Raw genomic sequence first — 91,541 nt, 5'->3', positions numbered from 1 at the left:
GGTAGTTCAGTTGGTTAGAATACCGGCCTGTCACGCCGGGGGTCGCGGGTTCGAGTCCCGTCCACTCCGCCACTTATTTGAGCGTCGTCTCAATAAACACGAATTACAGGGGTGTAGCTCCAATTGGCAGAGCAGCGGATTCCAAATCCGCGTGTTGGGAGTTCGAATCTCTCCACCCCTGCCATACTCTAAAGCCTCAGCAGTAATGCTGGGGCTTTTTTGCATCTGAAGAAAAGAGAAGCTGACTAGTTGGAAGAGTTGTCGATTCCTCTGATACCAAAGTATCGGGGGGATTGAAAGCTCATATCTCCGGGATATTGGTCCACTTCACCTATCCCCCATATTCATAAGCTCTGGCTTAGGTCAGGGGCTCTTTTATTCCTAACGTATAGTTTCGACGTCAGGTGTATGTTTATCCAACGAATATGGCATACCTTTGCTTCAGATAGTTTTATTTTCTAGTAATGTAATTACTAAATGTTGATGTATCGCGTTGCTCTTTCTGTTTTACCTTCGAATTTCATAACACTTTTTCTTCGTTATCGAGCACATCTGATTCACAATCTATTGAAAGGTCAGTGGTTACATTGGCTTGGATGATTACTGACTTGGTTCCTGTTATCATCATGCCTTAATGCTAATAATTAGGAAGTAAGTTTATGCCACATTTTCGATTCCGTGCTGTAGAGCCACAAGCTGTTCAGGCATTATCAAAACCCCTTAAGGATGAACTTCAGCCTCTAATGGACTGTCCGCGTGAGGATTTTACTTTTGAGTATATCTACACTACGTTTTTCAATGAGGGTGAGGTGAGTGCTGCATATCCTTTTGTCGAAGTGCTTTGGTTCGACCGTGGTCAGGAAGTGCAAGATGAAGTTGCCAAGCTTATTACGCAACAAGTGCGCGGTATCGCTGGTGCCGATATTGATGTTGCAGTTATCTTTTCCGCCTTATCTCCTAAAGCTTATTACGATAATGGCGAACACTACTAAAGGTTAAAGGCTATGAGGCTGAGTTTCATTGTAACTTTGGGTTTATGTTTCTCAGCTTCAGTATGTTCTACTCCTTGGGAGTCTGCGGTTAATCCTACCCGAAACTCTTCCTCCTCTATTGGTAGTTATGCTAACGGTTGTTTAGATGGTGCATTACCCTTGCCTCTCGATGGCGTTGGTTATCAAGTCTTACGTAGTAAAACGAAGCGCTACTATGGGCACCCTAAAACGATAGAGTTTATTGAAAATCTGGCGCTTAAAGCTCACCAAAATCTCAACACCACTCTGCTGATTGGTGATTTGTCTTTACCTAGAGGTGGAAGGTTCTCCTCTGGTCATTCTAGTCATCAAACCGGGTTAGATATCGATATTTGGTTAAGACTTGCTGACCAACCGCTTTCTTATAACGAATTACAACTTCCTAAGCCCATGAGTGTGGTGGATTTAAAAGGTTATTCCATACTTAATCATCGCTGGGAAGAACGGCACTTTAAGCTAATTCGGTACGCTTCAAAAAGTAAGGATGTTGCACGAATTTTTGTACATCCTGTTATTAAGGAGCAACTTTGCTTGCAAGAAAACGGCAAAGATCGTTCTTGGTTACGTAAAGTACGTCCATGGTGGGGGCATCATTACCACTTTCACGTCAGGTTATCTTGTCCTGATTCGAGCGACTATTGTGTTGATCAAGCACCACCTCCAGTAGGTGATGGTTGCGGTGCTGAGCTTGCAAGTTGGGCCCCGAAAGCAAAACCTACTGATACCCCTCAACGGGTAAAAACAACCTCTAAGCCCAAACGAAAAAAAGTCGTTCCACCTCAATGCTTGCCGCTTATCAATCCTAATTAGTGTTACTCTTCAGGTTTATCTGTACTTGGTGATCTCTTTTATGAAACTGGAGAAACATCATACTTTTGTCTACATTGAATAGTACCAATACAAAAACTAACCCAATCAGTTTTGGGGACATATTATAGAAATCTAAATTAAACAAAGAGTTGTAGTATGGGTAAGTTGTAACTTCTCTGTTTATAAAAAGATCTTTCGTCACGATACTCTGGTTTCTTAGCAATATGTCTGTCAGTTGGCTAAAAAGCGATAACAACGCAGACAAGTGTGTAAGGCAGGGATATACCCTTTTCCTGTTAGAAGAGTAAATCAAGGACAAAACCATGACTATGATTTGTGCAAAAGAATTTGCAGAGTGGTTAAGACACAGATTTAGCAGTGATACTAAAGGAGTCTCTTTGACTCGAGAGGATGTGAATCACCTGACTGGGCGTCAACGCCTTGATCCGGGTTTTGTTAATGATGTGCATTATGAGCTGATGCAATATGGAATGGCTTTCGTTACTGATACGAGCCGAGAAAACTTTTATTTAATACCTGTTTCTCAAGCGGAAAATTGGCGTGAGAGACTAGAGTATCATTTTGAAAAAGAGCTGTTCTGCAATATTATCCCTATTGAAAAATCAGGTTGAGAAAAGGTTCAACTTTGATGCCAAAGTTGAACCTAATTGCTCTTATGCTAACCCTTGAATAATCACGAATTTTTCAAGCAACTGCTCTTCAGTTTCGACATGGTTCGGATCAGTGATTATGCATTTTGTAATTGGACACACTGACTGACAGGTCGGCTTTTCGTAATGCCCCTTACACTCTGTACATAGCGCTGGATCAATTTCGAAAATGCTCTCTCCCATACTGATTGCCCCATTGGGGCATTCGGGATCACACATGTCGCAGTTAATGCATTTATCAGTAATGAGCAAGGCCATGGTTACTTACCAGTCGGGTTACGGGTGTCCTGCCCTGAGTTTAGATTACGCATTAATAGGCCATATTCTAAATCTAGCTCTGCTGGTACTGGAATGAATACAAAGTGACCGTTTCCTTTCGCGTCTTCAATAGACTCTGACTTGCGGTTTTCCATTGCCTCTAGCGTGAAAACAATATTGCCTTTTGGTGTCATTAGTTCAAGGCTATCACCGACAAGAAACTTATTTTTTACTTCTACTTCAGCCATGTCACCACGACGTTTGCCAGTGAATTCACCAACAAACTGTTGAGCATCAGAGACTGAGTAACCGTAATCGTAGTTTTGGTAAGTATCGTGTGTATGACGGCGTAGGAAGCCTTCAGTGTAGCCACGGTGAGCTAGGCTTTCTAGTGTACCCATTAGGCTTTCATCGAATGGTCGACCTGCTACAGCATCATCAATTGCTTTACGATAAACTTGAGCGGTACGTGCGCAGTAGTAGAACGATTTAGTACGACCTTCAATTTTCAATGAGTGAACACCCATCTTAGTTAAGCGTTCAACGTGCTGAACCGCTCGTAGGTCTTTAGAGTTCATGATGTAAGTACCATGCTCGTCTTCGTAAGCTGCCATTTTTTCTTCTGGACGGTGTGCTTCAGAAAGTAGAACGACTTCATCTGTTGGTTTGCCGCGACCAATTGTGGTTTCAGGACGCTCGTCTTGTACTTCGACAGGCTGTGCTTCCGTCGGGTCGAATTTCTCTACGATGTCACCAGCGTCGTTTTCTTTACCCTCTTCAACTTTGTATTCCCAGCGGCATGCGTTAGTGCAAGTGCCTTGGTTAGGGTCACGTTTGTTGATATAGCCAGAAAGTAGGCAACGACCAGAATAAGCCATGCATAATGCACCGTGAACGAATACTTCAAGTTCAGTTTCAGGGCAATGCTCACGAATTTCTTCGATTTCTTCTAGAGATAACTCGCGAGAAACGATCACACGTTCCACGCCATTCGCTGCCCAGAACTTAACGGTCGCCCAGTTTACAGCGTTCGCTTGTACAGAAAGGTGAATTGGCATTTCTGGGAAAGCTTCACGAACCATCATAATTAGGCCTGGATCTGACATGATCAATGCGTCAGGACCCATCTCTACGATTGGCTTAAGATCACGGATGAACGTTTTTAGCTTCGAGTTGTGTGGTTGAATGTTACATACCACATAAAGCTTTTTGCCTAGGGCGTGGGCTTCATCGATACCGATTTTTAGGTTCTCGTGGTTAAACTCGTTGTTACGTACGCGAAGGCTGTAGCGAGGTTGGCCAGCGTAAACTGCATCTGCCCCGTAGGCGAATGCGTAACGCATGTTTTTCAGGCTGCCCGCTGGAGATAGTAGCTCAGGCACGAATGCTTTCTCAGTTGTCATTGCTCAATTCTCTTTTATCTGATCACAAGTCAGGCCAATTCCACCTAATGGAAATGGGGCGCAAATTTTACGTCAAAATGTGAACTGTGACTAGGGTAATTGTGCTTCAGATAGAAAAACGCCCTCAAAAAAAGTGAGGGCGTTATGGTTAACCTTTATACAAAATTAAGCGTTAGGATTCGGTAAGCCGCCTAGCGCATCGTATAGGTTGGGAAGGAAAGCACTGAACTCTCCACACATTAGAGAGAAGTCTGCATCAAATCGAGCTGCTTGATCTTCACGTGGAATATCATCGTTTTGATCTTTCAATTCATCAGAGAATTTTAGACGTTTGATGCCTGCATCTTCCGTCATAATGAACTCAATACGATCTTGCCAATTAAGCGCAAGTTTCGTCACGACTTTATCCGCAGCGATGTGGTTGCGGATTTCATCAGTGGTTAGCTCTTGCTTCTTACAGCGAATCACACCACCTTCTTCAAGTACGGATTTTAGCTCAGCTTCGTCCATCATGCTGATACCTTGAGGTGTGTCACCGCTTTTCACCCACTCGGTTAGCGTAGTTTCAATCGCCACTTCTGGAATAGCAGGAACAACAGGTAGACTACCCATGGTTTTACGAAGCAATGCTAATACATCTTCTGCTTTTTTATAGCTGCTTGCATCAACAAGGATAAAACCTTCTTTTGGCATGATGAGCACGTGAGTGTGGCTGCTGCGGCTGAATGCGCGCGGCAGTAAATCCATTACGATGTCATCTTTCAGGTTGTCTTTCTCTTTCTTCTTCAGAGGACGACCTTCTTGCGCTTCCATTGCTTCTACTTTTGCATTCAATGATTCTTTGATCACAGAGGCAGGTAGCATTTTCTCTTCTTTCTTGGCGCAAATCAGAATGCGGTTTTCTGACACGTGAGTCATCATATCGCCATGTCTACCCATTGCACTGACCCAGCCAAATTTCTGTTTGTCTTGACTGCCACACGGGGTGAATTGGAATTCAGACAGCTGAGTTTCTAGTTGTTCGGCGTTAAAAGTAACCTCGCGGTTAACGCGGTATACCAGACAGTTTTTAAACCACATAAATCTTCTCTAGGCTTGATGACAAGGGACTAATCATAGGGAATTTTTGTGCTGATGTCTTAATAGAAATGAAAAATATTCGAATGAACCTCAAAAGAAAGTTATATGAAAATTTGTTTTCAAAGGTCACAAAAGTGTCATAATTGGTAGTGATAATGCTTATGCAAAGAGAGGCGCTTTGTCTCTTAAATTCATTAGCTCAACGAACATAAGGTTACTCAATTATGTCTAGAAGGATTCTGGTTGTTGAAGACGAAGCTCCTATTCGCGAAATGCTGTGCTTCGTACTTGAGCAGAAAGGTTACCAAGCGGTAGAAGCGGAAGATTACGATACTGCAGTAACCAAACTGGCTGAACCCTTCCCTGATTTAGTTTTACTGGATTGGATGTTACCAGGCGGTAGTGGCATTAACTTCATCAAACATATGAAGCGAGAGGAATTAACGCGCAACATTCCAGTTGTGATGCTTACCGCTCGTGGTGAAGAAGAAGATAAAGTGCGCGGTTTAGAAGTCGGTGCGGATGACTACATTACTAAGCCATTCTCTCCTAAAGAGTTGGTTGCACGCTTAAAAGCGGTGATTCGTCGCGTTACTCCGACTGCACTAGAAGATGTAATTGATGTACAGGGATTGAAGCTTGACCCTGTATCGCACCGTGTTACGGCTAATGATGCGCCATTAGACATGGGCCCAACAGAATTTAAGATGCTTCATTTTTTCATGACGCATCAAGAACGCGTATACAGCCGTGAGCAGCTATTAAACAATGTTTGGGGCACCAACGTGTATGTCGAAGACCGTACGGTCGATGTTCACATTCGCCGTCTGCGTAAAGCATTGGAAGCTGCAGGGCATGATAAGCTGATCCAAACTGTTCGTGGTGCTGGATACCGCTTCTCGACGAAGGCATAAATTAACACGCAGCTTATCGGTACCATTTCTGGAGTTATGAGTGGTTGAAAGATTAACGTGGAAAAAGCTGGCCTGGGAGCTGGCTTTTTTTTACACCCCATGGGTGATAGTAGGTTGGATATTCGGTTATATGCCGTGGTTGCTTTTGGCAGCTACGGCATTGCAGCTTGTGTGGCATTTGCATAACCAAGTACGTTTATCTTCTTGGTTATGGGATGAAAAACGCCTCACGCCACCGTCTGGTAGCGGTAACTGGGAATCTTTGTTCAATGGGTTGTATCGCTTACAACAGCGCCAACGCCGCAAACGAAAAGAGCTTACTAATCTTATTCGTCGATTCCGAAATGGTGCAGAATCGCTACCCGATGCGGTAGTGGTATTCCGTGCTGAAGGCAATATTGTTTGGTGCAACAAGCTGGCTCAGCACTTACTGGGCTTCCATTGGCCAGAAGATTCAGGTCAACCTATCTCCAATCTCATTCGTACACCTGATTTTATCAAGTACCTCAACAAGAAAGACTTCTCAGAGCCATTAGAAATGCGTTCACCACTCAACGTCGAACGGATGCTGGAATTGCGTATCGTACCGTATACCGAGGGTGAGCACTTGATGGTAGTGCGTGATGTGAGCCAATTAAAACAACTTGAGGGAATGCGTCGCAACTTCTTTGCCAACGTATCTCATGAACTGCGTACACCAATGACGGTGCTACAAGGTTATTTGGAGATGACTGAAGACCCTGATATGGTCGTGGGTCCAATGTGGAGCAAAGCTCATGGTGTCATGACGGAGCAGCTTAACCGCATGAACAGTTTGGTGAACCAACTACTGACACTATCTAAAATTGAAGCGGCACCTATGCATGAGCTTGAGGAAGTCGTGAATGTGCCCGCGATGCTTGAAGTGTTAGAAAAAGAGGCGGTTAGCCTTAGTGGGGACAACCAACATAAATTGAAATTTGATGTTGATGCTAGCCTACGCGTGCTGGGCGATGATGACCAGTTACGTAGTGCTATCTCTAACCTCGTTTATAATGCCGTCAAATACACACCGCCTGGTGCGAACATTAATGTTCGTTGGTTCCAGACCTCTCAAGGCGCATGCTTAGAAGTGGAAGATAGTGGTGATGGTATTGAACCTCAGCACCTCCATCGACTTACTGAGCGTTTTTATCGAGTGGATAAAGCAAGATCACGTGATACTGGTGGAAGTGGTTTAGGGCTTGCCATTGTAAAACACGCGCTGAGTCACCATGACTCTCATTTAGAAATTCACAGTGAAGTAGGCGTGGGCAGTAAGTTTTCTTTCGTATTGCCTGAACGTTTGGTGGTGAAATAATGGCTTTACGATTGGCAAAAACATTCAGTTTATTCACGCTTGTTTGTTCTTTTATGGCTGCCGCTCAAGATAAACCATTGCCGACTTATCATAAAACGACGGGGATTGTCGGGAACTTGCTCTCTGTTGGCTCCGATACACTTGCGGGTATGACAACGCTTTGGGTTGAAGAGTTTAAATCCATTTACCCGAATATTAATGCGCAAGTCCAAGCGTCTGGCTCTTCTACTGCCCCTCCAGCATTGACCGAACAAACAGCTCAGTTTGGTCCCATGAGCCGCCCTATGCGTTTAAGAGAGGTTGAAGCGTTTGAACGTGAACATGGCTACAAGCCAACGGCGCTTAGGGTAGCCATCGATGCAATCGGTATTTTTGTTCATCAAGATAATCCAATTCAAGGTCTTAACTTTAGTCAATTAGATGCTTTGTTTTCTGCCACGCTACGCTGTGGTGAAAGTCAATTTGTAACAAACTGGCAGCAACTCGGTCTTGAATCACAGTGGGCAAAGCGAAACGTACAGTTGTTTGGTCGTAACTCCGTTTCTGGAACTTATGGTTACTTCAAAAGTAATGCCTTGTGTGGCGGCGATTTCAAGACTCGAGTTAACGAGCAGCCAGGCTCCGCGTCAGTTGTGCAAGCTGTAGCGTCAACCATCAGTGGAATTGGTTATTCCGGTGTCGGTTATCGAGTGGCAGGCGTGCGCTTAGTCCCTGTGGCTAAAATGGGAAATGACTACGTGACTCCAACGCGAGAACATATTGTTAGTGGTAAGTACCCACTATCACGTTACTTATATGTTTACGTGAATAAGCACCCTGATTACCCATTAACACCAATTGAAGCTGAGTTTATTCGCTTTATCTTTTCTGCTCAGGGACAAGCGTTGGTTGAGAAAGATGGTTATGTGCCCATTACGGCAGACTTTGCAGAAGAAGAGTTAAAAAAAGTCGGCCTGTAAGCCGACTTTTTATTTAGGTATGGACAGTACGAGATCAGAAAGTGAGTGTCCACTTCGCGCTGTCCCAACGTTCTTGTTCTTCCTGTAAATCCGCGTGAAGTAATTTATTGTTTTCTAGCCATGCTTCATCTGTGCAGGTGAGAATCCATTCGTCATTTTTGATAGATAAGGTGATATCAGGCAATGGATCTTCATTACGCTGCCCATTTAATACGATAGAAAGTCGTAATATTTTGATGAGGCTTATAACGTCACTCTGTTTATAGAGGTTGAAATCTGGTAGTTCTTGCAATTTGAGCGCTTTACGCTGGAAGCGAGCTAATGTTGCAAGCACTAATTGCTGCTCACGGTTGAAGCCTTGTAGGGTGGAGTGCAACAGAATATAAAAAGAGTGGCGATGGAAACTACGCAAGTTGATACTTAATCCGACTTCATGAAGCAACGCTGCCCATTCTAGTAAGTCAAATAACTCACTCTTTTTCTTAATGCCTAGTTCAGAGCGTACCTGGCATAACATCTCACGTGCATGCCCCTTAACACGAGCGGCATGCTCTAAGTCGACTCGGTGCTTGTTGGCTAAATTTTCTGTGGTGCGCATGCGAATATCGGAGCGTGCGAAACGTTCTTCCATTTCGTACAACAGGCCTTCGCGTAGAGCACCATCGGAGAAAAACATTTGCTCAATGCGAAGCGCTTTGAAAATCGCGGACAAAATCGCTACGCCTGCTGCGAATACGGGTTTACGTTCTTCTGTTAGACCCGCCAGCTCAATATCTTCAATGGAATCAAATTTACACAGAGTTTCGATAAGTGTATCCAGTCGACTCGCTGTGATCAGGCCATCTTCAAAACCTAATCCTACTAGCACTTCTTGAATCGCTTTGATGGTTCCTGATGAGCCGAGAGCAATATCCCAGCCCTTTTTACGATATGTTGAAGCGATGGACTCGAGTTTTTGTTCGGCAGCTAACATCGCCTTGCTGAAGTTTTTTCCTGACAGTTTGCCGTTTTTAAAGTATTGCTCTGTAAAACTGACGCATCCCATCTGTTTACTGTTGAGAAGCTCAGGCTCAAATTCTTGTCCAATAATCATCTCGGTACTGCCGCCTCCGATATCGATGACTAGTTTGGAGTTGGATTCTACTTGAGTGTGCGCGACGCCTAAGTAAATCAGGCGGGCTTCTTCTTCTCCAGGGATAATTTCTATTGGGAAAGGCATCACTTCTTTCGCACGCTCGATGAAAAGGTGGGCATTTTTAGCGCGTCTTAGTGTGTGTGTGGCGGCGATACGTACATTTGACTCATCAAGCCCTTGCAACCTTTCAGCGAACATGGCTAAGCATTCTAGCGCACGCTCCATTGCGGCGTGACTTAAGTTCAATTCACTGTCGAGTCCTGATGCTAAGCGAACACGTTGTTTATGACGACTAACCAGTTGTAGGTCACTGCCGACAACTTTGGCCACCACCATATGGAAACTGTTTGAGCCGAGGTCTATCGCGGCAATGTAGCGAGTATCTTGTTCAAGTATTTGAGGCATCTGAATTTTGTTTTCTAGTTTGCTTTTCTATATTTTTAAGATAGTCATAGATAGCGATTTGAGAGCGAACTTTTTTGCGATTACCTCGTGGTACGTAAGCGTTACTCATTTCTTTATCTATTAAACGAGCCTTTACTGTATCGGTAAAATGGATATTCGTTATATCAATAATTCTCTGTTTCAAACGTGGATCACGGACTGGTACTGCTACCTCGATACGGTGATCAATATTTCTTGTCATCCAGTCTGCGGAGGAGATATAAACTTGCGGATCGCCATCATTGTGGGTGATCACCACGCGAGGGTGCTCAAGAAAGCGGTCAACAATACTGATGATGCGAATATTGTCGCTGATCCCCTCAATGCCCGGTACTAATGAGCACATGCCTCGAATGATCATGTTTATTTTTACACCGGAAGTACTTGCTCCATAAAGCTTATTGACGATGCCTTTATCGACTAGGTTATTGACCTTGATCGTAAGAGCGGCTTTTTTCCCTAGCTTGGCATTCGCAATTTCATTATCGATTAAGCGGTAGATTTGGGTTCGAGAATTACGAGGAGATACCATAAGGTGATTGAACTTCACTGGTCGGTATGGATTCTCAATGTAACCGAAGACATTACGGACTTCATTAGTGATTTCTTGATCTGCCGTAAGCAGGGAGAAGTCGGTATAAATTCGTGCCGTCTTCTCATGGAAGTTGCCTGTGCCGATGTGTGCGTAGCGAATAATTTCTTCACCTTCGCGGCGGCTAATCATCAGTAGCTTTGAGTGAATCTTTAGACCAGGCGCACCAAAGATGACGTGCACACCCGCTTCGGTTAATACTTTTGACCATTCGATATTGGCTTCTTCATCAAAGCGAGCTTGCAGTTCGACGACCACAGTGACATTTTTGCCGTTGTGCACCGCATCAATTAAAGAGTTCATCAAGCGAGAATCTTTCGCGACGCGATAAATGTTAATCTTGATACTAAGTACTTTGGGATCGAAGGAGGCTTGGCGCACTAACTCACTAATGTGGTCAAAAGTGTGGTAGGGATAATAGAGCAGAATATCTTTCGCTTTAATCGCGTCAAAGCTGTTGGCATAACCTTCGAAATCGGCACATTTCATTGGCGGGAGAGGTTTATTTTCAAGATATTCTCGTCCAACATTTGGAAAGCCGATGAAGTCTTTAAAGTTGTGATAGCGTCCGCCGGGGATAAGGTTATCGTAGTTAGAGATATTAAGTTTGTTACACAGAAACTCTAACATTTGAGGCGGCATATCGCGTTCGTAGACGAAGCGAACGGGCTTTGCTGTCAGTCGCTGATTGACACCCTCTGACATTTGTTCAAGCAAGCTGTACTCGATTTCGTTGCGTAAATCGTATTCAGCGTCACGCGTCATTTTCATCGCATAGCCGCTAAGCTCATCATAATCAAAAAAGCCTTTGAACAGCTCGTCCAAACAGTGGCGGATAATATTATCAAGTAAGATGATGGTTTTTCGACGCTTTCCTTTCTGTTCTGGTACCATCACAAAGCGGGGAAGGTGATCGGTCGGAATTTCGATCAGAGCGTACTGATAATGTTCTTCTTTACGCAGTTCTACGGCGATGTAAGCGTACTCGTCTTTGAGAAATTGCAGAACATCGATCTCGTCTTTCATTAGGAGGGGAGTGATATGCGGCATTACCTCTCTACGGAAGTATTTTGCGATCCACTTTTGTTGCGATTCATCCAGTTGTTGCTCGTTGACCAAGAAAATGCGACGTCGCGCCATTTCTCGAATCAACTCGCTGTAAAGCTCATCAAATTGTTCGTTAAGCTTTAGTGCTTTCGACTGCATTTTGGTTAACAGTCGTTTAGGGCTATCACTGCCACCGCGCTCTTGGCTGATTAGGATTCTGCGCTTCACGTCCGCAAAGCGTACTTTGTAAAATTCATCTAAATTGTTGGAAAAGATCCCAAGAAAGCGAATACGTTCGATCAAAGGGACGGTTTTATCGGCAGCTTCTTGTAATACTCGTTCGTTGAAAGACAACCAACTCAGCTCTTTTTCTATATATAGTTTTTCTGCGCTCATAACCTTACCTAGCCAAAAGTGAAGTATTACGTACTCATCTTGGAAAAATGGATGAGTGAGAACATTATGAGATTTTCATTACAGATTTATTTCATACCACGCATTGCATAAGAGTTGTATTCTTTTCAGGTGTTTAATGTGATCTGTAATATAATTGTCATCTTAACGACATATTCTAGTACTAAGTCAAAAAAGGTAGAGATATAAATGGCACAAGCCGAGTTTTCATTGCAGGAAAAAGATAAGAAACGACTGATAAAAGATCGTTTAGTTCGACTTGCAGTGACATCCGGTGGTGTCGGCGTACTCGCGGCGCTTATTTTGATCTTTGTCTACCTCGCCATGGTGATCATTCCGCTTTTTTCTGATGCGGAGATCAAAACCAACCAAGCCATTCGAGCCACTCATATTGAAACACCACTTGCGATTTCAGTGGATGATTACGCTCAGCTCGCGTTCGTTCTAACCCAAAGTGGTGAGATTCAATATTTGTCGATGGACGATCCTACGAAACCTGCGGTGTATACACAGCAAATCGTCCAGAAACCCGTCGCTTTCTCTCAATCTGCTCCTGGGCTAGGTTGGTATGGATTTGTTGATGGGCAGGGTAAAGCGAACCTTTTCAAGCCAGAATTTAATGCCACATTGAGAGAAAATACACGTCCTCCGGAAGTGATTGAGCTAGACACCAGCATGGATCTGACACTAAGTACGCCTCAAGATCCTGTGACTCAGTTTGTATTTGCAGCTTCGACGCCCTTACCAACGGTTGTTTGGCAGACGCAAAGCGGTGAAGTGAAAGCTCGCTGGCAAGTGGCTTCGTCTTTGGGTACGTCTCCTACAACGATCGATTTTACGTTCTCTTCAGGCTTTAATACGCCTCAGCAAATGTTGTTGACACCTGACGGTGAAACGCTTTATTTGCGCGATGGCTCTGAGTTGATAGTGTTAAAGAAAACCGCACGTAAATTTGCTGTACGGGAGGTGGTCGATCTCACTCAAGGTGATAAGAAGCATTCCGTTCGTACGATAGACTTATTGGCTGGTGCTTACTCGCTTTTGGTGACGCACAACGATGGTCGGGTGTCGCAATGGTTTGATACGCTGCAAGAAGAAAAACGCACGTTAACGCATATTCGTGATTTTAAATTGGCATCAGAGCTTAAGTATTTGTTGCCGGATTCTCATCGAAAAGGATTTTATAGCTTTTACACCAACGGCACGTTGCAAAGCCATTATACAACCAGTGAAAAACTGGTGTTGTTTAAGCGTGCGTACAATCAAGCGCCCGCAATCGCAGCAATGTCTAACAATGAACGCTACTTAATCACTTGGCAAAATAATGCGTTAAATGTTGCGGAAGTGGACAATGCCTATCCGGAAATTTCATTGTCTTCATTATGGCAAGAAGTGTGGTACGAAGGGTATCCTGAGCCTGAATTTGTGTGGCAATCGACTTCGGCGAGCGATAACTTTGAGGCTAAGTTCAGCCTAGTACCTATTGCGTTTGGAACGATAAAAGCGGCGATGTTTGCGATGCTGTTTTCAGTACCGCTCGCAGTGCTAGGTGCTATTTATACGGCTTACTTTATGTCGCCACGCATGCGTCGTGTCGTAAAACCGTCGATTGAGCTAATGGAAGCACTGCCGACGGTGATCATAGGTTTCCTCGCGGGATTGTGGTTCGCGCCTATTGTCGAAGATCATTTGATTACGATCGTCGTTATGCTGTTTGTTTTGCCCTTGAGCACCATGATTATGGGCGGGCTATGGGCATTAATACCGCAACCTTTGCGGAATCGTCTGCCTAATGGTTGGCATGCTTTAGTGCTCATGCCTGTCATATTGGTACTGATTGGGCTTGGAGTGTGGATTTCGCCTACGATTGAGCAGACGTTCTTTGGTGGCGATATGCGCTTATTCTTAACCGAGCATGGTATTGGTTACGATCAACGCAATGCATTGGTGGTGGGGCTAGCGATGGGGTTTGCTGTTATCCCGACGATTTTTACCATTGCCGAAGATGCTATTTTCTCTGTACCGAAGCATTTATCGGATGGCTCTTTGGCATTAGGGGCCACGCCTTGGCAAACTTTAATCTATGTTGTCTTGCTTACTGCAAGCCCAGGTATTTTTTCTGCCATTATGATGGGCCTGGGACGCGCTGTTGGCGAAACCATGATTGTGTTAATGGCAACGGGCAATACGCCATTAATGGATTGGAATATTTTGGAAGGATTGCGCAGCCTGTCGGCGACCATCGCCGTTGAGTTGCCAGAGTCGGAAGTTGGAAGTTCGCATTATCGCCTGCTGTTCCTAGCTGCATTGATTTTGTTTGTGTTTACGTTTGCAGTAAACGCGCTTGCGGAGTGGGTTCGTCAGAGACTGAGAGATAAGTACCGTGCGTTGTAATAATGGTTTGAATAAAGAGCGAGTAATAACGTGTTAAATTGGATTCGTTCTGGCGCACCGTGGATATGGCTAACAGGCGGTGCAGTCAGCATCAGTTTGTTGTCGGTATTAGGGTTGTTACTCCTTATCGGCTGGAAAGGCCTGACTTACTTTTGGCCAGCGCCCTTGTATCAGTGGAATGTTGCAGCGCTGACACCTGTACAAGGCGAAGTGCTACATGAAAATACTATTCTGATTGGTCAAGTGTATGAGCGCAGCTTTGTACCGAAGAGTTATTTGCCTGAAAGCGCAGCACAACAGTTAGAAGACGATGAAGATTTTGCCACGCGACTCAACATCAAAATCGCCAACCGAGAGTTGTATCCCGCCGATTTTATCTCCGTATTGCAAATGCAGTTGGATGAGCCCACGACGCCAGAAGAGTGGGCGGTGATAGAGCGCAGTAGCGGTGGTTATTTCTTTGGTAAGCTGGTGGCGTTTCAAGATGGCGATAATATATACACCAGTGATATTCAATCGATACTAAATAAAAAGCTTGATGATGCAGAAACTCTGCGCCATGAGATTGATTCTTTGGTGGTCGATCAGCTTAAAGAGCTTGGTTGGAAGCTAGAGCAGTTGCGATTAGAAAAGCGCAAGCATGAATTGAATGACACGCTGACAGAAAGCTTCTTAAAGGAAAATCAGACGAAAAAAGAGCAGATAGAAAAAGCGCTTGCGACGTTAGATTTGCAACTTGATGGTTTACGACTTCAGCTCTCTGACTATGCCTTGATTGCCGAGGATATGACGGGGTCACAAGTATCGATTCCGCTCGAAGATATTTTGGACTACTGGTATCCAAACCAAATGTCACTGCCTGATAAAGTCATGCATTGGGGAAAACAGGTTTGGAAGTTTTTATCTGAAGATCCAAGAGAGTCTAACTCCGAAGGAGGCGTGTTCCCTGCGATATTTGGTACGGTTTTCTTAGTACTCATTATGTCGATCATTGTGATGCCACTTGGGGTGATCGCCGCTATCTATCTACATGAATATGCTAAGAATAACGCTCTAACCAGAGTTATTCGTATTGCGGTTATAAACCTAGCGGGTGTTCCATCGATTGTTTATGGCGTGTTTGGTTTAGGTTTCTTCGTTTATACGATTGGTGCCTCTATCGACAACGTATTCTATGCGGAGAAGCTACCGGCACCAACCTTTGGTACGCCGGGTTTGTTATGGTCAGCACTAACTCTTGCCGTGCTGACGCTTCCAGTTGTGATTGTGACGACAGAAGAAGGTTTAACTCGAATTCCGAGCTCCGTACGACATGGCTCTCTGGCACTTGGTGCAACTCAGTTCGAAACGCTATGGCGCGTGGTTTTGCCTATGGCGACGCCAGCTATTATCACAGGTTTGATCCTTGCGATTGCGCGTGCAGCTGGCGAAGTAGCGCCACTGATGCTGGTGGGGGTCGTGAAATTGGCATCCAGTTTACCGGTTGACGGACAATTCCCTTATGTGCATTTGGATAGAAAGTTCATGCATTTAGGTTTTCACATTTACGATGTTGGCTTTCAAACCTCCAACATCGAAGCGGCGCGACCATTAGTTTATGCCACCTCTTTCTTACTCGTGACAGTGATTGTCGGGCTAAACTTAACAGCAATCAGTATTCGCAATAATTTACGAGAAAAATACAGAACGTTAGGACAAGATTAAGTATGTTTAATTTTGATAGTACATTAGGTTATGAGCCACCATTGGACGTTCATAATTTAACGGATGAACAAACAGCCATCTCAATCGAGAACCTTAATCTGTTCTATGGTCAAACTCAGGCGCTGCATGATATTTCGATGCGAATTCCCAAAGGGCGAGTCACCGCTTTTATCGGTCCTTCAGGGTGTGGAAAGTCGACGTTATTACGTTGCATCAATCGCATGAACGACTTAGTGGAAGGATGTCGAGTCACAGGCAAAGTGCGTCTCCATGGCAAGAATGTTTATCATCCTAATGTCGATGTTGCGACACTTCGACGCCGAGTGGGAATGGTGTTTCAAAGACCCAATCCATTTCCTAAGTCTATTTATGAAAACGTAGTTTATGGCTTACGCTTACAAGGTGTAAAAAACAGCCGCAGTTTAGATGACGCAGTGGAGCGATCCTTGCGCTCGGCGGCGTTGTGGGATGAGGTAAAAGACCGCTTGCATGAGAACGCATTTGGCTTATCTGGTGGTCAGCAACAGCGCTTGGTCATTGCGCGCGCGGTGGCGATTGAGCCGGAAGTCCTGTTATTGGACGAGCCAACATCAGCGTTGGATCCAATCTCAACTTTAACTATTGAAGAGCTTATCAATGAGCTGAAGACTCAATATACTGTGGTTATCGTTACCCATAACATGCAACAAGCGGCGAGAGTGAGCGATCATACTGCATTCATTCATATGGGTAAGTTAATTGAATACTCTGACGCGGACTCGATCTTCACTTCGCCAATGAAGAAACAGACCGAAGATTACATTACGGGTCGCTACGGTTAAGTCGCGACTCTATACGGAATAAGGAACATCATGCACTTTGGACGTCATATTTCAGGACAATTTAACGTAGAGCTAGAATCGATTCGTACTCATGTATTAACCATGGGAGGCTTGGTAGAACAGCAGCTTTCGTATGCTATTCAAGCCTTGCATAAAGAAGACATCGAACTGGCGCGTAAGGTTGTGCGTGACGATCATAAAGTGAATGCGATGGAAGTCTCGATCGATGACGCCTGTACACGCATTATTGCTAAGCGTCAGCCAACGGCAAAAGACTTGCGCTTAATCATGGCTATCATCAAAACGATCACTGATTTAGAACGTATCGGTGATGTGGCGACACGCATTGCTTACGTTGCTATCGAAAGCCCATCATCAAAAGAACGACAATTCCAAGTGTCGTTAGAGCCTCTCTGCCGTCAGGCAATTAATATGCTGCATCAGGTTTTAGATGCGTTTGCCCGCATGGATGTAGAAGCGGCAGCAGAGGTGCATAAACAAGATGACAAACTAGACGCCGAGTATGAAGCGGTGATTCGTCAGTTGATGACTTACATGATGGAAGATCCAAAAAATATCCCTAATATTCTGCAAGTGATGTGGTCGGCACGCGCGATTGAACGCGTGGGGGACCGCTGCCAGAACATCTGTGAATACATTATTTACTTTGTGAAAGGGAAAGATGTACGCCACCTAGGTGATCAAAGTATTGATGACGTACTGAAGTAACTGACTTCAACAAATAGACCAGCTTTTAGGCTGGCCTATTTATTAGAGAGAAGGAAAGCACGTTAATATTTATCAGGAACGAAGGTCTGATCATCAATGGGCGCTCTGACGTAACCTTCTTTATTGAGTTCAGGTAATTCGATGGGTGAGTACTCAAGTGCTTTGTAATCAATCTGGCTTAGTAAATGACTGATACAGTTCAAGCGCGCTTTCTTTTTGTCATTAGAAGGGACGACCCACCAAGGGCAGTTTTTCGTGTCTGTATAGGCAAACATCTTATCTTTTGCTTCCGAATACTCCGCCCAGCGATGACGTGACTCTAAATCCATTGGGCTGAATTTCCAACGTTTGATCGGCGTATTAATTCGACCTAGAAAACGTTTTTCCTGCTCTTCGTCTGAAACCGAAAACCAATACTTAATCAGAATAATCCCAGAGCGTTGCAACATTCTCTCGAATTCAGGGCAAGAGCGTAAAAACTCCTCGTATTCGTCTGGAGTACAGAACCCCATGACTTTTTCGACACCTGCTCGGTTATACCAACTTCGGTCAAATAAAACGATTTCACCAGCAGATGGTAAATGAGCGACGTAACGTTGGAAGTACCATTGCGTTTTTTCTTTTTCTGTCGGTGCAGGCAGAGCCACTACGCGACAAACACGCGGGTTTAGCTTTTCTGTAATTCGCTTTATCACTCCGCCTTTGCCCGCAGCATCACGTCCTTCAAACAGAACCACCACTTTTAACCCTTTGTGTTTGATCCACTCTTGAAGTTTTACGAGCTCAACTTGAAGGTTTTTGAGCTCCTTTTCGTATTCCTTTTTCTTCAATTTAGACATACACCTTTCCTCACTCCTTGATAAACAATATGTTAGCACTCAAAAGCTATGCGCGTGAGGTTACGGTAGTCTATTTGAGAGCTGCTACGACATCGGTAATGGCTTGTGTACTTGTGATGGGGATTAAAAAATCATCGACATCGGATGCGCCCATTTTGCTTTGTTCAGCAACAAAGGTCATTTGGCTAGGGCGTGTGGTTTTGCCTGACAGATGGATTTCAGGAACTTGAGTGTCTTCTACTAGCTCACGTACGTTACTCGCATTAACGCCAGCCCCCGCCATGATTGCTATGCGTCCTTGGGCTTGCTTAACCAAAGCTCTAAGCACATCGATCCCTTGTGGTGCTGAAGGCGCAAGACCGGAGGTTAAAATACGTTCACAACCTAAGCTGATCACTTCTTCCAAAGTTTTTTCAGCGTCACGACACTGGTCAAAGGCACGATGGAAGGTCACGCCTAAGCCAAGCGCTTGAGCAAATTCACACAGCGCAGCCGCGTAAGGCATATGAATATCACCGTCTTGAGTGAGCACGCCGAACACGACACCGCTCAAGCCTGATTGGTGAGCCGCTTCAATATCCCAACGCATCATTTCGATCTCTTCTTCATTGTAGAAGAAGTCACCTTGGCGTGGGCGGATCATGGCATAAACTGGAACACTCGAAAGCTTAGCCGCTTGCTGCATAAAACCATAACTGGGTGTTAGTCCGCCTAAAGCCAAAGAGGAGCAGAGTTCAATCCGAGTGGCGCCGCCAGCAATGGCGTAGTGCAGAGATTCAATATTATCGATACAGACTTCTAGGTGAGTAACCACGTTCATTCATCCTGCTAACGTTACAAATAAGTGTTGTGGCTAAGATATTAACAGGGCCAGTAAGCAGAATCTGTATGGAGGAGATGATAAATAGAGGTAAAGTTTACGCTAAAGCGTTACCTCATTTTGGCGGTTTATCTGAAGGAAAAAGAAAGCCCAGAGCTGAGGCTCTGGGCTTTGATAGGACTTTACTTAGACTGATTGGCGTTTGCGGTTTTCCGCATTAACTTTTTGCTTTATATACATCCAACCATCACACCCGTTGAGCTAGGGTGAAGGTCTATTATTTTTTGCCTAGGTCAGCTGCGTGCTCAGATAGGAACGCTGCAACACCTTTTGGAGATGCGTCCATACCTGCTTTACCTTCTTCCCATTGTGCAGGACATACTTCGCCGTGCTTCTGGTGGAAGTTAAGAGCGTCAACCATGCGTAGCATTTCGTCGATGTTACGGCCTAGTGGTAGGTCGTTAACTACTTGGTGACGTACAACGCCTTCTTCGTCGATTAGGAAAGAACCACGGAAAGCAACGCCTGCTTCTGGGTGCTCAACGTCGTAAGCTTTACAGATTTCATGCTTAACGTCAGCAACTAGTGGGTACTTAACTTGACCGATACCGCCATCTTCGATAGCAGTGTTACGCCATGCGTTGTGAGAGAACTGAGAATCGATAGAAACACCGATTACTTCAACACCTTTAGCTTGGAAATCAGCTAGACGGTTGTCGAATGCGATTAGCTCAGATGGGCAAACGAAAGTGAAATCTAGTGGGTAGAAGAATACTACTGCTTTCTTACCTTTAGTGAACTCTGCAAAGTTGAAGTTTTCAACGATTTCACCGTTACCTAGAACAGCTGCTGCAGTAAAATCAGGGGCTTGACGACCTACTAGTACCATTTTTTTGCTCCTAAAAAGTATGGTTAGCTCCAAACCGAATTCAGTTGTGTCGGTTTGGTTCGTGTTTGTACGAGACAAACTATAGTACAGATTGTAGTATTGAAAAAAGCGAAATAAATAGATTGAGTTAATCGAAAAAAACGATAATAACAAAACTCTTAACTCGATCACTGGAACGGCGGTAGATACAAATACAATTATGAATAAATGGCCCAGTTTGAAGCAGTTACACTATTTAGTCACACTGCATGAAACAAGACATTTTAGTGACGCTGCAGAGCGTTGTTTTGTCAGTCAGTCGACTTTAAGTAAGGGTATTCAAAACTTAGAGGAATTGATTGGTTGTCCCTTATATGAAAAGAAAGATAAGAAAAGTCCACTGGTTTTTACCCAAACAGGAGAAATGGTAGTAAAGCAGGGGCGAGAGCTGTTAGCAAAAGGGCAAGATTTGGTCGAGCTTGGACGTATGTGCCAAGGCGACGATATGCAAGGCCAGCTAAAAGTAGGATGTATACCAACAATTGCTCCGTTTTTACTGTGTGATTTGGTACAAGAGGTGAACTACCGTTTTCCACAACTGAATCTTTTATTAAGAGAAGACACGACGACAAACTTACTTCAAGCGCTCAGACATGGTGAGCTGGATGTGCTTATTTTAGCGTTACCAGTCGAAATTGATGGGATGGAAAGCCGAGTAGTGGGTAAGGATCCGTTTCGAATGGTTATAAGCGCTAATCAAGCCCAATCGGTCCCTGTGCCGATTCGTTACGCGGATTTACCTGACGAATCCGTCTTTCTACTAGAGAAAGAACATTGCTTAACGGAACATGCGGTATCAGCGTGTAAATTAACAGACAAAGAAAAAATCAATCCGTTTACGGCAACCAGCCTCCATACACTGGTGCAAATGGTTGCGAATGGTTTGGGAACAACGTTCATTCCTCAAATGGCTATCGACCATGGCTTGCTGCATAACCAGAATTTAGTCGTGATCGATCCTCCTGGTAAACAAGCTTATCGCGAAATCGGCTTAGTTTGGCGTCCGAGCTCGTCAAGAACGAAAACATTTAATCAACTTGCAGAAGTCGTTTCAGAGCTGCTTTAGCTATTAGTATTAGCCCTTACTTCTCCATTATTTATCTAAAAGCGCACTGGAAACAGTGCGCTTTCTAGTATTTTATTCTGTTGGTAAACTTTGACTTGTAAAATTTTACAGCTCTTCTTTGATGAAGCTTTCATAAAATAGTGAAATTTCACAATGTTAATTTTACACAAAGCCCTGCATACCTTGTTTGACCCCTGTTTAAATACATCTCTTCAGCCCTTGTGAATACAAGGTGTTTGTTTACCAGTCTATATTCATACGCTTGTTTGAAATGATAAAACGACTTTAAATTTAATGTAATTTTATTACGTAATAACTTACAAAATAAGGCGCTTGATAGATGGTTTTTACCTTGCGGAATAAAACTTTGAATTTTCTGTTTTGTTTGTATTGGGGGTTTCACTAAACCCCTTGTTGATATAGCTTATTTAAAGGCCGATACGACTTATGTCTAGATTGAAAATACACGTAGCATTACGCAATCTATCGACATGGCTAGACGAGTTGAACACAAAGTTAAAGGATGTAATTTGTTGTTCATAACTTACAAATGTAGCTTTACGCTGACTGCCCAAGATTGATAAAGCACGTTAAGGATGAATGATTATGCTTGCTCAGACAGAACAAAAAACACAACAACCAAAGCAAACCCAAGGCATGCTTGAGGTGAATGGAGTCGTTGCTCCAGAACATCAAGCAATTTTCCCTGTTGAAGCCCAAACCTTTTTATCTCTACTGTGTGAAAAATTTGCCGGACGTGTTGAACAGTTGCTGGAAGCAAGAGAAGAGAAGCAAGCACGTATTGATGCTGGTGAGCTACCAGATTTTCTACCAGAGACACAAGACATCCGTGAAGGAAGTTGGAAGATCCTAGGAATCCCACAAGATCTGCAAGATCGCCGTGTGGAGATTACCGGACCTACTGACCGCAAGATGGTGATTAACGCACTGAATGCGAATGTAAAAGTGTTCATGGCAGACTTCGAAGATTCAATGTCTCCTGCATGGAGTAAAGTGCTGGATGGTCAAATTAACTTGCGCGATGCTGTTAATGGCACCATCAGTTACACCAATCCTGGCAATGGCAAACATTATCAGCTGGAAGATGACCCAGCGGTGTTGATCTGCCGTGTTCGCGGCCTTCATTTAAAAGAAAAACACGTTACGTGGCACGGTCAGATCATTCCAGGTGCGCTATTCGATTTCGCTCTGTATTTCTATAACAACTACAAAGCGTTACTTCAAAAAGGCAGTGGCCCTTATTTCTACCTTCCAAAACTGCAATCGCATCACGAAGCGAAGTGGTGGAGCGAAGTGTTCCATTTCACGGAAGACTATTTCGGTTTGGATACAGGCACCATCAAAGCGACTGTGCTGATTGAAACCTTACCAGCGGTATTTGAAATGGACGAGATTCTGTTCTCGCTTAAAGAACATATCGTTGGTTTGAACTGTGGTCGCTGGGATTACATCTTTAGCTATATCAAAACATTGAAAAAACACTCAGACCGAGTACTGCCAGATCGCCAAGTGGTAACGATGGACAAGCCATTCTTAAACGCTTACTCGCGATTATTGGTACGTACTTGCCATAAACGAGGTGCTTTCGCGATGGGAGGAATGGCCGCATTTATCCCAGCTAAAGACCCGAAAGAGAATCAAAAAGTATTAGACAAGATCCAGACTGACAAATCGTTAGAAGCTAACAACGGCCACGACGGTACTTGGGTGGCTCATCCAGGTTTGGCTGACACTGCTATGGAAGTCTTTAGTGCTGTGCTGGGTGAACGCACCAACCAGTTGGATGTGAGCCGTGCAGAGGATGCGCCTATTACAGCAGCTGAACTGCTTGAGCCTTGTGAAGGCGAGCGCACTGAAGGCGGAATGCGCCACAATATTCGCGTTGCGCTGCAATACATCGAAGCTTGGATTTCTGGCAATGGTTGTGTGCCGATTTACGGACTGATGGAAGACGCAGCAACGGCAGAAATCTCACGCGCCTCTATCTGGCAATGGATTCAACACGGCAAGTCGCTAGACAACGGATTAAAGGTCACTAAAGAGCTGTTCGAGCTCTATCTCAAAGAGGAGATTGAAGTCGTGAAGCAAGAAATTGGCGAGCAGCGCTACCATGCGGGTCGATTTGAAGAAGCAGCAGACTTAATGGCAAGGCTCACGACGAGCGATGAACTGACCAACTTTTTGACAGTTCCTGGTTATGACTACCTGGATTAATAAAGAATAACTGTAACACCAATAACGTGAAGGATTTTCAAGGCAGATAGGGAAGTACTGCCTGAGAACGGAAACTCAACGCACACGCATAAAGTGCAAATTATAAAGAGGGATAGACCAATGACTAACTTAACTCGCCGCCAACAAATTGAAGCTCTGGAAAAAGACTGGGCAACTAATCCACGCTGGAAAAATGTGAAGCGTACTTACACTGCCGAGGAAGTGGTGGAACTGCGTGGCTCTATGGTGCCTGCAAACACAATTGCACAACGTGGTGCAGACAAACTTTGGTCACTGGTCAACGGTAGTGCGAAAAAAGGTTACGTAAACTGTCTTGGTGCGCTAACGGGTGGTCAAGCCGTTCAACAAGCTAAGGCAGGTATTGAAGCGATCTATCTGTCAGGCTGGCAGGTAGCGGCGGATAACAACACCGCTTCGACGATGTATCCAGACCAATCTCTTTACCCAGTAGATTCTGTACCGTCAGTAGTAAAGCGTATCAACAACTCATTCCGTCGTGCAGACCAAATTCAGTGGGCTGCTGGTAAGACGCCTGAAGATGAAGGTGGTATTGATTACTTCCTACCTATCGTAGCGGATGCTGAAGCGGGCTTTGGTGGTGTGCTTAACGCTTACGAACTAATGAAATCGATGATCGAAGCCGGTGCCGCGGGCGTTCACTTTGAAGACCAGTTAGCATCGGTGAAAAAGTGTGGTCATATGGGGGGTAAGGTATTAGTTCCTACGCAAGAAGCGGTACAAAAGCTCGTTGCAGCTCGTTTGGCTGCTGACGTAGCGGGAACAACAACATTAGTTATTGCTCGTACTGATGCGAATGCGGCGGATCTCATTACTTCAGATTGCGACCCATATGATAAAGACTTTATTGAAGGTGAGCGTACTCAAGAAGGTTTCTACCGCGTTCGCGCGGGTATCGACCAAGCGATTTCTCGCGGTCTGGCTTACGCACCATATGCAGACTTGATTTGGTGTGAAACGGCTACGCCATGTTTGGAAGAAGCACGTAAGTTTGCAGAAGCAATTCACGCTGAATACCCAGATCAATTGTTGGCGTACAACTGCTCGCCTTCATTCAACTGGGAGAAAAACCTAGATGCAGAAACCATTGCTAAGTTCCAACAAGAGCTTGCAGACATGGGCTACAAGTACCAATTCATCACGCTAGCAGGCATTCACAACATGTGGTTCAACATGTTTGAACTGGCACACGCTTACGCTCAAGGTGAAGGTATGCGTCATTATGTTGAGAAAGTTCAGCGTCCTGAATTCCAAGCGGCTGAAAAAGGTTATACGTTTGTTGCGCACCAACAAGAAGTAGGTACAGGTTACTTCGATAGAATGACCAATACTATCCAAGGTGGTAACTCTTCAGTGACAGCATTGACAGGTTCGACCGAAGAAGACCAATTCTAATTGGCAGAGAAACACTTCCTTAATCAGCGTCAGTAATGGCATTTTGAGCGGCAACCCTGCCGCTCTTTTTTCGTTTAACCGGTGTAAAAACGAAACTTACAACAAAGAGAATACGCTTGCGTACTACTCTTCCTGCTCGATTTCTTCAGGTTCCACTTCTTCTTGCAGTTCCAATAAGTTAATCGCAATGGTCACAAAGTCACTGTCAGTAATGATGCCGACCAATCGACCTTTGGTGACAACAGGTAGACAGCCAACTTTATGCTTTTGCATATAGATAGCGCTCTCTTTGAGTCCCGCGATAGGCTCTGCCGTCATGATATTGGTGTGCATCATTTCGTAGAGCGGTGTGTCTAAAGTAAAAGATTGTTCAGCCTCATCTGGGTGCAAGCTCGATTCTTGAGCAGCAAGAATGTCGCGTTGAGTCACCAAGCCTTGTAAGTGGTTATTGGCATCAACAACCGGAATGTGTCGAATATCAAGCGCATCCATCATGCTTTTTGCATCACGCAAGGTGTGCGTGCGCAGTAAGGTATGAGGATTACGAGTCATCATGTCTTCAACCTTGATCATAGAGACCTCCAGCGGCATTGTCCTTCTCTTAAATATAGAGAATATTTTTCTGTATATCTGGGAGCTAACTCGTTTTTCATCAATTAAATAGCACAATGCTGATGGGCTGCGTAATCTGTGTTTTATTGGTGTTTTTATTAATTTGAATAAGTCGGTTTGTGTGCGAGTCAGTTGGCATTTTTAGTTGATATTGAATGTGTTCCCAAGGTAATCCAATGAATTGAATCGCACATTTTTATTCGCTGGATTTTCCAAGATTCTTCTCTCGAAGAAGATACGTCCAGGCTTACCAAATTGAAGACAGCAACCTAGATGAAACGAACAACGTGTAACAAACTTATTGCGCTGGCAGTGGCGGCATTCAGTGTGCCATCAACACAGGCGATTGTGTTAGGAGATGAACAAACCGATCCTGTTGACCGCGTTACTTTGCGAGCAAGTAATATGGCAGAGTTTCCGCTGTGTGGTGGAACGATGCTGACAGAGCAATGGGTACTGACTGCGGCGCACTGTGTGGTGATGGGACAAGGAACCAATGAAGCAACCTACTATGTGACCCCGCCGGGTGAGCTGTCGGTGAATGCGAATGTGTATGAACTTAATTCTGCAGGGCTTGATAACTTCTATCCGGTGTCTCACGTTGTGGTTCATCCGGATTACACTCGGATTTCAAAAGCTGAGACCGACAGTAATGGCAACGTGAAACCTATCCAAACCGGTTTAGATTCAGACATCGCGTTGCTGTATCTCACGCGCCCAGTGGCAAACGCGAGCTTTGCTGACCTAGCGAGTAAAGTTGACATGGAGAGTATCGAAGCCCGTTTGGTGGCGGATTGGAACGATAATTACCTGACCAATCAACGTGTCGAAAATGTGCAAGTGTTTGGATGGGGGGCTACTCAGCCGGATGCTTCTGAACCTTCTAATACGCTCAAAACCACCATTAGCACATTTTTACCCATCGACAAATGTTATGAGCGTTTAGAAATTGGCAGCAGTTTTCCGGGGATCATTGATTCAAGAGACAACCAAACCAAAATTTGTACGCTACCAACACAAAACCATGTATTGGAGCCAGATAGCCATACTCAATATGGCAACTCTGCATGCAAAGGTGACAGTGGTGGCCCGTTGGTCGATGTGGCGACCGGCAAACAAATTGGTATTGTTAGTGGCGGCCCCCTTATTCTACCAACGTGTGGCTCTTTGACGATCCCAAGTTTCTACACCAAGGTGAGCCACTATTACGACTGGGTACAGTCTTACATCACTGCCGATGCGCCACCAAGTCGTTACATCATTGCGCCGAATTTTATCAAAAGTGCTAACAATGAAAGTGGTGACAATAAAGAGTGTCACGATGGCATTGCGACCAATAACTGTGATTTCAAAGGCTCAGATGATGAAGGTGGCAGTCTAGGGTTTTGGTTATTGGGTTTATTCGTGCCGTTATTCTTGTGGCGAAAGCGTGAGGTTTGATAGGGCGATTGGAATGCCAAACTAATAAGCAGCGGTATACGCTGCTTTGCTTTTTTCATGTTCTCTCTTTTGGGCTCAAATTAAAAATAGTGCCAAGTAATCGAGGCTTTTCACGTTTTATTACACTCTTCACCATGGCTTTTACTGCTATATTCTGGTGATTTGCTTGCTATTGCAGCATGTAAACATATACTAGTCTGCTGCGAAAAACTCGTCGCAATTTTATCGTCGCCTAGACGTGATTTGACCAATAGATAAGACAAGTAACATGCAAGTATCAGATTTCCATTTCGACCTTCCAGATGAACTCATCGCTCGCTACCCTCAACCAGAGCGTACCGCTAGCCGACTGCTGCAAATGGACGGCAATACCGGAGAGCTCATTGATGGCACATTTACTGATGTATTGGGCCAAGTTCAACCCGGTGACTTAGTGGTGTTTAATAATACTCGTGTTATTCCTGCTCGTCTTTTTGGCCGCAAGGAATCGGGCGGTAAATTAGAAGTGCTGGTGGAGCGCATGTTGGATGAGAAAAGCATCCTCGCGCACGTTCGTTGCTCTAAATCACCAAAACCAGGTACAACCATTATTGTTGGCGAGAATGATGAATATTCAGCAGAAATGGTTGCACGCCATGATGCTTTATTTGAACTGAAATTTAGTTCTGATAAGACGGTACTAGAAATTCTGGAAGAAATCGGCCATATGCCGCTTCCTCCTTACATCGACCGTCCAGACGAAGATGCAGATAAAGAGCGTTACCAAACGGTATATAATCAAAAGCCAGGTGCGGTTGCGGCACCGACAGCGGGCCTTCACTTTGATGATGTTCTCTTGGAGAAAATCAAAGCGAAAGGTGCAGAGTTTGCTTACGTTACTTTGCACGTTGGGGCGGGTACATTCCAGCCAGTAAAAGTGGAAAATATCAACGATCACCACATGCATGCCGAGTACGTAGAAGTACCACAAGAAGTCGTCGAAGCAATTAAAGCGACGAAAGCGCGTGGCGGACGAATTATTGCTGTTGGTACCACATCTGTGCGTTCACTTGAAAGTGCAGCGCAAGACGCATTGCAAAAAGGGACTGAGCTGGCCCCATTCTTTGGCGATACAGAAATCTTTATTTTCCCTGGTTACGAATATCAGCTGGTGGATTGCTTGATCACAAACTTCCACTTGCCTGAATCAACACTGATCATGTTGGTGAGTGCATTTGCTGGATACGAGAACACCATGAATGCTTACAAACATGCGGTGGAAAACAAATACCGTTTCTTCTCGTATGGCGATTCAATGTTCATCAAGAAGAAAACGGCGTAGTTAAAAGTAGATTTACGAGTGCTAGCAGTAAGCTAGGAAATAAAGCATCCATTGCTTTGTCTCTCGCAAGGAAAAGCGACCGCTCCTTAAAGTAGGGTAGAGCCCTAAACACTCAGTCAGACTGTTTCTCTGACACCCGGAGGCATCGTGAAATTAAAATTCGATCTTAAGAAGAAAAACGGCAATGCACGTCGTGGTCAACTGACTTTCGAACGCGGCACTGTTCAAACTCCTGCGTTCATGCCAGTAGGTACTTACGGTACCGTTAAAGGTATGACACCAGAAGAAGTAAAAGGTACTGGTGCAGAAATTCTGCTAGGTAATACGTTCCACCTGTGGCTACGTCCTGGTCAAGAAGTGATGAAAATGCACGGTGACCTGCACGATTTTATGAACTGGCACGGTCCTATTCTTACTGATTCAGGCGGCTTCCAAGTATTCAGCCTTGGTAAGATGCGTACGATCACTGAAGAGGGTGTTCACTTTCGTAACCCAGTAAACGGTGACAAGATTTTCATGGACGCAGAAAAGTCGATGGAAATTCAAAAAGACCTGGGCTCTGACATCGTTATGATTTTTGACGAGTGTACGCCTTACCCAGCGACACACGATGAAGCGAAGAAATCGATGGAAATGTCATTACGCTGGGCACAGCGTTCACGTGACCATTTCGAGAAGCTAGAAAACCCGAACAACCTATTTGGTATTGTTCAAGGTGGTGTTTACGAAGATTTACGTGATGTGTCGGTAAAAGGTCTAACGGAAATCGGTTTTGACGGTTATGCGGTTGGTGGTTTGGCAGTAGGTGAGCCTAAAGAAGACATGCACCGTATTCTTGAGCATACTTGTCCTCAACTTCCTGAAGACAAACCTCGCTACTTGATGGGCGTTGGTAAGCCAGAAGATTTGGTTGAAGGTGTTCGTCGTGGTATCGACATGTTTGACTGTGTAATGCCAACGCGTAACGCACGTAATGGTCACTTATTTGTGACTGGTGGTGTGATCAAGATCCGTAATGCGAAACATAAAACGGATACAACACCATTGGATCCGCATTGTGACTGTTACACTTGTCAAAACTACAGCAAGTCGTACCTTCACCATTTAGAGCGTTGTAATGAAATCTTAGGCGCTCGCTTGAATACAATCCATAACCTGCGTTACTACCAGCGTCTGATGGAAAGCATTCGTAAAGCAATTGATGAAGATCGCTTCGATGAATTTGTTACTGAGTTCTATGAGCGTCGTGGCCGTGAAGTGCCACCTCTAGCAAAAGAGCAGTAATTGAAAAACTAAAAGAATTAAAGCCTTTGGCATGTCGCCAGAGGCTTTTGCTAATAAAGTAGGCTAACGCACGTTATTTTTGAGAGAGCGATCTCTATTAGTTACTCTCAGACTTGAATCTAAAATGCGAAAGCCCAATTTGTTTGATTATCAATAAAATATAATGAGGATGTTTTAATGTTTATTTCTCAGGCTCACGCAGCAGCAGAAGGCGCGCCAGCAGGCGGTGGTTTTGAAATGCTAATCATGCTTGGCATGTTCGCAGTGATCTTTTACTTCATGATTTACCGCCCACAAGCGAAACGCGTAAAAGAACACAAAAACCTAATGGCTTCTATGGGCAAAGGCGACGAAGTTTTAACTAGCGGTGGCCTAGTGGGTAAAATCACTAAGATTGCTGAAGACAATGACTACATTTCAATTGAGCTTAACGCGAACAATGAAGTAGTAATCAAGAAAGACTTCATCACTGCAGTGCTACCAAAAGGTACGCTTAAGTCTCTATAAAACAGCTAAAGGATCCTCGCTGTGCTAAACCGTTATCCATTATGGAAGTACTTGATGGTGCTTTTTGCCATCATCACCGCTGCGTTATACGCACTTCCAAATATCTACGGTGAAGATCCGGCTATTCAAGTTACAGGGGCGCGTGGCGCCTCTGTAGATATGTCAACGCTGGATGCTGTCACTACTGCTCTTAACAAAGAGCAACTTTCTCATCAATCCATTGCTCTCGAAGATGGATCAATTCTTGTTCGTTTTAACGACACTGACACACAAATCAGTGCTCGTGATGTCATCAGCGAAGCGCTAGGCAAAGACACAATTGTTGCACTTAACCTTGCACCTTCTACACCCGATTGGCTAGAAGCGATTGGCGCGTCACCATTGAAGCTAGGTCTTGACCTTCGCGGTGGTGTTCACTTCTTAATGGAAGTGGATATGGATGCAGCGATGGAAAAGCTTGTTGGTCAACAAGAAGAAGCTTTCCGTAGCGAACTTCGTGACGCCAAGATTCGTTACCGTGCAATCCGCCCTTCTGGAAAAGAAGCGGTAGAAGTGTTGTTGCGTAACGAAGAGCAATTAGCAGAAGCGAAAGCAACGCTAGAAAAGAATCACCCGGACATGATTTTTGTCGATTCTGATTCAAATGGCCGTTACGCTCTTACTGCAACCTTTACTGAGCAACGTTTACAAGAGATCCGTAACTATGCTGTTGAGCAAAACATTACGATTTTACGTAATCGTGTCAACGAACTAGGTGTTGCGGAACCATTGGTTCAACGTCAAGGTGCTAGTCGCATTGTAGTTGAACTGCCTGGTGTTCAAGATACTGCTCGTGCAAAAGAAATTCTCGGAGCTACGGCCACGCTTGAATTCCGCGAAGTTGATGATAAAGCTGACCTATCGGCAGCGGCAAATGGTCGTGCGCCAGCAGGTAGTGAAATCAAGATGGACCGTGATGGTCGCCCAGTTGTGCTTAAGAAGCGCGTTATTCTTGGCGGTCAAAGCATCACAGATGCAAGCTCAAGTGTCGATGAATATGGTCGTCCACAAGTTAACATCTCGCTAGACAGCGAAGGTGGTAATAAGATGTCTGCGTTCTCTAAGAAGAACATTGGTAAGCTAATGGCTACCGTGTTTGCAGAATACAAAGACAGTGGCCGTCGTACGCCTGAAGGCAAAGTTATTCTGGATAAGCATGAAGAAGTCATCAACCAAGCAACGATTCAATCGGCTCTTGGTCGTAACTTCCGTATCACAGGTATCGATTCTGCTGCAGAAGCACACAACCTAGCACTTCTACTACGTGCTGGTGCACTGATTGCACCTATCTCTATCGTTGAAGAACGTACCATTGGTCCATCAATGGGCCAGCAAAACATCGATATGGGTATCCAAGCATGTATCTGGGGTATGGTTGCCGTAATGCTATTTACGCTGCTTTACTACCGCGGCTTTGGTTTGATTGCAAACATCGCTCTAATGGCAAACTTAGTGCTTATCATTGGTGTTATGTCGATGATTCCAGGCGCTACCATGACGCTTCCGGGGATAGCCGGTATCGTGTTAACAGTCGGTATGGCGGTTGATGCGAACGTACTGATCTTCGAGCGTATCCGTGAAGAGATTCGTGATGGACGCAGTCCACAACAAGCGATTCACCAAGGTTACGCGAATGCATTCAGCACGATTGCTGATGCGAACATCACAACACTAATTACTGCAATCATTCTATTTGCGGTCGGTACAGGTGCGGTGAAAGGTTTCGCAGTTACTCTATCTATCGGTATCTTAACTTCAATGTTCACCGCCATTATTGGTACACGTTGTATCGTGAACCTGATCTACGGTGGCAAACGCGTTGATAAATTGTCGATCTAAGGCTGGGAATTAATATGTTTCAAATTCTAAAAGCAGAGAAGACGATCGGCTTTATGCGTTGGTCGAAAGTAGCATTCGTTTTTTCAATTATAATGATTGCTGCTTCTATCTTCACTTTGTCAACCAAGTGGCTTAATTGGGGTCTAGATTTCACTGGCGGTACGCTTATCGAGGTCGGTTTTGAACAGCCAGCAAACCTTGAAGAGATTCGTGCAGCACTAGATTCAAAAGGCTTTGGCGATGCGACAGTACAAAACTTCGGTAGTGCTCGTGAAGTCATGGTCCGTCTTCGTCCACGTGATGACGTTTCTGGTGAAACGCTAGGTAACCAAATCATTGGTGCTATCAAAGATGGTACTGGCGAAAGCGTAGAAATGCGTCGTATTGAGTTCGTAGGTCCCAACGTTGGTGATGAGCTAACAGAAGCTGGTGGTCTAGCGATCTTGGTATCGCTGATCTGTATTCTGCTTTATGTATCGATGCGATTTGAATGGCGTCTAGCGGCTGGTGCGGTAATGGCATTGGCTCACGATATAATAATCACGCTAGGTGTCTTCTCGTTTCTACAAATTGAAGTTGACCTGACCATCGTAGCTGCGCTACTGACGGTTGTGGGCTACTCACTCAACGATACCATCGTTGTATTTGACCGGATTCGTGAAAACTTCCGTAAGATGCGTAAGGGTGAACCTTCAGACATTATGGACGCCTCAATCACTCAGACGTTGAGCCGTACATTGATTACATCTGGTACGACTTTGTTCGTGGTAATTGCACTGTTCATGCAGGGTGGTGCTATGATTCACGGCTTTGCAACTGCACTTTTACTCGGTATCACTGTAGGTACTTACTCTTCTATCTACGTAGCATCAGCACTGGCTCTGAAACTGGGTATCCAGAAAGAGCACTTGATGCCACCTCAAGTAGAAAAAGAAGGTGCAGAGTTCGACGAGATGCCATAAGGCAGATTGAGAACCGAAAACAAAAACCGCTGAGCAATCAGCGGTTTTTTTATGCCTGATAGATTTGAAAGTTTCATTTTTTTTTGAGGTACTTCCAGCTTGAATTGTAGTTTTTTGATTGAGTTGAATATCGGAAGTATGTTCAACAATTTCGGGAGGAAATAATGTCAAGGCAAGCTGAAATAAAAGTACAGTTACTGAAGTTTGTAGAGATTTCTTACAAGCACAATAAAGGTGTTACCACCAAGCTAGTTACTGGAGGGAAAAGGTTCAAGTTAGCAGTTGATGAGTCAGGTAAAGTAACTTTATCTGGTGAGCTTGGATTTACTAAGTTTGAAGTTTCAAAAGAAATGATTGAAGAGCTGGGCATAAAATTAAAAGCCGTTTCTGTTACTTTTAAAACTACTCGTGATGGTGTTTTGACATACAGTGGGAGTGTTTCTCTTTTTGGTGTTGTTTCCTTTGGAGTTACTGGGCAGGTAAATGTCCGTGAGCTTTTAGAGCAGTGCGAGTGGGGGCTTTGTAAGTACAGATTTAAGCCGAGTAAAATTGATCAAGCGCTCCGTGAAGCTGGGGTTTAGTTGGTTATGCTAAATAGAATTCTACCTATTCCGGTTTTACTAAGTGTTTCAACGCCCTGCATCGCAAGTCCACTCCACGATACTTACCTTGATATACGTAATAATTTATACAAGATGCAGTATATAGAGGTGGTAGAAGCTATGGCAGGACCAAATCTATCGATTGAAGAGCTGAACAGTATTAAGTCTCACCCAATAAAATTTGGTCATCAATTTCCATTTTTATCATCTATCCCATCAAGTTTGGTTACAGAGCTGTCTTACTTTGAAGAGTACAGTGAGGATGGAGGAGTTGGATGTCTTTCTGTAAACGGCTTTGGTGATGTATACCAGCCAGTCACGGTTTCGCTACAGTTTTTAATGAAGGAACAAATATGGAAGGTTAAGCACGTAAAAATAGACCACTTATCTGACTACGACCGTTTCTACAAACAGGCTGATTGTTCGAAATAAAAAAGCCCCGCTCAATGAGCGGGGCTTTCTAAAGTCATCAGCGTGACGGGCTATATATGACTTTCAAATCTTACTTAAGGATCGCGCTGTTACCGTTTTCACGGATGTGCTTAAGGATAGATTTTACGCCACGAGCGCTTGAAGCAACGATGTTACCAGACTTCATGTAGTCAGTGCCGCCAGCAAAGTCTGTTAGGATTGCGCCAGCTTCACGAGCAATAAGCTCACCTGCTGCCATATCCCAAGGTTTTAGGCCTAGCTCGAAGTAACCATCAACACGGCCAGCAGCCACGTAACAAAGGTCAAGAGCAGCAGAGCCGCTACGACGGAAATCAGCACATTCAGTGAATAGCGCACCAACGATCTTGATGTAAGACTCAGCGTGTTGTTTCTGCTTGAATGGGAAGCCTGTTGCTAGAACAGTACCTTGAAGGTCTTTTAGTTGAGCAACACGAATACGTGCACTGTTTAGTTGAGCGCCGGCACCGCGTTGTGCAGTGAATAGCTCGTTTTGCATTGGATCGTAAACACAAGCAACTTCAGTTTTGCCCTTAATACGAACAGCGATAGAAACCGCGAAAGTTGGGTAACCTTTTACAAAGTTAGTGGTGCCATCCAGTGGGTCGATGATCCATTGTACGTCTTTATCTTTACCTTCGATAAGACCTTGTTCTTCAGCAACGATACAGTGCTCAGGGTAAGACTGCTTGATAGTATCGATGATGATGTATTCTGCTTCTTTGTCTACGTTAGTGACAAAGTCATTAGTGCCTTTAAGAGTAGATTCTACTTTATCAGTGTTTTCTAATGATTTAGCAATATGATTGCCTGCCTTTCGCGCAGCGCGAATAGCAATGTTTAGCATTGGATGCATACGAATTTCCCAACGGATGTTAAAGAACAAATGAAAGCGGCGGCGAGTATACCAGAGATAATCAAAAAGGGAAGTGGTTATTTTTTACTCTAATTGCGGCCGACTGAGTGTACAGATCATACTGCGGACGAGAACAATAACCAAGAATGAGAAGAGAGGTCTGCTTGCCTCTAGGGTGTCTTAAAAAACTATGATAACATTCTGCGGTTTTAATTTAGGTAGCAAACACAGATGTTGGATCAAGTAAAAATTGTACTCGTAGGTACCTCTCATTCAGGCAATATTGGCTCAGCAGCTCGAGCAATGAAAGTGATGGGTTTAAACCAACTAGTATTAGTCGATCCACAATGTGAAGTGGATGAACAAACTCTTGCTTTAGCTGCGGGTGCTGGTGATATTGCTCAAAATGCAAAGATTGTCGGCACATTAGAAGAAGCGGTTGAAGATTGTGGCCTTGTTGTGGGTTCTAGCGCCCGCTCTCGTACATTAGAATGGCCAATGCTCGAGCCACGTGAATGCGGTGAGAAATTTGCAGTTGAAGGCCGAAAGCATCCGGTTGCGCTCGTGTTTGGCCGAGAAAGAACTGGTTTGACAAACGAAGAGCTACAAAAGTGCCACTACCATGTTTGTATTCCCGCTAATCCTGAGTACAGCTCGCTTAACCTAGCGATGGCTGTACAAACTCTCAGTTACGAAGTGCGAGTTGCACACTTGAACTTAGAGCAAAGCCAGTTTTCCCCAAATGAATCGGAAGAATACCCGCGTCATCGAGAACTCGAAATGTTCTTCGAGCATCTTGAAAAGGTGATGGTTGAGACCCAGTTTATTAACAAAGAGCAACCTGGACAGGTGATGAATAAGTTGCGCCGTTTGTTCTCTCGTGCTCGACCAGAAACCCAAGAACTTAATATTCTACGAGGCGTTTTGACTTCGATAGAAAAGAAGTTCTGAGTGAATAATAACCACTTTAGGTGTAAGGATGAATACCTGAGTAAAATGGTCAAATAAATACTTGACCAAATTACTCAGGTATGGAAAAATCTTAACCATTACAAACCATGTGGATACGGTGTGGTATGAAACTTACATCTAAAGGAAGATATGCGGTGACAGCCATGCTGGATGTGGCACTGCATTCGCAACAAAACCCTGTACCTCTGGCTGATATTTCAGAGCGTCAAGGGATCTCGCTCTCTTACTTAGAGCAGCTATTTTCAAAATTGCGTAAAGCAGGTCTCGTTGCCAGCGTTCGTGGTCCTGGTGGTGGTTACCGACTTGGTGCCGACGCTCACAGTATCGCTATTGGTACCGTGATTGCTGCCGTTGATGAGTCAGTAGATGCAACCAAATGCCAAGGTAAAGGAGATTGCCAAGGTGGAACACGTTGCCTTACTCACACGCTGTGGCGTGACCTAAGCTCTCGCATTAGTGACTTTTTGAATAACATCACTCTTGGTGAGTTGATGACAGACAATGAAGTACTCGAAATTTCTGATCGTCAGGACATTGATCTGGCGGTAACCCATGGGCTATCAAACAAAAATACAACCGCCGCGCCCATCGGTGTAAACGTCCGCTCTTAGCGGTCAGCTTTTTACATTGGAGTAGAGAATGAAACTGCCGATTTATCTTGATTATTCCGCTACATGTCCAGTTGATCCACGTGTTGCTGAAAAAATGGTTCAGTACATGACAATGGATGGCACATTTGGCAACCCAGCGTCACGTTCGCACCGTTACGGCTGGCAGGCAGAAGAAGCGGTCGATACTGCTCGTGAGCAAATTGCTGACCTTCTAAATGCAGATCCTCGCGAAATCGTATTTACATCTGGTGCGACAGAATCAGACAACCTTGCGATTAAAGGTGCAGCGCACTTTTACTCGAAGAAAGGCAAGCACGTAATCACTTGTAAAACAGAGCACAAAGCCGTTCTTGACCCATGTCGTCAACTTGAGCGTGAAGGCTTTGAAGTGACTTACCTTGAGCCAGAATCAAATGGCTTGATCGATCTAGAGAAGCTTAGAGCAGCCATGCGTGATGACACCGTGCTTGTGTCTATTATGCATGTAAACAACGAGATTGGTGTGGTTCAAGACATTACAGCGATCGGCGAACTGTGCCGTGAGCGTAAAATTGTTTTCCACGTGGACGCTGCGCAATCTGCAGGTAAATTACCAATTGACGTTCAAGAGATGAAAGTTGATCTAATTTCACTTTCTGCTCACAAAGTATACGGCCCTAAAGGTATCGGTGCACTTTACGTACGTCGTAAGCCTCGTATTCGTCTTGAAGCGCAAATGCACGGTGGCGGTCATGAGCGTGGTTTCCGCTCTGGTACACTTCCTACTCACCAAATCGTAGGTATGGGTGAAGCATTCCGCATTGCAAAAGAAGACATGCAAAAAGATTACGATCATGCTTTAGCGCTTCGTAACCGTCTTTTTGATGGCGTGAAAGACTTAGAAGCAGTGACGGTAAACGGTGACTTTGAGCAGCGTGTACCACACAACCTAAACATCAGTTTCGCATTCGTAGAAGGTGAATCTCTACTAATGTCGCTTAAAGATCTAGCGGTATCTTCTGGTAGTGCTTGTACGTCTGCAAGCCTTGAGCCTTCTTACGTTCTTCGTGCCCTAGGCATGGATGACGAATTGGCTCACAGCTCGGTTCGTTTCTCGTTTGGTCGTTTCACGACTGAAGAAGAAATTGATTACGCAATTGAACAAATCCGCGTTGCAGTGACTAAGCTACGCGACATGTCTCCTCTATGGGATATGTACAAAGAAGGGATTGATTTGAGCACTGTTGAATGGGCTCACCATTAATCTCAGGGATTGAAATAGAGGATTCGAGGTAATTTATCATGGCATACAGCGAAAAAGTAATTGATCACTACGAGAACCCACGTAACGTTGGTTCATTCGATAAAGAAGATCCATCAGTAGGTAGCGGCATGGTTGGCGCTCCTGCGTGTGGTGACGTAATGAAGCTTCAAATCAAAGTGACACCTGAAGGTATCATCGAAGATGCGAAGTTCAAAACATACGGTTGTGGTAGTGCAATCGCATCAAGCTCACTAGTAACTGAGTGGGTAAAAGGTAAGTCAGTTGATGAAGCGGCAGCAATTAAAAACTCTGAGATTGCTGAAGAGCTAGAGCTTCCACCAGTGAAAGTTCACTGTTCTATTCTTGCTGAAGATGCAATCAAAGCAGCGGTTGCTGACTACAAGAAAAAACACCAAGAATAATTATTCCGTAATATAATGGGAGCTTTGACGCTCCCATTCCAATCGAAATTTAGACAGACTAAGGTGCAGTATGGCCATCACAATGACAGAATCAGCGGCAAGTCGCGTAAGAGCATTCCTAGATAACCGAGGCAAAGGTATCGGTTTACGTCTTGGAGTGAAGACGACTGGTTGTTCCGGCATGGCATACGTACTTGAGTTTGTTGATGAGCTCAATGAAGAAGACGAAGTATTTGAACTCTCTGGAGTGAAAATTATCATCGATCAAAAGAGCTTAGTGTACCTAGATGGTACTGAATTGGATTACGTGAAAGAAGGGTTGAATGAAGGTTTTGAATTCAACAACCCTAACGCGAAAAGTGAATGTGGTTGTGGTGAAAGCTTCAACGTCTAATTGATTGTCCTTCTGGGCAAACGAGTCCGGAAGGCTTTACTAGGACCCGAACTTAATGAATCACTTTGAATTATTTGGGCTACCAAGTCAGTTTAAGCTGGATGGTAGCCTTCTTTCTTCTCAGTTCCGAGAACTACAAAAACGCTTCCACCCGGATAACTTTGCAACGGGCTCAGAACGTGACCGTTTGATGGCGGTGCAAAAGGCGGCGCAAATCAACGATGCCTATCAAGTTCTGAAAAATCCTATTTCTCGCGCCGAGTATATCCTCGCAGAGCAAGGTGTTGAGATCCGAGGTGAACAGCAAACAATGCAAGATCCGATGTTCTTAATGGAGCAAATGGAACTGCGCGAAGAACTGGAAGAGATTGCTGACAAGTCCGATCCTGAGTCGGCGCTTTTTGACTTCGACTCTAAGGTCAGCAAAATGTACAAACAGCATCTGGCAAGCGTCGAGCAAGAGCTTGATGATGGTCTATGGACTGAAGCCGCAGACCGAGTTCGTAAGCTAAAATTCATTGCCAAACTAAAGAACGAAATTGAGCTAGTCGAAGACAAACTCCTCGGCTAGTAAGCGTGACAAGGACCTATCATGGCACTACTTCAAATCGCAGAACCGGGCCAAAGCTCGGCACCTCATGAGCATAAGTTAGCAGCGGGTATCGACTTAGGTACTACCAACTCTTTGGTTGCTTCTGTACGTAGCGGCGATGCAACTCCACTTGCGGACGAGCAGGGCCGTACTATTTTACCTTCAGTCGTTAATTACGCTGAGGAAACGTTAACGGTCGGCCACGAAGCCAAAGCCAAAGCAGAGTTTGAACCAGAGAACACGATTATCTCTGTAAAACGTTTGATCGGTCGTTCATTAAAGGACATTCAGTCCCGTTACTCTTCACTTCCTTATCGTTTTAAAGAGAGTGAAAACGGCCTGCCAATTCTGCAAACACCTCAAGGTGACAAAAACCCGATTGAAGTATCTGCGGACATCCTAAAAGTATTGGGTAAGCGAGCTGAAGATACGTTAGGTGGTGAGTTAGCTGGTGTAGTTATTACCGTTCCTGCTTACTTTGATGACGCGCAACGTGCAGGTACAAAAGATGCGGCGAAATTAGCTGGTCTTCATGTTCTCCGTCTACTTAACGAACCAACCGCTGCGGCAATTGCTTATGGCCTAGACTCTGGTCAAGAAGGTGTGATTGCGGTTTACGATCTAGGTGGCGGTACTTTTGATATCTCTATCCTACGTTTATCGAAAGGCGTATTTGAAGTATTAGCAACAGGTGGCGATTCTGCATTAGGCGGTGACGACTTCGACCATTTATTTGCCGATTATTTAATGGAGCAAGCGGGTCTAGAAGCTCCGCTTTCTGCAGAAAAGAACCGTACACTGTTGAACATTGCTACTGAAGCTAAGATTGCTTTCTCTGAGCAAGACAGTGTTGACGTTGACGTTTTTGGTTGGAAAGGCACCGTGACTCGCGAGCAGTTCGAAGATCTGATTCGTCCGCTAGTGAAGAAAACCCTGATGTCTTGCCGCCGTGCGCTGAAAGATGCGGATGTAGATGCGGAAGATGTACTCGAGGTCGTCATGGTTGGTGGCTCAACACGCACATTGCTTGTACGAGAAATGGTTGGCGAATTCTTTGGCCGTACACCACTGACAAGCATTAACCCAGATGAAGTCGTCGCAATCGGTGCGGGTATTCAAGCTGATATCCTAGCGGGTAACAAACCTGACTCTGAAATGTTGCTTCTTGATGTGATTCCACTGTCGCTCGGTATTGAAACCATGGGTGGTTTGGTCGAGAAGATCATCCCCCGCAACACTACGATTCCCGTTGCGCGTGCGCAAGAATTTACCACATTCAAAGATGGCCAAACGGCGATGAGTGTTCATGTGGTACAAGGTGAACGTGAAATGGTTGATGACTGTCGTTCACTTGCTCGCTTCTCGTTAAAAGGTATTCCTCCGATGGCAGCGGGTGCGGCACATATTCGCGTGACTTACCAAGTTGACGCAGATGGCCTTCTTTCTGTTACGGCAATGGAGAAGAGCACTGGTGTTCAATCAGAGATTCAAGTAAAACCTTCTTACGGCTTAAGTGACAATGAAGTGGCGGATATGTTGCGTGATTCAATGACGCACGCAAAAGAAGACATGCAAGCTCGTGCCTTAGCTGAGCAGCGTGTTGAAGCTGACCGAGTGATAGAAGGTTTGATTGCAGCGATGCAAGCTGATGGTGATGACTTACTATCAGAACAAGAGAAACAAAACTTGATTAAAGCCATCGAAGCCTTGATTGAGCTGCGTAATGGTGATGATGCAGATGCGATAGAGCAAGGCATTAAAGATACCGATAAAGCGAGCCAAGATTTCGCATCACGCCGTATGGATAAATCGATTCGAGCTGCGTTGTCAGGTCAATCAGTAGACGATATATAAGAGATAAGTAGTTATGCCTAAGATTATTGTATTACCACACGACGATTTGTGCCCAGAAGGTGCAGTGTTGGAAGCAAACTCTGGTGACACCGTTCTAGACGTAGCGCTAAAAAACGGTATCGGTATTGAACATGCGTGTGAGAAGTCATGTGCGTGTACTACCTGCCACGTAATCATCCGTGAAGGTTTTGATTCACTCGAAGAAAGTGAAGAACTAGAAGACGACATGCTAGATAAAGCGTGGGGTCTAGAGCCTGAGTCACGCCTAGGGTGTCAGGCGAGAATTGCTGATGAAGACTTGGTGGTAGAAATTCCTAAATACACACTAAACCACGCTTCAGAAGATCACTAAAACTATCTTCCCAATATAGGGAAGAAGCAAAAGGAAGATGAGCAATGAAATGGACAGATTCTCGCGATATCGCGATTGAACTTTGTGACAAGTTTCCAGATGTCGATCCAAAAACAGTGCGTTTTACCGATCTTCATCAATGGATCATGGAGTTAGATGAGTTTGACGATGAGCCAAACCGTTCTAATGAAAAGATTCTAGAAGCCGTTATCATGTGCTGGATGGACGAAGCGGACTAAGTCTGTAAAACACAGCCTAGTTAACAATTCTTACTAAAAAAAGCGGACCTTTAGGTCCGTTTTTTTATCCAATTGACATTTTTGCCCTACATAATGCTAACATCCGTGAGTTATTAAAAAGAAGCAGCGTAGGCAACGCTGCTATAAGACAAGGAGAAACCATGTCTACACAGATGTCTGTATTTTTAAGTCAAGAGTCGGCAGCACCACATTGGGGTGAAAAAGCACTGCTTTCATTCGCTGAAAACGGCGCAACTATTCACTTAGGTGAAGGTCATGATCTCGGCGCAATTCAACGTGCAGCTCGTCAGCTAGATGGCCAAGGAATTCGTTCTATTTTTCTTTCTGGTGATAACTGGGATCTAGAGAGCGTATGGGCTTTCCACCAAGGGTTCCGTAACCCTAAAAAACATGGCTCAGTTGAGTGGGCAGCATTGTCTGATGAAGATCAAGCAGAGCTTCAAGCTCGTATTACTTCGACTGATTTTACCCGCGATATTATCAACAAAACGGCAGAAGAAGTTGCTCCTCGTCAGCTAGCGACAATGGCTGCTGAATTCATCAAATCTGTTGCGCCGAAAGGCACGGTGACAGCTCGTATCGTCAAAGACAAAGACTTGTTGGCAGAAGGTTGGGAAGGTATTTACGCAGTAGGCCGTGGTTCTGAGCGTACTTCTGCGATGCTTCAGTTAGACTACAACCCAACTGGTGACGAAAACGCACCTGTATTCGCATGTCTTGTGGGTAAAGGCATCACCTTTGATTCCGGTGGTTACAGCTTGAAGCCTTCTACCTTCATGAGTGCAATGAAAGCAGATATGGGTGGCTCGGGTACTATCACTGGTGGCCTAGGGTTAGCTATCTTACGCGGTTTGAACAAGCGCGTAAAACTGATCTTGTGTTGTGCTGAGAACATGGTTTCTGGCCGTGCCCTTAAGCTTGGCGACATCATCACTTACAAAAACGGCAAAACCGTTGAGATTATGAATACCGACGCGGAAGGTCGCTTGGTGCTTGCAGACGGTCTTATCTACGCTAGTGAGCAAAAGCCTGAGTTAATTATTGACTGCGCGACGCTAACAGGCGCAGCGAAGAATGCGTTAGGTAACGATTACCATGCGCTAATGAGCTTTGATGATGAGCTATCGCATCAAGCCCTCACGGCGGCAAACCAGGAAAAAGAAGGCTTGTGGCCGCTACCACTTGCTGATTTCCATCGAGAAATGTTGCCATCTAATTTTGCCGATTTATCGAATATCAGCTCTGGTGATTATTCTCCAGGTGCAAGTACTGCAGCTGCATTCTTGTCTTACTTCGTTGAGGACTACAAAAAAGGCTGGTTACATTTCGACTGTGCGGGTACGTATCGTAAAGCCGCTTCTGATAAATGGGCTGCGGGAGCAACGGGTATGGGTGTTCGTACACTTGCTCGTTTCCTCAATGAGCAAGCTGGAAAATAAGATTGATTGCAGCACTCTTTTGTTTGAGTGCTGCTCTTACCCAGTAAGTCACTTTAAAAGCACAACTATTATTACAAGTACAGAAAGGAAATTTTATGGCTCTAGAAAGCACATTTTCAATCATTAAGCCTGATGCTGTAGAGCGAAACCTAATTGGTGAAATCTACAATCGTATTGAAAAGGCTGGCCTACGTATCATCGCTGCCAAAATGGTTCACCTGACAGAAGATCAGGCAAGCGGCTTTTATGCAGAGCATGAAGGTAAAGAGTTTTTCCCTCCTCTAAAAGAGTTCATGACATCTGGTCCTATTATGGTTCAGGTATTGGAAGGCGAAAATGCGATTGCACGTTACCGTGAGCTAATGGGTAAAACCAACCCAGAGGACGCGGCATGTGGCACTTTGCGTGCTGATTACGCACTCAGCATGCGTCACAATTCAGTTCATGGTTCAGATAGCCCTGAGTCTGCCGCTCGTGAAATTGAGTTTTTCTTCCCTGAATCAGAAGTTTTCTCTCGCTAACTCGTTCATGCATCACTTTTGCGTGATGATCTAGTTCGTAATAACCTCGGAATTGTCCGAGGTTTTTTATTCCGCGTTCTCCATTTCACCGGCGAGTTCATTCGTAATTATTCGCGAAGACGTTGGCTAATCTGAGCATCTTACAGGGGGGGAAGCTTAGTTAAGTGTGTTTGTTCTCACTGTTTTCTCTGTATCACTTCTACGCTTTTGCTGCCGGTTGTCTAATCATTATTCTCACCGCAAAGTCTGTTTAAAATTTAATCGTTTTTATTTTAATGCCTTAGCAAACTCAGGGTCTTACACCCCTTGTTGTAGCTGCATAAAGGCTGTACAATTCGCGCCCTTATTCTTGTTTCAGTCATTGAGAGGCAACATGACCACTGAAAAAATCAATCTACTCGACTTTGATCGCAAAGGCATGCGTCAGTTTTTCGCGGAAGAACTTGGCGAGAAAGCGTTTCGTGCCGATCAGGTTATGAAGTGGATCTACCATTTCGGTGTAGATGACTTCGAAAAAATGACAAACATCAACAAGAAGCTGCGCGAAAAGCTTTTACACAAGTGTGAAATTAAAGCACCAACTGTAGCAGAAGCTCAGCATTCTTCAGACGGCACGATCAAGTGGGCAATGAAGGTTGGTGATCAGGATGTAGAAACGGTTTACATTCCAGAAGATGATCGCGCAACGCTTTGTGTATCTTCTCAAGTAGGTTGTGCATTGGAATGTAAGTTCTGCTCAACAGCACAGCAGGGCTTTAACCGTAACTTGAAAGTTTCAGAGATCATCGGTCAGGTGTGGCGTGCTGCACGTGAAATTGGTCTTGAGAAAGAAACAGGCCGTCGCCCAATTACGAACGTCGTGATGATGGGTATGGGTGAGCCGCTTCTTAATATGAAGAATTTGATTCCAGCACTGGAGTTAATGTTGGATGACCTTGGCTTTGGTTTGTCGAAGCGTCGTGTAACCGTATCAACATCAGGTGTGGTTTCTGGTCTTGATCAGATGACGGGCAAAATCGACGTTGCGTTGGCGATCTCTCTTCATGCGCCAAACGATAAGCTGCGTAGTGAAATCATGCCAATTAACGATCGTTGGGATATTCAAGATTTCCTAGCATCCGTTCGTCGTTACATTGCTTCATCGAATGCAAACCGTGGCAAGGTAACAGTCGAGTACGTGTTGCTTGATCATGTGAACGATGACATGGACCATGCTCGTGAACTGGCTGAGCTGATGAAAGACACACCATGTAAGATTAACTTGATTCCGTTTAACCCGTACCCAGGTTCACCTTACAAGAAACCAAGTAACTCACGTATTGATCGCTTCCAAAAAACATTGATGCAATACGAGCACACAGTTACGGTTCGTAAAACGCGTGGTGATGACATTGATGCCGCATGTGGTCAGTTGGTCGGTGATGTAATTGACCGAACTAAACGTACGGCAATGCTGAAAGCGTCACGCGGTGCTGATACCATTGAAGTGAAAGCTGTATAAACGACCGGAATTCAAAAATAGCCAGAGCCATTCGCTCTGGCTATTTTGTTTATTGTTTAGGACATTTTCGCCAAGATTTGGGACTATCACTCTTCAACCTAAGGTTATTTGGGTATAATTTCGAATTCCTTTGTCAAAGTTTGGACAAAAGCTTGAGCTATCTGTTAGTTTGAGTGTAAAGAGTTTTTGTCTTCGTTGCGCATTCGCTTATCATGATATGTAACACTAACGATGACACCGATAATTCTCAGCACTTTCTCACATACGTTTTGCTGATTTTTGCAAAACGGGTATTCGCACTCAGATCGCTGAGAGTTTCTTAAAATTATTATTTTTGGTTAACGCGTTTAGGCTAGCTATCTTTAAAGAGGCTTAAGAACAATAACGAAAATACATGACCACGTTAGCCACTAAAACAGATTAAATACCGCCATTATGACAGAACACGAAAATACGAATGAAGTGCCACTCTCTATTGAAGCTGGCACATTACTGAAAAACAAACGTGAATCCTTGGGAATGAGCCAAAAGCAAGTTGCCGATCGCCTGAGGCTTCGCATTTCTGTGATTGAAGATATTGAAAATAACCGATTTGAATCTCAACAAGTCGCGACATTTACGCGTGGTTACTTACGCTCTTACGCTAAATTCGTAGGTCTTGATGAGAAGGTGGTTTTGACGGCGTTAGAGCAGACTGCCGATGCTCAGCCTCAAGAGCAAGAAATTGAAATGCAAAGCTTCTCTCGTAAAACAAAAGACGAGAAGCACAATAGCCGTATTATGCTCCTTACTTGGGTTATCGGGCTGGTCATTATTGGCATTTCAGCGGCATGGTGGTGGCAAAACCAACAAGAGAATAGCCTAACTAAGGAAGTAACGGATTCAAGTGTTGAAGCGCCGCAGCCCACTGCTCAAGAATTAGCTGATATCGATTTGATGACGGCTGAAGAGTTAATCGCAAGCACTCCTGAAGAAGTTGCTTCAACTAATGAAGGCGTTGCTGAATCGACTGAAGCATCCGTTGAGCAAGGGGCGGATCCTTTGCTGACTGAAACTGAAAATACAACAAGCGTAGATTCTGAAGAACCTGTTGCCGTGATTGAAGCGGCGGAAGAGGAACAGCCTGCGCCAGTAGTACCTGAAGGCATGACACTTCTTACTATGAAGTTTAAAGCGGACTGTTGGATTCAAGTAAAAGACACCAATGGTAAAACGCTGGTAAGTGGTACTCATAAGCCAGGACAAGATGTAGAACTTACCGGAAAAGCGCCATTTAAAGTGATATTAGGCGCACCGGAAGGGGTTACAATGACATTTGCAAGTGAACCTGTCGACCTTTCTGGGTATACTTCAGGCAAAGTAGCTAGATTCACTCTACCGTTATAAAAAATTATGCAACACGAATCTCCAATTATTCGTCGTAAATCGACGCGTATTTATGTGGGTGATGTGCCAATTGGTGATGGTGCGCCAATTGCAGTACAGTCAATGACTAACACTCGCACGACTGACGTAGAAGCGACAGTCGCTCAAATCCGAGCACTAGAAAAAGTCGGCGCAGATATCGTTCGAGTTTCTGTGCCTACGATGGACGCAGCAGAAGCTTTCAAACTGATTAAACAGCAAGTTTCTGTACCATTAGTGGCTGATATTCATTTCGACTATCGTATCGCGCTGAAAGTGGCGGAGTACGGAGTTGACTGTTTACGTATCAACCCAGGTAACATCGGCAATGAAGAACGCATTCGCGCTGTTGTCGATTGCGCTCGCGATAAAAACATCCCGATCCGTATTGGTGTCAATGGTGGATCTTTGGAAAAAGACCTACAGATGAAATACGGTGAGCCAACGCCAGAAGCCTTGGTTGAATCGGCGATGCGTCACGTAGACCATCTCGATCGTCTTAACTTTGACCAATTTAAAGTTAGCGTAAAAGCTTCAGACGTTTTTCTTGCGGTGGATTCATATCGTCTGCTGGCGAAGAAAATCGATCAGCCTCTTCATTTAGGTATCACAGAGGCGGGTGGTGCTCGAGCTGGCGCTGTTAAGTCATCTGTTGGCTTAGGTATGCTGTTATCTGAAGGGATAGGCGATACGCTGCGTATCTCTTTGGCTGCCGATCCAGTTGAAGAAATCAAAGTCGGTTTTGACATCCTTAAATCTCTGCGCATTCGCTCTCGAGGCATCAACTTTATTGCGTGCCCAAGCTGCTCACGCCAAGAATTCGATGTGATTGGTACGGTGAATGCACTGGAGCAACGTTTAGAAGACATCATCACGCCAATGGATGTGTCTATCATCGGTTGTGTGGTAAACGGCCCTGGTGAAGCAGAAGTTTCTCACTTAGGTCTAGCAGGTAGTAACAAGAAGAGCGCATTCTACGAAGATGGTAAACGCCAGAAAGAGCGCTTTGATAACGATGACCTTGTGAATAAGCTAGAAGCTAAGATCCGTGCGAAAGCAGCTATGATGAATGGCGAAAACCGCATCGAAGTTAAAGTACAAGATTAATCTCAACGAGAATTACGGTAAGTATTGTGGCAAAAACAATTCAAGCAATTCGAGGCATGAACGATTGCCTCCCAACTCAGTCGCCACTGTGGCAAAAATTAGAAAACACAGTGAAAAATGTAATTAGCGCATACGGTTATAACGAAGTGCGCATGCCAATCGTTGAAGAAACAAACCTATTCAGCCGCGCTGTTGGTGAAGAAACAGACGTCGTTTCAAAAGAAATGTACACTTTTGATGACCGTAACGGCGACAGCCTAACACTTCGCCCAGAAGGTACGGCGGGTTGTGTACGTTCATGTATCCAAAACAGCCTGATCAACCGTGATGAACAGCGTCTGTGGTACATGGGGCCTATGTTCCGCCATGAACGTCCGCAGAAAGGTCGTTACCGTCAATTCCACCAGTGTGGTGTTGAGGTGTTTGGTCTAAATGGTCCAGATGTTGATGCAGAGCTTATCATGATGACGGCGCGTTTATGGCGTGAGCTAGGTATCAATGAACATGTTCGTCTTGAGCTGAACTCTATCGGTTCTCAAGAAGACCGCGCAGACTACCGTACTGCACTGGTTGCATTCCTTGAGCAACATATCGATGTGCTAGACGAAGATTGTAAGCGTCGCATGCACACGAACCCACTGCGTGTTCTGGATACGAAGAACCCAGACGTTCAAGCTATTTTAGGTGATGCGCCTCGCCTTTCAGATTACTTGGGTGAAGAATCTAAAGCACACTTCGCAGGTCTATGTGAACTTTTAGACGCCGCAGGTATCAAATACACAGTTAACGAACGTCTAGTTCGTGGTCTGGATTACTACAATCGCACGGTATTTGAGTGGATCACTGAGAGCCTAGGTGCTCAAGGCACTGTATGTGGCGGTGGTCGCTACGATGGCCTTGTAGAGCAATTAGGTGGTAAACCAACACCAGCGGTTGGCTTTGCAATGGGCCTAGAGCGTCTAGTACTGATGCTAGAAACGTTGGAACTGACCGACGTTCGTCGCAGTGTTGACGTGTACGTAGTCACAGCGGGTGAAGGCACCATGATGGCAGGAATGAAGCTAGCAGAACAGCTTCGCGAGTCTGTTCCAGGCGTTCGTGTGATGAATCACTTCGGTGGCGGTAACTTCAAGAAACAGTTTAAACGCGCAGACAAAGTTGGTGCTGTTGTAGCATTGGTTCTGGGCGAAAACGAAGTTGCGGATAATACCGTAGTACTGAAAGACTTAGCTGGTGGTGAGCAAGAGACTTACAACCAAGCAGAAGTTGCAGAAAAGATCGCAGCACTGATTTAAGTCTTTTAGTAATCTAACAAAATTACATCCTAGTTCGTAAGCTAAGGCTCCCAAATGTGGAGCCTTTAAACGAAATAGGAACAATGGCAGCTAAGCTGCCATTTACATGTTTTAAGAGGACAGGAAGTGGAACTTTACGATACTGAAGAACAACAAGTTGAAGCCATTAAAGACTGGTGGAAGGAAAACGGCAAAGCCGTCATCATCGGTGCGGTTGTTGGTTTAGGTGGTCTATTCGGCTGGCGTTACTACCAGGATTCTGTGATTCAGGCGAGTGAAGCAGCTTCTCAAAGCTACACGACAGCAATGAATGCTTTGCAAGACAAAGGCACTGATGCTCAAGCTGACGTGAAAGCTTTCATTGAGTCAAATGAAGTAAAAGAATATTCAGTATTGGCTGCGCTACAACTTGCTAAAGCACAAGTTGAAGCTCAAGACCTCTCTGCTGCATTGGAGCAACTGAAGTGGGCGCAAAGCAACACTCAAGATGCTGCGTTGTTACCATTGATTAGTTACCGCATTGCGCGTATTGAGACGGAAATGGGTAACTTCGACGCTGCAACGGCAGAGCTGAGTAACGTCACTGATACAGCATGGACAGGTCGTATTGCTGAACTTCGTGGCGATATTGCGATTCGCCAAGGTGACAAAGATGCTGCGTACGCTGCGTATACTGAGGCTCAGCAAGCGGCAGATGCAAGCCCGACACTACAAATGAAATTGGACGATCTGGCGAAATAAGGACCGCATTGGATGAAAAGAGTCTTTAAGAAAGCCTTGCTAGGGGCGTTAACAATGGGAGTACTTGCCGGTTGTGCAGGTGAGAAAGACACCATTGTAATGGCGCCACTACCTCAGGTAGACAGTCAGTTTACAACCAGTAGTGAGTGGAGCACATCGGTTGGCGATGGTGTCGGTCATTACTTTTCAAAGCTATCCCCTGTATTTGCGAATGATACATTGTTCGTGGCAAGTCGTGATGGCTTAGTAAAAGCGCTGGATCCTGAGAATGGTAAACAACGTTGGCAAACGGACCTAGAAGAAGATGTCATTGCTCGTCTCTCTGGTGGTATCACAGCGGCATACGGAAACCTTTACATTGGCTCTGAGAATGGTGAAGTCATCTCTCTTGACCAAGAAACAGGTGAAATTGTTTGGCGTGTAAAAGTTGGTGGTGAGGTACTGGCGAAGCCAGTTGCAGATTCAGGCCTTATTATCATCAATACTAGCCGAGGCATGTTGATTGCCCTTAATGAGAGTACAGGTGAGCAACGCTGGGCATTGAGTACAGAAGTGCCGAACCTAACTTTACGTGGCGACAGTACTCCGACTGCAATTGGCGGCGGTGTATTTTGGGGAACGGCAAATGGCCGACTCGCAGCTGCTATCGTTGAGCGTGGTCAGTTGATTTGGCAACAGCCTGTTGGTACGCCAAAAGGCGCGACAGAAATTGATCGTTTGGTTGACGTTGATTCATCGCCAATTGTGCTAGGCGGTACTCTTTTCACCATTGGATACAATGGTCAACTTATCGCCATTGATTTGCGTTCAGCGAACCCGATTTGGAAGCGTAATTACTCATCTGCAACAGACATTTCTACAGATGGTAGCCGCATCTTTGTGATAACGGAAAAAGATCATGTTGTTGCCGTTGATTCACGAAGCGGAACTGAGTTGTGGGAAAACAGCTTGCTTGAGCACCGACAACTTACAGCGCCAGTTATTGTTGGCAATTATCTCGTTGTCGGTGACACGCTTGGTTACCTTCACTGGATGGATCGTTCAACGGGCGAATTTGTTGCGCAGCAGTTTGTCGATGATAGTGGCTTGGCAGTTGGCCCGACGTTATTGTCGGATGGTTATGTGATTACAACTCGCAACGGCGATGTAAAGAAACTAACCATTAACGAATAATATCGTGATATAATTCACATTCGGCTCCTGGCTGGTGACAGCTAGGAGCCGTTTTGTTGTTTGAATTTATTAACCCTGACGTGGTTATAGGTAAAAAGCTGGTTTGATTTGGCATCGAGCAAGTCGTTACCTATAACTACAGAAGAAAGATTATTGTAGAGGTTGTTATGGTACCTGTTGTAGCTCTAGTAGGGCGTCCGAACGTAGGTAAATCTACACTATTTAACCGATTGACTCGCACTCGTGACGCGTTGGTTGCGGACTTTCCAGGCCTAACGCGAGACCGTAAATATGGCCAGGCGAGACTTGGTGAAGAGCACGAATTCATTGTGATTGATACCGGTGGTATCGATGGCACAGAAGAAGGCGTGGAAACAAAGATGGCAGAACAGTCATTAGCCGCGATTGATGAGGCTGATGTTGTATTGTTCCTTGTTGACGGTCGTGCTGGTCTGACACCTTCAGATGAAGCAATTGCTGCGCATCTGCGTAAAATTGAAAAGCCAGCGATGCTGGTAGTAAACAAAATCGATGGTATTGATGCCGATGCGGCGTGTGCTGACTTTTGGCAGCTCGGCGTGGATGATATGTACCAGATTGCGGCCGCTCATGGCCGTGGTGTGACCGCTTTGCTTGAGCGTGCTTTATCTCCATTCTTTGATGATCTATTAACAAGTGAATCTGAAGACGGTGAGATTGAAGACCTGACTGGATTCGAAGACGAAGAGCCTCTTGTTGAAGATTACACTGAAGAAGACGCAGAAGCTGAATTCAAGCGCCTTCAAGAGCAGCCGATTAAGTTGGCGATCATCGGTCGTCCGAACGTAGGTAAATCGACACTGACTAACCGTATTCTGGGTGAAGAACGTGTAGTTGTATACGATATGCCAGGTACAACGCGCGATTCTATCTACATCCCGATGGAACGTGATGGACGTGAATACGTACTAATTGACACCGCAGGTGTTCGTCGTCGTGGTCGTATCAATGAAACGGTTGAAAAGTTCTCTGTTGTTAAGACGCTGAAAGCGGTAGAAGATGCAAACGTCGTTCTACTGGTGATTGATGCACGTGAAAATATTTCAGACCAAGACCTAAGCTTGCTTGGTTTTGCACTGAATGCTGGCCGCTCAATTGTCATCGCCGTTAACAAGTGGGATGGTCTAGACAGTGACGTGAAAGAAAGCGTGAAGAAAGAACTGGACCGCCGTTTAGGATTCGTCGATTTCGCGCGTATCCACTTTATTTCTGCGCTGCACGGTACTGGCGTTGGTCACTTGTTTGAATCTATTCAAGAAGCATATAACTCGGCGACAACGCGTGTGGGTACGTCAGTACTGACGCGTATCATGAAGATGGCTGTGGATGATCACCAACCGCCAATGGTTCGTGGTCGTCGTATCAAACTCAAATACGCACACGCAGGTGGTTACAACCCACCGATCGTTGTTATCCACGGTAACATGGTTCGTGAATTGCCAGATTCGTATAAACGTTATCTGATGAACTACTTCCGTAAGTCTCTGGAAATTATGGGAACACCGATTCGCATTAACTTCCACAACAGTGATAACCCATACGAGAACCGTACGAATAAGCTTACGCTATCACAAGAGCGTAAACGCAAACGTATGATGTCGATGGTGAAAAACCGCAATAAATAATGAAATTCGAATACCCAAGTTTCTACTTGGGTATTTTTTTATCAAAAGTAATCGTAAAAATGACTATCACAGCAACAAAGACTCGTTTTTGTCATCAAACATGGCAATTAGAAGCACAAATACAGCTCGTTCAATCTACGGAAGAAGTGACTTACGTTATTACAGATGTCACGCCGTTCCATCCCGTTAGTCACATATGGCCGGATCACCCTGCAGATAAAGGAACGTTGAAGGTGAATGGGTCTGAGCATGACGTAGTAGATTGCCAAGTTGGAGCAGTGGAGCAGGAGAGTGGTGCTTTGTATGTGGGTAGTGACATCCCTGTAAAGCGTGATGCTGAAGGTTGGGTGTTTGTCGTCGTGCATGTTTTATCACGTACGGAATCATTTGCAATTAATGACTTGGTAACATTAGCGGTAGATAAAGACTATCAAAATGCTGTGAGTCGAGGCCACACTGCAGGACATTTAGCGTATTTGGCGTTGAATAAAGTACTATCGGAAGACTATTGGCGAAAAGACGCAGACCGCAAAGACCCACATGGTTATTATGACTTTAATAGCTATGCGCAAGTTACTAGTTATGTCACTCCAGACAAGTGCCTCGATACGTACCGTTTAGGCAAAACACTCCGTAAAAGAGGATTAAACAGTGCAGATATGCTGAATGACCTCCAGGCGATTGCAGAAAAAGTGAATGGCCAACTGGTTGAATGGCTTCAAAGAGATGCGATGATCACCATGGAATGCCACGGCGATAGATTAACGGATTCTCGCTATTGGAAGTGCGATTTAGGGGAAGGTCAATTAGCGGTAATCCCTTGTGGTGGAACGCATGCGAGCCATTTAAATGAGTTTGCTTTTATCCAAGTTAAACTCGTTGAGCTCGACGCTCAAACTATCGAAATGCACACCAATGTAAATGCTGCTTTCTGAATAAGATCTTTTTATTAAATTCTGATTTTGTGTTTAATTAAATAAAATTAAGGATTTTTATTCTGCACTAAATCGGAATGCAGAATATGTAACTTATGCTTTCGGTGTGTGGTTATATAAATATTCTTTTAAGGGGTGATCGCTGATCAAGGAGTAAATATCAGACGATCAGTATAAGATCCTACGTATCAAGTATGGTTAGCGCCTCGTGAAACTTGTTGGGGCGGTGATGAAGATCAACATACTTGTTCGTTATTTTGAGTAGCATGCGTTACTCGAAATTGCTTAGTTTAGAGAGAGGAACGGGATATGCAGCAGAACATTTGCCCGACTTGCAATGTCGAACTGGAATGGACAGGACAATATCATTGCGCACAGTGTGAATCGGATTTTAAAAAAGTAGGTTTTTGCCCTGATTGTGAGGCGGAGCTGGAGAAGCTGCAAGCATGCGGTGCTGCGAGTTACTTTTGTAATGTGTGTAATGAACTCAAATCAAAATCACGTGTCCGATTTGAGTTCCAGAAAATCAGTTAACCAGAGTTTGTATTCAGTTAACGGTAGAGCGAACGTCGCCTTCGGCTAATCGAGTAATCAATACATCTCCCGATTTTACATCTGAAGATTGAGTAATCACTTTACCTTGCTCAGTTTGAGTAATTGAGTAACCTCGTTTCAATGTCGCTAGCGGGCTGACAGTGTCTAACTTCTCTGCAGCAATCGCGAGTTGATGGCGCATAGTCAGTAACTTGCGATCCATTGCATCCATGAGCTTTTGCTCAACACGTTCTAGCTTCGACTTCTGCTCGCTAAGGCGTGTTACAGGAGAGTTCAATTGCAGCCGATAATGTTGACGCTCGATTCGCTGTTGACGCAAGGCAATAAAACGACTCATCGCTCGCTGTAAGCGCATGTCCAACTCATCTAACTGTTGCGTCTGACGTTGCAAGCGATAGCTTGGGTGCTGTCTCTCTAGACGGTGCATTAATTGCGCAGATTGCTGCTTTTGTTGTGCTAGGTAGTAACGCATCGCGCTCGCTAACTTATGCTGGCGGGTAACTAAAGCTTGATCTTTGTGGCTGTTATCACGGCTTACTAGCTCAGCGGCTGCTGATGGAGTAGGCGCGCGTACGTCGGCGACAAAATCAGCTATTGTCACGTCGACTTCATGTCCAACGGCGCTAATAATAGGAATTTGGCTTGCTGCAATCGTGCGAGCTAATATCTCGTTGTTAAAGCACCATAAGTCTTCTAATGAACCACCACCTCGGCCCACAATTAGCACATCACATTCATCACGGCTGTTAGCTCGACCAATGGCTTGTGCAATTTGAATGGCTGCGTCCTCACCTTGTACTACTGTCGGATAAATCACAACGGGTAGGGAAGGATCACGACGTTTCAATACGTCTAAGATATCGTAAAGCGCGGCACCAGTTTTCGATGTGATGACGCCAACACGTTTTGGGTGTTCAGGCAAAGGTTGCTTATTGGTTTGAGCGAACAACCCTTCTGCGGCAAGCTTCATTTTCAGCTCTTCAAACTCTTGCTGAAGACGGCCGTCACCTTCCGGTTGCATGCTTTCGATGATCAATTGGTAGTCACCGCGAGGCTCATAAAGAGAAAGACGAGCTTTTACTAGGACTTGATTACCGTTAGCGGGCTTGAAAGTAACGCGGCGATTGTTACCACGAAACATGGCACATTTAACTTGAGCGCGAGAGTCTTTAAGAGTGAGGTACCAGTGACCAGAGACAGGAGCTGAAAAATTGGATATCTCTCCGACGAGCCAAACGATCCCCATTTCGTTTTCAAGGAGTAAACGAACTTCTGCGTTGAGACGAGAAACAGTAAAGATGTTTTGATTGGTCTTGGAGAGCACAGCTAATCTCTTAGACGTGAGTATGGAAATTAGCGGCAATATAATACATAGCAAGGGGGTAATTGCAAGAAAAAAATTAAAAAATTTGTGGTCAAGCGATTGCGTTAACCGTATAATCCCTCCGCAATATCTAATCCAAATGTAGCTTGTTGCTAACACAGGTTACCCTCATTATGCGAAACGATGAGATTGGATTGTTCTTTTTACTCCTCTAATTGTGAGATATTGCAAATGCTAAGAATTGCCAAAGAAGCGCTGACATTCGATGACGTACTACTTGTGCCAGCACACTCCACCGTTCTCCCAAACACAGCTGATCTTCGCACTCAGCTAACTAAGAACATCACCCTAAACATCCCAATGATTTCAGCGTCTATGGACACTGTTACTGAAGCTCGTCTAGCGATTGCGCTAGCGCAAGAGGGTGGCATTGGCTTTATCCACAAGAACATGTCTATTGAGCAGCAGGCAGCCGAAGTTCGTAAAGTTAAGAAGTTCGAAGCTGGTATGGTGACTGACGCGGTTACTGTAAACCCTGACGCGACCATCGCTGATGTTGTTGCACTCACTGAAAAACATGGTTTTGCAGGTTTCCCTGTTGTCACTGAGAGCAATGAGCTTGTTGGTATTATCACTGGTCGTGACGTTCGTTTTGTGACGGACCTTTCTAAGAAAGTATCTTCAGTAATGACGCCAAAAGAGAAGTTGGCAGCAGTTAAAGAAGGTGCAACACGAGAAGAAGTGCAAGAGAAAATGCACGAAGCTCGTGTAGAGAAAGTATTGGTTGTGAATGATGAGTTCCAACTAACCGGTATGATTACTGCGAAAGACTTCCACAAAGCAGAACGTAAACCAAACGCATGTAAAGATGAGCGTGGTCGCCTACGTGTTGGCGCAGCCGTTGGTGCTGGCGCTGGTAACGAAGAGCGTGTTGCTGCTCTAGTTGAAGCAGGCGTTGACGTTCTACTTATCGACTCTTCACACGGACATTCTGAAGGTGTTCTAAACCGCATTCGCGAAACACGTGCAGCTTACCCAGATCTAGACATCATCGGTGGTAACGTAGCAACAGGTGCTGGTGCTAAAGCACTAATCGAAGCTGGCGTAAGCGCAGTGAAAGTTGGTATCGGCCCTGGTTCTATCTGTACAACTCGTATTGTAACGGGTGTGGGAGTTCCACAAATCACTGCAATCGCAGATGCGGCAGAAGTGGCTAATGATTATGGTATTCCGGTTATTGCTGACGGTGGTATCCGTTTCTCAGGTGATATCTGTAAAGCAATCGTAGCTGGCGCATCATGTGTGATGGTTGGTTCTATGTTTGCTGGTACTGAAGAAGCGCCGGGTGAAGTGATTCTATACAATGGCCGTTCTTACAAGTCTTACCGCGGCATGGGTTCTCTTGGTGCTATGTCTCAAGGTTCTTCTGACCGTTACTTCCAGTCTGACAACGCAGCGGACAAGCTAGTACCAGAAGGTATCGAAGGTCGTATCGCATACAAAGGCCGTCTAAAAGAGATCGTACACCAACAAATGGGTGGTCTACGTTCAAGCATGGGTCTAACTGGTTCTGCAACTATCGAAGATATGCGTACGAAAGCTGAATTTGTACGTATCTCTGGTGCTGGTATGCAAGAGTCTCATGTACACGATGTTCAAATTACTAAGGAAGCACCGAACTACCGTCTAGGGAACTAATTACCCAACGGAAACGTTTGCTTTTTCCTTGAAGCATTAAGAAGAGGCGAGTACACTCGCCTCGGTTTTAATCACTTAGCCTTAAAAAGACTGCTCAAAATGACTAAAAATATCCATGACCAACGTATTCTGATCTTGGACTTCGGTTCTCAGTACACTCAATTAGTAGCACGCCGCGTACGTGAAATCGGCGTTTACTGTGAACTATGGAGCTGGGATGTAGAAGAAGCGGATATTCGCGAATTCAACCCAGATGGCATTATCCTATCTGGCGGTCCAGAAAGCGTAACGGAAGAGAACTCTCCACGCGCGCCTCAATATGTGTTTGATTCTGGTGTTCCTTTGCTTGGCGTATGTTACGGCATGCAAACCATGGCGGAACAGCTAGGAGGCAAAGTAGCGGGCTCTAACGAACGTGAGTTTGGCTACGCTCAGGTTAAAGTTTCTGGTGAATGTGCTCTATTTAAAGACCTTGAAGCAACTCAAGACGTTTGGATGAGCCATGGCGACAAAGTAGTAGAGATCCCAGCCGATTTCGTAAAAGTTGGTGAGACAGACACTTGTCCTTACGCTGCGATGGCGAACGAAGAGAAGAAATACTACGGTGTTCAGTTCCACCCTGAAGTGACACACACAAAAGGTGGCCTACAAATGCTTGAGAACTTTGTTCTTGGCGTATGTGGCTGTGAGCGTCTATGGACTTCGGAATCTATCATCGAAGACGCGGTTGCTCGCATTAAAGAGCAAGTGGGTGACGACGAAGTTATCCTAGGTCTATCTGGTGGTGTTGATTCATCGGTAGTCGCGATGCTGGTTCACCGTGCAATCGGCGACAAGCTAACGTGTGTATTTGTTGATAACGGTTTACTTCGTCTAAACGAAGGTCAACAAGTAATGGATATGTTCGGCGACCAATTTGGTTTGAACATCATCAAAGTTGACGCTGAAGAACGCTTCCTAAAAGCACTTGAAGGCAAGTCTGACCCAGAAGAGAAGCGTAAGACTATCGGTCACGTATTCGTAGATGTATTCGATGAAGAGTCTAAGAAGCTGAAAAACGCGAAATGGCTAGCTCAAGGTACGATTTACCCTGATGTAATCGAGTCAGCTGCATCTAAGACTGGTAAAGCGCACGTGATCAAATCGCACCACAACGTAGGCGGTCTTCCAGATGACATGGAAATGGGTCTTGTTGAGCCACTACGTGAGCTGTTCAAAGATGAAGTACGTAAGATTGGTCTAGAGCTAGGCCTGCCTTATAACATGCTTTACCGCCACCCATTCCCAGGTCCAGGTCTAGGTGTTCGTGTTCTTGGTGAAATCAAGAAAGAATACTGTGACTTGCTACGCCGTGCTGATGCTATCTTTATTGAAGAACTGCACGCTGCTGATCTATACAACAAAGTATCTCAAGCGTTCACGGTATTCCTACCAGTACGTTCTGTTGGTGTAATGGGCGATGGCCGTAAGTACGATTGGGTTGTGTCTCTACGTGCGGTAGAAACTATCGACTTCATGACTGCTCATTGGGCACACCTACCATACGACTTCCTAGGTAAGGTATCTAACCGTATTATCAACGAAGTTGATGGCATTTCTCGTGTTGTTTACGACATTTCAGGTAAGCCACCAGCGACTATCGAGTGGGAATAATTTTCCTCTAGACTGTTGAGTTTATAAGAACCAGCCTTCGGGCTGGTTTTTTTGTACTTCAAGTTTGTGAAGAGGTGGCTCAACTTTTTTGTGAGAGATATATACATGTGGTTAAATTAAATATATATTCATTTTAATTGTTTGATTATCATAAATGGTATTGCTATGGAACAGGCTGACGTTACCTCTCTCATTCCCATCCTTATTACTCTTTTCCTCGCGCTGACCACAAGAAATGTCGTTGTTGGTTTATTCGCGGGTGTGGTGAGTGGTGTCGCTATGCTCGAAGGGACATTTGTCGAAAAAGGGCCACTAGACTCGTTTAGTGCATTGATGAAAAGCTATCTACTGCCGCAATTAACTGACAGCTACAATGCGGGCGTCATTTTGCTCTTGGTCTTTATTGGTGGCTTTGTTGCCTTGATGGAGAAATCTGGCGGTGGTGTGGCGTTTGCTAAAAAGGTTACTCAATGGGTTGCGAGTAAATGCCAAGCTCAACTGTCCGCATGGTTCGGTGGTGTGGTTATTTTCTTCTCAGACCTTGGTACACCACTGATTGTTGGCCCTGTTTTTCGCCCTTTATTTGATAAGTTAAAAGTATCACGCCAAAAATTAGCTTTTATTATCGACTCTACTTCCTCTCCCGTCGCAATCTTGATCCCTTTTATCGGATGGGGCGTTTACATCATGGGATTGATTCAAAAAGAGTTTACTGCCCTGAATGTCAGTATGAGTGATTGGGATGCTTTCATTGGTGCGATCCCGTATCAGTTTTACGCCTTTCTTGCGATCGCGATTGTGCCGATTGTCTCTTTCTTCAAATTAGATTTCGGACCGATGGCGAAGGCTGAACAACTAGCAGAGCAGGGCTCCGACTTTGGGAAAGTGCAGGAGTCCATGAATGTGTTTACGCATAAAAATGCAAAATCTAGTTTTGTATGGGCACCTTTGCTCGTTATGCTGGTGGTTCTATGTACCATCCTCGTGCCACACGGTTTTCCATTTCAAAAAGTGGCAGGATCAACGTTTAGGGCTGCACTTTCTTCTGCATATTTCTTCGCGGCCTTCACTTTAATTGCGCTGATGGCGTTTTATGGAGTAAGAAAGCTTTCGGATGGTATTCAGGTTTATCTGAAAGGGATGTCAAACATGATGTCAGTGGCGGTGATTCTGGTATTGGCTTGGGCGCTTAGCTCGGTTGGGAAAGAATTAGGTGCAGCTGCATACATTGCTGAACAAGCTCAAGCCGGTTTCCCTTACTGGTTATTGCCAGCGGTTGCGTTTTTACTGGCCGGTATTATCTCGTTCGCTACGGGATCATCTTGGGGGACGTTTGCCATCATGATGCCATTAGTGATCCCAACTGCCGTCGCGATTGATGCACCACTGTTGGTTTGTATTGGTGCGGTATTATCTGGTGGCTTGTTTGGCGATCACTGTTCTCCCATCTCTGAAACTACGATTTTGTCGTCGACAGGAGCGGGGTGTGAACAGTATGAGCACTTCCGTACACAATTGCCTTACGCATTACTCAATGGAATGATCGCATTGGGGTGTTTTCTTTTAGCTGGAATCAACGCCTCACCAGTGATTGTGCTTGCCGCAATTATTTCTCAGTGTGTGGTTTATTTTGTGCTGTCTAAACAAAAGTCAACCGCGAAGCTAGAGGTGGTTTCGGCAGAACAATAAAGAGAGAAGCATCACAAAGCGGAGGCTCACAGGGTCTCCGCTTTTCTTTTGAGTCAAGGTAACATTTTTCTTGTGACAAAATGTGTGTGAGGACCTATTTATTCATTTTGTCTCGCAGAATCAACGTACTTGGCTCGGTGTTTCGTATATATGATCCACTATATGTCTAGTTATTCCTCGTATATTGTATTGTTGAAATCCGGAGACTAGACATGTTTGCACTCAAACATCTTCCTCTTGCATTGAGTTGTGTCTTAGCAGCACAAGTGAATGCGAGTATGAATATTCAGCCCGATCCGCAAAATCCGAATGGTTATGTTATTGCTCGTGGTGACGTTCAAGCCGTAGAGCAAAGCAAAACTTCTGATCCTATGTATGCCATTTGGTCACAAGCATTAGAGACACGCCCGAACTCAGTGGTTGAAGCGATTGTTCCAGGGGCGACAACCAACCCAGAAAACGTGAAGCGTGTAGAGCGTGTATTCCCCGAAAGTGAGTGGGACTTCCTGACTCAAATGGCGGCACCTGAATACACTTACACGCGTTTCCTACGTGCAATTGGCAAGTTCCCAGCATTCTGTGGTGAGTACACAGACGGTCGTGATTCGGATGCGATTTGTAAAAAATCGATCGTGACAGCGTTTGCTCACTTTGCACAGGAAACCGGTGGCCATATTTCGATCGATAACGTATCGGATAATCCGCTAGGGTTGGAAGAGTGGCAGCAAGCTTTGGTTCATGTGCGAGAAATGGGATGGTCTGAAGGGCAAGAAGGTTACACAACAGGTTGTGGTCAAAATGACTGGCAAAACAAACGCTGGCCATGTGAACCTGGACAAGGTTACTTTGGACGTGGTGCAAAACAGCTTTCTTACCATTTTAACTATGGCGCGTTCTCTGAAGTGATGTTTGATGGCGATGCATCTGTATTGTTGAAAAATCCAGGCTTGGTTGCGGATTCGTGGCTGAACTTAGCATCGGCTATCTGGTTCTTCCTAACCCCACAAGCACCGAAACCAGCAATGCTACATGTGATTGACCGTACTTGGGTGCCTTCACAGCGTGAGCTTGATGCTGGCATTGGTTACGGCTTTGGTACGACCATCAACGTGATCAATGGTGGTATTGAGTGTGGGGAGCAAAACAAAGATAAAGGTCAACCTGTTAACCGTATTCGCTATTGGGAAGGACTTGCCGCTCATTATCAAATTCCAATTGAAGCCGATGAGACCAATACCTGTTGGCAGCAGACGCCTTACGGCAGCTTAAATCTAAATGGTGCGACAGACGTGCTTTACACCAACTGGGATGGTAACTGGAAATACTACTCAGATCGTCCTGGAGGTCACTCATTTGAATGTGAGCTTGTTGGTTTCCAAACGGCTTACTCTGCGCTAGTTGCGGGTGATTATGAGAAATGTGTAACTAACTTCTACCAATCTCATGCGGGTTGGCCAGAAGTTCGTGTAGTTGACAAGTTAGACCCAGTGGATCCGGTCGATCCGCCTGTAGGTGGTGTGGCAGCTTGGGATTCTGGCAAAGTATATAACACGGGTGATCAAGTTTCTTACCAAGGTGCTGTTTACGAAGCGAAATGGTGGTCACAAGGTAATGAGCCAACGAAAGGAGACCCTTGGAAGCTGGTTTCAGGCACTCCTACGGAGCCGCCTACAACGGAACCTGAACCACCGGTGATTGAGCCAGAGCCGCCAGTAACCGAGCCAGAACCACCAGTGACAGGCAATTTTATTCAGTGGGAGCCGGGTGTAACGCAAGTCGCTAACGGCGATAAAGTGACGTACCAAAACAAATGTTTTGTCGCAAAAAATGGCCCTGGAGTATGGGAAAGCCCAACGCAAAGCAACTGGTTCTGGGACGAGATTTCTTGTCAGTGATCGAGTAAAAAACAACCTAACCATCTATAAAGACTCTGCTTTTTTGCAGGGTCTTTTTTTATATATGTAGTGGTTTATTTATGGAATCTAAGTTTTCAATAACAGCTTTTCTCTTTTGTTCTGCAGCCCATTAAAATTCGCGCGCATTTTTTATCAACATTTTTGAAAAAAGGTATTTGTACATGTCGACAAAACTGGCTAACCCAGCACCGCTAGGTCTAATGGGTTTCGGTATGACCACTATTCTGCTCAATATTCATAATGCAGGATTTTTCCCAATTGACTCTATGATCCTAGCGATGGGCATCTTTTACGGTGGCCTTAGCCAAGTAATCGTTGGCATCATGTGCTTTAAACGCGGTGATACGTTCGGCACAACTGCGTTTACTTCTTACGGTCTATTTTGGCTAACATTGGTTGGTCTAATCGTAATGCCTCACATGGGTCTTCCTGCAAGCCCTGCAAGCTTTATGGGTTGGTACCTAGCGCTTTGGGGCATCTTCACTGGTTTCATGTTCATTGGTTCTCTATGTTACCCAACAGCGAAGCAAGTGGTATTTGGCTCTCTAACTATCCTATTCTTCTTGCTTGCTGCTCGTGATTTCACTGGTAGCGAAGTGATCGGTGCTATCGCTGGCTTCGAGGGTATCTTCTGTGGCGCAAGTGCAATTTACTTCGCAATGGCACAAGTACTGAACAACGAATTTGGTCGTGAAGTGTTACCTGTAGGTAAAGCAAAAATCGCTCGTAAAGTTGAAGCGGTTATCGCCTAAGCTGTTACTCATAATGAAGAAAGGGGGATTAACCATTGGTTAATCCCCCTTTTTTATGTCCTCAATCGGACCACTGCTTTTTCTTATTTATGTGATAACGCTATGTTGATGGTTGCTCAACAGTTTCTGCGCTATTGCTGTCTGCCGTTGGTGCTTTACCCGTTTTACGTCGGTACTTATCTTCCCAGTAATCTGCGCCTTTAATGCCCAGTGCAACAGGGTTAAATGTAAAATCGGTCACACCACGTTTTTGTTGCTCTTCGTAGTCGTTCAGTGCTTTGAGTGCAGGCTTCGACATAAAGAAGATGATCAAAATACCGATGATGTTTAGCCACGCCATCAGTCCTACGCCTACATCACCCATCGCCCATGCTAAGTTGGCGGTTTTCACGGTTCCGTAGAACACGGATGAAATAATGATGACTTTCAGAATAAACATCAGTCCATTTACTTTGAACGTACGACGAATGTAAGCAATGTTCGTTTCTGCAATGTAGTAGTAAGCCAGAATGGTCGTAAACGCGAAGAAGAATAGAGCGATTGCGATGAATGGTTTACCCACGCCAGGTAGTGCGCTTTCGATCGCCATCTGTGTAAACACAGGACCATTTGCACCAATATCCGCTGGTAGGTTTTGAACCAGGAATGTACCTTCAATCGCACCATTTACGTTGTACGCGCCAGTGATAAGAATCATGAACGCGGTTGCTGAACACACAAGTAGTGTATCGATGTAAATAGAGAAAGATTGAACAAGACCTTGCTGAGCAGGGTGATCAACACTCGCTGCTGCTGCTGCGTGAGGACCAGTACCTTGACCTGCTTCGTTGGAGTAGACACCACGTTTTACACCCCAGCCGATTGCTGCACCAACGCCTGCCATTGGTGTGAACGCGTCACCAATGATCATGCCGAAAATGCGTGGAACCTCACCAATGTTTAGAAGGATGATGACAAACGCAGTAATGATGTAAGCTAACGCCATAAATGGCACAACGACTTGGGTAAAGTTCGCGATACGCTTTACGCCACCAAAAATGATGAAAGCCAAAATGACACAAACAACCGTACCAGTGAAAATTTTAGCAAAACTGAAGGTACCAATAGCGGTTTCAATCATGTCACCTGAGCCAAATGCGGCTTCTACTGCGTTACCGATACTGTTCGATTGAACGCCAGGAAGTAGAACACCACAAGCAAAGATGGTCGCGATAGCAAAGATCCAAGCGTACCATTTTTGTCCCATTGCTTTCTCAATATAGTAAGCAGGGCCACCACGGAACTCGCCTTCGTCTTCTTCTTTATAAATTTGTGCAAGTGTTGATTCTGCGTATGCGGTTGCAGCGCCAAAGAAGGCAACGACCCACATCCAGAATACGGCACCTGGGCCACCGAAACCGATAGCAGCAGCAACACCAGCAATGTTACCTGTACCTACACGGCCAGATAGTGAAACGGCAAGTGCCTGAAATGATGATATCCCTTTTGTTGAACTCTTCCCTGAAAGTAATAAGCGCCACATCTCAAAGAAGTGACGAATTTGTACAAAACGCGTCATGATTGAATAGAACAAACCTGCGCCAAGGCACAAATAGATCAGTACCGGGCTCCAAATAATTCCATTCAGAAAATCAACTAATGACTGCATGAGTATTTTCCCTGTTAGTTGTGTTTGTGGTTGTTTTTCACACAATACATTACCCTTTATGTAATGCAATTGTTAACTTTTTTAGCTACAAATCCTTTGTAGCGTGATGATGAACACAGAATGGAGAGTAGTTGTTAAAATTTGGTTCTTGTTGCTTATTTGCTCCTTTTAGGTAGAAGATTTGCCTGATGATTAATTATGCAGCACATTGTCATTTAAATGTACTGCGATTTTGATGAGTTAAAAATGCCAATGGTTATGCATTTTGTGGAGTAAGTGTCTGTCTGTTTTTTGTTCAGTCATGTGCTCAGGCGTAACGACAAAGGTTAAGTTCCGCATTATCCATCACTTTTGCTTTTTCACCTTTCATTACGCTTGCTAGCAATTGACCTGAACCACAAGCCATCGTCCAGCCCAGAGTTCCGTGTCCGGTGTTAGTAAAAAGGTTATCGTATTTAGTCGCGCCGATAATTGGTGTGCCATCAGGCGTCATTGGCCTAAAGCCGCTCCAAAACTCAGCTTGGCTGAAGTCACCACAACGAGGAAAAAGATCACGGATGACCATTTCGATAGTGTTTTTGCGCTTTTGTGGAAGGGAAGCATCAAACCCTGCTAATTCTGCGGTGCCAGCTACGCGAATTCTGTCATCAAATCGAGTCATAGCGACTTTATAGGTTTCATCCATCACAGTAGATCGAGGAGAGAAGTGTTCATCTTCCATCGGGATGGTGAGTGAATAGCCTTTGACAGGGTAGACCGGAATATCAATATCGAGTTGCTTGAGTAGCGCTGTAGAGTAGCTTCCAGAGGCCACCACATATTGGTCTGCTTTAAATTGTCCTCGGTTCGTTTGGACACCTATGATCTTTTTGCCTACTGTAACCCAATTGCTTACTTCAGTATCGAATTCAAATCGGACACCGTGTGCCTTAGCAAGCTCCGTTAGTTGTTGGCAAAATTGATGGCAATCGCCCGTTTCGTCATCAGGTAGATGCAAGCCACCAACCAGTTTGTCTTTCACAAGTGCAAGCCCTGGCTCTTGTTCAATACATTGTTCGACGTCCATTAGCTTAAATCGGGTTCCGCTTTGTTCAAGGAGCTGCATGTCCTTTTCAATGGCTTGCAGCTGTTGATGTGTTCGGAATACTTGCAAGGTCCCAAACTGACGTCCTTGATACTCAATGGCGTGTTCTTGGCGTAACTGTTCTAAGCAAACACGGCTGTGGTTAGCGATCGAAAGCATGCGAGCCTTGTTAACTTGATAGCGAGGTAGGGTGCAGTTCGCGACCATTTTACTCGCCCAGCGGATCATGTCGGCATTCAGAGTGGGTTTGATTTTAAGTGGAGCATGCTCCTCCATTAACCACTTAATGGCTTTAACAGGAACACCAGGCGCAGCCCAAGGCGAAGAATAGCCATATGAAATCTGCCCGGCATTGGCGAAGCTCGTTTCCATGGCACTGCTTGGTTGGCGGTCAATGACGGTAACTTGATAGCCTGCTTGAGATAAATACCAAGCAGAGGTTAAGCCGATAACGCCGCTGCCTAATACGATGACTTCCATTGATGCACTCCACACATTTATCAGAGTGCTCAGTTTCTTTTCTTTACCTTTTGTTAACAATCGATATAAATTACACACTGCGTTTAGAAAAACTATAGGCTCAAGGATGAAAAGTAATCTGATAAGTGGTTTGTGCCTATTTAGCCAAGTCGCGGAGTACAGCAGCTTTACTGGTGCTGCAAGACATTTACACCTCACCACTGGTGCCATAAGCCAACAAATTATTCATTTGGAAGCGTTATTAGGTTTTACTTTATTTGAACGCCACTCTCGCGGTATTCGTTTAACCGTAAAAGGCACTCAGTTACACCAAGCGACGCAGTTTCACTTTTCGGAACTGAGCAAATTGCTTGATGAGCTCAAAGTAGAAAAGCAAACCAATGAAATTCGTTTGAAGTTGACGCCTTCTTTTGCTTTCAAATGGTTAGTCCCAAAGCTCGAAAGCTTCCATCATGATAATCCGGATATCCAAGTACAAATCTTTGCGGAAGGTGCGCTGGTAAATAGTGAGATAAAAGACTATGACGTCGCAATTGACTATGGTCTTCATCCTTATAGAAATGCTAACGCGGAGCTGATTTTGGATGAGCATCTGCTACCGGTGATGAGTCCAAAATACCTTGAGGATCATGGCTGGCTAAAAACGTTGTTTGGTGAGCAAAAAAACTCAATGCCAGTGAAGCAATGGCAAGAGGCGACGCTACTACACGATGCGATGCCATGGGAAAAAGCGACGCGTGACTATGAGTGGCTATATTGGGCGTCAGCGATGGGGTTGGATTTTAAAACCGATATCGGACACTTTTTTAATCGAACGGATATGGCAATGTCTGCAGCCGAAGCTGGCGTTGGGATTGCGATGGCACGAATGGCACTGATTGAGGATGAATTGACGACAGAGCGTTTGGTTTCTCCATTCAAACCGATTTCTGCCAATGCAGGGTATTACTTGATCATGAACACACGTACGAATGCGACAGAAACGTTTCGTCACTGGTTACTTGGACAGTTGAATTAGCGTTTTATCTCTGTGATTCATCCCTACGTTATTTGTTGAAAAGTTGGGCAATATAAGTTTTATAAGCAAGGTAAGTGCTTTGCTTGCCGCTATTTGAGTGATGAAAGACAGGGAAGAACATGAAAGACGAAACGCTATCCATCCATTTTGGTTACGAAACTGACCCTACCACTAAATCTGTCGCGACGCCGATTTATCAAACAGTCGCGTACGAGTTTGATAACGCGCAGCACGGCGCTGATCTGTTTAACTTGGAAGTGCCGGGTAATATCTACACTCGCATCATGAATCCGACTAACGATGTTCTGGAAAAACGCATGGCGGCGTTAGAAGGCGGCATTGCCGGGTTGGTCGTGAGTGCGGGGAGTGCAGCGATTAACTATGCGATTCTGACGTTAGCGCAAGCGGGCGATAACATCGTTTCTACGCCGCAACTTTATGGCGGTACTTACACCTTGTTTGCGCACATGCTGCCAAATCAAGGTATTCAAGTGAAGTTTGCCAAAGATGACAAGCCAGAAAGTTTGGCCGAGTTAATTGATGAAAATACCAAAGCGGTTTACTGCGAGAGCATTGGGAACCCTGCGGGTAATATCATCGATTTAGAACGTGTGGCGGAGCTTGCTCATGCACAAGGCGTACCTGTGATTGTGGATAACACCGTTGCGACGCCAGTGCTTTGCAAACCCATCGAATTTGGTGCGGATATCGTAGTTCACTCTCTCACTAAATACGTTGGTGGACATGGCACCACATTAGGTGGCGTGATTGTGGATTCCGGTAAATTCCCTTGGGCACAGCACAAAGACCGCTTTCCTGTTTTCAACCAACCAGAGCCTTCTTACCACGGCGTGGTGTATACCGAAGCGTTTGGTGAGGCGGCATTTATCGGGCGTGCGCGTACCGTACCACTGCGTAATACCGGAGCAGCATTATCACCGATGAATGCATTTATGCTTATGCAAGGGTTAGAAACGTTACCGCTGCGTATGGAACGCCATACCGAGAACACACTCAAAGTGGCTGAATTCTTGGAACAGAATGACAAAGTCAGTTGGGTAAGTTATGCCGGATTGCCAAGTTCTGAACACTTCCATCTCGCCGAAAAATACATGAAAGGTAAGCCTTCTGCGATTTTGTCGTTTGGTTTAAAAGATGGTTATGACTCTGGTGTGCGTTTTTATGATGCTTTGAAAATCTTTAAGCGTTTGGTGAACATTGGCGATGCAAAATCATTGGCTTGCCATCCTGCATCGACGACTCATCGTCAATTGAGCGAAGCAGAACAAAAACAAGCTGGTGTGTCTCCAGAGATGATTCGTTTATCGGTGGGTATTGAACATATTGACGATATTCTAGCCGATTTAGAACAGGCACTAAACGCGTAAAACGATTCTGTTTTTAGCTTTGGGTTACCCATAGGCCAGCCTTTAAAAAAGCTGGCCTATTTTTATTTTATTGTTTAAATATCAAGGGTTTTGGTGTTTTTGGTTTGTGGTATTCCAAAAGCTCATAGAGGGTGAGATTTATTCTCTTGTCACGTTTGGGTTTGTTCCTGATGATGTGTGCAAGTATTACACATTGGAAGGGACTCAAATGTCTTACGTATTTCACCGTCATTGCCATGCCACGCTACCAATCATCGATAGAGGTGAAGGTGTTTATCTATTCGATAAGCATGGAAAGCAGTATCTCGATGCTTGTGGTGGTGCTGCGGTATCAAACCTTGGCCACAGTCATCACGCCGTTAAAAAAGCCATGTTGGAACAGATCGAGCGAGTGCCATTTGCTCATACTGGATTTTTTACTAGCGACAACAGTGAGCGCCTAGCAGAATTGATTTGTCAGCACATGCCTGAACAGTTCAACCATGTGTATTTAGTCAGTGGAGGATCAGAAGCGGTGGAGTCGGCACTAAAAATGGCGCGGCAGTATTTCGTGGAATCAGGTAAGCCAGAGAAAAAGCAATTCATCGCGCGTCAGCAAAGTTATCACGGCAATACCTTGGGGGCTCTGGCGGTCGGTGGCAATGAATGGCGACGTGAACCGTTCAAACCCATCTTGCATCCGAGCCATCACATTGCCCCTTGCTATGCTTATCGGTATCAGCAGACTCATGAGTCGGAATTGGATTACTCATTACGAGCGGCGAATGAACTAGAGGCAAAAATTCTTGAGTTGGGGGCTGAGAATGTCATGGCTTTTGTCGCTGAGCCCATTGTGGGAGCCACCGCTGGAGCTGTGCCTGCGACTCAAGGTTACTTCAAACGTATTCGCGAAATATGCGACCAATACGATGTGTTATTGATCTTGGATGAAGTCATGTGTGGCGTTGGACGCAGTGGTAGTTTTTTTGCATTTGAGCAAGAAGAGGCAGAACCCGATCTGGTGTGTATGGCTAAAGGGCTTGGTGCGGGTTATCAACCTATTGGCGCGGTGGTTGCGAATGATCGAGTCTACCAAGCTATTGCCGGTGGAAGCGGTTTTTTCCAACATGGCCATACCTTTATGGCGCACCCTGTGGCGTGCGCTGCTGCCGTGGAAACCATTCAAACCATCTTCCAAGATGATTTATTAACGGCGGTGAATCAGCAAAGTGCTTTGCTGCGTAATGAGCTTACTTCTGAATTGGCCCATTTACCGTACATTGGCGACATTCGTGGTAAAGGCTTATTTTTTGGCATTGAGCTGGTGGCGGATAAAGAAAGCAAGGCGCCTCTGAGTAAAGCCACATTGGCAGACAAACGCATCAAACAGCAAGCAATGGAAAATGGCTTAATGTGCTACCCAATGGGCGGAACGATTGATGGCGTTAATGGGCACCATATCTTGCTTGCACCGCCATTCATTATTCAGCCTCACCATATTGATGAGCTAGTTGGCAAACTCTCATTAACGCTAAAAGAGGTAGCGAAGGAATGGAATTAGAAAATCGATGTATACGAGAGCCTATCGCTATTATCGTGGCCCCAAACGGTGCAAGAAAAACTAAGCACGATCACGCCAGCTTACCCATGACAAAAGACGAACTGGTTGCAGAGGCTATCGCTTGTCAAACGGCAGGGGCTGCCATGATCCATTTACATGCTAGAGACGCCAACGGACGTCATTCATTAGACATCGACGACAACATGGCAATTTACTATGCCGTGAAAGAAGCGGTGGGACAAAACATGATGGTACAGCTCACCACAGAGGCGGTGGGCTTGTATTCTCCGCCACAACAGATGGCGTTAGTTAAAGCTGTGAAACCAGAAGCGGCTTCTTTCGCATTGAGGGAGTTAATCCCTGATCGAGCAAGTGAGAAAGAAGGGTATGCCTTTTTCCATTGGGTGGCAGAAAACAACATCGTGAGCCAAATTATTCTCTACGATGCAACCGACATTGAACGTTATTTCCAACTGCGTGATGCGGGCGTGTTACCTAAAACGTATCAGCATGCATTAGTGGTGTTAGGGCGTTATCACCAAGCTCAACAGTCTTCGCCATGGGATTTACGAGGTTTGAATTTGGCGCATTTTGTCGAGGAAGAAATTCGATGTGCCATTTGTGCTTTTGGCGCGCGAGAGCAAGACTGTTTAGCGAGTGCGATGTTACTTGGATTCGATGTGAGAGTGGGGTTTGAGAATAACCACGTCGATGTTGCAGGCGAATTAGCAATCAGTAACGCGGCTCAGGTGGAAGCTCTACGCGATGTGGCGCATCGCTTTGCGATTCCTTTACACAGTGCGCAAAGTTTGCGTTCAGCTTTGAAGTAAATCTGCTCGCGGAAAAGAAAAAAAGAAGAAAGGAAAGTAAAAAGGCTCCATCGGAGCCTTTTCGGTATTTGTCGTTAGTTCTCAGTTTGCGCTACAGGTTGACGAGCGGGATGTTTGATAAACACCGCGACAATAGCCGCTATCGCTAATGCAAAACAGTAGTAAGAATTGGCAACTACTTCAAGTGGCGAGAGGTTGAACACGGAACCTAGCAGCAGTACTTGAGCACCGTAAGGCAACACGCCTTGCACCACGCATGAGAAAATGTCTAACAAGCTTGCTGAGCGGCGAGGAGAGACATTATTCTCTTCCGCCAGTTGGCGAGCAACGCTGCCCGATACAATGATGGCTACGGTGTTGTTTGCCGTACAGCCATTGACCATTGAAACCAAACCTGCAATACCTAGCTCGCTTGCACGACTGTTCGCATGCTTAGAGTGGCTAGAGCCAAACGCGTGGATAAGGCTGCTAACGAAGTTGGTTAGAAAAGCAAGACCACCTTGGCGACGCATTAGTTCACTCAAACCACCAATCAGCATGGATAACAAGAAGATCTCTTGCATGTTACCAAAGCCTTTGTAAACGTCTTGGGCTAGATTAGTCAGTCCGTAATTGTCAATCGATGCCAAGCTCACGCCGCCAGCCAAAAGAATGCCAATCGACAGAACCACAAACACATTTACACCAGATACCGCTAGGATCAAAATAGTGATGTACGGCAAGACTTTTAGCCACTCAATATCGCCAGTTGCAGGCACTTGAGTCGCGGTACTGTTGAAAGCGAACACTGCAATCGCGATCAACGCCGCAGGTAAAGCAATACGAATGTTCTCTTTAAACTTGTCTTTCATCTCACAACCTTGAGAGCGTGTCGCCGCGATGGTGGTGTCAGAGATGATAGAAAGGTTATCACCAAACATAGCGCCGCTCAGCACAACGCCTGCGGTTAACGGTAAGCTCATTCCTGCTGATTCAGCAATACCCAACGCTACGGGGGCAACGGCTGCGATGGTACCCATCGAAGTCCCCATTGCTGTTGCGATAAAAGCAGAAATCAGAAAAATGCCCGGTAAAATCATGCTGGTTGGAATAGCGGATAAACCAAGGTTCACTGTTGCATCAACACCGCCAGAGGCTTTTGCTACCGCAGCAAAGGCACCTGCAAGCAGATAGATCATACACATTGCGATGATGTCTGGGTGGCCAACACCACGCATGAAGTGTTCGATTGAGCGGTTAAGTTTCTCTTTACTTAAAAGAAACGCAATGATGATGGCTGGTAATACCGCGATGGGTGCAGGCAGCTGGTAGAAGGCAAATTCCACGCCTTGCAAAGATAAGTAAGTGCCTACGCCAATAAATAGCGCAAGGAATACAATTAATGGGATCAGTGCGACCGCAGACGGTGCAACTGTTTTAGTAGTTTGTTGGGAACCGGACATGTAAACGACAATGTTAATGATAAGAGAGAAGAGCAGACTAATATCACATTTCTACATTGTCAACGTCTAGACGTCTAAATGGCTGTTTAAATTTTACACGTAAAGAAAAAGATAAAAGCTCGTGTTGCGTATCTCACTGATACCAGGAGCTTTAGTTATGCGCTAATGAAGAGACTGTTGTTATTGCATTGATTTGGCTTTTTTGCGTTTAACAATACCTAAAACCATCCACGTAAATAAGACAGCAGCAAATGCCCATACCAGATATTTGTATTCGGTGTACAGGTTGCTCAACACGCTTAAATGCTCAAATGCAAAGTGAGTTAACAAGCTGAATACCAATACCCAAACCGTCGCCGCGAGGGCGTTACCGAGCAAAAACTCTCTACGTGGCATTTTCGCGATACCGCATGCAAGAGGCATAAATTGCTTCATTCCTTCAATAAAGCGGCTGACGACCAAGCAAGTAGGGCCGTATTTCTGGATAGTCAATTGAAGCGTTTGCATCTTCGGGCCGGAAATGTAGCCTTTTTTATCCAACCAGCCTTCAAAGTAATAGCCGATTAGGTAACCACAGGTATTACCCAAAAAGCAGCTCAGCCACGATACCATCATTACCATACTTAGGTTCATGACTTGTTCTGACGAGAGCAAAGATGCCGCGATCATCAGTGATTGACCAGGCATCGGGATACCTATCCCTTCTAGAAATATACTGACAATCAGCGCAACGTAGCCGTATTGCTCAAGCAAAGGCTTCATTGACACGAGAAGTTCGTTAATATGTTCCAAAAGCTTTCCCCTAATAAAAGCGGAACGAAGTTGGAGTGATACTCCGAATGTCCTATTGGGTCAATTCTTGTTTCTCACCGTTGAGAAAAACTGACATGCCTCTGATAATTGCGCAGAATCAACCTGCAGCTGGCTTTACTCGCCGCCACGCTCTTTGGTAGCGGCGAACTAGGGAGATCCTTATGACTCTTTGGCTTTGGTGAATGCGCCATACAAATCAAGGCGTCGGTGACGTAAGTTGGTTACTGAACCCTCGGTATTAAGTTGCTTCAACTTAGTCAAATCAACATCGGCGAAGATCATCATTTCGGTGTTGGCGCTTGCTTCTGTCAAGGTCGCATCGTGCGGGAAGTAGATATCCGACGGTGAGAATACGGCAGATTGTGCGTACTGGATGTCCACGTTATCAACACGAGGTAAGTTACCAACACTGCCACCAATTGCAACATAGCATTCGTTTTCAATGGCACGCGATTGGGAACAAATTCGTACTCGTTGATAGCCATTTTTTGTGTCCGTCCAGAAAGGAACGAATACAATTTGTGCGCCTTGTTCTGCTAACATTCTTCCCAATTCAGGGAATTCGCTGTCATAACAAATCAGTATGCCGACTTTGCCCGCATCGGTTTCGAACACTTGAACATTGTCACCACCGTCGATCACCCAGTCTCTTTGTTCATGAGGCGTGATGTGGATTTTATATTGAGCGTTAATTTCACCATCTCGTTGCAGCAAGTAGGCCACATTATACAGTTTGCCATCTTCGATAACGGGCATACTGCCTGCAATAATGTTGATGTTGTAGGTGACCGCCATCTGCGAGAAACGGTTTTTGATCTCTTCTGTAAAGCTAGCCAAAAAGCGGATTGCTTCAACGGAATTTTTGTCGTTTTGCAAGCCCATCAGCGGTGCGTTAAAGAACTCAGGGAATAGGGCGAAATCGGCTTTATAGTTCGCAAGAGAAGAGATGAAGAACTCAGCCTGATCGAGCAAATCCTCCAGGTCATTCATCGCGCGCATTTGCCACTGGACGACACCAATCCGAATCAGTGTTTTTTCTACATCGTGTACGGATTGAATATCCTCTTCGTAGAAAAAGTTATCCCACTCCAGCAGTGTCGCGTAACCTTTAGAAGCGCTATCCTCTGGTAAGTAGCCGCGCATGATTCGTTTTACATCGAAGTCGTTAGCAAGCTGAAAAGACAAAATAGGGTCATGAAGCTCACGGCGTTTTACTTTGTCGATGTACTCTGCAACGCTCAGTTCATCTGCGTATTGGTGGTAATTAGGAATGCGACCACCGGCTAAAATTGCTTTGAAGTTCTTACTACGGCAAAGCTCTTTACGCGCATCATACAAACGTCGACCTAAACGTAGCCCTCGATAGTCCGGGTGGACAAATACATCGAGACCATACATGGCATCACCGGTTACTTGATTCTGTATGACGTTGTTTTCGGTAATGATGTCGGTATATAGATGAGGAAGAGAAAAGCGGTTGTAGTCCACTTTAATGGTTAATGCTGCACCGACTATTTTGCCGTTATCTTCAATACAGATTTGGCCATCAGGAAACTGATGAATGAGATCCATAATAGTCAGCCGTGGCCATGAGCCGCCAACATCAGGAAACACTAAGTCCATTAGCTCTGCAAGCTCAGGGTAATCCGTTGGCTCAATGGTACGTAATGAGAGTTTGGGCGAATTGCTGTCCATATCTTTCAATCCATTTATCCTTTTGAAACAGTGTTAATGAGAATGCCACAATTTGGAGCAGACAGATACTGAAGTCTTTGAGTTGTTTTGGTTTACCAAAAGCATTTCAAGAAAACAATATTAGCTTAGTTTGCTCTTCAACCATTCGTAAAACGCCGCCACTTTCTTAGCCGATAGGCGATAATTCGGGATCATCACGTAATAACCATAACCACTCTGTAAAGTTAGGTTGAGAATATGTTGGATATCCCCTCTTAAAATAGAATTCTGCGCCATAAAATCAGGAAGTAAGGCGAGTCCTTTTCCCATTTTGACGGCTTCGTAAGCTAGGTAAAAATGTTCAAAGCCTACAGAGTGATAGGTAACGGTTGATTCTACTGCATGTGCCGCCTTAAATTGCTCCCACAACTGAGGACGAGTGATTTGAGGTATCAGCGGATAGTCGCTAACAGCGTGCACATTCTTGAGTGCAGGAGCGTTAGTACAACCGACCAATAGTAGTATTTCTTCGCATAGTAAGTGGCTGTATTCATAATGCGTGGATAATGGAAGGCAGCGAATATGTAAGTCACTTTCGTTGCTCGAATCTTTGACGTTCCCATCCCCAGTACAGACTCTTACTCGGATGTTAGGATGTTGCTGGTGGAAGTCATCAATATTAGGTATCAACCAAAGACTGGCAAAAGAAGGGGTTACGTCCACGGTGAGTAATTCTTGCTTTGAATCTGACTGGATTAAGTTGGCAGTTGCATGCTGAATAAGCTCCAAAGCTTCTGTGACTTGCGGCAGATAACGCTTGCCTTCTTCGGTTAACTCAATACCACTCGCCCCTCTTTGTATTAAAGGTAAACCCACCAATTGCTCCAGCGATGCGATTTGTTTGCTTACTGCGCTTTGCGTAATACATAGGGCATCCGCTGCTTTAGAGAAACTGAGGTAATTAGAGACCGCGACAAACGTCCTTAATGCTCGAATAGAAGGGTATTCACTGCCTTTTAACATACTTCAGTTCCATTAAACTCTGCTTAGGCAAAGAGTAGAATATTCACGGCTTGAAGCAAAGTAAGATGCAACGTATGTGTGATTAGCTTCCTTTCTTATAAAAACTAGCTAAGCATTTTTTTTGACTGATTAATCTACAAGAGTATTTTAGATGTTTATTTAATTTCTTTGAAAAATCTACAAATTAACAAGAATCTTTTTCACATCAGCGATTAACCTCAATTTAGTATTGTTTATATAAAGTAAACAGACAGCTCTTTTTTTCTATTTTTGTTCGGCGATCTTTAGAGTATTGTCAGTATTCTATAAAATTAAATATATTTTTCATTAATTTAAAGTTGGCATTGCATTTGCTCTTTACTATTCGAACCTTCAATGGAACTTATATTAGGAGAACGAAATGAAAAGCAATGTTGTTACTTTGATTAGCCTTTTTTCTTTAGCAACGTTTAGTACTTTATCACATGCTGCGGACTCCAACGATCATGGTGTATATGTTGGCGCCAACTACGGTTACTTAAAAGTTGATGGACAAGATGACTTTGATGATGACAGCGATGTTATTCAAGGTTTAGTTGGTTACCGTTTTAATCCTTACTTAGCGTTGGAAGGTGGTTACATTGATTTCGGTAGCTATGGTAATAACCTAGCAAATGCCGAAACGGACGGCTATACAGCGGCTCTAAAAGTTACCGCTCCCATTGCTGATCGTGTCGACCTTTACGCAAAAGGCGGTCAAATGTGGTACTCGACGGATTACAACGTTGCGGGCTTCCAAGGCAACAAAGATGATGAAGGTGTATTCGCTGGTGCCGGTGTTGGTTTTAAAGTTACTGATAACTTCTTAGTTAACGCAGAATATATGTGGTACGACGTAGAACTCAATGCGGAGAATGTCGCGAACGGTGCAAACACGGAAACAGACTTTAACCAAGCATCACTAGGTGTGGAATATAGATTTTAATATTGTTAACAACTCTAAGCCCTAATAAAAAGCGAAGCCTAAATAGCTTCGCTTTTTCTGAACTCAATCTAGTTGAGGATAATAGAGCGGTTTTTAGAATAATTGTTAGTGTCTTTTACTGTCACGCTACTATATTTAGAGCATTTCTAACATGACTGTCTAACCTTCTTACTAGTCTCGAAAAACAAAGTTTTATCACTCTATAAGTAATACTCGATAGGTCGATCGCTGCGCTACCTGACATTACATTCATGTGACCTAAAATACCGCGAACGTGTTCTGTATACTCGTTTTTTAGTTTTGAGATGTACGCCATAGCTTTAGCTAGTTGATCCCAAGCAGTAAGGCCTACAGTTGCTATTTGTTGTATTATATGACCCAAACCTGAAATTCTTAATAAGGTCAAAATTGAAGAGACTATTTTACTTACCCAACCATCAGTCATCCGAGCATTATATCTATTGTTGAAGTCAAGAAATACGTTGCGTTCTAGGTAAGCTTGAGATTTGGGTTGTAGTGCCGACCACTCATTACTTGTAGCGGTATTGACATAACCCGGAACAGATTTTTTTCCTAGTCCATGAGCGCAGAAGTAGATGCCAGAACTTCCATCTAGCCGATACTCAATACCACCGTGAGTAAATGGCCAAAGAGGAGACATAGGAACTGGATCTGCGCCATGAGTGCAGCGATAGGAAGAATCTAACTCCCTTCTTGCGTATGGTTTAAAGCCAACTTTTGGTGCGCCAAAAGTATATAGGTGTACGCTATAGCCGTACTGACTCTTCACCCAATCTGCCGCTAATGAAGCAAGAGCACCACCTAAACTATGACCTACACAGTGTATTGCCTTCGGTGCTTTCATGTTCTTTTTCGAATAACCAGCGATGTATGCTGCAAGTTGTGGCTTTATCGTATTGAAGAGATTTACAAAACCTGCATGTACCCTGTAACCGGATGAGGTACCTGATATCCCAATGTTTCCATCGGTCATAATGTCGCCGATGTTTACTTGAGTGCCACGGAAGGAAAATACCAAAGTATCGGCAAACTCGCCCTTACCTCGACCTATCGCTACAAAATCTGATGTCATTCCACCAAATCCCATAAAGCCACTTGTCGTTCCTTTTTTGACATCATTCCTTAGATCAAATGTAAAAAACTTTGCTATATAACCACTAACGTTACGAACATTAGTTGCGAATACAGAATAAGGGATTTCTGCGATTCTAGATGATAGTTTTGGTGAGAGTGATTGCATTCTTTAATTTCCATATAAGTCAGAGTCAATATATCCAAATAAATCACATTGACTATTTACGTAGTAGTCATCGTTTTCGTCATCATCAATTGAAAAAGCAAAGTACTTAAGAGGGTTTGCTGCATCACAGACTAGATTAGCCATATTGTTTTTTACGTAATCCTCTATTTCATAGCCATCGAACGAACCTTCCCAAATAATAACGCTTTCATCAATATCTAGTTCTGTGGTTAAAACAATAGTTACATAATGTTCAATAAGCGGGATCTTAACGCTCTCTTTGTTCTCATACACAGGAGAAAATTCAAACCGACCATTGCTGTCAGTAAATGTTGATAAGTCTATTGATTTTCCTGAAGCGCTTAAACCAATACTAAGACTAACCTTTTGGTTATTAATCGGCTTCCCTTTTTTTGTTATCACACCATTGATTTGTGGTGTGTATTGGTTAACTTTATCGTTATTCAATATACTCTCTCCAAAACTCATATTAATGCTCAACAATATGATTGTAATAAATCCAAATAAGTAACTTCTCACATCGAATTTTTTCATTTTAAAAATCTATAAATCTATATGTATTGTGTGTTTTTACAATATTTAATTTTAACTATGTGATTCATATTGCATTGCTCTGTAACTTGTGAATTTGAAAATTACATTTTTAGATTTATGTTTATCTATTTGACCGATTTTTATTAGCATTAATAAAGTTTAAATCTGGAACACTCAGTCTGCGCTAATCTTAGGTAGTTATATTGTATTGGATTTTTGAGGCTTTCATCAGGTAATGTGAAAGCAAAATAAACGAGAGCTACCGAATGATAAAAACTCTATAAATACTAGGTTTCAGACAATGAAATCGTATTGAAAACAGTTAATTATTCGCTTGGTCAAGAGGTATTTTTATTGCTTTACATCGTAATACTAGATTGACTTGATAATTTATTTTTCCGCCAATTGTGATGACCAAGAGCAAAAGAAAAGGCTTATTTAGTATCTTTTGATGGTTAGTGATAAACCCAAATTGTTCTACTTTAACCCATCATAATTCTATAACTTAGATTTAGCACTCGTAGTTGTTGATAACTCAAAAACTTAGAACACTTTAAATCGAAGAACATATAGACACACTTTTGTCCTTGGATGAGTTCTTCTGAACTTCCGTGTAGTTTTGGTGGTGTATTTATGAGCGTATCGTCTGTTACTTAATACTCAACGAGTTTTTAAATCGGCGTACGTTCAGAGTTATGCAGTAATGCTCGTGAAAAGTTATCAGGTAGCATGAGTGCGTGAGAAAAGAAGACAATGTGGATAGTGGATAGTGGGTTGTTGATACAAAAAAGACCACCCGAGGGTGGCCTTTTCCAAACGTTTGGTGGGCTGGCGGGAGTTGAAATGATTTCTCATTATTCATAAATTCAGTAACTTATATCGATGTTGCTAATTTGGTGTTGCATCAAATGTTACATCAATTTCCTGCTTAAAAAGGAACTGAACCCGCGTCCATGTATTCCTAAATTATTTAAAAATACTAGCTTGTTATAGCAATTCAATCTAAATAAATAGGGCTGATACTGAGCATTTTACCCATCCTCACCATCCATTAATAGCGATTTTAACGCATCGGGAGAAGAAGGGAGTAGTCCGACTTTTAAGCCAAATGGTTTGAATACCTTGTTGAGAATCTCTGTATTGTAGCTGCCCCGATCATTCTCTATATCTGAGAGTGTTTTTCTTGAAACACCGACGAGTTTTGCGAACACATCCTGTTTGAGTCCCAGTATATTAATACGTAAATATTTCAACGCTTGACCTTGCGTAAGTTTACCAAGCAAGAGTTGCTTGATGGTTTTGCTTGCCTCGGTTTTGCGTTCTGATGGACGAGTGGAGGGGGCGATTTTTGAGACTCTCTGATTTATTGAAGTTTTGGGCGATGTATTAACGACATATCTCTCTGATATCTCGTGAGGTGCATCTCGATTGGCCCTTAAACGAGCTATGACTTCTTCTACAGACTCTCTTTTTTCTGGAGCACTTTTATTCATAGCAGCCTCGCTTCATCAGATCCTCTAAAGCTTATGAATTAGTCATTAATGTTATGAGTAAAAAATTACTCATAACATTGATTCTTAGATGTTAATGAGTATTTTCTTACTCACTTAGCTTTTATCTAGATCTCTGAGGTGATCAAGTAAGTATTCTGTGTAGTAAAGCGGCATCACGATGTGCTCCTTCTCTGTTGCTGGAGAGCCTTGAGTACCTGTAAGTTTGATTGTCTTGTGGGGTTTGCACTTCTCGATGTAGGATTGCAATGATTTCGCACGGGTTCGCTTACCACTCTTTACTTCTACAGGCACAATTCGACCTAGGTCATCAGCGATAATGAACTCTATCTCTGCTCTTGCGTCTCCCCAAGAGAAACTTGGTTCAATACCTAGCGCAGCGATTTCCTGTTGAACATAGTTTTCGGCGACATATCCCTTGTATTCATAGCCTTGCTGTTTGATTTCACGGTAACCAGTACCGAGCATATGGTTCAATAGCCCGACATCAAAGAGAAACAGTTTAACCGTATTTTCCTTCTGATAAGCAGCTAAAGGAGAACGAGGCTGTCCTTCAATAGGATGATTTTTTAAAGCAAGCCGACACTTGTGAAGCCATGTGATCGCACTTTCATACTCAGCATAGCGAGACTTGCGTTCGTGAACTCCCTTGAATTTAAACCGTTTAACGGAGTCGTCGAATACCGAAGATAGTTGAGCGGGAATGCTTCGAAATACAGATTCGATGAGCTGTGCATCCACTTTTCCAGAGTACTTTCCGAAATCACGCATGTAGCCCTCAATTAAGTTCCTATGGACTTCAGACACGGCTTCAATGCGTTCAATAATACTGAGTTCTGAGTTTTCGAACCATGAGTTTACGGCTTCAGGCATGCCGCCAACAAAATAATAGTCGGTCAGTAGTTCGATTAATTTTGTATGAGCTGCTGGAGAATTCAGCTTTTGGTCAAATGCTTTTTGCAGTGCTTTTTCTCCAGATGCCCACAAGAATTCCCTGAAAGTAAGTGGCCTTAAATTGTGTTGCTCAACTTTTCCAACGGGAAAGGACGTGAGCAATCCGATATTTGAACCACTAGCAGCAACATAAGCTTTGGGAGCCTTTTCTGCAAAGTACTTAAGAGAGGTGACCGCTCTTGGACATTCCCCAATTTCATCTAAAATAAGAAGATCTGTCGATGGTTCGAAGATTTCTCCTGTTAATAGTTCAATGTTGGTGATGATGTCATTAGGGTTTAGAGAGCCTGAAAAAGCTTCCATTAACTCAGGGCTTTCTAGGAAATCGATTCTTATCACATTTTCGAATGTACTTCCTAATAGTTCCTGTAATAAGAATGTTTTACCAGTTTGTCTAGCACCGTCAATCAGCAAGGGCTTCCTTGTCGGCTTGTCTTTCCAGGTGAGTAGGTTTTCAAGTAGTGTTCGTTTCATCTAGCCACCTCAGTTAAAGAGCTTATCTGGTTGAGTGTATATTACACAAAAATGCGCAATTAAATGCAAGGTATAACATTTTTTGGCGCTTAAAAAAGAGGGTTTCAACACTTTTATGCGCGTAAAAGTGTTTTTAGTGATTTCTATGCGAATGATAGTGTTGGGGCTGTGAGGGGAGGTGATGGATCTATGCATCATTTCTGTTTGGTTGCTTCACAAGGCCAATGATCACAGTGAGAAAGCCCTAGCGGGCTTTCAGATGCCGAAGTTTGTTGCTGGCTAGCTCTTATAGGTAATAAGCTTTATTAGTAAGTAATCCACTGGTTAAGCGTACAGAACCCTTGGGGTTACAAATAAATGTCGTCCTACCGTCAGCGATGACTTTCTCTACAGCATCATGTTGATGCCCTGCCACCCAATACCTAGCTCTTGAGATCAACTCATTACTCAACCCTGCATGATAATACGGAGCATAATCGCTGCTGGCATTTTGCTCGAAAGCAAAAGCTTCTTTAGATGGAAGGTGGTGAGATATTGCTATATCAACTTTCTCTGGAAAGTTATTAATGAATGCTTTGTGCTGCTCTTCAATCATAGAGCTGCCAATAAACTTAGTGTCGTTCATCAACTCAGAATATGCATTTACAAGCTCGACCGAATAGGTGTGAATTGGAAACCAAAGGGTTCCACCGAAGATAGTGTATCCGTCCAACTCAATCGACTCATTATTCAAAAAGAACAGGTTTTCAGTGGTATCGCTATGAGCCTTAAGCTTGGCTAATACTGAACTCTTGGAAACGTTGAGAACGTCAGAGTTTGCACTAGATTTGCACCCAACGGGCGTACTTCTATGGCGGTAGGATTTACTCTTATTGTTATACCATTCATGGTTTCCTGCAATCATTATCACAGTCTTAAAGTGGCGACAAAGTACATTTTTTACATACGCCATGCATGAGAGGCCGTTCGCTGTGTCACCTGCAACGACTAAAGTGGCTTCGTTATCGAAGCTATACCAGAAGTCACGGCGTATTCCGTGAATGTCGAGATGCAGATCGGAAACAACGTAAAACTTCAAACTATCATGACCTTAGAGTTGATTGACTTCTCCATGGTACAGGGGTTTTTTAGATTAGAGAAGTGAGCACATACGCTAAGTGCTTTAACATCAGTAGCTTAAAGTGAAACTTCCATGGAAGACAATGATTGGACGCTTTGTTTGATTTTTCGGCACTAAGATTTAGACACTAACTTTTAGTGTCTAAATCTTAGTGGTTTATAACTGTCTGAAATTAATCGTTTTTATTGTAAACAGTTAAGATTTTTTGCTGAGGAAACTTCTCAGAGGCTGGCGAGAGTGTAATTGTGCTACAGCCGTGTGTACGGCAGGCATTTTTATGAGCGAGGCTGATATGAAGAACGAGGCTAAGGCTACAAGAAGTGATAACGAGCAAGCCGAATCAAAGGATAGTAAGGTTACGCTAAATGGACTTCTTGACTTGCTTGATCACGCTATCTTTACCAATACTGATAAGCTAGTTGAAGTAACTGAAGCCCTCAAAATAGAACTGGAAGAGATCATCGATGGCTATCAAGTTGGCCTAGACGGAAAGTATCAAGAACAATCACCATTCGAGTCTGCACAGCATGAAGCTGTGCTACCCAAGCGGCATGCGCCGCAGTAACGAGTGTTCGGTATCATGCAAGATTGAATAGTCACCGATTTTATAGACATGCTTCGGTTAGACTCGTTTACTTGGTTTTATCCAATTCAACGTATCCGAAGTGCACGATTTTGAGCACTAACTATAACTCGTCTCTGCCCCAAAGCGCGTTAGAATTTTACTCATTCACATGTTGTTAATGTGCGTTTGCCTTACTAAAAGCTATCCTAGAGTTTGCTATCATTTGCTCTCTATCCATTACTATGTAAATGGAAAACTATAATCTCAAGCTAACGTTTTGTCTGGCGAACCATCTTATAATAGCCGCTTTCCTGTCCCCATATCTCCTCTTTTCACAGCATTTGTGCAGAGTTTGCATAGGTCTTGTTCCATTCAACTGGTTTTTCAAAAAACACCGCTCCCTATAATACCCGTCATCCGCTAAGACAAACCAAATAACTAAAGAGAGTGTTGAGTATGACGAGTAAATATGAAAACGCAGTGCTTGATGATCAAGCGTTGATCGACGGCTTGAAGTCCATCAACCCAGTATGGGGCGACATGACAGTTCGCGTGGCTGGTGAAGCTTGGGGCATGCCTCTTATTGACCAGAAAACCAAAGCCCTAATCAGCATTGCAATTGACCAAATGGCACTGAATGTTACTGGCGAAGGTAACCCATTCGGCGCTCACGTTGATATGGCGCTGAAGCAAGGCGTTACGTATGAAGAACTTGAAGAACTCATTGTATTTGCGTCGGCATACACAGGCTTTAACAAAGGTGCGACAACAATGGGCGCACTAAACAAAATTCGTCATGAACGAGGAGATTTATAATGGCTATTCCAGGGCTAAAAAAACCAGACCACATCGGCTTCACGGTACCAAACCTAGATGAAGCGATTACATTTTTCCATGATCACTTTGAGTTTGAATTGGCGTACGAGTTTGGTCCATTCGCATCAGATGATGACTGGATGGCGGATCATCTTAATGTAAACTCTCGCGCTGAGATCACTAAGATCGCCGTTATGAACGCGAAGGGTATCAACCTAGAGATCTTCGAATACGCAGATACGGTTGAGCGCAACAAAGCTGCGCCCAATAACGCTGATATTGGTGGTCACCACTTAGCGTTCTACGTTGAAGATATGGGTGCAGCAGTAGCTTACCTGAAAGAGCAAGGCATCAAGGTACTTGGTGAGCCAACTACCATGACGGAAGGTCCAACTGAAGGTGAGTCTTGGGTGTATTTTATGGCACCATGGGGCATGCAACTAGAGCTTGTTTCGTACCCAAATGGTAAGGCATACACTCGTCACTCATCTGTCGCGCTGTTTGACCCACGATGAACATTATCTTTATCGCACTGATTGTGGTTGCGGGAATGGGCTTGTCTTTCGAGGCTGGCCTTCTTGGACCACTAGGTGAGCAAGTTGGTCATTTATGGGCAACGTTAAGCATCTTTGGTGTCGGTACTGCGTTGCTGTGGATGATTCGTCATTTCACACCGCAAGGCAAGTTTACTGATTGGAACTCAATTCCTAAGTGGCAGCTTATTGGTGGGTTACTTGGGCCAATCTATGTGGTGGTTCTTACCCTTTCCACGCCAATCCTGGGGGTGGCAATGACCATGATTTGTGTCCTGCTAGGTCAGGTCACCAAAAGTTTTGCGATTGATTACTTTGGCTGGTTCGGAATGCCAAAGCAAGCCACAAATCCACTGCGCGTGCTTGGTTTGGCGTTCATTTTTCTAGCGCTGTGTTTTATTTATATGGGAGCTCAGTAATGACTCTGATTATTTTGCTAGCTATTGCCTCAGGCATGGCGTTGAGTACGCAGGCTGCGATTAATGGTCAGCTTGGTGCCAAGGTTGGGGTAATTGAAAGCTCGCTACTGACGTTTAGCATGGGTACGGTGATCACTGGTTTACTTATCTTCTTTTTTGAGCCTAGTTATGACGCGACCTTGTTAAGCGTTCCAAAATGGCAGCTTGCAGGTGCGCTATTTGGCATTGTCTACATGATTGTGATGGTCGCTGCCGTGCCGAAAGTCGGCGTCGCGATTGCTACAGTCGCCACCATTCTAGGCCAGATGATCATGAGTCTGATCATTGATACTCAAGGCTGGCTTGGTAACACACCGATTGAACTTAACTACTGGCGTGTTGCTGCCATGGTGTGTATTGCTGGCGCATTAGTGTGTATCTACCTTGCGAATCGCAATAGCCAAAATGCAAAACAAACCACTCAATCTACAGAGGAAGCGCTGCATGTCAGCTAAAACACTAATCGTATTCTTTAACCTGAAATCGACGACCGACGAAGCAAAATACCTAGAGTGGGCAAAACAGTCTGATCTACCAACGGTAAACAAGCTGAGCAGCGTTTCATCATTTGAGGTGTTCAAAGGCATCAGCATGCTTGGTCAAGACAAACTATCTCCTTGGGATTATTTTGAAGTGATTCATATCGATTCTGAAGAGGCGTTTTTAACTGATATCCAAACGGAAGAAATGCAGAAGATCGTAGAACAGTTCCAAGCATTTACTGAAGACGCGCATTTCATTGTTACCAAGAATGTTATCAGCGCATAACTGATTGGTACGTAGGCAAGCTAACTATTAGCTTGCCTTTTTTTATGTTTAAACTTTAATATTTGGCTAGGTTAACAAAACCGAAACAAGTAGGAGAACGTTTTTGAATTACGATGTGTCCTTATTGGAAATAAAGCTGTTCTTAATGACTAGCCAGTTTGGCAACTTTTCTGAAGTGGCACGCAGACAAGATATGACGCCATCTTCCGTCTCTCGTAAAATGGCCCAGTTAGAAGACAAGGTCGGCACCAAACTGTTGCATCGTCATACTCGTTCGATATCACTGACCGATGAAGGCGTAGCATTTAACAGACATTGTACCGACATCATCAATCAATATGAACGTGTTGTCGATCAAATCGAACAGCGAGCCGACATCCCTCGTGGTACTGTCAAGATCAGTGTTCCTGTTGCCTTCGGAAGACTTCACATTGCCCCTTATCTACCTGAAATGTTAGAACGTTACCCACTTCTGAAGGTCGAAATTCAGCAGACCGACGCTTTTGTTGACGCCGCATCCGAGGCAATTGACCTGCTGATCCGTATTGGTGTGCCACAAGATTCTTCCCTTAGAATGAAGCGTTTCAGCGAGCAGCGTTATGTCATGGCTGCAAGCCCAAGTTACCTAGCGTCTAATGGCATGCCCAGAACACCAAAAGACTTAGAACAGCATAACTGCCTCGTATTTAAGGGAATCAATGGATTACAGCGTTGGTTTATTGGTAAAGATAGATTAGATGCGTATGAGGTTTCAGGTTCACTCTACAGTAACAATGCGGAAACCTTGGTAGCGAGCGCGGTAAGGGGGAGTGGGATTGTGGTTTTTCCTACTTGGTTAATTGGAGAGGAATTGAAGAGTGGTAAGATGGTTCCTTTACTGGAAGATTATCAAGTCTCAACGAGTTTAGAACAACAATCGATCAGTGCGCTATACCTTGATACGGACAATCTTGCGACAAAAGTTAGGGTAGTGATTGACTTTTTCGTAGAGAAATTCAGCAGCACAAGTGGTTCCAACTTATGCTACTGGGATGTTGTTTAGTAGCTTATAAACCTCTCAACGATCTTATTTAGTAAAGGAAGGAACACAAACACTGCACATGCCACAATGACAGTATCAATAATCAAAACACCCACCATATGGTTTGGCTGGATCAAAAGTAGATCAAGCAAAGGGTGCATGAGTCGAGGAACGATAAGAGTCAAAGGATAAATGACAGTTAAAACCTGAAAAAATTCTCTAACTTGGTTCATAGTAAAAGTCCAATTAAACATAATAAGAATGAATTATTTTACTGATTAAACGGGGGAGGATTAACGGCCAAACTTAGCTATCAGTTGTGCTCAATTGGCACAGATGTCACCATGATCTACTCCCCTTGAGATTGAACATCTTCGAAGTGACTTTCCTATACCTGTATTTATTCATGAGATACTAATTTAGTAAATGTACTGACAAGGTTTTGTCCAAAAGTGAGTTGTGTGGTTTTTGGGAGTGCCAGCATCTGCCTAATCGTGATCCGTTACAATCAAGTGCGTGTTTCTGCCAACCCTCTTCAAGTCTCGAATGGCAGTCTCTTTACTAGCAATCCGCAGGGGCCGATCTGAAGTTAAGGTATTGCTGATAATGTCAATATCATCACGTTTCGTATGTGTGAACTCGATAACGCCGTAGGGAGTTCTAAACTCCCCTTTACGCCCCGTTGTCATGATAGTAATTCTATCGGTCATTGCTTGAGAAATGACACTGTATTCTGAAAGCGCCGATTCTAGAGAGATGTAGTTGTACTCTCCTCGTCGCAAGCATTTGGCAATGTATTCAATAGTATAACCGCCCTTATGAAGACTGTATGAGAATACATAAACACCGTTGCACACCCGCTCTAGTACTCCAGCTTTCACCAAACGAGGTAAACTTTGCTGGAATGCTGTAAGTGAGTCATCAAAAAATAATCTCCTGAGGTCACTTTTTCGGTAAACGTGTATACCTCGCCTGTCAAATTTATGCAGGCGATCCAATGCATCCCCAATCTTCACTTCAATGCTCATAAGTAGTCATAAAAAGTAAGTATGACATATATTTTTGTACACTTATGATTGAAGATAGCAATTGGTGATCGCTAATACCCTTCCTGATCCCTGATTGGTTTTTCCGAGTTAGGATCCTAACTTGGAATTTGTAGTGATGAATGTGGTTGCTATGAGGCTAAGGAAATGGCAGCACCAATAGTCAAAAGCTGGTTCCCTATTCTCGGTTAGGATCCTAACTCGGAATTTTTGGGATGAATATGGTTACTTTGAGACTAGGGGAAATAGCTGTACTAAGCGCAGCCAGATTCCGATATTCATTCTTGGTTAGGATCCTAACTTGGAATTTGTAGTGATGGACGTGGTTGCTATGAGGCTAGGGAAAATAGCTGTACTAATCGTAGCCAGACTCCGATGTTCATTCCTGGTTAGGATCCTAACTTGGAATTTGTAGTGATGGGCGTGGTTGCTATGAGGCTAGGGGAAATGGCAGTACTAATCGTAGCTAGAATCCGATGTTCTTTCTCGGTTAGGATCCTAACCGAGAATTTATGATGATGAATATGTGGTTCTTTGAGGAGGATAAAGGCAACACTAATAGCAGATTCAGATGTTTTTCATTTTTGCTAAGAGCTTAACTAATTACTATATCTCTAATTTAATAATTAAAAAAACAAAATATTTAATAATTAAATGTTAATGTAATTTTTAAATAGTGATTAAAGGTCCTTTACAAAGAGAATATTACTTGATAAATATAATAGTCATTGAATTTGTCTATATATATCAAGAGGGTTGTCGATATGTCTCAAGTTTTGGTTTATTCTAAACGTAATCGTGAAATTAGTTATCTATCTACAAGAGAAGAACGTAAAACTAAGCTTAATGATCTTAAAGTGGTTTACAATGAAATTTCAGATGAAGAAGCATTACTCAGAGCAAATTCTATTAATCTAGATGACAAGAACAATGTTCCAAAAGTTCGTTTGAAGAGAAAAGATATTAAAGAATGTCGAGTTCCTGGTCTATATGGTTGTAACCGTTATAAGTCAAGAAAAAATGAGACATTCAACGTGTTCTAACATTGTTCTTTTTTTGCACAACGTTAAAGCCTGTTGAATTATGTTAGGCAAGTGGTGAAAGCCTTGAAAACTCCGTTATTAAAGCGGGTGGCAAGTGAATTTGCCAAGATTGGCAATCAATGTGCCAATGCTGGCGTTGAAAGTGCCAGTAGTGGCAGAAGAATTTCCCCCAAATTTTGATGAATTTATCCGATGAACTTCGTTTTTTAAAGTTCAAGCGTTATAGTAATTCATAACTTTATAATAGTTATAACAGTTATAATAGTTATAACATGAAAAATTAATAAAATAAAATTTATTTTTTATGTGTTAATTTTATTGCCAAGGAAAATTAATAGTAACTTTGTTTTTATTATAGATGAATTAAATTTAGAGTAATGTTTGTTACTCACGGATATTCATTTATTTTCTAGGTTTTCTTAAGGCAAAGTTACTTTGTCAAAATTATCGACTTAAGTAGTCAACTTTAGCGAGATGTAAACATATCTGTAGTATCAACAAGCATCCGTTTTCTGACACCAGACGGGAATGAAGTGTTTGCGGTCTCATAAAGTAGGGATCGGATTTTTATGACACCTAACCGATTGATGATACCAATTGTGATGCCAAAAGGAGTAAGTAGTGGATAGTATAGGACGGACATTTGCTTATTGTCGTGTATCGACTAGCGAGCAAACAGTGTCAAATCAGATTTTAGCAATTCGGAATGCTGGCTACGATATTCAAGAACACCGAATTGTACATGAAACAGTTTCTGGTAGTGTGCCTGCAACTGAACGACGTGAGTTCAAAATGTTGATTGAGCATAAACTTGAACCAGGGGACAAACTGGTGGTACTCAAGCTTGATCGACTTGGAAGAGATAACATCGATGTTCAGCATACGATCAGTATGCTGTTAGAAAAAGGTGTTACGCCAATATCTCTTGATCTGCCTACCGCTGATCTAAGCTCAGCAGAGGGACGATTGATGCTACAAATGTTCTCAGCATTTGCTGAGTTTGAGCGAAACCGTATTCGGGAACGGACGTTGGAAGGGCAGGCTAGGGCTAAATCTGAGGGTAAGCGGATTGGCCGACCAGAAGCTATCAGTACAACTCAAAAAGTTCAAGAGTGTAGGGTAAGAGGACTGAGTCAATCCAAAACAGCAAATGCTCTTGGTATCTCCATTCCGACGGTCAAGCGGCATTGGAACAAGCGGCTAACTGAAAGAGTTCAATGAGAACAATGTTCCATGATACTGTTAGGTTGAGTTGAGTTCTGCCAGACGTAATCACTCGTTAAGAGGTTAACGATATTGCAAGAACCTTGTTCTTGCTTAGAGCAAGGCTACTAAGATATCACGCTGATATTTGATACAAGAACATTGTTCTGACTGGAAAATCGGATAACCTTTTTGCTAGGAAACTGCGCTGACAGAAAGGGATGCTTGTGGGCTTATTCATCAATACTCAAAAACTAACGGTAGCAAAAGAGGATCACTTAACTGAATTCTTCGCTGCTGCGTTAAGGTCTTCAGAACGTTTCAATCGAGCATTTGTTAGGTTGATATTCGGAGACCAAGATAGCAGGTTGATCAGCAAGGTCGAGACACAAGTTATCTATCCAGGATGCCGACCAGACATGCGTCTGATATTAAGTGATGGTTCAATTGTTCTTTGTGAAAATAAACTCGATGCTGCCGAAACGATCGGTAATGTTGAGAGTGGCAACCTCTTTCAATTGGAGCGATATCTGCAACTGCCAGTGGATCATGTGATTTATATTCGCTCTGAGTTACTTCCGCCTTCATACCAAGTTATGAGCCATCCTAAGTATCTATCGCCGATAGAAAAGCCTCATTATTTGTGGCGTGATATTTACCCTTTGTTATGCGAAGACTCCAATCCAATCGCCAAAGAATTACGAGGTGGTTTTAAGAGCATGGGATTTGTTCCTGCTCACCCAGTGATTGGTGATCTGACACGCAATGCGCCTAGAGCACAAAGAGAGAATTTCTCTAAATTTTGGATGCTGACAACAACTGCGGCAATTCAACAAGGTTGGAAGGTAGCAATTGGAGATGTAGTAGAACGATACTTTTACCACGAAACAGCAGAACTTGCTCGGGAAGTGTTCGTAAGCCCAATAAACCCTACACGATTTCTGATTCGTTACACACCGCAAATATCTCAATGTGACGCTCTATTAAGCGCACTCGATACCGTTAAAAGTGAAGCCGAAGCAGTGGTAGTAGTAACGAAAAAAACGGTGTCACGAGCGAGTGGATTGGTCACTGTTATAGATGTTGAAACTCCAATGAACAATGTTCTCCCAGATCAACTAAAAACAGTGGAACAGATAGAGTCTAAGCTCAAAGGGTATGTATTGCCTTATCTCAGGTTAGCTTTTAAGTAACCCCTGTTTTGATATGATGTTAATAACCATCTCGACAGTGAGATGATATTTACTTGGAACAATGTTCTTA

84 protein-coding genes and 1 tRNA gene are annotated in these 91,541 nt (G+C 44.1%); 62 read left to right on the top strand and 23 right to left on the bottom strand.

What is annotated here, in order from left to right; genetic code table 11:
- The first annotated feature begins 107 nt into the window (after window positions 1–107).
- The 4 genes from R7O13_RS18285 (at window position 108) to R7O13_RS18270 (ending at window position 2,473) form a co-directional block, all read left to right on the top strand.
- Window positions 108–184, top strand: a tRNA-Trp gene (locus R7O13_RS18285).
- A 475-nt stretch (window positions 185–659) separates the two neighbouring features.
- Window positions 660–992, top strand: a complete 333-nt coding sequence (locus R7O13_RS18280; protein WP_318304400.1) for a DUF1904 domain-containing protein — start codon at window positions 660–662, stop codon at window positions 990–992.
- Between the two features lie 12 nt (window positions 993–1,004).
- Complete coding sequence (gene mepA / locus R7O13_RS18275) at window positions 1,005–1,841, top strand: penicillin-insensitive murein endopeptidase (protein ID WP_005381766.1); 837 nt, start codon at window positions 1,005–1,007, stop codon at window positions 1,839–1,841.
- 323 nt (window positions 1,842–2,164) lie between these two features.
- Window positions 2,165–2,473, top strand: coding sequence for a hypothetical protein (locus R7O13_RS18270; protein ID WP_005381765.1), 309 nt, complete (start codon window positions 2,165–2,167; stop codon window positions 2,471–2,473).
- A gap of 42 nt (window positions 2,474–2,515) precedes the next feature.
- Here the strand turns inward: R7O13_RS18270 and R7O13_RS18265 are convergent, their stop codons facing one another.
- The 3 genes from R7O13_RS18265 to rdgC all read right to left on the bottom strand — a co-directional run bounded on the left by R7O13_RS18265 (window position 2,516) and on the right by rdgC (window position 5,253).
- On the bottom strand, window positions 2,516–2,770 hold the full coding sequence (locus R7O13_RS18265; RefSeq protein ID WP_005381763.1) for a YfhL family 4Fe-4S dicluster ferredoxin: 255 nt from the start codon (window positions 2,768–2,770) through the stop codon (window positions 2,516–2,518).
- 2 nt (window positions 2,771–2,772) lie between these two features.
- Window positions 2,773–4,173: a tRNA 5-hydroxyuridine modification protein YegQ gene (gene yegQ, locus R7O13_RS18260; protein WP_005381754.1), complete on the bottom strand. Its 1,401-nt coding sequence runs from the start codon at window positions 4,171–4,173 to the stop codon at window positions 2,773–2,775.
- 165 nt (window positions 4,174–4,338) lie between these two features.
- Window positions 4,339–5,253, bottom strand: a complete 915-nt coding sequence (gene rdgC, locus R7O13_RS18255; protein ID WP_017633930.1) for a recombination-associated protein RdgC — start codon at window positions 5,251–5,253, stop codon at window positions 4,339–4,341.
- Between the two features lie 224 nt (window positions 5,254–5,477).
- Here rdgC and phoB point away from each other — a divergent pair, with 224 nt between their 5' ends.
- From phoB to R7O13_RS18240, 3 genes are read left to right on the top strand one after another with little or no spacing between them, the layout of a single operon-like run.
- On the top strand, window positions 5,478–6,167 hold the full coding sequence (gene phoB, locus R7O13_RS18250; RefSeq protein WP_005381752.1) for a phosphate regulon transcriptional regulator PhoB: 690 nt from the start codon (window positions 5,478–5,480) through the stop codon (window positions 6,165–6,167).
- Window positions 6,168–6,207: 40 nt separating this feature from the next.
- Window positions 6,208–7,506: a phosphate regulon sensor histidine kinase PhoR gene (gene phoR, locus R7O13_RS18245; RefSeq protein WP_005383667.1), complete on the top strand. Its 1,299-nt coding sequence runs from the start codon at window positions 6,208–6,210 to the stop codon at window positions 7,504–7,506.
- Window positions 7,506–8,465: a phosphate ABC transporter substrate-binding protein PstS family protein gene (locus R7O13_RS18240; protein WP_318304397.1), complete on the top strand. Its 960-nt coding sequence runs from the start codon at window positions 7,506–7,508 to the stop codon at window positions 8,463–8,465. The genes phoR and R7O13_RS18240 overlap by 1 nt, the downstream gene beginning before the upstream one ends.
- Window positions 8,466–8,499: 34 nt before the next feature.
- On the opposite strand, the gene ppx is transcribed toward R7O13_RS18240, so the two are convergent.
- The gene (ppx, locus tag R7O13_RS18235) at window positions 8,500–10,005 is read right to left on the bottom strand and encodes an exopolyphosphatase (RefSeq protein ID WP_033905789.1); all 1,506 of its coding nucleotides are present in this window, start codon (window positions 10,003–10,005) and stop codon (window positions 8,500–8,502) included.
- Window positions 9,989–12,079, bottom strand: coding sequence for a polyphosphate kinase 1 (gene ppk1, locus R7O13_RS18230; protein ID WP_005381748.1), 2,091 nt, complete (start codon window positions 12,077–12,079; stop codon window positions 9,989–9,991). The genes ppx and ppk1 overlap by 17 nt, the downstream gene beginning before the upstream one ends.
- Before the next feature lie 207 nt (window positions 12,080–12,286).
- On the opposite strand from ppk1, the gene R7O13_RS18225 reads away from it, so the two are divergent.
- The 4 genes from R7O13_RS18225 to phoU are packed head-to-tail and all read left to right on the top strand — an operon-like array spanning window position 12,287 to window position 17,745.
- Window positions 12,287–14,491 carry an ABC transporter permease subunit gene (locus tag R7O13_RS18225; protein WP_171344850.1) on the top strand — a complete coding sequence of 735 codons (2,205 nt, stop codon included), beginning with the start codon at window positions 12,287–12,289 and terminating at the stop codon, window positions 14,489–14,491.
- 30 nt (window positions 14,492–14,521) lie between these two features.
- On the top strand, window positions 14,522–16,195 hold the full coding sequence (gene pstA, locus R7O13_RS18220; RefSeq protein ID WP_213898581.1) for a phosphate ABC transporter permease PstA: 1,674 nt from the start codon (window positions 14,522–14,524) through the stop codon (window positions 16,193–16,195).
- Between the two features lie 2 nt (window positions 16,196–16,197).
- Window positions 16,198–17,016 carry a phosphate ABC transporter ATP-binding protein PstB gene (pstB, locus tag R7O13_RS18215; RefSeq protein WP_005381745.1) on the top strand — a complete coding sequence of 273 codons (819 nt, stop codon included), beginning with the start codon at window positions 16,198–16,200 and terminating at the stop codon, window positions 17,014–17,016.
- Between the two features lie 30 nt (window positions 17,017–17,046).
- A complete protein-coding gene (phoU, locus tag R7O13_RS18210) occupies window positions 17,047–17,745 on the top strand; it encodes a phosphate signaling complex protein PhoU (protein ID WP_005381744.1) in 699 nt (232 codons plus the stop codon).
- A gap of 62 nt (window positions 17,746–17,807) precedes the next feature.
- Here the strand turns inward: phoU and ppk2 are convergent, their stop codons facing one another.
- From ppk2 to R7O13_RS18195, 3 genes are all read right to left on the bottom strand, one after another.
- Window positions 17,808–18,584: a polyphosphate kinase 2 gene (gene ppk2, locus R7O13_RS18205; RefSeq protein ID WP_318304395.1), complete on the bottom strand. Its 777-nt coding sequence runs from the start codon at window positions 18,582–18,584 to the stop codon at window positions 17,808–17,810.
- 70 nt (window positions 18,585–18,654) lie between these two features.
- Window positions 18,655–19,398, bottom strand: coding sequence for a copper homeostasis protein CutC (locus R7O13_RS18200; protein WP_154205211.1), 744 nt, complete (start codon window positions 19,396–19,398; stop codon window positions 18,655–18,657).
- Between the two features lie 283 nt (window positions 19,399–19,681).
- Window positions 19,682–20,293, bottom strand: a complete 612-nt coding sequence (locus R7O13_RS18195) for a peroxiredoxin C (RefSeq protein WP_005381738.1) — start codon at window positions 20,291–20,293, stop codon at window positions 19,682–19,684.
- Between the two features lie 199 nt (window positions 20,294–20,492).
- On the opposite strand from R7O13_RS18195, the gene R7O13_RS18190 reads away from it, so the two are divergent.
- The 3 genes from R7O13_RS18190 to aceA all read left to right on the top strand — a co-directional run bounded on the left by R7O13_RS18190 (window position 20,493) and on the right by aceA (window position 25,067).
- Window positions 20,493–21,398, top strand: coding sequence for a hydrogen peroxide-inducible genes activator (locus tag R7O13_RS18190; RefSeq protein WP_005383681.1), 906 nt, complete (start codon window positions 20,493–20,495; stop codon window positions 21,396–21,398).
- A gap of 606 nt (window positions 21,399–22,004) precedes the next feature.
- Window positions 22,005–23,633, top strand: a complete 1,629-nt coding sequence (gene aceB, locus R7O13_RS18185) for a malate synthase A (RefSeq protein ID WP_213968985.1) — start codon at window positions 22,005–22,007, stop codon at window positions 23,631–23,633.
- Window positions 23,634–23,753: 120 nt separating this feature from the next.
- Window positions 23,754–25,067, top strand: coding sequence for an isocitrate lyase (gene aceA, locus R7O13_RS18180; RefSeq protein WP_005381733.1), 1,314 nt, complete (start codon window positions 23,754–23,756; stop codon window positions 25,065–25,067).
- Window positions 25,068–25,190: 123 nt separating this feature from the next.
- Here aceA and R7O13_RS18175 read toward each other — a convergent pair whose 3' ends face one another.
- Window positions 25,191–25,640: a CBS domain-containing protein gene (locus tag R7O13_RS18175; RefSeq protein WP_017820562.1), complete on the bottom strand. Its 450-nt coding sequence runs from the start codon at window positions 25,638–25,640 to the stop codon at window positions 25,191–25,193.
- 312 nt (window positions 25,641–25,952) lie between these two features.
- On the opposite strand from R7O13_RS18175, the gene R7O13_RS18170 reads away from it, so the two are divergent.
- The 8 genes from R7O13_RS18170 to R7O13_RS18135 all read left to right on the top strand — a co-directional run bounded on the left by R7O13_RS18170 (window position 25,953) and on the right by R7O13_RS18135 (window position 34,105).
- Complete coding sequence (locus tag R7O13_RS18170) at window positions 25,953–27,119, top strand: trypsin-like serine protease (protein ID WP_086046546.1); 1,167 nt, start codon at window positions 25,953–25,955, stop codon at window positions 27,117–27,119.
- Window positions 27,120–27,387: 268 nt separating this feature from the next.
- Window positions 27,388–28,440: a tRNA preQ1(34) S-adenosylmethionine ribosyltransferase-isomerase QueA gene (gene queA / locus R7O13_RS18165; RefSeq protein WP_005381728.1), complete on the top strand. Its 1,053-nt coding sequence runs from the start codon at window positions 27,388–27,390 to the stop codon at window positions 28,438–28,440.
- 147 nt (window positions 28,441–28,587) lie between these two features.
- A complete protein-coding gene (tgt, locus tag R7O13_RS18160) occupies window positions 28,588–29,724 on the top strand; it encodes a tRNA guanosine(34) transglycosylase Tgt (RefSeq protein ID WP_005381727.1) in 1,137 nt (378 codons plus the stop codon).
- Window positions 29,725–29,901: 177 nt separating this feature from the next.
- Window positions 29,902–30,231 (top strand): preprotein translocase subunit YajC, encoded by a 330-nt coding sequence (gene yajC, locus R7O13_RS18155; protein ID WP_005381725.1) that lies wholly within the window; start codon window positions 29,902–29,904, stop codon window positions 30,229–30,231.
- Between the two features lie 21 nt (window positions 30,232–30,252).
- Window positions 30,253–32,109 carry a protein translocase subunit SecD gene (secD, locus tag R7O13_RS18150; protein WP_318304391.1) on the top strand — a complete coding sequence of 619 codons (1,857 nt, stop codon included), beginning with the start codon at window positions 30,253–30,255 and terminating at the stop codon, window positions 32,107–32,109.
- A gap of 14 nt (window positions 32,110–32,123) precedes the next feature.
- Complete coding sequence (gene secF, locus R7O13_RS18145; protein WP_005383689.1) at window positions 32,124–33,071, top strand: protein translocase subunit SecF; 948 nt, start codon at window positions 32,124–32,126, stop codon at window positions 33,069–33,071.
- Between the two features lie 164 nt (window positions 33,072–33,235).
- Window positions 33,236–33,652: a hypothetical protein gene (locus R7O13_RS18140; protein WP_318304390.1), complete on the top strand. Its 417-nt coding sequence runs from the start codon at window positions 33,236–33,238 to the stop codon at window positions 33,650–33,652.
- A 141-nt stretch (window positions 33,653–33,793) separates the two neighbouring features.
- A complete protein-coding gene (locus tag R7O13_RS18135) occupies window positions 33,794–34,105 on the top strand; it encodes a hypothetical protein (RefSeq protein ID WP_017633920.1) in 312 nt (103 codons plus the stop codon).
- A gap of 70 nt (window positions 34,106–34,175) precedes the next feature.
- Here R7O13_RS18135 and suhB read toward each other — a convergent pair whose 3' ends face one another.
- The gene (gene suhB / locus R7O13_RS18130; protein WP_005381722.1) at window positions 34,176–34,979 is read right to left on the bottom strand and encodes an inositol-1-monophosphatase; all 804 of its coding nucleotides are present in this window, start codon (window positions 34,977–34,979) and stop codon (window positions 34,176–34,178) included.
- 231 nt (window positions 34,980–35,210) lie between these two features.
- Here suhB and trmJ point away from each other — a divergent pair, with 231 nt between their 5' ends.
- The 20 genes from trmJ (at window position 35,211) to R7O13_RS18030 (ending at window position 53,993) form a co-directional block, all read left to right on the top strand.
- Complete coding sequence (trmJ, locus tag R7O13_RS18125) at window positions 35,211–35,930, top strand: tRNA (cytosine(32)/uridine(32)-2'-O)-methyltransferase TrmJ (RefSeq protein ID WP_005383693.1); 720 nt, start codon at window positions 35,211–35,213, stop codon at window positions 35,928–35,930.
- 125 nt (window positions 35,931–36,055) lie between these two features.
- On the top strand, window positions 36,056–36,562 hold the full coding sequence (gene iscR, locus R7O13_RS18120) for a Fe-S cluster assembly transcriptional regulator IscR (protein WP_005381720.1): 507 nt from the start codon (window positions 36,056–36,058) through the stop codon (window positions 36,560–36,562).
- Window positions 36,563–36,590: 28 nt separating this feature from the next.
- A complete protein-coding gene (locus tag R7O13_RS18115; RefSeq protein ID WP_005381719.1) occupies window positions 36,591–37,805 on the top strand; it encodes an IscS subfamily cysteine desulfurase in 1,215 nt (404 codons plus the stop codon).
- Window positions 37,806–37,843: 38 nt separating this feature from the next.
- Complete coding sequence (gene iscU, locus R7O13_RS18110) at window positions 37,844–38,227, top strand: Fe-S cluster assembly scaffold IscU (protein ID WP_005381718.1); 384 nt, start codon at window positions 37,844–37,846, stop codon at window positions 38,225–38,227.
- Window positions 38,228–38,297: 70 nt separating this feature from the next.
- Window positions 38,298–38,621 carry an iron-sulfur cluster assembly protein IscA gene (gene iscA / locus R7O13_RS18105; protein WP_005381717.1) on the top strand — a complete coding sequence of 108 codons (324 nt, stop codon included), beginning with the start codon at window positions 38,298–38,300 and terminating at the stop codon, window positions 38,619–38,621.
- A gap of 55 nt (window positions 38,622–38,676) precedes the next feature.
- Window positions 38,677–39,192 carry a co-chaperone HscB gene (gene hscB, locus R7O13_RS18100; RefSeq protein WP_005381716.1) on the top strand — a complete coding sequence of 172 codons (516 nt, stop codon included), beginning with the start codon at window positions 38,677–38,679 and terminating at the stop codon, window positions 39,190–39,192.
- Window positions 39,193–39,213: 21 nt separating this feature from the next.
- Window positions 39,214–41,067 carry a Fe-S protein assembly chaperone HscA gene (gene hscA, locus R7O13_RS18095; protein WP_053302969.1) on the top strand — a complete coding sequence of 618 codons (1,854 nt, stop codon included), beginning with the start codon at window positions 39,214–39,216 and terminating at the stop codon, window positions 41,065–41,067.
- Between the two features lie 13 nt (window positions 41,068–41,080).
- Window positions 41,081–41,419: an ISC system 2Fe-2S type ferredoxin gene (gene fdx, locus R7O13_RS18090; protein ID WP_005381713.1), complete on the top strand. Its 339-nt coding sequence runs from the start codon at window positions 41,081–41,083 to the stop codon at window positions 41,417–41,419.
- A gap of 44 nt (window positions 41,420–41,463) precedes the next feature.
- Entirely contained in the window at window positions 41,464–41,658 is a 195-nt protein-coding gene (iscX, locus tag R7O13_RS18085; RefSeq protein WP_005381711.1) for a Fe-S cluster assembly protein IscX, read from the top strand.
- 161 nt (window positions 41,659–41,819) lie between these two features.
- Complete coding sequence (gene pepB, locus R7O13_RS18080; RefSeq protein WP_005381709.1) at window positions 41,820–43,118, top strand: aminopeptidase PepB; 1,299 nt, start codon at window positions 41,820–41,822, stop codon at window positions 43,116–43,118.
- 95 nt (window positions 43,119–43,213) lie between these two features.
- Window positions 43,214–43,639 carry a nucleoside-diphosphate kinase gene (ndk, locus tag R7O13_RS18075; RefSeq protein WP_318304387.1) on the top strand — a complete coding sequence of 142 codons (426 nt, stop codon included), beginning with the start codon at window positions 43,214–43,216 and terminating at the stop codon, window positions 43,637–43,639.
- 373 nt (window positions 43,640–44,012) lie between these two features.
- Complete coding sequence (locus tag R7O13_RS18070; protein ID WP_017633913.1) at window positions 44,013–45,140, top strand: bifunctional tRNA (adenosine(37)-C2)-methyltransferase TrmG/ribosomal RNA large subunit methyltransferase RlmN; 1,128 nt, start codon at window positions 44,013–44,015, stop codon at window positions 45,138–45,140.
- A gap of 435 nt (window positions 45,141–45,575) precedes the next feature.
- Window positions 45,576–46,526, top strand: coding sequence for a cytoskeleton protein RodZ (rodZ, locus tag R7O13_RS18065; protein ID WP_005381700.1), 951 nt, complete (start codon window positions 45,576–45,578; stop codon window positions 46,524–46,526).
- A 6-nt stretch (window positions 46,527–46,532) separates the two neighbouring features.
- On the top strand, window positions 46,533–47,651 hold the full coding sequence (gene ispG / locus R7O13_RS18060; protein WP_005381699.1) for a flavodoxin-dependent (E)-4-hydroxy-3-methylbut-2-enyl-diphosphate synthase: 1,119 nt from the start codon (window positions 46,533–46,535) through the stop codon (window positions 47,649–47,651).
- Between the two features lie 26 nt (window positions 47,652–47,677).
- The gene (gene hisS, locus R7O13_RS18055; protein ID WP_005381698.1) at window positions 47,678–48,946 is read left to right on the top strand and encodes a histidine--tRNA ligase; all 1,269 of its coding nucleotides are present in this window, start codon (window positions 47,678–47,680) and stop codon (window positions 48,944–48,946) included.
- A 126-nt stretch (window positions 48,947–49,072) separates the two neighbouring features.
- On the top strand, window positions 49,073–49,687 hold the full coding sequence (locus R7O13_RS18050; RefSeq protein WP_005381697.1) for a YfgM family protein: 615 nt from the start codon (window positions 49,073–49,075) through the stop codon (window positions 49,685–49,687).
- A 12-nt stretch (window positions 49,688–49,699) separates the two neighbouring features.
- On the top strand, window positions 49,700–50,860 hold the full coding sequence (gene bamB / locus R7O13_RS18045) for an outer membrane protein assembly factor BamB (RefSeq protein WP_005381696.1): 1,161 nt from the start codon (window positions 49,700–49,702) through the stop codon (window positions 50,858–50,860).
- Window positions 50,861–51,027: 167 nt separating this feature from the next.
- The gene (gene der / locus R7O13_RS18040; RefSeq protein WP_005381694.1) at window positions 51,028–52,524 is read left to right on the top strand and encodes a ribosome biogenesis GTPase Der; all 1,497 of its coding nucleotides are present in this window, start codon (window positions 51,028–51,030) and stop codon (window positions 52,522–52,524) included.
- A gap of 59 nt (window positions 52,525–52,583) precedes the next feature.
- Window positions 52,584–53,459: an alanyl-tRNA editing protein gene (locus tag R7O13_RS18035; protein WP_318304402.1), complete on the top strand. Its 876-nt coding sequence runs from the start codon at window positions 52,584–52,586 to the stop codon at window positions 53,457–53,459.
- A gap of 309 nt (window positions 53,460–53,768) precedes the next feature.
- Complete coding sequence (locus R7O13_RS18030) at window positions 53,769–53,993, top strand: zinc ribbon domain-containing protein (protein ID WP_012842112.1); 225 nt, start codon at window positions 53,769–53,771, stop codon at window positions 53,991–53,993.
- Window positions 53,994–54,006: 13 nt separating this feature from the next.
- Here R7O13_RS18030 and xseA read toward each other — a convergent pair whose 3' ends face one another.
- Entirely contained in the window at window positions 54,007–55,338 is a 1,332-nt protein-coding gene (gene xseA, locus R7O13_RS18025; RefSeq protein ID WP_203346623.1) for an exodeoxyribonuclease VII large subunit, read from the bottom strand.
- Window positions 55,339–55,569: 231 nt separating this feature from the next.
- Between xseA and guaB the strand changes: the two genes are divergently transcribed.
- From guaB to R7O13_RS18000, 5 genes are all read left to right on the top strand, one after another.
- Window positions 55,570–57,036 carry an IMP dehydrogenase gene (gene guaB, locus R7O13_RS18020; protein ID WP_042521181.1) on the top strand — a complete coding sequence of 489 codons (1,467 nt, stop codon included), beginning with the start codon at window positions 55,570–55,572 and terminating at the stop codon, window positions 57,034–57,036.
- 99 nt (window positions 57,037–57,135) lie between these two features.
- Window positions 57,136–58,689, top strand: a complete 1,554-nt coding sequence (guaA, locus tag R7O13_RS18015; RefSeq protein ID WP_005381685.1) for a glutamine-hydrolyzing GMP synthase — start codon at window positions 57,136–57,138, stop codon at window positions 58,687–58,689.
- A gap of 165 nt (window positions 58,690–58,854) precedes the next feature.
- Complete coding sequence (locus R7O13_RS18010; RefSeq protein WP_005381684.1) at window positions 58,855–60,378, top strand: Na+/H+ antiporter NhaC family protein; 1,524 nt, start codon at window positions 58,855–58,857, stop codon at window positions 60,376–60,378.
- A gap of 212 nt (window positions 60,379–60,590) precedes the next feature.
- On the top strand, window positions 60,591–62,273 hold the full coding sequence (locus tag R7O13_RS18005) for a chitinase (RefSeq protein ID WP_137281743.1): 1,683 nt from the start codon (window positions 60,591–60,593) through the stop codon (window positions 62,271–62,273).
- 182 nt (window positions 62,274–62,455) lie between these two features.
- Window positions 62,456–63,046: an acetate uptake transporter gene (locus tag R7O13_RS18000; RefSeq protein WP_005381682.1), complete on the top strand. Its 591-nt coding sequence runs from the start codon at window positions 62,456–62,458 to the stop codon at window positions 63,044–63,046.
- A 100-nt stretch (window positions 63,047–63,146) separates the two neighbouring features.
- On the opposite strand, the gene R7O13_RS17995 is transcribed toward R7O13_RS18000, so the two are convergent.
- Window positions 63,147–64,694 carry an alanine/glycine:cation symporter family protein gene (locus tag R7O13_RS17995; protein ID WP_005381681.1) on the bottom strand — a complete coding sequence of 516 codons (1,548 nt, stop codon included), beginning with the start codon at window positions 64,692–64,694 and terminating at the stop codon, window positions 63,147–63,149.
- A gap of 307 nt (window positions 64,695–65,001) precedes the next feature.
- A complete protein-coding gene (locus tag R7O13_RS17990) occupies window positions 65,002–66,258 on the bottom strand; it encodes a D-amino acid dehydrogenase (RefSeq protein ID WP_167415037.1) in 1,257 nt (418 codons plus the stop codon).
- A gap of 106 nt (window positions 66,259–66,364) precedes the next feature.
- Between R7O13_RS17990 and R7O13_RS17985 the strand changes: the two genes are divergently transcribed.
- From R7O13_RS17985 to R7O13_RS17970, 4 genes are all read left to right on the top strand, one after another.
- On the top strand, window positions 66,365–67,276 hold the full coding sequence (locus R7O13_RS17985; protein ID WP_167415038.1) for a LysR substrate-binding domain-containing protein: 912 nt from the start codon (window positions 66,365–66,367) through the stop codon (window positions 67,274–67,276).
- A gap of 119 nt (window positions 67,277–67,395) precedes the next feature.
- The gene (locus R7O13_RS17980) at window positions 67,396–68,664 is read left to right on the top strand and encodes an O-acetylhomoserine aminocarboxypropyltransferase/cysteine synthase family protein (protein WP_167415039.1); all 1,269 of its coding nucleotides are present in this window, start codon (window positions 67,396–67,398) and stop codon (window positions 68,662–68,664) included.
- A 208-nt stretch (window positions 68,665–68,872) separates the two neighbouring features.
- Window positions 68,873–70,204 carry an aspartate aminotransferase family protein gene (locus R7O13_RS17975; RefSeq protein WP_318304383.1) on the top strand — a complete coding sequence of 444 codons (1,332 nt, stop codon included), beginning with the start codon at window positions 68,873–68,875 and terminating at the stop codon, window positions 70,202–70,204.
- Entirely contained in the window at window positions 70,195–71,034 is an 840-nt protein-coding gene (locus R7O13_RS17970) for a 3-keto-5-aminohexanoate cleavage protein (protein ID WP_053302975.1), read from the top strand. Before R7O13_RS17975 ends, R7O13_RS17970 begins: the two co-directional genes overlap by 10 nt.
- Window positions 71,035–71,108: 74 nt before the next feature.
- Here R7O13_RS17970 and R7O13_RS17965 read toward each other — a convergent pair whose 3' ends face one another.
- From R7O13_RS17965 to R7O13_RS17950, 4 genes are all read right to left on the bottom strand, one after another.
- Window positions 71,109–72,476, bottom strand: coding sequence for a Na+/H+ antiporter NhaC family protein (locus R7O13_RS17965; RefSeq protein WP_170890789.1), 1,368 nt, complete (start codon window positions 72,474–72,476; stop codon window positions 71,109–71,111).
- Window positions 72,477–72,656: 180 nt separating this feature from the next.
- Window positions 72,657–73,244: a DedA family protein gene (locus R7O13_RS17960; RefSeq protein ID WP_005381671.1), complete on the bottom strand. Its 588-nt coding sequence runs from the start codon at window positions 73,242–73,244 to the stop codon at window positions 72,657–72,659.
- Window positions 73,245–73,448: 204 nt separating this feature from the next.
- A complete protein-coding gene (locus tag R7O13_RS17955; protein WP_005391488.1) occupies window positions 73,449–74,984 on the bottom strand; it encodes a bifunctional GNAT family N-acetyltransferase/carbon-nitrogen hydrolase family protein in 1,536 nt (511 codons plus the stop codon).
- Between the two features lie 120 nt (window positions 74,985–75,104).
- Window positions 75,105–75,986 carry a LysR family transcriptional regulator gene (locus R7O13_RS17950; RefSeq protein ID WP_047102126.1) on the bottom strand — a complete coding sequence of 294 codons (882 nt, stop codon included), beginning with the start codon at window positions 75,984–75,986 and terminating at the stop codon, window positions 75,105–75,107.
- A gap of 400 nt (window positions 75,987–76,386) precedes the next feature.
- On the opposite strand from R7O13_RS17950, the gene R7O13_RS17945 reads away from it, so the two are divergent.
- A complete protein-coding gene (locus R7O13_RS17945; protein ID WP_005381668.1) occupies window positions 76,387–76,950 on the top strand; it encodes a porin family protein in 564 nt (187 codons plus the stop codon).
- A 121-nt stretch (window positions 76,951–77,071) separates the two neighbouring features.
- Here R7O13_RS17945 and R7O13_RS17940 read toward each other — a convergent pair whose 3' ends face one another.
- The 5 genes from R7O13_RS17940 to R7O13_RS17920 all read right to left on the bottom strand — a co-directional run bounded on the left by R7O13_RS17940 (window position 77,072) and on the right by R7O13_RS17920 (window position 82,783).
- Entirely contained in the window at window positions 77,072–78,211 is a 1,140-nt protein-coding gene (locus R7O13_RS17940) for a lipase family protein (RefSeq protein WP_318304379.1), read from the bottom strand.
- Window positions 78,212–78,214: 3 nt separating this feature from the next.
- A complete protein-coding gene (locus R7O13_RS17935; protein ID WP_250155407.1) occupies window positions 78,215–78,766 on the bottom strand; it encodes an Ig-like domain-containing protein in 552 nt (183 codons plus the stop codon).
- Between the two features lie 1,031 nt (window positions 78,767–79,797).
- Complete coding sequence (locus R7O13_RS17930) at window positions 79,798–80,259, bottom strand: helix-turn-helix transcriptional regulator (RefSeq protein WP_025795024.1); 462 nt, start codon at window positions 80,257–80,259, stop codon at window positions 79,798–79,800.
- Window positions 80,260–80,373: 114 nt separating this feature from the next.
- Window positions 80,374–81,705, bottom strand: coding sequence for an ATP-binding protein (locus R7O13_RS17925; RefSeq protein WP_263838112.1), 1,332 nt, complete (start codon window positions 81,703–81,705; stop codon window positions 80,374–80,376).
- Between the two features lie 286 nt (window positions 81,706–81,991).
- Window positions 81,992–82,783: a metallophosphoesterase gene (locus R7O13_RS17920; protein WP_318304375.1), complete on the bottom strand. Its 792-nt coding sequence runs from the start codon at window positions 82,781–82,783 to the stop codon at window positions 81,992–81,994.
- A 319-nt stretch (window positions 82,784–83,102) separates the two neighbouring features.
- Here R7O13_RS17920 and R7O13_RS17915 point away from each other — a divergent pair, with 319 nt between their 5' ends.
- From R7O13_RS17915 to R7O13_RS17885, 7 genes are all read left to right on the top strand, one after another.
- Window positions 83,103–83,390 (top strand): hypothetical protein, encoded by a 288-nt coding sequence (locus tag R7O13_RS17915; protein ID WP_025506926.1) that lies wholly within the window; start codon window positions 83,103–83,105, stop codon window positions 83,388–83,390.
- A gap of 456 nt (window positions 83,391–83,846) precedes the next feature.
- Complete coding sequence (locus R7O13_RS17910; protein ID WP_318304373.1) at window positions 83,847–84,206, top strand: carboxymuconolactone decarboxylase family protein; 360 nt, start codon at window positions 83,847–83,849, stop codon at window positions 84,204–84,206.
- A complete protein-coding gene (locus tag R7O13_RS17905) occupies window positions 84,206–84,721 on the top strand; it encodes a VOC family protein (protein WP_318304372.1) in 516 nt (171 codons plus the stop codon). The genes R7O13_RS17910 and R7O13_RS17905 overlap by 1 nt, the downstream gene beginning before the upstream one ends.
- Window positions 84,718–85,158, top strand: coding sequence for a DMT family transporter (locus tag R7O13_RS17900; protein WP_318304371.1), 441 nt, complete (start codon window positions 84,718–84,720; stop codon window positions 85,156–85,158). The genes R7O13_RS17905 and R7O13_RS17900 overlap by 4 nt, the downstream gene beginning before the upstream one ends.
- A complete protein-coding gene (locus R7O13_RS17895; protein ID WP_318304370.1) occupies window positions 85,158–85,652 on the top strand; it encodes a DMT family transporter in 495 nt (164 codons plus the stop codon). Before R7O13_RS17900 ends, R7O13_RS17895 begins: the two co-directional genes overlap by 1 nt.
- Window positions 85,642–85,965 carry a hypothetical protein gene (locus R7O13_RS17890; protein WP_318304368.1) on the top strand — a complete coding sequence of 108 codons (324 nt, stop codon included), beginning with the start codon at window positions 85,642–85,644 and terminating at the stop codon, window positions 85,963–85,965. Before R7O13_RS17895 ends, R7O13_RS17890 begins: the two co-directional genes overlap by 11 nt.
- Before the next feature lie 103 nt (window positions 85,966–86,068).
- The gene (locus R7O13_RS17885; RefSeq protein ID WP_318304366.1) at window positions 86,069–87,007 is read left to right on the top strand and encodes a LysR family transcriptional regulator; all 939 of its coding nucleotides are present in this window, start codon (window positions 86,069–86,071) and stop codon (window positions 87,005–87,007) included.
- Window positions 87,008–87,474: 467 nt separating this feature from the next.
- On the opposite strand, the gene abiEi is transcribed toward R7O13_RS17885, so the two are convergent.
- Window positions 87,475–88,014, bottom strand: a complete 540-nt coding sequence (gene abiEi / locus R7O13_RS17880) for a type IV toxin-antitoxin system AbiEi family antitoxin (protein ID WP_318304365.1) — start codon at window positions 88,012–88,014, stop codon at window positions 87,475–87,477.
- Window positions 88,015–88,796: 782 nt separating this feature from the next.
- Here abiEi and R7O13_RS17875 point away from each other — a divergent pair.
- From R7O13_RS17875 to R7O13_RS17865, 3 genes are all read left to right on the top strand, one after another.
- Window positions 88,797–89,075, top strand: coding sequence for a hypothetical protein (locus R7O13_RS17875; RefSeq protein ID WP_318304363.1), 279 nt, complete (start codon window positions 88,797–88,799; stop codon window positions 89,073–89,075).
- Between the two features lie 630 nt (window positions 89,076–89,705).
- Window positions 89,706–90,296: a recombinase family protein gene (locus R7O13_RS17870; protein ID WP_001963163.1), complete on the top strand. Its 591-nt coding sequence runs from the start codon at window positions 89,706–89,708 to the stop codon at window positions 90,294–90,296.
- Window positions 90,297–90,499: 203 nt separating this feature from the next.
- A complete protein-coding gene (locus R7O13_RS17865; protein WP_248407407.1) occupies window positions 90,500–91,471 on the top strand; it encodes a hypothetical protein in 972 nt (323 codons plus the stop codon).
- Window positions 91,472–91,541 lie beyond the last annotated feature (70 nt).

It is taken from the genome of Vibrio sp. Y176 (assembly GCF_033438945.1).
This window is presented reverse-complemented; position numbering and strand designations above follow the sequence as displayed.

Bases quoted from the DNA above. Each gene is read 5' to 3' on its own strand.
- R7O13_RS18280 (WP_318304400.1), top strand. From the start codon at position 660: ATGCCACATTTTCGATTCCGTGCTGTAGAGCCACAAGCTGTTCAGGCA.
- mepA (WP_005381766.1), top strand. From the start codon at position 1,005: ATGAGGCTGAGTTTCATTGTAACTTTGGGTTTATGTTTCTCAGCTTCA.
- R7O13_RS18270 (WP_005381765.1), top strand. From the start codon at position 2,165: ATGACTATGATTTGTGCAAAAGAATTTGCAGAGTGGTTAAGACACAGA.
- R7O13_RS18265 (WP_005381763.1), bottom strand. From the start codon at position 2,770: ATGGCCTTGCTCATTACTGATAAATGCATTAACTGCGACATGTGTGAT.
- yegQ (WP_005381754.1), bottom strand. From the start codon at position 4,173: ATGACAACTGAGAAAGCATTCGTGCCTGAGCTACTATCTCCAGCGGGC.
- rdgC (WP_017633930.1), bottom strand. From the start codon at position 5,253: ATGTGGTTTAAAAACTGTCTGGTATACCGCGTTAACCGCGAGGTTACT.
- phoB (WP_005381752.1), top strand. From the start codon at position 5,478: ATGTCTAGAAGGATTCTGGTTGTTGAAGACGAAGCTCCTATTCGCGAA.
- R7O13_RS18240 (WP_318304397.1), top strand. From the start codon at position 7,506: ATGGCTTTACGATTGGCAAAAACATTCAGTTTATTCACGCTTGTTTGT.
- ppx (WP_033905789.1), bottom strand. From the start codon at position 10,005: ATGCCTCAAATACTTGAACAAGATACTCGCTACATTGCCGCGATAGAC.
- ppk1 (WP_005381748.1), bottom strand. From the start codon at position 12,079: ATGAGCGCAGAAAAACTATATATAGAAAAAGAGCTGAGTTGGTTGTCT.
- R7O13_RS18225 (WP_171344850.1), top strand. From the start codon at position 12,287: ATGGCACAAGCCGAGTTTTCATTGCAGGAAAAAGATAAGAAACGACTG.
- pstB (WP_005381745.1), top strand. From the start codon at position 16,198: ATGTTTAATTTTGATAGTACATTAGGTTATGAGCCACCATTGGACGTT.
- phoU (WP_005381744.1), top strand. From the start codon at position 17,047: ATGCACTTTGGACGTCATATTTCAGGACAATTTAACGTAGAGCTAGAA.
- ppk2 (WP_318304395.1), bottom strand. From the start codon at position 18,584: ATGTCTAAATTGAAGAAAAAGGAATACGAAAAGGAGCTCAAAAACCTT.
- R7O13_RS18195 (WP_005381738.1), bottom strand. From the start codon at position 20,293: ATGGTACTAGTAGGTCGTCAAGCCCCTGATTTTACTGCAGCAGCTGTT.
- R7O13_RS18190 (WP_005383681.1), top strand. From the start codon at position 20,493: ATGAATAAATGGCCCAGTTTGAAGCAGTTACACTATTTAGTCACACTG.
- aceB (WP_213968985.1), top strand. From the start codon at position 22,005: ATGCTTGCTCAGACAGAACAAAAAACACAACAACCAAAGCAAACCCAA.
- aceA (WP_005381733.1), top strand. From the start codon at position 23,754: ATGACTAACTTAACTCGCCGCCAACAAATTGAAGCTCTGGAAAAAGAC.
- R7O13_RS18175 (WP_017820562.1), bottom strand. From the start codon at position 25,640: ATGATCAAGGTTGAAGACATGATGACTCGTAATCCTCATACCTTACTG.
- R7O13_RS18170 (WP_086046546.1), top strand. From the start codon at position 25,953: ATGAAACGAACAACGTGTAACAAACTTATTGCGCTGGCAGTGGCGGCA.
- queA (WP_005381728.1), top strand. From the start codon at position 27,388: ATGCAAGTATCAGATTTCCATTTCGACCTTCCAGATGAACTCATCGCT.
- yajC (WP_005381725.1), top strand. From the start codon at position 29,902: ATGTTTATTTCTCAGGCTCACGCAGCAGCAGAAGGCGCGCCAGCAGGC.
- secF (WP_005383689.1), top strand. From the start codon at position 32,124: ATGTTTCAAATTCTAAAAGCAGAGAAGACGATCGGCTTTATGCGTTGG.
- R7O13_RS18140 (WP_318304390.1), top strand. From the start codon at position 33,236: ATGTCAAGGCAAGCTGAAATAAAAGTACAGTTACTGAAGTTTGTAGAG.
- R7O13_RS18135 (WP_017633920.1), top strand. From the start codon at position 33,794: ATGGCAGGACCAAATCTATCGATTGAAGAGCTGAACAGTATTAAGTCT.
- suhB (WP_005381722.1), bottom strand. From the start codon at position 34,979: ATGCATCCAATGCTAAACATTGCTATTCGCGCTGCGCGAAAGGCAGGC.
- trmJ (WP_005383693.1), top strand. From the start codon at position 35,211: ATGTTGGATCAAGTAAAAATTGTACTCGTAGGTACCTCTCATTCAGGC.
- iscR (WP_005381720.1), top strand. From the start codon at position 36,056: ATGAAACTTACATCTAAAGGAAGATATGCGGTGACAGCCATGCTGGAT.
- R7O13_RS18115 (WP_005381719.1), top strand. From the start codon at position 36,591: ATGAAACTGCCGATTTATCTTGATTATTCCGCTACATGTCCAGTTGAT.
- iscU (WP_005381718.1), top strand. From the start codon at position 37,844: ATGGCATACAGCGAAAAAGTAATTGATCACTACGAGAACCCACGTAAC.
- iscA (WP_005381717.1), top strand. From the start codon at position 38,298: ATGGCCATCACAATGACAGAATCAGCGGCAAGTCGCGTAAGAGCATTC.
- hscB (WP_005381716.1), top strand. From the start codon at position 38,677: ATGAATCACTTTGAATTATTTGGGCTACCAAGTCAGTTTAAGCTGGAT.
- hscA (WP_053302969.1), top strand. From the start codon at position 39,214: ATGGCACTACTTCAAATCGCAGAACCGGGCCAAAGCTCGGCACCTCAT.
- fdx (WP_005381713.1), top strand. From the start codon at position 41,081: ATGCCTAAGATTATTGTATTACCACACGACGATTTGTGCCCAGAAGGT.
- iscX (WP_005381711.1), top strand. From the start codon at position 41,464: ATGAAATGGACAGATTCTCGCGATATCGCGATTGAACTTTGTGACAAG.
- pepB (WP_005381709.1), top strand. From the start codon at position 41,820: ATGTCTACACAGATGTCTGTATTTTTAAGTCAAGAGTCGGCAGCACCA.
- ndk (WP_318304387.1), top strand. From the start codon at position 43,214: ATGGCTCTAGAAAGCACATTTTCAATCATTAAGCCTGATGCTGTAGAG.
- R7O13_RS18070 (WP_017633913.1), top strand. From the start codon at position 44,013: ATGACCACTGAAAAAATCAATCTACTCGACTTTGATCGCAAAGGCATG.
- rodZ (WP_005381700.1), top strand. From the start codon at position 45,576: ATGACAGAACACGAAAATACGAATGAAGTGCCACTCTCTATTGAAGCT.
- ispG (WP_005381699.1), top strand. From the start codon at position 46,533: ATGCAACACGAATCTCCAATTATTCGTCGTAAATCGACGCGTATTTAT.
- bamB (WP_005381696.1), top strand. From the start codon at position 49,700: ATGAAAAGAGTCTTTAAGAAAGCCTTGCTAGGGGCGTTAACAATGGGA.
- der (WP_005381694.1), top strand. From the start codon at position 51,028: ATGGTACCTGTTGTAGCTCTAGTAGGGCGTCCGAACGTAGGTAAATCT.
- R7O13_RS18035 (WP_318304402.1), top strand. From the start codon at position 52,584: ATGACTATCACAGCAACAAAGACTCGTTTTTGTCATCAAACATGGCAA.
- R7O13_RS18030 (WP_012842112.1), top strand. From the start codon at position 53,769: ATGCAGCAGAACATTTGCCCGACTTGCAATGTCGAACTGGAATGGACA.
- guaB (WP_042521181.1), top strand. From the start codon at position 55,570: ATGCTAAGAATTGCCAAAGAAGCGCTGACATTCGATGACGTACTACTT.
- guaA (WP_005381685.1), top strand. From the start codon at position 57,136: ATGACTAAAAATATCCATGACCAACGTATTCTGATCTTGGACTTCGGT.
- R7O13_RS18010 (WP_005381684.1), top strand. From the start codon at position 58,855: ATGGAACAGGCTGACGTTACCTCTCTCATTCCCATCCTTATTACTCTT.
- R7O13_RS18005 (WP_137281743.1), top strand. From the start codon at position 60,591: ATGTTTGCACTCAAACATCTTCCTCTTGCATTGAGTTGTGTCTTAGCA.
- R7O13_RS18000 (WP_005381682.1), top strand. From the start codon at position 62,456: ATGTCGACAAAACTGGCTAACCCAGCACCGCTAGGTCTAATGGGTTTC.
- R7O13_RS17995 (WP_005381681.1), bottom strand. From the start codon at position 64,694: ATGCAGTCATTAGTTGATTTTCTGAATGGAATTATTTGGAGCCCGGTA.
- R7O13_RS17990 (WP_167415037.1), bottom strand. From the start codon at position 66,258: ATGGAAGTCATCGTATTAGGCAGCGGCGTTATCGGCTTAACCTCTGCT.
- R7O13_RS17985 (WP_167415038.1), top strand. From the start codon at position 66,365: ATGAAAAGTAATCTGATAAGTGGTTTGTGCCTATTTAGCCAAGTCGCG.
- R7O13_RS17980 (WP_167415039.1), top strand. From the start codon at position 67,396: ATGAAAGACGAAACGCTATCCATCCATTTTGGTTACGAAACTGACCCT.
- R7O13_RS17975 (WP_318304383.1), top strand. From the start codon at position 68,873: ATGTCTTACGTATTTCACCGTCATTGCCATGCCACGCTACCAATCATC.
- R7O13_RS17970 (WP_053302975.1), top strand. From the start codon at position 70,195: ATGGAATTAGAAAATCGATGTATACGAGAGCCTATCGCTATTATCGTG.
- R7O13_RS17965 (WP_170890789.1), bottom strand. From the start codon at position 72,476: ATGTCCGGTTCCCAACAAACTACTAAAACAGTTGCACCGTCTGCGGTC.
- R7O13_RS17955 (WP_005391488.1), bottom strand. From the start codon at position 74,984: ATGGACAGCAATTCGCCCAAACTCTCATTACGTACCATTGAGCCAACG.
- R7O13_RS17950 (WP_047102126.1), bottom strand. From the start codon at position 75,986: ATGTTAAAAGGCAGTGAATACCCTTCTATTCGAGCATTAAGGACGTTT.
- R7O13_RS17945 (WP_005381668.1), top strand. From the start codon at position 76,387: ATGAAAAGCAATGTTGTTACTTTGATTAGCCTTTTTTCTTTAGCAACG.
- R7O13_RS17940 (WP_318304379.1), bottom strand. From the start codon at position 78,211: ATGCAATCACTCTCACCAAAACTATCATCTAGAATCGCAGAAATCCCT.
- R7O13_RS17935 (WP_250155407.1), bottom strand. From the start codon at position 78,766: ATGAAAAAATTCGATGTGAGAAGTTACTTATTTGGATTTATTACAATC.
- R7O13_RS17930 (WP_025795024.1), bottom strand. From the start codon at position 80,259: ATGAATAAAAGTGCTCCAGAAAAAAGAGAGTCTGTAGAAGAAGTCATA.
- R7O13_RS17925 (WP_263838112.1), bottom strand. From the start codon at position 81,705: ATGAAACGAACACTACTTGAAAACCTACTCACCTGGAAAGACAAGCCG.
- R7O13_RS17915 (WP_025506926.1), top strand. From the start codon at position 83,103: ATGAGCGAGGCTGATATGAAGAACGAGGCTAAGGCTACAAGAAGTGAT.
- R7O13_RS17910 (WP_318304373.1), top strand. From the start codon at position 83,847: ATGACGAGTAAATATGAAAACGCAGTGCTTGATGATCAAGCGTTGATC.
- R7O13_RS17905 (WP_318304372.1), top strand. From the start codon at position 84,206: ATGGCTATTCCAGGGCTAAAAAAACCAGACCACATCGGCTTCACGGTA.
- R7O13_RS17900 (WP_318304371.1), top strand. From the start codon at position 84,718: ATGAACATTATCTTTATCGCACTGATTGTGGTTGCGGGAATGGGCTTG.
- R7O13_RS17895 (WP_318304370.1), top strand. From the start codon at position 85,158: ATGACTCTGATTATTTTGCTAGCTATTGCCTCAGGCATGGCGTTGAGT.
- R7O13_RS17890 (WP_318304368.1), top strand. From the start codon at position 85,642: ATGTCAGCTAAAACACTAATCGTATTCTTTAACCTGAAATCGACGACC.
- abiEi (WP_318304365.1), bottom strand. From the start codon at position 88,014: ATGAGCATTGAAGTGAAGATTGGGGATGCATTGGATCGCCTGCATAAA.
- R7O13_RS17875 (WP_318304363.1), top strand. From the start codon at position 88,797: ATGTCTCAAGTTTTGGTTTATTCTAAACGTAATCGTGAAATTAGTTAT.
- R7O13_RS17865 (WP_248407407.1), top strand. From the start codon at position 90,500: ATGCTTGTGGGCTTATTCATCAATACTCAAAAACTAACGGTAGCAAAA.